This window comes from Entomomonas moraniae (genome assembly GCF_003991975.1).
In the GTDB taxonomy this organism is placed as follows: domain Bacteria; phylum Pseudomonadota; class Gammaproteobacteria; order Pseudomonadales; family Pseudomonadaceae; genus Entomomonas; species Entomomonas moraniae.
Window position 1 is genome coordinate 2,301,845 of the sequence record NZ_CP029822.1, and the last position, 115,343, is coordinate 2,417,187.

Here is a 115,343-nt window from a genome sequence, read left to right on the forward strand (position 1 = left end):
TTTTACAAGTTAATAATTTTACTACGTTGTTCATTGAGTCGGCTGATGGCTTGCTCAGCTTCAGCTAGTTTTGCACGCTCTTTCTTAATCACCTCAGCCGGTGCCTTCTCCACAAAACTAGCATTACTTAGTTTGCCCGTCGTTCTCTGTGCATCAGCCGTTAGCTTTTGAATTTCTTTATCTAAACGAGCAAGTTCGGCTTCTTTATCAATCAACCCTGCAATAGGCACTAGTACTTCCATATCTCCCACTAATGCGGCGGCAGCAGGTGGTGCATCGCTTCCTGTAAGCAAGGTTACTGAATCGAGCTTTGCTAATTTCTTTAAAAATGCTTCATTATCGTGTAAACGACGCTCATCTTCAACATTGTAATGATTAAGTAATACATCTAACGGCTTACCAGGATTAATATTCATTTCGGCACGAATATTACGAATCCCATTAATGAAGGCTTTTAACCATTCAATATCGGCTTCGGCTTGCGTATCAATCTTCGCCTCATCTGCAACAGGATACGGCTGTAGCATAATGGTATCACCAGATTTACCTGCAAGCCCTTTAATGCTTTGCCAAATTTCCTCAGTAATAAATGGCATAAATGGATGTGCAAGACGAAGAGCGGCCTCTAACACCCTTACTAAAGTGCGACGTGTACCGCGTAAGCGCTCAGCTGGTGCATTTTCATCCCATAATACTGGCTTAGAAAGCTCCAAATACCAATCGCAATATTGATTCCAAATAAACTCATAGAGCGATTGCGCGGCTAAGTCAAAACGGAATTGGTCAAGATGACGAGACACTTCTGCTTCTGTGCGTTGTAATGCAGAAATAATCCAACGATCAGCCAAGGTAAGCTCCACGGCTTCATCCTTTTGGCCACAATCTTGATTTTCACATTGCATTAACACATAACGTGCCGCATTCCAGATTTTATTGCAGAAATTACGATAGCCCTCAACACGGTTCATATCAAAGTTAATATCACGCCCTGTTGAGGCAAGCGAGCAGAAAGTAAAACGTAACGCGTCTGTACCGTAAGCCGCGATACCATCGTCATATTCTTTACGGGTTTGCTTATCGATTTTTGCTGCATCTTTTGGGCGCATTAAGCCCGAGGTACGTTTTTTAACCAAGGTTCCCAGATCAATACCATCAATAATATCTAATGGGTCTAACACATTACCCTTAGATTTAGACATTTTTTGGCCTTGTCCATCACGCACCAAACCATGGACATAGACAGTTTTAAAGGGTACTTGAGGATTACCTTTTTCATCTTTAATTAAGTACATGGTCAACATAATCATTCTGGCAACCCAGAAGAAAATAATATCAAAACCAGTCACTAAAACAGAGCTTGGGTGGAATGTTTTTAAGAATTCGGTTTGCTCAGGCCAACCAAGAGTTGAGAATGTCCAAAGTCCTGAACTAAACCATGTATCCAATACATCAGGGTCTTGTTTTAAAACAATATCAGCCGCAAGGTTATACTGCTGGCGAACTTCATTTTCATCACGCCCTACATATACTTTGCCTTGCTCATCGTACCATGCAGGAATTTGATGACCCCACCATAATTGGCGACTAATACACCAGTCTTGAATATTACGCATCCACGCGAAGTACATATTCTCATATTGCTTTGGTACAAATTGAATACGACCATCTTCTACGGCTTCAATCGCAGGCTTAGCTAGCTCTGATGCTTTCACATACCATTGATCGGTTAGCCATGGTTCAATCACAACACCCGAACGATCACCACGAGGAACTTTCAACGCATGATCTTCGATCTTCTCTAACAACCCTTGTTGTTCAAAGTCAGCAACAATGGCTTTTCTTGCATCAAAACGATCTAAGCCAGCATAAACTTCGGGCAATACCGTATCAATATCCGTCTTAACCGAACCATCAATATTAAAAGCTTGAGCTGTTTTTAAGATAGCTCCATTAGCATCTAATACATTTATTAAGGTTAGGTGATGACGCTTACCTACCTCGTAGTCATTAAAATCATGGGCAGGTGTAATTTTTACACAGCCTGTACCAAATTTAGGATCAACATACTCATCGGCAATGATAGGAATTTCACGATTTACAATCGGTAAGCGTAGCGTTTTACCAATTAAATGTTGATAACGCTCATCATCAGGGTGTACAGCAACAGCGGTATCACCTAATACTGTTTCTGGGCGTGTCGTTGCCACGACTAAATAGTCTTTACCTTCTTTCGTTTTAGCACCATCGAGTAATGGATAGCGTAAATGCCATAAATGACCTTTTTCATCATGACTTTCAACTTCAAGATCAGAAATCGCCGTGTGGAATTTACAATCCCAATTCACAAGGCGTTTACCACGATAGATCAAACCATCATTATAAAGGCGTACGAAGGCTTCTTTCACCGCATTAGACAAACCTTCATCCATCGTAAAGCGCTCACGACTCCAGTCAACGGAAGAGCCTAAGCGACGAATTTGACGTGTGATATTACCACCTGACTCAGCTTTCCACTCCCACACTTTTTCAATAAACTTTTCACGGCCTAAATCATGGCGGGTGATATTTTGCAAACCTAACTGACGCTCCACTACCATTTGAGTCGCAATACCTGCATGGTCAGTTCCGGGCTGCCATAAAGTATTTCTACCCTGCATACGACGATAACGAATCAAGGCATCCATGATGGCGTTATTAAAACCATGCCCCATGTGTAAACTGCCTGTCACGTTAGGCGGTGGAATCATAATCGAATACGGATCACCTTTACCTTGTGGAGCAAAGTAGTTATTAGATTCCCATGTTTGATACCATGAGCGCTCAATACTGTCAGGTTGATATGTCTTGTCCATAGGGATAGCTGTCTATTCTGAATTTATTTAGTAAATAATTGATTATAGCAAAAACTATTCGCTATCACAGAAAATAGTTTTATCTCCTTTCTGCTGTAGCTAATCTATTCTGCTTAGTCAAAAAAATATAAAAAGAAAAAGTTATTATTTTTTATCAAATGTCTTTTTAAAGAAAACTGCACACACCACGATGAAAACCAATAAGCCTAAGCTATTCTTAAGTACAGGTAGTGCACTTCCAAACATGGGCACTAGATAACGATCAAGGGAAAATGGCGTATCACTCAAACCTAACGATAAGCTGATGAGAATAACAATGGCTAATAATACACCCACCAAACTTTCTCCAACGATGAAACCAGACGCTATTAAGACGCCTCGCCGATTAGTATCGGCTAGCATTTTTGTTTCTTCATCTTTAGCTAATTTCTTCGATTTAACACGGCATGAAATTATCCAATTAAGCAGTGAACCAACAACTATCGCCATAGTGATATCAACAGGCAAATAGATACCCAAACCAACAGCTAATGCAGAAATACGCAATGTCTTTGAGCTATAACTCAACACCCCATCAATGACTATAAAAATAGCCCCCACAATAAGGCCAATAACAAACATAGTCCAATCTAACTGATGAGAAAAGATTCCTGTGGCAATCGTCTTCATGAGGGTAGCTTGCGGAGCAGATAACATACTGGTCGTATCCATCCCCTCTCTAGGCAACACAGCACCTGCTAAGCCATAAGCCTGATAAAGCACATCTAAAATAGGAGCTATCACAATGGCCCCCACCACGCAACCAATTAATAATGCAACTTGTTGGCTTCTTGGCGTAGCGCCCACTAAATACCCTGTTTTCAAATCTTGTAAATTATCATTAGCAATGGCGGCTACAGCAACAACACCGCTCGTAATAAAAATAGCCAATGCCATTGCAAATTTCTTTCCCTCATCGGTGCTAATTAATTGCTCTGTTAACAACAACAGCAATACCGATACAACAATAACAGCTACAATACCGATACCAGAAATAGGGCTATTCGAGGAACCGATAAGACCTGCCATGTATCCACAGGCTGCCGCAATAAAAAAACCAATAATAAAAATAGCGACAACCGAAAACAGGACTAACCCCCAAGCATAAAGGTTCGAAACAGGGGCATCATCCACAAACGAATAAAAACTTATCACCAATACGACTAAAGAGGCTAACAATACAGCAATGAGTGCGCCTGCTGATAAATCTCTATCGGTGCGCTCTTGGGTAATTGTTTTATCTCTTAACGCTTGAAAAGATAACTTTACGCCATGGATCATTGGCTTAAAAAGTGTTAATAATGTCCATACAGAAGCAATCGCCAATGTCCCTGCCCCAATAAAGCGTACTTGATCTTTCCATAAGGCATTAGCCATACTAATCAGTTGATCCGTACTCACCGTTTGTTGAATATCCGATGTGAACATGAGATACGGTACAAAACCAAACCATGCCAAAATAGCACCAATTAACATGGCAACTCCCGCCATCAGCCCCATTAAGTAACCAGCACTCATAAGTGCCAGTGAAAAACTCATAGGAAACTGAAAAATCACTTTATCTGACCGGAGCCAATAACTAGCGCCACTGGCTAATAGTTGAAAACCACCTGTTATAAAAGTAAAGGCACTGGCAACAGCTCCGCCCCATAAAATACTCTTGGCCCCTGATTCGTTCTTCTCTTCATTATCATGAGCAACTTTTAAAATTTCAGCAGCGGCTACCCCCTCAGGATAAGGTAAATCGCTGTTTACAATCATCGTACGGCGTAAGGGAATAGAAAAAACGACCCCTAACATCCCACCCGCCCCACAAATCATCATCGTTTGCCAGAACGGAAAACTTTGCCAATACCCAACCATCAAAAGAGCAGGCAATACAAAAATAGTAGCTGAAAGTGTTCCCGCCGCAGATGCTTGAGTTTGCACCATATTATTTTCTAAAATACTGGAGCGGCTAAAAAGACCCAGCACCGCCATAGAAATAACGGCAGCAGGGATAGATGATGAGAAGGTTAATCCCACTTTTAACCCTAAATAAACATTGGAGGCAGTAAAAACAAGAGTTATCAGCGCACCTAAAACAATACCTCTAACTGTAATTTCTTTTAAATCTTTTGTGTTTAAACTCATTAATACTCTCAATTAATAACGGCTGCATTATAGTCAGCGTGTTTTTTTTGGATTATAAATGGCTTTTATGAACCGTTGGAATCTCTTTTTCTGTTAACTCTTGGACAATACCACAATGGTCTATAGAAGAAGGACTTAAGCAGCGCTTTTGTAAATCGAACAATACTTTTTGTAACTCCTGTAACTCTGTTATTCGAGTATTCACATGCTCAAGGTGTTCATCTAACAGGTTGGAGATAACACTACAATCATCCTTAGGGGTATCAATCACCAACTTTAACAACTCGCGAATTTCTTCGTGTGTCATATCTAAACTGCGACAGTTACGAATGAACTTCAAACGCGCTAAATGAATATCACTGTATACCCGATAATTATTATTTGTTCGATATGCTTTGGGAAGCAATCCTTGCTTTTCATAATAGCGTATGGTTTCTACTGTGCAATTAGTTAGTCCTGCCAACTCGCCTATACGCATATGTTTTCTCCACTAAAGAACTTGTTGTAAAAATTCCCTAGCCCTTGGGTCTTTGGGTGCTGAGAAAAACTTTTCAGGTGTTGTATCTTCTAACAATTTACCATGATCAAAAAATAAAATTCGATCAGCGACCTCTTTGGCGAACTTCATTTCATGGGTTACACACACCATGGTCATCCCTTCTTGCGCTAGTTTACGCATCACATCTAACACTTCCCCTACCATCTCAGGGTCTAGTGCTGATGTAGGCTCATCAAACAACATCACTTTAGGATCCATACAAAGTGCTCTGGCGATAGCCACCCGTTGTTGTTGACCACCTGATAAACGTGAGGGATATTCATTAACTTTCTCAGCAATTCCCACTTTTGTTAACAACTCTTTGGCCTTCACAATGGCATCGTTGCTTGAACGTTTACGAACAACTCGCTGAGCCACACACAAATTTTCTAGAACCGTCATGTGTGGAAATAAATTGAAATGTTGAAAAACCATGCCCACTTCACGACGTAGCGCATTGATATTGGTTTTAGAATGCCCTATTTTAACGCCATCAATCGCAATTGCACCGCTGTCCATTTCTTCCAGTGCATTTAAACAACGTAAGAAAGTTGATTTACCTGAGCCTGATGGCCCGACAATAACAACCACCTCGCCCTTAGCAATATCAATACTCACATTATCAACGGCACGAACAATACTGCCTTTGCTGTCAAATACCTTATTAAGCTCTTTTACATTAATCACTTTTTGCCAGCCTTTTTTCTAGATAACGTGCCAAAATAGAAAGCGGAATATTAATTAACAAATAAAGTGCTGCAGCACAGAACCACATTTCAAATGGTTTTAATGACGTTGTAATTGATAATTGAGCTGCTCTGGTTATTTCAACAATAGAAATAACTGATAGTAATGAAGTATCTTTTACTAGGCTAATAAACTGTCCTGTCAATGCGGGAAGCATTCTTCTCAATGCCTGAGGAAAAATAATCAACCACATGGTAGTAAAAGCTCCCATCCCTAAAGATCTAGCGGCTTCGGTTTGACCTTTTGAAATAGACTGAATACCACCCCTTACAATTTCGGCAATGTAAGCGCCAGCACTAAATGAAAGAGAAATAATGGCCGCTGTATTATGCGATAAGTTAAAAATAGCGCCAAAAACATAGTAAACAATAAAGATAATAACTAACAACGGGAGTGCCCGCGTAAGCTCAACATAAACCGTAGACAAATCCCTTAGAGTAGGATTTTTAGAAATACGACAAAGGCCTGTGATTAGTCCTAATATCATTCCTAAGATACCAGATACAATAGAAATCCAAAGTGTTGTAAAGAAACCCTCTACAAAGGGACCTACAATCCAACTACTCTTAGAAGCAATCGAGTCTCCTTCTGCTAACTCTTGCCCTTCGACAACTTTTACCTGACCAGTGGAAACAGTTATTGTTGTTTTCTCATCGGTACTATAATCAAGTAGTATAATAGTCGATTTGCCATCATGGCTCTTAATACTAGAGACTTCAACATCACTAGGAGCTGTCTCTAGTACGACTTCTTTTTTATAATAAAAATAATTAGTGATATTATTCCAGTCCCACTTATACGCAGTAGAAACAGAAGCATACCAAAACGAGAATGCAATCGTGGCAAGTATGGCTACTGTCAATAAATGCCATAGCCAATGGTGTTGAGAGGATTTAGACATATTGTATATAAAGAGCTTATAAATTGGCTATTATAAGCTAATTCATACTGTTTTTTATAGCTAATTTAGGAATGATTTTACTCCATTCCTTTTAACCAATCTGTTCTTTTAAACCATTTATTGTATAGACGATCATAAGTACCGTCATTTTTTACTTGCGCTAAGAAGTTATTAATCCAATTAATACTATCGTAATCACCCTTCCTGATAGCAAAAGCTAAGGGCTCATAAGTAAAAGATTCATCTAAAAAGACTAACTTACCATTGCCTAGTTTTTGAACAGCAACCACATTAAACGCGGCATCAAAGACAAACGCATCTGCTTTACCATTCACTACCTCTAATACCGCCTCTGCTTCCGTATTATAACCAAAATACTGCGCTTTACTAATTCTGCGTTTAGCTGCAAATTCGCCTGTTGTTCCCAGTCTGGATGTCACTTTATATTTTGGGTCATTTAAATCTTTATAAGACTTTATGGTACCTTCTAAACCTTTTCGGATAAGAATAGTTTGCCCTGTCATAATAAAGGGATCTGGAAAGTTAACTTTTAAATTTCTTTCTTGAGTTAATGATAATCCACTGGCAATCATATCAAATTTATTGGTTAATAAGCCTGGAATAACTCCGTCTTGTGCAATAGAAACAATCTCCAACTTAACGCCCAATGATTTTGCCATCGCTCTAACTAAATCTACTTCAAAACCTACAATATCACCTTGCTTGTTCGTCATTTCAAATGGCATATAGGTAGGGTCTAGACCAACGCGTAGCGTGCCCCTTTGAACTACATCATCGATCATGCCTGCCCACACAAAATTGAAGCTACATAACAGACATATACCTAAAATAAATTTTTTCATATTTAACCTATTAACATTAAACTTTATCATACAATAAGCAATATAGCTTATTGTTACTCCATATCCTTCAGCCAGTCCATTTTTTTAAACCACTTATTATAAATCTGGTTATAAGTACCATCATTTTTTATTTGATTTAAAAAGTTATTAATCCAATTGACACTATCATAGTCACCTTGCATAACAGCAAAAGCAATCGGCTCCTTAGTAATGGGTTGGTCTAAATGCAATACTTTATTATTCCCTAACCGATGCAAAGCAATCACATTGTAGGTCTCATCAAAAATAAAAGCATCTGCTTTGCCATTGACTACCTCTAAAAAAGCCTCTGCCTCACTGTTATAACCATAATACTGAGCTTTATTCATATATTTCTTGGCAAGTACTTCACCCGTTGTTCCTACCTGTGAAGTAATACGATATTGTTCTTGGTTTAAATCTTTATAAGATTTAACCTTATGGTCAAGGTCTTTTCGAATAATTAATGTCTGGCCTGTTTGAATGAAAGGCTCCGAAAAGTTAAGCTTAAGATTCCGCTGTTGATTAATTGTCATACCACTAGCAATTAAGTCAAACTTTCCTGTTAACATGCCAGGGATAAGTCCATCATAAGAAACAGAAATCAACTCCAACTTTACACCCATTGATTTTGCCATTGACCTTAATATATCAACCTCAAAACCAATAATCTCTCCCTGCTTATTAGTCATTTCAAAAGGGATATAAGTAGGTGTCAACCCAACTTTTAAACTCCCGCGCTGAACTACATCTTCAACCATTCCCGCGTAGACACTATTAAAAAAACAAACGACACAAAAAGATAATATCGTTAATAACTTTTTCATATTGCCTCACAGATAGCTATAAAATAGCTATTTTCAATGTAAATAATGATATCTAGTCTTACTAAAATATTAAACTAATACACCTGTCTGAACTAATAGCTTCTCTACAGATGGTATATCAGGAATTTTAGCAACAAACTCATTAATTTTTATATTTTCAAGCTCATACTTTGATAAATCACCTACGACATCAATGACCATATCCTCTGTTATGGGACACACCATTGGAACATCTTGAATTAATAGTGCAATAAATTTGCATTGTAATGTTGGCGTAATTGTTTTTAAAATTAATATGTTGGATGTATTATTAATTTTAAAACCTGCACCACAGATACCTTCAAATGAAACAAATGGAATACGTAACCCTTGCCATGGTAAAAAACCTAAGAACCAACGAGGCATTTTACCCACAACTTGAGGGACAATAACATGTATTACCTCTACAATAGCAGAGCTCGGAAGGGCTAATGTACGATCAACTAGAGTAATTAATGATACATCTAATGCCGTTTTTTGAATAAAATTTTGCTCTATCATGAGCTACTCTCCAATAGGTTTACCTGGAAAGCAGGTAATAAATCGGATATAGTCTTAATTAATCTAGCATCCATAAAAGGCTTACTCATATACTCATTAACACCTATTCCTAATGCACGTTCTCTGTGCTTATCACCACTTCGTGAAGTGATCATAATAATTGGAAGATGCTTAGTTCTTGCATCATGACGTACGCGAGTTGCCACTTCAAAACCATCCATTCTTGGCATTTCGATATCCAATAGCATAATATCTGGAATTCTTTCATCTAATTGTGTCACTGCATCTAGACCATCTCGTGCGGTAACAACCTCCATACCTTGACGCTCAAGGAGTCTAGTAGTCACCTTACGTACTGTTACAGAGTCATCCACTACCATGACCAGTGGTGGGCGACTAAATAGTTCAGGTGCTAGCTCAACTTCACTATGTGCAACCCTTCTATCCTCAGCCATTTTCGCTTGATGTTGACTAGTAAAATAACTACGCACTAATGCACTTAAATCAAGAATAATAATAACATTACCATCCCCTAAAATAGTTGCACCAGAAATAGCAGGAACCGACAAAAACTGTATACCTAAACTTTTAACCACAACCTCACTTGAAGGAAGTAACTCATCGACACGCAACGCCATATAATAATCGCCAGAACGGACTAACAATACAGGAGCACGCTCCTCTATTATGTGTTGAGGCTGTGTTGTAACTCGATTACCTAAAAGTTCACCCAAGTATTTTACACGATAAGATTCATTACCATACTCAAGTTCAGCGGCACCAAACTGGTAGAACTCTTTTTGTAGCTCTGCTGAAATATAAGTAACACCTTCCACACTACTCATAGGGATAGCATAGTTTTCTTCACCAACACGAGCCATCAATGCACGACTAACAGATAAGTTAATAGGTAGCCTTATAGAAAAAGTGGTTCCCTTACCTTCTTCGGCGTCTAATGTTAAAGCACCACCTAATTGCTTAACAGCATTAACAACAACATCCAATCCTACGCCACGTCCAGAAATTTGTGTAATTTTCTTGGCAGTCGAAAAGCCTGCCTCTAAAATAAACTGTAATATTTCTTTATCTGATAACACTTCATCAGCTTCCATTAAACCTTTGCTGATTGCTTTTTCTTTTACTACAGCGATAGAAATTCCTGCACCATCATCTTTAAGGCGCAAAACCATTTCACCACCCTCTCGAATTAAATCAAGAGTAATAGTACCCCTTTCAGGCTTACCTGCTGCAACACGAATCTCTCTTTTTTCAATACCATGATCCAGTGAATTACGAATCATATGCTCTAATGGTGCTATAATGGCATCAATAACACCACGATCCATTTCTCCAGCTGTATTACCAATAACGAGATCAACATCTTTACCCAACTCTGATGATACTTGACGAACGAGACGACGCAAACGGGGAGCAATACGGTCTAAGGGAACCATCCGCGTATGCATCAAACCTTCTTGAAGTTCTGTATTAATACGTGCTTGTTGTTGCAATAAACCAGATATATCATGATTACGACGCTTCAACGTATCTTTCAAATCAAATAAGTCAGAGGCAGTCTCAAATAATGATCGTGATAATTGTTGTAATTGGGAATACTGATCCATCTCCAAGGGGTCAAAATCAGCATAATCTAAAACAGTCTCTGTCTGATGCCTTGAAATAATTTGGGATTGGGTTTCTATATCTAAACGACGTAATTGATCTCGAACCCGGTCAACCGTTGACTCCATCTCTAATAGAACACTCGCCAAATCACTATTTTGCTGCTCAATACGTCCACGATAAATAGAAGTCTCACCCGCTAGATTAACTAAGTTATCTAGTAGCTCAGCTGATACTTTAACTTGTTCAGTAACTTCTTTATTAGTTTCTCTGTCAACACGCTCTAGTACTGGCAGTTTTGTTACCTCTAAAAGTTTAAATACTGCCTTACCATCTGAAAGAGTAAATGCTTCTTTTGCTATGCTGTTTGCAGCAGTGGGTGGTTGAGTCTCAGTAACGGGAACTTCTGTGGAAAGTTCCTTTTCAGGCAATATGCTAATTTTATTTTCTAGTGTCTCTTCAATCTCTGGTGCATTGATTGCATCATCTGTAACCCCTAAATCAGTTACTATACTATCTTCTACGCCAGAAGACTCTATTGGGTTAGGATAGTTTTCCTCATCTTTCACTAACGCTAGACCAACAGCTGTATTAGTATTTTCTACATCGACTTTGGCTGTATTATCTTTATCAGCAACTAACTCAATCGCTTTAGTGTCTTCTATGACTGATGTAGGAGAAACGTCCACATCTGGTGTAGAAAAGTCATCTAGAATCACTCTGCCTTCTTTTCGGAAGACCTGTATTGCATTCAATAATGCCGGATTATTTAAAAGAACATTTTTATCATGCAATGTATCAATATCTAACTGCAAAGAATCATGGGCTTTATTTAATAACTCTACTAAATCAGCGGAATAACTATAACGGCCATTTAATAAGCCCTCATAAATAAACTCAAGGCCATGTGCAATATCACCTAACCCTACAGCACCACACATCCGGGCACCACCTTTCAGCGTATGTAGTTGACGCTGCAAATCTTTTAGAGCATCTGCTTTTTGGTCCTTTATCCAATCATCTAAATCATTTCTTGCCTGTTCTAATATATCATCAGCTTCCTCAAGAAAGATTTCAGCCATATCAGCATCAATATGATCAGATTGTATAATAGGTCCTTTAGGAGCTGGCGCCCCTAGCACTAATGTGTCCTCTTGGATAAGATCATCATGCACTAGATTCTTAGTTACCGCAGACGCGACTTCATGATGCTTATCAAGCATAACGAGCGCCTTTTCTAATTCCATTATTTCTGCGTTATGATCTGATATAGATTGTGCAGCAGCTAACTGATCGATACAATTTAATAAAACTTGGTGTGTTTTAATGAATGCAATAAAAAATGCATCATTTAATACAACCATATTATCAATTATTGCTTGATATGCTTTTAATAGGGCATTGATTAATTTTACAATAGATTCCAAACCTATCTTAATAGCCATTGGTAATATGGCATTTAACTCATGCTGCAACCCTTGTAGCTCAGCAAATTCTTGCCCTTTATTTTCCCACCACGCCTTTATATAGTCCTCTGCATCTAACAAAAGATCCACTTGTGTTAAAAGGTTGGCAATTGATTGAGCAGTTGATAACTCACTATCTTTATCTATGTCGGCAGTAACATTAAGCTCTAGCTGTGATAGTAAATCGTCTCGACGCAAGCGTATACGCTCTACTAAAGCTTCAGTGCCTTCAATTGGAGCTAAAGAATGAAGCTCTAATTGGTTAATTCCTTCATTTAATAATGAATATGCATCCTTTAACAACTCAAAATCTATCTTATCTATTCGCCATCCATTAATGCTACATTCTTTCAGAAACGCTTCAAATGGCTTGGCAATATTGGCAATCAAGCCTAAGTTAGCCATCAATGAGCTGCCCTTGAGTGTATGCATAGCTCTTTGCAAGGAGTCTGTCACCGTTTGTGGTAATGACTGCTCACACAGATAAATAAATGCCCTCAAGACTTGCATATGCACTCTAGCTTCTGCAACAAAAACATCGACTAGCTCTGTATCAAAGTCTTGCGAATCAGCCTCATATTTATCAATTTTTACTTCTGTGCTATCTATCTCTATAGGCACTTCGTTTATTTGTTCATTATTTTGTACAGTTTCAGTAATATCCGGTATTTCTTCGGTTAATACCTCTTCAGGAACAACCTCACTGTGCTCAACAGGTAAATCTTGTCCTGTAGCTAAGGCATTAGCCTCTTCCATATAATTGTTTACATCTTGACGCTCGTGCTGTTTACCTGCCGCATACTCTTTAACTAACTCAGGTAAAATATCTACGACCTTCTTTACTAATGCTAATAAAGAAGCAGAGGGAGAAATCGTATTATCTAAAACACGATTTAGCATATTTTCAATAGACCAACCAAGCTCACCAATAAAAACAGCTTTAACCATACGGCCGCTGCCCTTAATTGTATGAAATGCTCGGCGTACTTCTTTTAGAGCATTATTGTCATAAGTATTACCAGTCCATATAGGCAAGTGAATAGATAATGTTTCAAAAATCTCATCCATTTCCTCTGAGAAAATCTCAACCAATTCATCATCCACAATATTTTCATCATTCACATTAATAATGGGGGTGGCCACTTCTTGAGTGCTTGCTATAGGCTCATCGGCTTCAATAATGTCAAGCTCCTTACCAATATCCTCAGGTATTTTGTCGTTCTGGTTATTTTCTTTTATTGCATTTGAGGATATAAATTCTGAAACTATAGTTTGACAATCATCAGGTAGAGAATAATTCAATGCCACTAAGTACTCTTTTGCAAAATCTAACACATTTCCGGCAGAAACTATCTGATTTTTAATGAGACAATCCATGTAGTAATCAATGCTTGCAATGGCACCCACAACATGCTCAATGCTTTTATTATCTGGATACACAAAATCATTAATAAAATGATCTTCTATATACTGCAAGCAACGAATAGCAACAGCAGCAGCCGTGTACTGAGAAAGAATCCCTAGCTTATGAACAGCATGAGTAAGTAAAACAGGAACATCTGTAATACCACCTTCTTCTCCCTCACTATCAAAATAAAGGGATAGAATATCTTTAACCTTAACCAATTCATAGGCAACTTCTTTTATCGTAGTATCACGTACAGTAGAGGTTTCATCATGAAGGAACTTATCAACTGCGACTACTATAGTCTTTTCTACATCAGCCAAAGACTTCTTCATATTTAATTGATGCTCTTGACTAAATTGGCCATCAGCTATAAGTGATCTTAATTCATTTTCTTGATTAATAATAGTTCTTTGCTCAGGTAACCCTAAGACTTCTAATGTATTAGAGATTTTTTTAAACTTTTCTAGGACTTCTTCTAACTCAAACAATTGAGTAGTCGAATCTGTAAATAACTCTAATTTGCCTTGAATAAAATTAAAGTCTATTTTTAATGCTTGAGAAACTAGAGCAAAAGAAGGACGGCCTGTTTCTTCAAGACTAGTATGCTGGTTAATATCTGTGATACCAAACGTTGAGGTCGTTAACTGGAACTCTTTTTTTATCTTTTGAATTTCCGCTGAGTCACTTTCAACAGAAGACAATAAAAACAATAACTCTTTTAACAAGTCATCGGGTGCAGGAACATTCATACCAGCCACACCCTTTTCTGTTAATAATTTTATTTGCAAGTCTATTTGCTTGAGTAATAATTTAGTATCCAGACTATTAGGAATACTTTTTTCATTAATAGCAATCACAAATGCCTGTGCTGCTTGCCAAAACTTAGAAATAACCGTTGTTTTACATAAGCGACCAAGATAATTAAAAATTTTAATTAAATGATCCACTGCAACCTCAAAATTTCGATTCTGGATCAAATCAATTAATGATAATTGTAGTGATTGACGTAACTTACGTAATAAATTGGTTAGCCCTTCTGTATTAATTTCCTTTAACTCTTCATCGGTTAAAGATGATGAAGGTCCATAGTACTTTGGAGAAAATAACTCAATTTCCGATAGAGAATTCGCTTTATAACACTCTCGCATTTGATTAATTAGAGGTAATAAAGCAATGGGGATATCTTGACCTTCTGTTTGAATAATGTCTAAATAAGAAGGCATTTGCAATACAGCCTGAATCAATATTTGCAAGCTGTTGTTAAAATCTTCTACACTCCTTTGTAGTATCTCACCGGATAGCAGCTTCATTTCCTCTGCAAATAATGTAGCGCCAGGGAATCCAACCATTTGTAAAGCACCACTCACTTGATGCAATAACTCATGACAAATAGTTAACTTCTCAGTGATATCATTTTCATCAAGGGAGTTAGCATTATCAACTAGCTGTTTGAGAGTTTGTTGTGCATGCTCTAAGTTACTAACAATTTCTGCTTTTACCCAACTAAGAGCAACATAATCATGGCCATCATCTGCCATTTTACTCATAACCATAAGTGTTGCCCCCAAAACAAGCCTCTTTTAGTAACTGACTAAATATAAACTTTAACATAGTATTTTTGAAAAAAAAGTCAATCAATTATTTGGTAACTTGAATCCCTCTACAGACTGTTGCATATCTCTTGCCATGGTAGTTAACTTACCGACAGTCATTGCTGTCTCTGTACTACCTGCGGATGTTTGCGAAGTAATTTCTTGAATAACATCCATCGTTTTCGAAATATGCGCAGCCGTTGAGGCTTGCTGTCTAGCTGCACTAGAAATGCTTTGAATCAAACGTGCTAATGCTTGTGATACCGTTTCAATTTCTTCAAGTGCAATACCTGCATTTTCTGCCAGTTTTGCCCCTCGAACAACTTCAGAAGTTGTTTGTTCCATTGAGATTACAGCCTCATTGGTATCATTCTGAATTGCTTTAACAAGCGTTTCAATTTGCTTTGTCGCAGCAGAAGACCTTTCAGCTAATCGCTGAACCTCATCCGCAACCACAGCGAAACCACGCCCAGCATCCCCTGCCATCGATGCTTGGATAGCAGCATTAAGTGCAAGAATATTTGTCTGCTCCGCAATATCATCAATCAACCCAACAATATCACCAATTTCTTGAGAAGACTCACCTAAACGCTTAATACGTTTAGAAGTATCTTGAATCTGTTCACGAATAGTATCCATCCCTGAGATTGTATTATGCACAATCTTGTTACCATTATGTGCAATTTCTACTGATCGTTTGGCCACTGTTTCTGATTCAAGTGCAGTTTCTGATACTTTATCAATAGAGCTAGCCATTTCACTAATTGCAACGGATACTCCAGCAATTTCACCCGCCTGATGCTCTGCGGCCTCAGCAAGATTCATCGCCAATGCCTGACTACTTTCAGCAGTGACAGATACTTGCCCTGAAGCCTGATTAATTGTTTGTACAAGGTCACGTAGTTGCTCAACAGAATAATTAATTGAGTCTGCAATAGCCCCTGTGAAAGCTTCAGATACAGTAGCACTTACTGTTAAATCACCATCAGCCAAATCACCGATTTCATCCAACAACTGTAAAATAGCTTCTTGGTTCACTGAGTTTTCTTTAGCCGTTTCTTGCAAACGTTTACGTGTTGTTTTTTCAGCTAATAGTGCAATACTAATAACAACTAAAATAATTAAGATAACTATAATATAATTAAGAATTGAACTTGTACCAAGTGCTGAAGTTTGACGCTCAAGATTAAGCGCTAAGTCTGATGATGTATCTAATAATATTCTTGTATTACTAGAAATAGACTTATCCAACCCTTGTAATGCTGTCACATCACTGGCATTGTCTGCAATTATTTTGATATTAGAAGCTAATTGATTTTGTGACTCTGTCGCAGCCAATAAAACTCTTTGGGCACTCGCAGGCAATACACCACTCTGCTTTAGCATATCAAATATGCTATTTAGCTCTTTCATCTTTACATTTAATGAATTGCTTAAGTTTTTTGTTGAGGCAAAATTCGTCAATAATTCATTTAAATCGTATTGTATAGTTTCTAAAAGAATAGACTCTTGTTGTAGTTGATTGATCAATCGAATATCGCTTTGCTCTTCTTTTAGCTTAAGAAGTGTATTTTGATTAGCATTACGTAAATTACTGACTAGCTTTAAAGCAGTTTCAACAGCCGTGTGCATATCTATCAATGCATTCTTTCTCATTAATAAGTCATTGATATTTGACTTTAATTTAATCCAAGTAGTCTCTAAAGTTTTAGACTGGCTTTCATCTAAATAATTTATTAGGCTATTTAATTCTGTATCAAATTTAGCTCTACTTGCTGTCAATGAAGCAAAACTTTGCTGTTCGCCACTAAGTGCTTTTAACGACTCTACTGCAATAATTTGTGAGAAGACTCTTAAATCATTAGCATTCTTCACATATCCTCTATCATCTGAAGTTTTCTTCCCAAGATAGAAAAGGTTTACTATCAGTGCAGCAATTAATACAACCAATAAAATAACCAGTAACACTTGCAAAAAATTATTCTTTTTTTGCCTAGATGATAAACCAGCAGTTTTTTCTTTACTCATACTACTTATGCCTCTTAGAGAACTGTTTTTAATGCCTTTGGGCTTAAATATTATTAAGTCTTAGTTTAAAGCTACAATCTACTAACCCTAAACTATTGTCCTATTGCTAGAAACTGAGAACTTGCCATAAAGGATTTTGCATCAAAAACTAACCAATTTTGCTGCCCGCCTTGATACACACCCGAAACAAAAGGTAATAATAACTCCGGTACATCAACAGTTTTTGTTGATAAAATACTATCCATAGAAAAATGTTGCATTCCATATACAGCATCAACTAAAAAACCAACATACCCCTCATCCGGAGATTTCACAGCCATAACACGATGTTGCTTACGAGAGGTTCCTGAAGTCATACCAAATAGCTTATTTAAATCCATCACTGGTAAAAGATGGCCACGCATATTAGCCACGCCTTTTAACCAAGGCTTTACAATAGGTATATAAGTATAACTTGGCTCAAGAATAATTTCTTCCAAATGATCAATACCAATGACAAAATAATGGTTATCTAACTGAAAACCGATACCTGTCCAGGTCTTAGATTGCAATACCTTTTGCTCTGGTAAATTATCACCAACGCTTCGATAAAGCTGATCAATATTTAATAACAACTCAAATGGGCTGCTTTTCTTTGGCATCCCCATAATCATCTCCCTATAGAATCACCCTGCTAATACAGCGTTTACAGTAGACAGCAGCGTGTCCTCATCAATTGGTTTGGTCAAATAATCGCGCGCCCCTTGCCGACGCCCCCAAACCTTATCGGTCTCCTGATCTTTAGCAGTTACAATAATAACCGGAATACCTTTTGTTTCCTCACACTTTGTTAATTGGCGTGTTGCTTGGAAACCATTAAAACCAGGCATCACAATATCCATTAAAATAAGATCGGGGGTTTCTTTACGAGCTATTGCTATGCCATCTGCACCATTTTCAGCACCAATAACGACATGACCATATTTTTGTAGCATAGCCGTCAACTTATAAACTTCTGTAGGGGAATCGTCTACAACTAAAATTCGAGCCATTTTACTCACCACTAAAGTTAACTTAAAATATTTGCCATGGGTTTACTCTGCACTATCCTGAGGTACAAAATCAGGAACATGCGTTTTGATTGCTCCCAAGAGCTCATCTTTACTAAAAGGTTTTGTCAGGTATTGATCAGACCCAACAATTCGTCCTTTAGCTCTATCAAACAGGCCATCTTTAGACGACAACATAATCACAGGCGTTAATTTAAACAAGCTATTATTTTTTATAAGGGCACAGGTCTGATATCCATCTAAACGAGGCATCATAATATCTACAAAGATAATATTGGGTTGATTATCTGCTATTTTAGCAAGGGCATCAAAACCATCTACGGCAGTGAACACCTCGCATCCTGCTTTTTTCAATAGGGTTTCGGCTGTTCGACGAATAGTTTTAGAGTCATCGATTACCATTACTTTCAATTTTTCACCTTGTCCCATCTTTTCCCGCCATTATTTGAAACAAAAATTATATATAATTTAATACAATATACGTACAAATTTAAAGAAGAATGTAAATCACATGCCTGTTTTATCCTTTATAATATATCATACTATACAATATGTTAATTTATTTTATAATTATTCACTTACATCGGCCAACAGATCACTAAATTAATTTGAGAGATTATACCATGCCCATCACCCTTGGAATTGTAATGGATCCTATCAGCCAAATCCATTTCAAAAAAGATAGCTCACTGGCTATGCTCTGGGCTGCAAACGATAGAAACCACAAAATCTTTTACATGCAACAAGAAGACCTTTATCTTTTAGAAGGCAAAGCACGTGCAAAAGCACGGCCTTTAAAAGTTTATAAGGATGAAAAACATTTTTTTGATTTAGGTGATGAAATAGATATTTCATTATCTGAGCTCAATGTTATCCTAATGCGTAAAGATCCTCCGTTTAACAGCGAATTTTTATACACAACTTATTTACTAGAAAAAGCTGAGCAAGAAGGCGTTCTTATTGTTAATAAACCTGAAGAACTACGCAACTGCAATGAAAAACTATTTGCCACCAACTTTGCAGAGTTCATGGTACCCACTTTAGTAAGCCGTCGCACAGATATACTCAGAAATTTCATACGAGAACAAGGTGATGCTATACTAAAGCCATTAGATGAGATGGGAGGTGCTTCTATTTTCCGTCATAGAGAAGGCGACCCTAATCTGTCAGTGATTATTGAAACATTAACCGCTCATGGCAATCGACAAATAATGGTTCAGCGTTTTATTCCTGATATAACCAAAGGTGATAAACGTATTTTAATGGTGAACGGAGAACCAATACCTTATTGTTTAGCAAGAATTCCCGCCAAAGGAGAAACACGAGGTAATTTAGCGGCCGGAGGAACGGGGGTTGCCCAACCTCTATCAGAGCGCGACTTTGAAATTGCTGAAAAGATAGGCCCTGAACTACAAAAGAGAGGGCTTTTATTTGTCGGTTTAGATATCATTGGCGACTATATTACAGAAATTAATGTAACAAGTCCCACCTGCATAAGAGAAATTGATGCTGTTTATCATACCAATATTGCAGATAAACTGATGGATTGTATTGAGTCTAAATTAAAAAAGTAATGAACATAATATAAATCAATTTCATCTGTTGATCTATATTATCATACAGGATGTTAAACGCTTTTACTCGACAAACAAATTATGCGATTATTTCTTAAAAACTTATTAACAAATAACTCACCTATTAAACACAATAATTTACTGGGTGCTATGATCTGCTTAGCAGCTATCTTACACACGACGCTTATTTTTGGCGTTGGCTTTACGCCTGAAGATCACCCAACAGGAAAAGTACTAGATGTATCCCTAGCCTCATTTAAAGACGATGAAGCCCCTAAAGATGCTGATTTTATCGCTCAAGAAAACCAACAAGGGAGCGGCACATCAGAAACAGCCCTCATACCTACCACAACAACACCTACTGAGTTTCAAGCATTAGAAATAAACCCTGCACCAAATCCTATTCCCCCTATGAAAAAGGCACAAAAATCAACACCATCAACTAAAAGTGTGTTGACGACTACCACACCACAATATCAAAAAGACATCAAAAAATCTGAAAAAAAAGAACAACAAGAACAAGATGAGCAAAATACCACATCAACTGACTGGTCAGCCCAAATAGCAAGTTTACAAGCACAAATTTCTGACAAAAAACAAGCTTATGCAAAACGCCCAAAAGTTTTGCAAATTACATCAGCCGCCACTAAAAAAGATAAAGGTGCTGCATACCAAGATGCTTGGCGTAAAAAAATAGAGCAAATTGGTAACCTCAACTACCCCAAAGAAGCCACTGCACGAAAAATCTATGGTAACTTACGCCTCTTAGTTGCAATCAAAAAGAACGGGCAACTATATAAAGTCAAAGTTTTAAAATCCTCTGGCTGGCCTATTCTTGATCGGGCAGCAATCCGTATTGTCCACATGGCAGCACCTTTCCCCCCTTTCCCTAAGGAGCTAGCAGATACTGATATCATTGAAATTATCAGAACATGGCGATTTGATCGTAGTGACCGGTTATCAACAGATGGATAATATTTCTATTCATCAACTGACTAAATAATTATGTTACTAAACGAGTTATACCAAAAGTTAATGCCCTATCAAAAAGCTAAACGCTGGATTATAGGTCTTTCTGGTGGAATGGATTCCACCGTATTACTCCATTTATTGGTTGAGCTTAAGAAACAATACCCTCTCCCCACGCTATCAGCAATTCATATCCATCACGGCTTACAAACTATTGCTGACCACTGGCCTGATCATTGCCAATCAATCTGCGACCAACTAAATATCCCCTTAACAATCGTCAAAGTAACCATCACACAGCAAGCTAGCATTGAACAAGCTGCACGTGATGCTCGCTACACTGCCTTTGCAAACCAACTTCAAACAGGTGATATATTAATAACAGCACAACATAAAAATGATCAAGCAGAAACACTGTTATTTAGGCTTTTCCGTGGTGCAGGAGTCAAGGGATTAATGTCCATGCCGAACCAACGCCCACTTGGGCAAGGAACCCTCATTCGCCCTTTACTCAACATCCCTTACGACACACTCAGACACTACGCAGAAAGTAATCAACTATGTTGGATCGAAGATCCAAGCAATCAAGACACGCACTATGCTAGAAACTATTTACGCCACCAAATATTCCCAAAAATAATAGATTACTGGCCACAAGCTATTCATAATATCGTACAAACTAGCGAACACATGCAAGAAGCACAAAAGCTACTTAATGAATTAGCACAACAAGACTTACTCGAAGCCCAAACACCCCCCCTTTATCATTGGTTATCTGTCCCAAGCCTACTCGTCGCTCCTTTAAAAAATCTATCCACAGCGCGACAAAAAAATGCGCTTTCTTTTTGGCTATCAAATTATACCCTACAGCCTTCAACACAACACTGGCATGGATGGTTTGACTTAATCAATGCTAAAGAAACAGCCACCCCTATTTGGCAACTGCATAACGCAGAAATACACCGTGGTAACCATCGCATTTGGTTATTAAAAAATGACTGGCTAACAAAACCTAGCAGTGTTCACTTACCGATAGAAACAGCCAAAGAGATCTGCTTACCCAATAATGGTTTGGCCAAATTATCAGGAAAGCTTCCTCAAGGTTCTTTTTATATCACTTATCGCCAAGGTGGTGAGTCCATATCACTCATAAGAGGCACCCGTGATTTAAAAAAACTATTTAATGAAGAAACTATCCCTAACTTTCTTAGACAGCGTCTGCCGCTTCTCATTGACCAACAAGGCAATTTAGTCGCTGTGGCTAATCATCCTCAATGGTTTAATAAAAATTACTCAAAAGATTTTACATTTGAGTGGATTGCACCACATTTTAGCAGTTGATCTTTCACTGTTTTATAGTGATACTATTCCATTATTCCTATAAATAATAACTACACCGATTAACAGAGTTTTTTATGGAAAACATTGCTGACTATATGCAAACACTGGGCAAAAATGCCAAAGCTGCCGCACAAATACTTGTAAAAACATCAACAGCCAAAAAAAATAAAGCGCTACAGGCTATCGCTGAACAATTAAACATCGCGCGCGAAACTATTAAACAAGCGAACCAAAAAGACCTTGATCAGGGAAAAAACAATGGCTTATCGTCTGCCCTATTAGATCGCCTAGAACTCACTGATACTCGTATCGAAAATATGATCACTGGGCTTAAGCAAATAATAGAATTGCCTGACCCCGTTGGTTCAATTAGAGACCTTAAATACAATACTGTCGGTTTACAAATTGGTAAAATGCGCACCCCCATTGGCGTTATTGGAATGATTTATGAGTCTCGTCCCAACGTCACTATCGATGCCGCTGCCTTATGCTTAAAATCAGGCAATGCAATCATTTTAAGAGGGGGCTCGGAAGCAATTCACTCTAACCAAGCGATCGCCCAATGTATCCAAAAAGGGCTACAAGAAGTTGGACTGCCTACTGACAGTGTACAATTGGTCAATACAACAGATCGTCAAGCAGTTGATCTACTAATCACCATGAGTGAATATGTTGACGTTATTATTCCACGAGGTGGAAAATCACTCATCCAGCGTATTTCAGACCATGCAAGAGTTCCCGTCATCAAGCACCTTGATGGTATTTGCCATGTTTACATTGATCAATATGCTAATCTCGAAAAAGCATATAAAATAGTGCTCAATGCTAAATGTTATCGTTATGGCATTTGCGGAGCAATGGAAACACTGTTAGTCCACGAACAAGTAGCTCATACAGCACTTCCTACTATTGCAAAACAACTAGAAGAAAAAGGTGTCGAATTGAGGGGTTGTGAGCAAACCATCAAATACTTGCCCCACCTATCCCAAGCAACCGAAGACGATTGGTCAACAGAATACCTTGCTGCTATTTTATCAATTCGTATTGTTAGCGATATTGATCAAGCAATTAACCATATTAACCATTATGGTTCACACCACACTGACAGTATTTGTACAGAAAATACGGAATCCGTAAAACGTTTTTTAACAGAAGTAGACTCTAGCTCTGTTATGCACGATACACCTACCTGTTTCGCTGATGGCTTTGAATATGGCTTAGGAGCAGAAATTGGTATTTCAACTGACAAGTTACATGTCAGGGGGCCTGTTGGCCTTGAAGGATTAACAACCGAAAAATATATCGTTTTAGGTGACGGGCAAACGCGTGGCTAGAATCGGTTTATTAGGGGGAACATTTAATCCTATTCATATTGGGCATTTGCGCTCAGCCATCGAATCGATAGAACTCCTATCGTTAGATGAGCTAAGGCTTACTCCAAACTTCCTCCCCCCACATAGAGAGAACCCTAGCGTTGATGCAGAAAAGCGGTTAACAATGGTTAAGCTTGCGGTTGAAAAAATACCAAAACTAGTCGTTGACGATCTTGAGCTAAAACGCAACAAACTATCCTATACATTTGATACACTCAAAGCTTTACAAAAAGCACTTCCAATAGAAGATACATTATTTTTTATCGTCGGCTGGGATGCTTTCTGTGGCTTACCCACATGGCACCGCTGGCAAGAGTTATTAAACTATTGTCACATTCTAGTATTACAACGTCCGCATCTATCTGCTAAAATCCCTCATGAGCTAGCGATATTTTTGCAAGATAAATTAGTTGACTACAATCAGATAACAGGCCGCGTTGGGAAAATTGCTTATCTACAACAAACACCTTTAGACATTTCATCAACTAAAATTCGTACCAATCTAGCACAAGGGAAATCAGTTCAATTCTTATTACCCGATAATGTACTAGACTATATTAATCTGCATAAACTTTATCAATAATAGCTAACACAACTATGTTAGCTACTCATTTTTAAAATATTATTAAGCTAAACAGTAACAACACACTCTTATCATTTAGGTAATCAATCAAATATGCAAGCAAATGAAATTGTAGACATTGTAAAAAATGCATTAGAAGAATTAAAAGGCAAAGACATCGTTATTATTGACGTTCATGAAAAAACCAGCGTAACCGACTTCATGGTGATCGCCACAGGAACATCCTCTCGCCAAGTAAAAGCAATGGCTGACAATGTAAAGGATGAAGTCAAACAACGTGGCGTACAACCGCTGGGTATCGAAGGGTTAGAAAACAGCGAGTGGGCGCTGGTTGACTTTGGGTCAGTTGTCGTTCATATCATGCTTGCTGAAACCCGAAGTTTTTATGACCTTGAACGCCTATGGCAAGGTGCAGAGCAAAGCCGTGAAAAGCATTTAAACCAAGATTAATATCACTTATGCGCATTCGTCTCATCACTGTTGGCAATAAAATGCCACGTTGGATAGAGGAAGGCTGGCAAGAATATTATAAACGCCTTCCTAAAGAAGTACCTGTTGAATTGATTGAAATCCCCTTAACCACGCGCAGTAAAAATGCGGATATTAAGCGTTTTATCCAACAAGAAGGGCTTGCCATGCTAAGTAAAGTTCAAACGGCGGATAGAGTCATTACGCTTGAAGTAACAGGAAAGGCATGGAACACTGAACAACTCGCTGAAAAAATGGCACAGTGGCAACTTGCAGGACAAGATATTAATCTGATGGTCGGAGGTCCCGAAGGACTTGCACCCGATGTTTGCCAACGAAGTGATGAAAAGTGGTCGCTCTCTGCACTTACCTTACCACATCCCTTGGTAAGGGTTATACTGATAGAGCAATTATATAGAGCATCGACCATACTCAGTGGTCACCCTTATCATAAATAAACGTTGTTATTTAATTGAGCTATCATGGTGCAAACATTCCCAATTAAAGACCATATCAAAAATGCGAGGATTGTAAGAAATCGAGTCATTATTGGCTCTATTTTTGTGGGTATTTTTATGTGTGTTTTACTGGGCAGAATGTACTATCTACAGATCATTCAATACCGCTATCACGCAACGCTTTCTGATAAGAATCGTATTCATACCCAAGCAATTCCACCTGTCAGAGGCATCATTTATGATCGCAATGGTATTGTCATTGCTAATAATGAGCCCAGCTTTAACCTAACCTTTACTCGTGAGCGCGCTAAAGACTGGCCTAAAATTATTGATACATTGGTTGAAATACTCAACTTGACCGAAGAAGACAAACAAAATCTTATCACCAAAATCAAACAACGCTCACGCCCTTTTGAATCAATTCCTATTCTTTATGAACTTACTGAAGAACAGCGAGCTATTATTGCAGTAAACCAACCACGCCTTCCTGGGCTTGAGGTAGAAGTCCAGTTCATTCGCTACTATCCCTATGGTAATTTATTTGCTCACTCTGTCGGATACGTCGGACGGATTAGCGATCAAGACCTAAAACGTGTAGATCCCATTGAGTACAGTGGAACACACCATATTGGTAAAGCAGGCGCAGAGCGTTTTTATGAAGGCATGCTACATGGGGACGTCGGTTACGAAGAAGTCGAAACAAATGCGCGCGGTAAGGTTATGCGCGTTTTGAACCAAATACAACCCATGGCAGGAAAAGACCTTACCTTAACCTTGGATTACTATTTGCAAAAAGCAGCCATGGACGCGCTGAAAGATAAGCGAGGTGCCATTGTTGCGATAGACCCTAGAAATGGCGAAGTCTTAGCATTAGTCAGCTCACCCAGCTTTGACCCTAACCCTTTTGTTACAGGAATTAGCCAAAAAGACTACAGTAAGTTATCCAATGATCCTGACAAACCTTTTCTAAATCGTGCTATTTATGGTACCTACCCTCCCGGCTCTACCGTAAAACCCTTAGTGGCTTTAACAGGACTTGATCTAGGCATTACAACCCCAGCTGAAAAAGTATTTGACCCCGGCTTCTATCAGCTTCCAAACTCAACCCATAAATACCGAAATTGGAACCGCGGTGGAGATGGCTGGATCAATATGGAAACAGCCATTATGCGCTCCAATGATACTTACTTTTATGACCTTGCCTATAAAATAGGTATTGACAACTTACATCAGTATTTGAGTCTATTTGGGCTAGGACAACGTGTTTCACTAGACATGTATCAAGAAGAATCAACAGGGATTATGCCTTCGAGAGAGTGGAAAGAAAAAGTACATAAACAACGTTGGTATCCAGGACACACCCTTATTACGGGTATCGGGCAAGGTGATATGCAAACCACCATCTTACAAATCGCCCAAGCGGCAACACTTATTGCCAACAAAGGCCACTGGATTCGCCCACACCTCATACAGTCAGCTGATAATATCCCTACTAAAGAACTGATTGAAAATGGCTCTATCGATACCACTGATAGACCGACGCCAACCGATATCATCCTTAAAAATCCAGAAGACTGGAACATTATTAATCAAGATATGCAGCAAGTGGTACATGGTGCTAGAGGGACTGCCCGAAAAATGGGCGCCACTGCTATTTATCGAATAGCAGGAAAAAGCGGAACTGCACAAGTCGTCGCCATTCGCCAAAATGAACGCTATGACAGTAAAAGCCTGAATGAGCGCCATCGAGACCATGCCCTTTTTGTTGCCTTTGCACCCGCAGAGAAACCTCGCATCGTGGTGGCTATTATTATTGAAAATGGAGAGTCTGGCAGTGGATTGGCGGCCCCTATCGTTAAACACGTGATGGATACATGGCTATTAAATGACCAAGGGCAACTAAAAACAGATGAAGAGCTATTAGCGAAAAAGCCTGCGCCAGAATTAACGCCTACAAACGAAGTATCGGAGAAAACAAACAATGCTACCTCTCCATAAAAGAATTACTTTAAATGCAAATAATCCCAATCATAAGCATGTCACATTATTAGAGCGCTTTCATATTGACGGTTACTTATTGGTATTACTCACTATTTTGGCGATAGCCAACCTATTTATACTCTACTCTGCTAGCGGTAAAGATATGGATTTGGTTAACAGGCAGGGAACATTTTTTATAATGGGAGGCGTTGCAATGATTATGATCGCGCAATTTGACCCCCGATTTATGGCCCGTTGGGTACTTATTCCTTATATCATCGGTATCATTTTACTTATTATCGTTGATATCAATGGACATAATGCCATGGGCGCTCAACGTTGGTTAAAAATACCTGGGCTTATTAGATTCCAGCCATCAGAATTTATGAAAATTGTCGTTCCTGCTACCATCGCTTGGTATATTTCAAGACATAGCCTCCCTGCAAGCTTTAAACATGTTGTCATTGCTTTTATCTTAACCATCGTACCCTTTCTCTTAGTACTAAAACAACCCGATCTCGGTACATCGCTGCTTATACTAACCGCAGGGGCTTTTGTCATTTACATGGCGGGGCTCCGTTGGAGTTGGGTGATTAGTGCGATTCTCGCCATCATTCCTATTGCCTATGGAATGTGGCACTTTGTAATGCATGACTACCAAAAACATCGCGTACTCACATTCATTAATCCCGAATCAGATCCACTCGGGAAAGGCTGGAATATTATTCAATCAAAGGCGGCTATCGGCTCAGGAGGCTTTTGGGGTAAAGGATGGCTAGAAGGGACACAATCTCACCTCGATTTCCTTCCTGAAAGCCACACTGACTTCGTTTTTGCATTAATTGGTGAGGAATTTGGCTTAGTTGGTGTTACACTATTGTTAACAATTTATTTACTGATAATTACTCGCTGTTTAATCATCACAGCGAATGCCCAGACCCTCTTTGGTAAACTACTGGCCGGAGGGCTTAGTATGACGTTCTTTGTCTATGTGTTTGTTAATATCGGCATGGTCAGTGGATTATTACCTGTGGTCGGTGTTCCCCTACCTTTTATGAGTTATGGTGGTACATCAGCCATTACTTTGCTCTCTTCATTTGGTATATTAATGGCCATACAAACTCATCGAAACTGGACAACCTCGATAAGGTAAAAAAATCCATGATTATTAAAAAGACTCAACTTGGCCTATTGGTTTCACTATTCATGCTAACAGGAATACTGAATGCCAATGACTATAATGAATACCCTGACATACAAAACTTCACAAAGGACTTGGTTGAAAATCATGGTTTTGCAGAGGAGCAAGTCCATGACTTATTTGCTAAAGTCAATAAACAACAAGCTATTCTCGACTTAATTGCCAAACCCGCAGAAAAAGCCAAAGAATGGAAAGAGTATCGCCCTATTTTTATGACCCAACAACGCATTAATGAAGGGGTTGCTTTTTGGAACAAGAACCAAGCCGCTTTAGAAAAAGCAGAAAAAATATATGGCGTTCCTGCACAAATTATTGTTGCCATTATTGGTGTAGAAACTTTCTATGGTCGTAATATGGGCAATTGGCCTGTTATGGATGCGCTGACCACATTAGGTTTTGACTACCCTCCTCGAGCTGATTTCTTTCGTAAACAATTAAAAGAATACATGCTGATGACACGTGAAGAACAACTCGACCCGCTCTCACTAAAAGGTTCTTACGCAGGGGCAATGGGAATGGCTCAATTTATGCCAGGTAGCTTTAGAGCCTACGCTGTCGACTTTGATGGTGACGGACACATTGATATCTGGAATAATCCTACCGATGCTATTGGAAGTGTAGCTAATTATTTCAAAGCACATCGTTGGCAAACCAACCAACCTGTTGCATTCCAAGCTACTACAAACGGCGACAAAGTAAATACCGTGTTATCCTCAGGGCTTGAATTAGACCAAACAATTGCTAAACTAAAGCAAGCTGGCTGGACATTGCCTATCACATTGCCTGATAATACACCCGTTATTGCCTTCAAACTTCAAGGCGAAAAAGGTGATGAGTATTGGGCTGGACTTAATAATTTTGAAGTTATTACGCGCTATAATCGCAGTGTTATGTATTCATTAGCTGTTTATCAATTATCTGAACAATTATTAGCCACTAAAATGAAACAATGAAAAAACTCTCATCTCTTACTCACTTAATCTTACTTAGTGGCTTATCCATCCTCATTATCGGCTGTCAAACAAAGAAACCCGATGATGTTGATACCTACCAAGACATTGCTAAAACCTCTCCCGAGGGAAAATACGTACGTCCACTAAAAGATGGAGCGCCGTGGTGGGATGTGGATGTCTCTAACATCCCTGATGCCGAACCGACTCCCTTCACAGGAAGCTACAAAAAAAATCCCTATACCGTCTTGGGTAAAACTTACTATCCTATCAGTTCAGCCGTTGGCTATACCTCTGTGGGAACAGCCTCATGGTACGGAACAAAATTCCACGGTCAGGCGACTGCCAACGGGGAGCTTTATGATCTTTATGGTATGACAGCAGCTCACAAAACATTGCCATTACCCAGCTATGTCAAAGTCACCAATCTTGATAATGGGCGTAGTGTTGTCTTAAGAGTAAACGATCGTGGTCCTTTCCATTCTGATCGAGTAATCGATCTTTCTTTCGCCGCCGCAAAAAAACTAGGCTATGCAGAAGTGGGAACAGCCAGAGTAAAAGTCGAAGGGATTGATCCAGCCCAGTGGCAAAAAACACATTCATCAGTCACAACGGTTACTAAATCAGAAACAATACAAGTAGCCGCTACTCCTAACGCCCCTATAAAAGAATATACACCTCCTGTAGACCAGCATGCACAGCCCAACGAAACAAATACTGTAAAAAATGGTCTATACTTACAAGTAGGTGCTTTTGCTAACCCTGATGCTGCGGAGCTATTACGACAACGCCTGATGGGAGTCACCACTACACCTGTATTTATTAACGCTGTAGCGCAAGGAAAAACTCAACTTTACCGAGTGAGATTAGGGCCAATAGCTAATCAGCAAGAAGTCCTTAATACCCAGCAGGCTATACGTATTGCTAACTTAGGGAATCCAACCCTTGTTAAACCCTAATTTTTATTAACCTTAATTTATTAAGTAGCTTAACTTATGAAAATTTCCTTATTTATTAAACGAATTACATTATCTGCCACCGTACTTTTCAGTGCATGCTATATACAAGCCCAAGAAATAGCGCCTGCTCCTCCACAATTGGCAGCAAAATCTTATGTGTTAATGGATGCTGCCACGGGGCAAGTACTCATTAATAATAATGGCGATCAACGACTTCCCCCCGCTAGCTTAACCAAGCTTATGACCGCCTATATTGCAACCTTAGAAATGAAAAAGGGGCAAGTTCGTCCTACAGACTTAGTCACCATCAGTGAAAAAGCATGGAAAACTGGTGGCTCTAAAATGTTTGTTGAGGTCAATAAACAAGTTCCCTTAGAAGATTTATTACACGGTATTATTATTCAATCGGGCAATGATGCCAGTGTTGCTGTTTCTGAATATTTAGCAGGCAGTGAAGATGTGTTTGCTGACATGATGAATAAAACAGCACAACAACTTGGCATGAGTAATAGCCACTTCATGAATGCCACAGGCTTACCAGACCCTAATCATTTTTCTTCAGCTCATGACATGGCAACATTAGCACGTGCCATTATTTATGAAGACCCTGCACACTACAATATTTATAAACAAAAAGAGTTCCTTTGGAATAACATAAAACAACCTAATCGTAATTTATTACTTTGGCGCGACAACACCGTTGATGGCTTAAAGACAGGCCACACGGATGAAGCAGGCTATTGTATGGTTGCATCAGCTAAACGTGATGATCTTCGCTTAATTGCTGTATTATTTGGAACCAATAGCGAAAAAGCACGTGCTGAAGAGACACAAAAACTATTAACGTATGGATTTCGCTTTTATGAAAATAAAACTTTCTACAAAAAAGGCGATAAACTCGCTACGCTAGAGGTTTGGAAAGGTACTCAATCAGAAGTACCTGCTGGCCTTAGCCAAGATATTTCATTAACCTTATTAAAAACGCAATTTAATGGTCTGCATGCACAACTATCCACCCAAAAACAATTAACAGCCCCAATACAAGCGGGGCAAGTGGTAGGTAAAGTGGAAATCAAAAATGCCAATAACCAAGTAGTTTATAGCACTGATTTGGTTGCCTTGCAATCAGTAGAACAAGGTGGTCTCTTCAGACGTATATGGGATAGCATTGTATTATTCTTTAAAGGGCTATTTAGCTAGGATGATATATTCATGACAAATCAAGAACCACCTAAAATAGAGTTTCCTTGTAAAAACTATGGTATTAAAATCATTGGTGATGCCCATGATGAGTTTAAACCGCTGGTTATTGAAATCTTGCATCGTCATGTTCCAGATTTTGATGAATCAACAATAACAGACCAATACAGCAGTAATGGTAAATATCACTCATTAAGAGTAAAAATTACAGCAACAGGTGTTGATCAGTTAAAAGCCATTCATGATGACTTAAAAGCCACTGGTCGAGTACATATGGTTTTATAATGGCGAATAGTGAGACGTTAAATGTTCGCAAGCTAGGTACACAACCCTATGAATCCGTCTGGCTTGCGATGAAAACGTTTACAGATAACCGCACACAAGAAACACTTGACGAGGTTTGGATACTTCAACACACCTCTGTTTTTACTCAAGGCAGCGCAGGAAAAGCTGAGCATGTATTAATGCCAGGAGATATTCCTGTTATTCAATCTGACCGTGGAGGGCAAGTAACTTACCACGGCCCCGGTCAACTCATTGTATACTTAATGATTGATGTAAAGCGCCACCATCTTGGTCCAAGATTATTAGTAACAGCCATTGAAAATTGCCTAATAGGTCTATTAGCTAGTTACGGTATAACCGCCTACTCAAAACCTGATGCCCCAGGTGTTTATGTAGGGCAATCAAAAATTGCCTCCCTTGGTTTAAGAATACGCCACCATGCTTCTTTCCATGGTTTTGCACTCAATGTGGACATGGACTTAGAACCTTTTTCCCGCATCAATCCCTGTGGTTATGCTGGTATGCAAATGACACAACTCAGTGAGTTTATAAGTCCTATTGATTTTGATGAACTGACAGAACGCGTCATTACACAAATCACTCAAAAGCTTGCTTATACACACGTTAAATATCTTACAAACTAAAACAACTGATTTAATAAATAGCCCAATGATTCATTGAGTTATAGAATTATTTTCAATGTAAAGAATAAGTAAAATTTAGGTAAACCTGTCAATAAATAAAATAGTTATTGTATGATGACTGGCATATCAATATATTTTAATGAGTGTGACAATGAAGAAAGCGAAGAAAACGATTATTTTATCAATGATTCTAATAATCATTATTACTCTTATCTACTTTTTTTTCTTCAATAAAGAAGAGCAAATTAGCTATTTAACTGAAAAAGCTAGAATAGGGAATATTCAACGTACCGTTAATACAACAGGCGAAATCAGCGCTAAACAAATAGTGACTGTCGGTGCACAAGCGTCAGGCCAAATCAAAAAACTTTACGTTTCACTGGGACAATCGATTAAAAAGGGCGATATGATTGCTGATATTGACTCAACCACCCAAGAAAATGACCTCAATATCAATAAATCTAAACTTGAATCCTATAAAACCCAATTAGAGGCAAAAAAAGTTGCTCTGGTTGTTGCGCAAAAGAAATACAATCGTGAAAAAAACCTCTTAACAAAAAATGCTACGTCCGATGAAAACCTTGACAGCGCCCGTGACACACTAGCCACAGCCAAAGCCAATGTTGCTGATTTAGAATCATTAATTGTACAAACACAAATTTCTGTGAATACCGCAGAAACCAACTTAGGCTATACCAAAATTGTAGCACCTCTTGATGGCACTGTTGTTTCTATTCCTGTAGAGGAAGGACAAACGGTCAACGCTAACCAAACCACACCAACCATTGTTCAGGTTGCAGACTTGAAGCTTATGGAAATCAAGATGCAGATATCTGAAGGAGATATTACAAAAATTAAACCAGGAATGGAGGTAATTTACAGTATTCTCTCAGAACCCACTAAAACATTTACAGGCAAGCTCGACACCATCGATCCCGGTCTTACAACATTGACGGCAGGAAACTATACAGGCACAACAGACTCCAGCACTGCCGTTTATTATTATGGTAATTTGGTTGTTCCTAACCCCGATGGTACATTACGAATAGGAATGACCACCCAAAATACAATTGTCGTCTCTAATAAAGACAATGTATTAATTATCCCGACCATCACATTAAATACTAAAAATGGTAGAAGCTATGTGTATGTTTTAGAAAAAAACAATACCGTTGTTGAAAAAGAAGTCACGATAGGACTCTCTGATAGCATGAATACAGAAATCATTTCTGGACTCAAAGACGGAGAAAATGTGATTTCTGCCCAAATGAGTAACACAGAAATCGTCCAAAGTAATAACAGCAGAATGCGTGGACCTAGGTTATAACTATGAGTATGATAGAAATCACCAACATCAACAAATATTTTGGCGATGGCGATAACCGTGTTCATGTCCTTAAAGACATCAATATCACCATCGAAAAAGGGGACTTTATTGCCATTATTGGTCAATCTGGTTCAGGTAAGTCGACCCTAATGAACATATTGGGATGTTTAGATACTCCATCAACAGGTTCGTATGCTATCGACAATATAAAAACAGAGGAAATGGATAGTAACGAGCTAGCCAAAATGCGTAGTAAAAAATTTGGCTTTATTTTCCAACGTTATAATCTACTCAGTACTTTAAGTGCTGAAAATAATGTTGCTCTCCCTGCAGTTTATCTAGGACTCGACCATAGCCAACGCTCAGCACGTGCTAAAGAACTTTTAGAGAGCCTAGGCTTAGCAGAGAAAACGCAAAACAAACCCAATGAACTTTCGGGTGGTCAGCAGCAACGCGTAAGTATTGCCCGTGCCCTTATGAACGGAGGCGAAATTATTTTAGCTGATGAGCCAACAGGGGCTCTAGACTCTAGAAGTGGTGAAACCGTGATGGAGATTATTCAAGAGCTCCATAAAAAAGGGCATACCATTATTCTGGTAACACATGATCAGAATATTGCCAACTACGCTAATCGCATCATCGAAATTAAAGACGGCATTATCATCAGCGATCAGCGCAAATCTGACGATATCGTTACAACATCCACCCCATCTCCATCCAAAGAACGTAATAGCTTAATGTTCTATAAAGACCAATTTATAGAATCATTCAAAATGTCCGTACAAGCTATTATTGCTCATAAAATGCGCTCTATCCTCACCATGTTAGGTATTATTATTGGGATTGCGTCGGTTGTCTCCGTAGTTGCTCTGGGGCGTGGGTCGCAAGAAAAAATACTTTCTGATATTAACTCTATGGGGACCAACACTATTAATATTTACCCAGGTAAAGGCATGGGTGATATGCGCTCAGGCAGAGTTAAAACACTTACCGTTGATGATGCTAATGTACTGGCTAAACAAAGCTATTTAGCCAACGCAACCCCAAACACGTCGGCCAGCGGTGTCCTCATCTACGGAAATATTTCTGTCAATGGTCAAATTAATGGGGTTAATGAACAATACTTTGATGTAAAAGGGCTAAAAATAGATAAAGGCCGTTTCTTTAATGATGATGATGTTAAAAATAACAGATCCGTTGTCGTCATAGATCCTAATACACAGAAAAAACTATTTCCTTATGGTGATAACCCTATTGGAAAAGTCATTGTTTTAAATAAGAAACCCCTCGAAATCATTGGCATAACGCAAGATCAAAAAACAGTGTTTGGTAACAGCGACACACTGAACTTATGGTCACCCTATACCACCGTGATGAATAAGATTACAGGTGAACGCTACATCAGTTCCATTATTGTTAAAGTGAATGATGACGTCAGCTCACAAGTAGCTGAAAAAAATCTAATCAAACTATTAACTGTAAAGCATGGTACTCAAGATTTCTTCACCCAAAATACTGACAGTATCAAACAAACTATTGAAAGCACAACCAACACCATGACATTGCTTATTTCATGTATTGCTCTCATTTCTCTTATCGTTGGGGGTATAGGTGTTATGAATATTATGTTAGTATCTGTCACCGAGCGAACCAAAGAAATTGGAATTCGAATGGCAATTGGCGCACGACAACAAAATATTTTAGAGCAATTCCTAATAGAAGCCGTTTTAATCTGTTTAATTGGCGGTCTATTAGGTATTACACTGTCTTATGCTATAGGATTTATATTCAATCACCTAGTCAGTGGCTTTAGCATGTCTTTCTCGGCAAGCTCTATTATTTTAGCACTTGGGTGCTCATCACTTATTGGTATAGTTTTTGGCTTTATGCCAGCACGAAATGCTTCACAACTAAACCCAATAGAAGCGCTGTCTAGAGAATAAGGATACATTAATGAAACCAGTTAGATTACTTATACTCCCTGTTATTGTTTCTACCCTACTTATGGGGTGTACGTCTAATAAAACCCCAGACCAACGATTACAAGAAAGATTACAGCTTACTCAAGAAATAACTGCACGTTATCAAATTGATACTGCATGGTGGAAAATCTACAACGATAATGAGCTCAATAAACTCGTTGAGTTAGCCTTGAAAAACAACATTGATTTTGCCCAAAGTGCCATCAATGTTAATAAAGCACTGTATCAAGCTAATTTATTAAGTGAAGACCTAGTCCCTAGTTTCTCGGGAGGAGCCAGTGGTTCAGCGAGTAAAAACGTTAAAGAAGGCGGTGCAAGCACCCGCTCCGTCAGTGGAAACTTAACATTAAGCTATGAAGTCGATTTATGGCGCAAAATAGCCGATACAGCCAATGCGCAAGAATGGGAATATAAAGCCACAGTACAAGACTTGGAAAGCGCCCGCTTAAGCCTTATCAACAGTGTGGTCGATGCCTATTATAACCTTGTCTATTTAAATGAGGCCATTACAGTCACCGAGCAAAGCATTAAAAACTACCAAGAAATTAGTCAATTGACTGATTATAAATTTCAATACGGTAAAGTATCTGCACTTGACCCTGCGCAAGCGACACAATCTGTTTTATCCAGTAAAAATAACTTAATCGACTTAAAAAGCCAGAAAAAAACTGCTGAGCAGACACTCCGTAACTTACTTAACTTAAAGCCTAATGACCCGTTGGCCATCAACTACCCTAACTTACTTGAACTCCAGCTGCCAGACGTCGACTTAAATATTCCTTTATCTGTGCTAGCTAACAGACCTGATTTAAAAGCATCCGAATATCGCTTAGAAGAAGCACTGCTTAATAAAAATGCAACCGATAAAAGTTGGTACCCTACCATCACACTCGGCGCAGCAATAAACTCCTCATCTGATAAAATTAATACTGCCTTTAATGTGCCTTTTGCCTCTGGTAATGTAGCCATTGACTTACCTTTCCTACAATGGAACAAAGTGCGTTGGAATATTAAAACATCCGAGGCAAACTACGAGTCAGCGAGGCTAACATTTGAAAAAAGCCTTACCACTGCGCTTAATGAAGTAGACACCTACTACTACTCCTATGCTCGTACCAAAGACACCCTAGACAATACCACAGAAAAATACGAGTATGATAAAAAAATTAGCCAATATTATGATGAACGGTATCAACAAGGTGTTGGAGAAATATCTGACTGGCTTAACGCGTTGAATACAGAGACATCCTCTAAAATATCACTCATCAATAATCGTTACCAGCTCATTCAATATGAAAACATGCTCTATAAGGCCATGGCAGGACGTTATATAAAAAAATAAACTGATCTATACACAGATCAGTTTATCAAAAATCACCGTCTACCTACAAAAGACTAATACATTATTAGCTTTTAGGATATTTAATCGCTGTCAGAATCTTAAATAAATCTGCTGTAGAATGAGACTCCATTTCTTTCACCAATGCTTTTAAATCTGTTGCTAAATTTTTATCTATATACCCATCAGTTAACTCATCAAACTTACTTACTGCATCATCCCAAGTAAATGGATTTGAAGGCATACCTGGATAATTTTTAATTTCATGCGATACTGTTTGTCCATCAGTTGTACGAATAGTTATACGTGAGCAAAAATCTTTAGGATAAAGTTTAGTGAATTTATCATCTGCCTTAATTTGTACTTTCTTTAATAAATCTTGTACATCTTTACGTTGAATTCTTTCAGGTAAAAACTGAGGTTGCATTACTTCTTTATCTAAAACAGCGACTGCTAAAAGGTAAGGTAAAGAATGATCCGCTTGCTCTTTTGATGTAATTTTAGTTGCAGCTGATCCGTATAAACCACCACCTGAAAAATCAAATGTTATTTGAGGAACATCCGCCTCAATAGTTTGAATTTTTGTAGGATCTATTGGATGTTTTTTTAATAATGACAAAATGCACTCAATAGCTGATTGAGTATGAATCATTGCCACATACCTCTTGATAGTTGCTGTGGTTACTCCTTCATATTTTTCATGTTCCCAATCAATATCTATTGGCTTACCTAATAAATGCTCTATACCATTTGGCCCCTCAACAATACTTAAAGGCCCTTCTACCCCTCGCTTAGCCAAATAAAGAGCATTAAACGCTCCCAACGTAGATTGAGAAGAGGCTAAGCCTTTCCATTGCGATAATGGCTTCGCCCTAATTCCAGCAAATGAAGCATCACTTGCTGCCGCCATCGCAATACCATTAGCAATTACCTCTTGACTCAACCCCATCAAACGCCCAGCAGCAGCAGTCACTGAAAAAGCAAGTTGAGCCGTATGATCAAGCCCCCGTGTCATAAAATTACCGTACTTAACCAACAATGTTTGTATTGACCAACCAATAGCAACACCTAGCATTAACTCTTTGCCGGATGAGTTAGCAATTGCAGCTGCTGTTAAAACTCCACCAAAATTATCACCTGTATGAGCTGTTTCTGTTGGAGCTAAAGCATTGTCCATCGCATCAACATACCGAACTAATGCAGTATGCCAAAAAGAAGCAAATACAGGGTTTGAAGTACCTCCTGCAATAAGTGGAACATTTCCTGTTGGTGCAAATTCTTGTACTTGTGCGCGACAGGCATTGATAGGACCACTACCCAATGCAGCAATCTGACAGCCCAGTGAATCTAAAATATGAACAGGAATTTGTTGGCGAGAGGCTGAAGATAAATCTTCAAATTTTGCACGACATGCATAATTTGCAATGCGTTCTACTTTTGTTAGTTCCATTTTTTAATCCTCATGTTAAAGTTAAATTATCATAATTAATGCAGTAACAGTTATAATCATACCTAAGGTTGTTATTGCTAAAATAGACGAAGCTTCTTCTTGATATTGTTTATACTTGGTTGCTAACAATACAATCATAGGCCCTGAAGGAAGTGCAGCTAATAATAATCCCTGATTAAATATAGGTGTTCCTTTTGCCATATGCAAAGCAAGAGCAACTATAAAAAATAAAACTGGTAGGCCAATACTTTTTAATAGTGAAATAAGAAGGACTTCTCCTGTTAATTTAAACTTATTAACAGCAATCGTCATACCAGCAACAAAAACCGCAATACCAGCTGTCGCTTTTCCAATCAATTCTAATGAATTATTCATCACACTTGGGGTTTTAATATTTAAAAATACTAAAATGAATGCAAGTAAAGGAGCCCAAACAAAGGGGGTTTTAAAAATAGCTTGGTAAATAGCTGTTCCTACCATTTTATATATCGATACTTCTGGTTTGTTTACGGTAGTATTAGATTTTAATAAATCGACTTTTATAATAATAGTTGCTAAAGGGACTATAAAAACATTAATCACGACTGAAATCATACTAATAGCAACGCCACTGCTTACTCCATAAAGGCTACCTAAAAGCGCTGGCCCATAAAAAGGTCCGGCTGAAAAACTCACTGCAAGCCCAGCAATTGATGACTCAACAATATTCCGCTTAAAAACAAATTTAGCTAAAAATAAACTAAATAAATAGGCAATCAATAAAGTAATGAACAATGAAAAAAATAAAACTAAATCATCGATTAATTGAACTCTAGAAATACTGATGGTTCCAACGAATAACGAGCAAGGCAGAGCGAAGTTTAGAACTAACTCGTTTATGATAGGAATTGCCTTATCATTACCATTGAATTGATTCGTTTTACCTGCGAAAAAACCAAAAGCCAATACAAAAATAATAGGAATAACCACAACCACAGATTGTAAAAAATGCTCCATCATGTCTCCCTCATTAAAGTAATTATTAATTAGCTTTCATATAGTCTTTTTTTTATTAAATTTGTTCAGTCAATATTTTTGACTTTATATTTCCGAGATAGTTTTTAAACGTATTTTATTGAAAAATAAACATAATATTTTCACCCCATAAATACTAGTCACAATAAGTTGTGATCTTGAGCAATATATCGATTAAACCCATTTAAATTTCTGTATTTATTGTTATCAGTTTGTTACTGTGCTCACCGATTTTTACTAGAGAAGTCATATTATGAATGAATGTAAAATAGCAAACCCAGCACCATTAGGACTGCTAGGTTTCGGAATGACAACAGTCTTATTAAATATCCATAACGCTGGATTCTTCTCTGTTACAACAGCGATTGTAGCCATGGGTATCTTCTACGGTGGGATAGCACAAGTGATCGCAGGTATTTTCGAATTTATTAAAGGCAATACGTTCGGAGCAACAGCTTTTACTTCTTATGGATTCTTCTGGTTAACGCTTGTTGGCATCTGGTATTCGCCTACTAATGACCATGCTCAAGCAACACCACCTAGTTTCTTAGGCATTTACTTGGCTCTTTGGGGAGTATTTACTCTCTTTATGTTTTTCGGTACCTTCAAAGCAAATAGGGCTTTACAATTTATATTTGGTAGCCTCACTATTCTTTTTGCTTTGTTAGCCATTGGCAATATTTGTGGCAGCAAGGTGCTTATCACTATTGCAGGGTTTGAAGGTATTCTCTGCGGCGCAAGTGCTATTTATTTAGCCATGGCTGAAGTTCTCAACGGCCAATATGGTAAAACTGTACTTCCTATTGGCGAATAGCTTCTGACAATAGACATAAGGTAGATGGCACACAATGTATCATTTACCTTAGTTAATAAAATGAGACACACCCTGCACTATTCATAAATATCACCGACTAAAAGATATAGCTCTTTTACCTTAAGCATAAAATTTTACGTAACCTTATTCTGATAAAATGATAGAATATAAAGCAACATTAAATCACTAGACAATGTTACCTATAATATAAATACTAATCTAACAACTCACTTAACCCTATTTATATTATAGCTAAGCATACTGAAACTTACGTGTCTAAAATTAAGAGTCGGACTATGACCATACAAAATGAATCAAATACATCTTCTACAAAAGTAACACAAGGTGTAAAACTTAAAGGGGCCGATAAAGTAGCCCGCATTCCGGTTAAAGTAATTCCAACAACCGAGCTACCTAAAAAACCTGATTGGATTCGTGTACGTATTCCTGCTACCCCAGAAGTTGAGCGTGTAAAAACATTACTTCGCCAACACAAACTACACAGCGTGTGCGAAGAAGCCACTTGCCCTAATTTAGGGGAATGCTTTGCGTCGGGGACAGCTACATTTATGATTATGGGCGATATTTGTACTCGCCGTTGTCCATTCTGTGATGTAGGCCATGGTCGCCCGAATGCTCTTGACCCTAATGAACCTAAAAACCTTGCATTAGCTATTGCCGACCTTGGTTTAAAATATGTGGTGATTACCTCGGTTGATCGTGATGATCTACGTGATGGTGGAGCACAACATTTTGCTGATTGCTTAAGAGAAATTCGCGCGTTATCGCCTAAAATACAATTAGAAACGCTTGTTCCTGATTATCGTGGACGTATGGAGATTGCATTAGATATCACTGCTACCGAGCCTCCTGATGTCTTCAATCATAACCTAGAAACTGTTCCTCGCCTTTATAAGTCGTCTCGCCCTGGTTCTGATTTTGAATGGTCACTCGACTTATTATTAAACTTCAAGAAGCGCGTTTCCCATATTCCGACAAAATCAGGTCTGATGCTTGGGTTGGGTGAAACCGATGAAGAAATTATAGAAGTGATGGAAAGATTAAGAGAACACGAAGTAGATATGTTAACCCTAGGCCAATATTTACAACCTTCAAAAAGCCACCTCCCTGTACAGCGCTTTGTACACCCAGACACATTTGAATGGTTTGCAGAGCAAGGTAAAAAGATGGGCTTTAGAAATGTTGCTTCAGGAGCATTAGTAAGATCATCCTACCATGCAGATCAACAAGCACATGGTAAAAAAATTAGCTAATTAACCTATTAATTGCTCTGAGGGGGATTCATTTAATCCCCTTTTTATATATCTAAAAAACAAAATAAAAACGATAAACATTCGTATTTACAACGACATATATTTTAGTATATTTTATTCTGATCTACTGGAATTTTAATAAAATAACGACTAAACTGGACAGGACTAATTAAAATACACTTTCTATCATAAAGTGCCCTAAACATTCAGGAGATTTCAAATGCGTGGGAATCCAGAAGTTATCGATTATTTAAATAAATTACTAACAGGCGAGTTAGCAGCTCGTGATCAATACTTCATCCACTCAAGGATGTACAACGATTGGGACTTTAAAAAACTTTTTGAGCGCCTTGATCACGAAATGCAAGAAGAAACATTACATGCAGACCAAATCATGCGCCGTATTTTATTCTTAGAGGGCAAACCTAATATGCGTCCTGATGATGTTAACATCGGAACGACAGTACCTGAAATGCTCCAAGCTGATCTTCAACTAGAACTTCATGTTCAAAAAGCACTTGTTGAAGGCATTAAACTTTGTGAAGAAAAAGGTGACTTTGTTAGCCGTGACATGCTCAGAGAACAACTAAAAGATACAGAAGAAGACCATGCGTATTGGTTAGAAAAACAACTTGGCCTCATCGAAAAAATGGGCTTAGAAAACTACCACCAATCACAAGTGTAGTACTGTTCTTAACACACAACTCCTCCTTCTATGTGGGAGGAGTTATCTAAATATACTGATCTTGCTATAAAATACGTATACATATTGCAAATAGAATTATTTTTTTCATCTGTTATTCTATTTACTTTTTCAAAATCACCCCTTACCCAACTAAGAATTCTATTTTTTGGGCAACTGATCTCTGCATTCATTGGTATAGCCTTTCTAAAACTATTCGGAAATTCGATCCTTGTGACGGTACTAGCGACGGAGTGTGCCGTTGTAATGATGCAATTTCTAAGATGCATACACCCACCAGCAAGTGCGAATCCATTAGCAATACTACTGACATCAAATCACGTGCATTATAATTTTAGCTTTTTACTCTTTCCAGTGCTTTCTGGCTCTATTGTTTTGGTCATAGTAGCATACGTTGTTATTAATAACTCCCTAAGAGGAACTAAATGGTCTGTATACTGACTTGCCATGTTTAGCACTAAAAAAATTTCTCTAGCAATACCCATTAAAATATAAGGTTAAGCTACTGTCCCAATAACCCTGTCAATTGAGTTAATACAAATTGAGGATTAAGCTCTGAAAAACAAAGAGGTTGTTCCTTCGTTATATCGAATCGCTTTTTATCACTCTCTGTTATCTGATAACTACATTCTTTTTTCAAACAAGGAATACACGCAGGATATTTCCCTATTAGATGCACTTGATCTTTACCATAAGCCCCTGTTAATGCAGGATTCGTTGGTCCAAATAATGAGATAGTCGGCACATCTAAAGCCGCTGCCAAATGCCCAAGTCCTGTATCAACGGCAATACAAGCTTTAGCCGTAGCTAAAACAGTAGCGACACCTTTTAAATTTAGCTTAGGTAATACTTCAACATGCTTCAATCCATCAGCAATGCGTTCAGCTCGTTTTTTTTCTGTATCGTTACCCCATGGTAATTTAACTTGTATACTTTGTGCATCAAGCATCATTGCTAATTGCCGCCAATAATACTCAGGCCAATGCTTGGTATCCCAAGTGGTTCCATGTAAAAACACAACTGCATGTTTGACGGTGTCTAAATCCCCCATCACTTTATGTTGATCCAGCCCATAGTCACCAATTGTTTGCGGCAATGGGTAACCTAAGGCTTGTGCAAAAAGTTGACGTACTCTTTCTACCGCATGTTGCCCCCATGCCACTGGGTATACATGTTGATAAAAATGACTGGCTATTTTTTCCCTCGCCGATTGCTTATTAAGTCCTGCAACAGGCGCATGAGTATAACGGGTTAACCATGCGCTTTTTAGTAAACCTTGCGCATCAATAACTAAATCATAAGAACCTGCATGTATTTGCTTTTTAAATGCTTGCCATTCACCTGAGCGCCATGTTTTCCATATGTTTTTGCGCCAACGCCTTAAAGCAACAGGTATTACCCTATTCACAGCAGGATGCCAGCTCGGTATTTCGGCAAATCCTTCTTCTACAACCCAATCAAACGTAATCTCAGGAATAGCTCTTTTCGCATCTGTTAAAGCAGGTAGTGTATGAATCACATCACCCAATGAGGAGGTTTTAATCAACAACACACGCACTTAATTTACCTGCTTAACATCAATTAATTTATCGAGTGCTGATTCAACTAGCTCAGGCTGTAATTGCTTTAAGCAATTATAATGACCAAACTGACATGTCCTCTTAAAACAAGGGCTACAGGAAAGTCCTAAACGCACAATCGCTACATCATCGGACAAAGGAGGCGTAAATTGAGGAGAAGTAGAACCATAAACAGCAACAAGGGGCTTGTTTAATGCTGCTGCCACATGCATTAAACCAGAATCATTGGTTACTACTGCATTAGCACAAGCTAGTAAGTCAATCGCTTGAGCCAAATTGGTTTGCCCTGCTAAATTATAAAAATTTTCTTGCTGGTCTTTTGGTAATAAGTTACGGATCGTTTCCCCCACAGGAAAATCATTTTTAGAACCAAATGTCCAGACTTGCCAGCCCTCGGTTATTTTCTGCTCAGCAACCTTGGCATAGTATTCTGTCGGCCATTTTTTGGCTTCACCAAACTCAGCACCAGGGCAAAGCGCAAGGATAGGCTTATTCATTTGTAAATGAAACGTTGCTAGCGCTTCCTGCTGTGCATTTGGATCAATAACTAAATAAGGTTTTGGATACGGTCTTTCTAATATTTTACCTTTAGGATAAGCCAATGCCATAAAACGCTCAATCATGAGCGGATAAAGGGCTTTATCTAACGTACGAATATCATTTAATAACAGATAGCGTATCTCCCCTTTCCAACCGGTACGTTTGGAGATTTTTGCAAAAAAGGGCACTAACGCCGACTTAAGGGAGTTAGGTAAGACGATGGCCTGATCATATTTATTTTTTAACGATACGCCGATTTCTCTACGTGCTTTAATATCTAAAGCACCATGCCCTAAAGGGAAAGACAAAGCCTCACGCACCTCTGGCATACGTTCTAAGATAGGACGGCTCCAATCTGGAGCTAACACATCAATCATACAGTCAGGGTGTTGCTTACGTAAACACATAAACAGTGTCTGCGCCATCACCATATCACCGACCCACGAGGGGCCTATTATTAGAATATTCATACAAGCTTATCGAGTCAATCTTAGAGTAATGGTGCTTATCATAACAGATATAAGCAGTATCCTAAACTATCCCGTCAGGATACTATGCTTATCGCCGACCTAACAAATCAGTATCGCCCATATAACAAACAAGTTCGTCAGGAAACTGTTTATCTAATCGACTGTAATAAATAATTTTATCGCCTTTCTTTATCTGCTGACTATTATCTAGCTGACAAGATATTGAGCGTTTTTTGAAAAGACTCCATCCATCTCGATCAGGCCTCTGCTTGGGTGTTGATAAAGTAATATCTAATGAAAAATCAGGCGCCAACTGCCATTCTTTTAAAGGACCTAGGGCATAAGTAAATTTTTCTGTAAAACGGCTATGAGTAAAATAGCCATAATCACTTTCGAATAAGCCTAATCTTTGTTCATAATTAATCTGTATAAAATTATCACCTGCATTTAAGCGTCCAGTAAAAATAGCCTTATAAGCCTTTGTACTAGAATTATCATTAAACCGATCAGAAATGCTATAAGGTATCATTGATACAGTTGCAACACTACTCAACCCATTAATATTCGTTACTACGCTAACATCCACAGGCAAAATAAATTCAAATTGCAATCGTTCACTCTGTTTGGCTGCAATATAATAAACAGCATCAACATCACAACTTGTGTAGGAGCAATCCATGGTTAATCGCTCTTTTTGTACTTCTAAATTTTGAGCAGTATTATCTGACGAGACCTTACTTAAAAAAGATGAAGGGGCCTCTGGAAACCACATAGGAGCCCTTAAATTAGCTGATACATACCCTGATAAGCTTATTATAAAAAGGCCTAAAAAAATTCTTCTCATTTTATTCTCGTTACGAACCTATTGATGTCTATGCAATAGAGGTTTCTATCGGTTAATTTCTTAATTTTTCTCATTAATTAAACTATCTAAAAAAACTTTGCCACAACCTTTGAGATAGATAAATTGTGAATCCACTTTAATAACTCTTAAAAAATATATAGTCTGTATAAGAAAAAATAGGTACCCACTTCAGCCGCATTAACTATATCCTCAAAACCATGAGCTTTTAACCCAATCATTTTTTCGCCAGGAGCATTACAATAAATACAACGATGAAGTAACGAATCCTCACACCGTGATAAAATTAATAAATTATCTGCAATAGAATAAGTTAAATAAAGCCTCTTCTTTCTCTTAAAAAATCTTTTATCCCCATGTGCAATCAATTCCATTGGTACTCGGACTATGATCTAAATTGATCAACTCAATTTTATTGTTGACTATTTTCATTAATATAAAGCCCCAACGAAAGCCAAAGCTCCATCACCTTTTTACGTTCATTAGCAAATTGATCAGCCATAACTAGACTAGGCTTATTCTGTAATGCCAATCTATGCACGGCTGAACGATACGCTCGATAAGTATCTTGTAACCAAAGAGCATCCTCTGGCGTAATAAGGTGTGTCTCTGCCATCGCATCTAAAATTCTAATATTATCGGTATAAACAGACAGTTCAGGGTATTTCCAAGACCATGCAAGCGTAACAAACTGAGTCATGAACTCGATATCAACCATTCCACCTGCATCGTGTTTTAAGTTAAATAACTGCTCAGCATCAAATGCATTGTCACCTAAGCCTGACTGTGTAACCAACGTGCCCAAATTATCACGCATTTTTTTACGCATATCACTCACTTCAGCTTGCAACTTCACTAAATCACGCTGTTTACCTAGCACTTCAATACGAATGGCCTCAAAAGCTTCAGCAACCTCTTTGGCACCTGTTAATACTCGTGCCCTTACTAAGGCTTGATGCTCCCACGTCCACGCTTCTGCTTCTTGATATTTTTGAAAACCTGTCAGACTACTTACTAATAAACCAGCATCGCCTGATGGCCTTAACCGCATATCCACTTCATACAAAATGCCTGACGTTGTTTGAGTGGTCAGAATATGAATCATACGCTGACCTACACGGGTGAAAAATAATAATCCATCTATCGACTTAGCTCCATCGGTTTCTGATTGAGGATCACCATTATGAATAAACACTAAATCAAGGTCAGAATTGTGCCCCATTTCAATACCCCCAACCTTGCCATACCCCACCACAATATAATCCAACTCACAGGGACTACCATCCAAGCGTTGTGGAACACCATATTTAACCACACACTGACGCCATGCAAGGTGTAATACCTCCGTGAGTATGGCCTCAGCTAGCCATGTTAAATAATCACTTACTTTCATTAACGGCAAATTACCTGCAATTTCAGAGGCTGCAACTCTTAATCGATGAGCAAGTTTAAAATGGCGTAAAGCCTCCATTTGTTGTTCCAAATCATCTTCAGGAATACGCGCTAAATGTTGACGTAACTCTGCAGCTAGATCTTGGGCAGGGGGTGGACTATAGAGCCTATCCTCATTTAACAACTCATCTAACAAAATAGGATAATGTGTAATTTGCTCTGCAATCCAAGGACTTGCAGCACAAAGCAACAACAATCTTTTTAAAGTTTCTGGATTTTCTGTTAATAACACCAAGTACACAGAACGCCTTGCGACTGCTTCAATCAGTGGCAGTACCCTTAAAATACTCAACGTAGGTTGCTCTAACTCAGCTGCTGCACTAATCAAGCGCGGCATGAAGACATCTAGCCTTTCACGCCCCTCACGTTGAACGGAGCGTAGACTAGGGCTACTACGCAAATCCATCAGTTTTGTATATAACTCTTTACTCTCTGTAAAACCTGCCTCATTCAATTGAATACATGAGCTTTCTTCATCCTGTGTTCTTACCCAAAGCGGCAACCACTCATCCCCCACAGCTCCATTAGACTCTTGCTCTTCTTCCTCAGAGTCAGCAATCACCTGCTTGAAATGCCAATCAATACGCTCACGATATTGATTTAAAGCTTCATAAAATATATCCCAACTGTCATAGCCCATCATTAGGGCCACTTTTGCTTGATCAAGAGCATTATCAGGCAGCATTTGTGTTTGTTTATCTGCGAGAGCCTGTATTGCATGCTCAACATAACGTAAAAAGCAATAAATTGACTTTAACTCATCAACAACCGCACAAGGTAAATACCCCTCACCGGCTAATGTATCTAACACATTTAATAATGGTCGCTGTTGTAAACTTAAATCGCGCCCACCATGAATAAGTTGAAACGCCTGGCCAATAAACTCAATTTCTCGAATTCCCCCAGCACCCAGTTTTATATTGTCATCCATTCCCTTGCGTTTAACTTCTTGTTGAATGAGTTGTTTTAATTTGCGCAACGACTCAATGGCTGTAAAATCTAAGTAACGGCGGTATACAAAAGGTTTTAAAATCGTTAACAACTCAACACCTGCCTCTGGGTCGCCTGCTACAGCGCGCGCCTTAATCATAGCATAGCGCTCCCAGTCACGCCCTTGATCTTGGTAATACTGCTCCATCGCTGCAAAACTATAAACCAAAGGACCACTTGATCCATAAGGTCGTAAACGCATATCAACACGAAAGGCAAAGCCATCAGGCGTGATACTATCCAGTGCCCTAATTAATTTTTGACCTAAGCGTGTAAAGAACTCTTGATTATCGACTGAGCGCTTTGCACCCTCAGTTTCGCCCCCTTCAGGATAAGCAAAAATCAAATCGATATCAGAAGAAAGATTTAACTCTTGTGCCCCCAATTTACCCATTCCCAAAATGACTAGATGCTGGGGCTGGTTGCTATATCGCCCTATTGGTGTACCTAATACTTTCACTTGCTCGTCATAAAGCCAACGATAGGCTTGATCAATACTCGCGTCAGCAAAATTAGAAAGATCATGACAGGTTTCTATTAAATTAGCCTGTCTTGTAATATCCCGCCAAATAATCCGTACTTGCTGACGATTACGTGCCTTACGTAAACAACTGAGTAATGCTTCTTCCGTCGTAACCGTAGAAACTAATGTCGCTAATTGCTCAGTAATCTCTGTAACACTTAAAGGACGATCTAAATCACCACTATTCAATAACTCAACTAATAATTCAGGACAACGCCTAAATTGCTCAACAACAAACTCACTGCACGTCAAAACGCGGGCTAGCTGCGCCTTTTTCTCTACAGATAAACACTCATAAGTGCCCATTAAGCCTTGCTTTTCTAAAGCCTCTACCAAAACATCAACACCATTTTGAGTTATTGTTTGCAAAGTATTGGGGATCTCAATTAAAGCGGGCTTTTTCATTATCAACATCCAATTAATAGCAACTATTATAAAAGGTAAACATTGCGCAAAATAATACTACTAATAAAGCAAAAACCCCACAAAACATCTTAATTTTTATTATTAAAAGGGGTAACAATTGGGAGCAAATATCCTTATTTGCTCCCAATAATAAATCATTGACTACGTGTTAACGACCCCGTTAACTTGACCAGTTTTACAAACTCCCCACGATAACCGTTAGGATCTTCTCCTTTAGCATTATTTGCCCATTGAGCAATTTGCTCATACGACGTTTTAGCCAGTGCAGGATTATTTCTTAATTTTTGACCGAAAGCTGCTACAGCGCTAACAAATCTTGTTTCAATACTCGCTTTATCAAACTGACTAACTGGAGCTTTCTTTTCAATGGGTAACGAAACAAGTTGGCTACTCTCTCCATTAGGCATTTTCCATCTTAATTTAAGATAAGCTAACTCATTATCATAGTCATTAGACTTCATTTGCTCTTTCTTTTGGTAGCGTAAAGCATCGACACTGGCTTTGCCCCCTACCAATGTTAGCTCATACAATACGGTAACTCGTTTACCAGCACCAATATCGCCTGCATCAATATTATCATTATTAAAATCCTCTGCGGCTAATTGGCGTTTTTCATAACCCAGCTGACGATACTCTAGCACTTGGTCTTTATTAAACTCAATTTGTGCTTTAGCATCTTTAGCGACTGTTACCAAAGTTGCTCTCATTTCTTCTTGTAGCACCTTTTGAGCCTCAGAAAGACTATCTATATAGCTATAATTACCATTGCCTACGTTAGCAATTTGAACCATCATCGCTTCATTATAATTATTATCGCCAAAACCCAAGGTAGAGAGTGTAATTCCCTTATCACGTGCACGGCTTACAAATGACTTTAGCTCTTCAACATTGCTTATTCCCACATTAAAATCACCATCGGTAGCTAAGAGAATACGATTAACTCCATTGTCAATTTTACCCTGTTCAGCCATCTGATAAGCTAATTTAAGCCCCTCACCACCCGCTGTTGCTCCACCCGTGGATAACTTATCTAAGGCATTTATAATTTTCGCTTTCTCTTTACCTGAGGTTGGTTCTAGCACTATCTCTGTACCATCGGCATAAGTCACCAGAGAAACTTTGTCTTCTGGCCGTAACTCTTTAACCAACAACTTAAGGGAAGACTTCAAAAGATCTAATCGTTCAGGACCTAACATAGAACCAGAAATATCCACCAAGAAAACCAAGTTAGCCGGAGGGATTTCCGTTGTTTTTAAATCATCCGCTTTAACATTAACGCGTAACAACACTTTATTACTATCCCACGGACTAGTTGTCACTTCATAACTAGCATTGAATGGTGAGTTTTTTAATTGTTTAAGAGACTCTTTACTGGCAGGTGGAAAATAATTTATAAACTCTTCAACCCGTACCGCATCAGGAGGAGGAACTTCGCCGTGAGAAATAAAACGTCGTACATTGGCATAACTCCCCGTATCCATATCCAGACCAAAAGTACTAACTGGTGTTTTTTCAACGGACTGAATAGGGTTGTCAGTATAATTCTTATACTGTGCTGTATCTACTTCTTGTAGCGCATACACACTCTCATAACCAGATATTGCATACTTACCCATGTTTGGGTTATTAACACCACAGGCAGCTAATAACATGACGGTACAAATACCTGTAACGCTAAGACAAACTTTTAGCTTACTTCTTAACATACAACTTCCTTTAACGTTATTCCATATACTAGCTAAAATAGCGATAAAGATAACAAATGTAAATATATGAATATAAATTTAATAAATCAAATAAATACAACAAGATACAATAGCATATACTATTAAACATAAATTAAACAACGAAATAGTAGACATTGCACCACGGTTATCAGTATCATTACCCACTCTTTTATGCACCCGTAGCTCAGCTGGATAGAGTACTGCCCTCCGAAGGCAGGGGTCGTGGGTTCGACTCCCGCCGGGTGCGCCATATATGAAGATGTATTCTCCAAATCTTGCTAGGATACCAATAAAGAAGAAATTTTTGATGGCAGCAGTAAATATGTATGTCTCTATCCCCACAAGACAATATTAGACACTTACTCCAAAATAAAAATGATGGATGATGGCAAATTCATGAAGAAAGAATTACCAATAACCAATATCCATTTTTTTGTACAAAACACCAAAGTAACATATCACTGAATACAATCTAACGTACTAAAACTTACTATTGCTCATAAGTCAGAAACTACAACCTATCTGTTTAAAGAAACACAAGATGGTATCAGTCCAATTAAAAATATAGAGACTGGATATTAAATAACATGCTCAAAATAATTTTCATATTTATTTTTTTCATTTACTCCCTCAAACTATTTTAGCTAAGGGATTTAATACACAAAGTTACTCTATTCACAGAAAAAGATAATCACATCATAAACCACCTGTTCATCTACAAAGAAGAGCATAATCCTGAAGAGTTTACTGTAAAATATCAGTATTATTTTATTGGCCCATCTTTAGTTCTTTCAACCTTAGAGGTTTCTACAATGGAAGAAGGCACTATACTTGATGTGTGGAATAATTATAAGATTGATAAGGATAGTAAAATCCTGTTGATAGAGTCAATAACATGCGATAACTCTAAAAGTGGAAGAAATACATGCCATAATGAACTTTCTACTTTAAAAGACTACATATTACTTTTTAAAACTTAACAATGAGAAAACTATGATGATAAAAAGGTTGGCTTTAATCTCTATAATGCTTGTAATTTCACAAGGTATTTATGCTGGAGAGAAATACCCCCAAGATGTGTCTCAATTTATCGAAAAAAGAGACCAATGTGACTATCTGAGTGGCGAGATATCAGGAGAACCAGAGATTGATAATGCTAGAAACCTAAATGAACAACTCGATAAGTATTGTAAAGGAACAGATCAGTTATTAACCACATTAAAACTTAAATATAAAGAAAATAAATCTATTCTAAAAAAACTAGATACCTATGAGTTGATAGAATGCACAAATAACTGCAGTAATGATTTAGAATAAGCAACAGCAATATAGCTTTTCCATTTCAAATGTCGATATTAAAAAATCACATAAAAGCTTATTGGTTTACAGGGCTCTCAGGCGTTGGTAAAACCACATTAGCTTATGCCTTATCAAAAATATTATGGAACCATAATACGGCGAATAAAGTCTTAGATGGTGATGAGTTACGAAAAACGATCAGTGTCGATTTAGGTTTTTCAAAAGCTGATCGCGATACTCATGTTACACGTGTTACTGAGTTAGCTTATGAGTTACAACAGCAAGGTATTATTCCTATTATCAGTTTAATTAGCCCTTATGCAAAAATGCGAACACACGCTATTAAAAAATTAACTGCATTAGAAATCTATCTTGAAGCCCCTTTAGATATTCTTCAACAACGCGATACAAAAGGACTGTATGCAAAAGCACTACAAGGAGAAATAAAGCTAACGGGGTTAGGAGATCCTTATGAGGTACCAACTAACCCTAATGTATGGCTACGAACAGATATATTATCGGTTAATGAATGTATAAATAAAATATTATATCAGCTGTAATTTCATCCGTTATGACATAAAATACAGTTAGGATTATATACATTATTATCAACAAGGGGATTAACGATGATAAGTAGTCATTTAGAAAGTTTTGCAGGCTATGCCGTTAAATCGTGGGGAATAGGCGATAAATTAGAGAACTTAGAAAAGACTATTTATCGCATAGCGGTTGATTATGATGATGACATAACATGGGCTGATAAGTTTAATGCTTATCTCGCACAACCAAATGCAGGGCAAACACGCGGCATTGTATTAGGTATGTATTCTGATGAGATGTTTGAGGAATCAAGCGCAAGTACCCTTGAGCTATTAATTAATGCAAAAGATAAACTACCTTTACTAGATACAATCTTTGTGAATGATGTTATCAGCGAAGAGAATGAAATTTCATGGATTATTAATGCCGATAATGCGCCCCTTATTCATGCTTTTCCAAAACTTAAGCACTTTGGCACACGCGGTGGGAATGAGCTAAGCTTTAACAACTTAAATGCCCCCTTATTAGAAACATTAATAGTGCAATCAGGCGGGCTTGATAGTAGCACGATCATTGATATTGCCAATGCCAACTTACCTAATCTAAAGCATTTAGAAATTTATCTTGGAACAGATGACTATGGTTTTTCTGGTTCAGTCAATGACTTAGCTCCTATCTTGCAAGATCGTTTTAACCAATTAACTTATTTAGGGTTAAAAAACTGTGAAATACAAGATGACATCGCCATTGCCGTAGCCAATGCCCCTGTCACTGCACATTTAAAAACATTAGATTTATCCCTCGGTGTTTTAACCGATAAAGGTGGCCAAGCGTTGTTAGAGTCAACGAAGGTGAATAACTTAATGTTTTTAGATTTAAACTATAACTATTTTTCTGAAAATATGGCTGAACAATTAGAAGCGTTTGCTAAGAGTAAAGGTTTTAAAATTGACGTCTCTTCTGATGCAGATTATGACGAAGATGACGACTGGCGCTATGTTTGTATTGGAGAATAACCCCAAACAGGTGGTGCTAATCGCACCACCTAACAGCCGCAGAGTTAACGCTTTTCAACAAGCATTGCAAGACATTGACTGGCCCATTGCAAAAATCATTTCTTTTCACGATATTGTAAAACATCCCAACCTATTAATAGATTGTATTGAACAAGGTGATATTGTTCGCTTAGAAACCTCTGGCGAATGCTCAGAAACAGAACGATTATTGCTACAACTGGGCGAGTCTGTTGTGGCTAACAATCTCGTAATAGATAACTTGCAATTAGAACAAGGTGAAATAATTCCCTCCAACCAATGGTATGCAGGGCTAAGTCTCTTTTTTAGGCACGTACAGCAAATATTACAACAAGCCCAACCTCATTACCGTATGTTTGATGTGAGCGAAGGATTGGTGTTTTTTGATAAAAGAAAAACATCAATACATTGGCAGCAACAAGGGCTACCAACCCCCGAAATAATAACAAACCACATAGAAAGTTTTGAACAGCTTATTGATACGCTAACAAAGCAAAAAACATCTCGGGTGTTTATAAAGCTTGCACATGGCAGTGCTGCCAGTGGCACTATAGCATTATCCGTGACAGACAAAAAAATTCATGCAGTAACAACCATTGAGCTGTTACAACAAACAGGACAAATACATTTTTATAATACCCGTCGATTAAAGCAGTATACTGACAGACAGACTATTGCAATGATGTTTAATCAACTACTTAAATACCATGATTTACAAATAGAGGCATGGATACCTAAAGCCAGCTATCAGGGTAAAATCTTTGATGTTCGAATTGTGGTCATTAATGGTCAAGCACAACACATATTAATTCGGTTAGGAAAGCGCGCCATGACAAATTTACACCTAGAAAATGGACGTGGTGATCTTGAGCAAGTTAAAACTTATTTAGGTGATCATTGGGCTACAATTCCTAAATTAGCAGAGCAAGCCATGTTAGCCTTTCCTAATAGTTTATATGCAGGGCTCGATGTATTAGTAACACCCCATCAGCACAAAGCTTATTTGTTAGAGGCCAATACTTTTGGTGATTTTCATCCTAACACTTATTGGCAAGGACTAAACACTTATCAAGCTGAGCTTCTAGCACTTTTAAAGAGAAATAAATTAATAGATGATTAACGCGAAGCAACTCATTAAAAACCGAGCTAATATACTCCTCATCACCTTCGACAGCTTGCGTTATGACGTACTGGCTAAAGCGCATATGCCAGAATTAAATACATGGGTTCCGAAATGGGAAGCAAGGCACTCGCCAGCCACTTTTACCTATGCATCACACCATGCATTTTTTAGCGGCTTTTTGCCAACACCTATTGATAACCCCACAGCACCAAGACTTTTTGCTGCTTCTTTTGTCGGCTCTACTACAACCAAACCCAACACCTTTACGTTTGCTGAAAGTACACTGCCTAAAGCGTTGGCTAATCTAGGCTATCAAACCTGTTGTATCGGTGGTGTAGGCTTTTTTAATAAAGAGTCTGAACTCGGTAGTGTACTGCCTAACCTATTTCAACAAGCTTATTGGAGTCGAGAAATGGGCGTTACCGGTGTAAACTCCACAGAACTACAAGTAGAACAGGCAATAGCCTTTTTACAACAAGACACACAACCAAAACTGTTATTTATTAATGTTTCAGCAACCCACCAACCGACCACAATTTTTCATCCAAACCAACAAACAGAATCAATGGCTACACAACAAGCCGCACTCGAATATGCACAATGCCATATAGCACGATTACTAAAAGCACAAACAGAGTGCGGTAATGCTTTGGTTGTTTTAACCTCAGACCACGGTGAAGCGTTTGGTGAGGACGGTTACCATGGACATCGTTTAGCCCATGAGACTGTATTAACAGTACCTTATGCTGAATTTATTTTGGAATCTGTATGAACTTAACGCAACTGATCGAGCAACAAGCGTATTATCAAGGCTATACCTATGCCTATCCTCATAAAACCAGTTATCGGTCATTTTCCCCTATTTCACTGGCAGATATTTGGGCAAACGAAGACAAGTCACAACTTTTTTTATATGCACATATCCCTTTTTGCAATATGCGCTGTGGCTTTTGCAACCTATTTACTACAGCAAATCCCAAGCAACCATTAACTATAGCCTATTTAGAAGCCTTTGCAAGACAAGCCAAAGCAGCCCACCAAGCATTGGGGGAGAAGGCAAACTTTACCCGTTTTGCTCTTGGAGGGGGGACACCTACCTATTTAAATGCAAAAGAACTGTCCTTTTTATTTGATGCATTGACTTGTTTCAACTTAGATTACCAAACTATCCCGTCCAGTGTTGAAACGAGCCCTGAAACCATTTCAGAAGACCGCTTACAGATTTTAAAAGACCATTGCATTAAACGTGTCAGCATGGGTGTACAAAGCTTTCATAAGAAAGAAATTAGATCAGTCGGCAGAGGACAACATAACGCCGAAGTATTCCAATCCATTGAAAAAATTAAAGCTTTCAACTTTGCCATTTTTAACTTAGATTTAATTTATGGCTTAGCCCATCAAACACCGGAATCTTGGGAAAAATCTTTAAAAACAGCATTATGCTTTGAACCCGAAGAAATTTTCTTATATCCCCTTTATGTTAGACCATTAACAGGTATTGGTAAATTTGGTTTTAACTGGGATGATGAACGCATGAAGCTCTATCAGCAAGGCCGCGATACTTTACTAAGTTATGGTTATGAACAAATGAGTATGCGCTATTTTAGAAAACCTATCGTTAATCAACTAGAAAGCGGAGACTATTGTTGCCAACAAGATGGGATGATTGGACTAGGCTGTGGTGCAAGATCTTACACTCAACAAGTGCATTACTCTTCAGAATATGCTGTAGGGCGCTCAGGGATTAAAGCCATTCTAGAAAGCTATAATGCGCGTACGGAGGATGATTTCTCACAAATAACCTATGGCTTTAAAATGGATGAAGACACCCAAAAACGCCGTTTTATATTACAATCCATTTTACACATGACAGGACTCTCTCCCCTACTCTATCAACAACGTTTTAAAAGCAATCCTTTTACTGATTATCCTGAGTTAAAAGCCTTGATTGATTTACAACTTATTAACCTAGTCAATGGCGTATGGACACTGACACCCAAAGGACTCTCATTATCTGATCTAATTGGTCCTTGGTTTTATGCGCCAGATATCGAACACCGAATGAATGAATACTCACTCATTTAAGGCAGCTATAATACGATGAAAACCCTTACTGTTCTTTATCGCGGAGCCTTAGAAACCTGTAATTATGCTTGCGACTACTGCCCCTTTGCTAAACGTAAAGAAACACCTGATAAAAAACAGCAAGATATTATAGGTTTAACGAATTTTATAGAATGGATTACTCGGCATCCACACATTAACTTTACCATTTTTTTTACACCATGGGGTGAAGCACTTGTTTTTAAACGTTATCAGCAGGCTTTAGCAAAACTTTGCCAGCTTTCTAATGTTAGTAAAGTTATTATTCAAACTAATTTAAGTACTAAATTAGATTTTTTAACCGAGCTAGACAACCAGAAACTTCGCTTTTGGTGTACCTACCACCCCTCAGAAACAGCCTTGGTACGTTTTATTAAACAGCTTAAAATACTTAACCAACATCAAATGATATACAGTGTTGGCATGGTGGGAAAACCTGAACTATTCGATGAAATAAAACAATTACGTCATGCACTCTCCCCTAATGATTATCTATGGATAAATGCTTACGTTGAAGACAATAAAGCCTATCAATACAGCGATGAGCAAATAATCTTCTTAACCACGATCGACCCACTCTTTCCATTAAACAAACCCTATAAAACTTTAAATTTACCTTGTACGGCGGGAGAGCAAGCAATCACAGTAGATGAGTTTGGTGACATCCGGCGTTGTCATTTTATTAAAAATGTTATTGGTAGTATTAAACAAACCGGCTGGCAACGTATATTAACGTCAAAACCCTGTACTAATCACTATTGCGATTGTCATATTGGCTATGTTTTTCTTGAGTCATTCAATGCTAAGGCCATTTTTGCAAACCAAGCACTGGAGCGCATTCCTTTAAATCAAAATCCTACAACATAGATAAAAATACGTTTGAGATTGAAAAACTAAAATTTAAGATTTCAATTGGAGTGAGCAGAAGAATAATTTTGACGGGTTTCTAAATAAAGCTAAAGAAATCTAATTAAAGCTTTTTTCTGGTTTACCCTTGAAATTAGTTTTTGGTTTTATAAAAAGATGTTACGGTTATAACTTGTTAATTTAATTGGTCGGGACGGAGTGATTCGAACGCTCTACCCCTTGCACCCCATAAAGGTAAGTAGTTGTCTAATAGACTTTAATAGTTTCTAATATCTCTACTACACTTCCTGCAATTACTGAATATCTGTATTTTTATTGTCTAATAGCTTCTAATAATTTACTATACAAGCCTATCTCAATTGGTAACCAGTTGGCAACTGACTGTTTTGGCATTTGGCTTAGTTTTGATGCATTTTTAGTTTTTCTTTTATTGCTTTTCATTGGTTATTTAATTTAATTGACCATTTGATTTATTTGGTTTTTTTTCTTTTGTTTTATTGTTTTATTGTTTCTTTTTTTATTAGGTTTTTAGTATGGCTATTACTGATAAACAAATGTCTTCTAAAGTGGAAGGTAAGGATAAGTGGTTTAGTGAGACGGCTATTTGGGGTCATGGTAGTTTGGTCGGGCGTATTACAGTCAGTGGCGAGCGGTTGTTTTATTTTCGTTATTGTAATGGTGAAGGGGTTCGTGTGACTTATCCTATTGGTACGTATGGCCGTGAGGGTAAGGAGGGTTGTATGTCGTTAGCTCAGGCTTCTGTGTTGGCTAAGGAGTTAGCTGGTTTGCATAAGTCTGGGATTAGGGATATTCGTGAGTATTTGGCTTCGGAGCAGGCGCGTAAGTTGGTTGAGCGTGATTTGGAGCTTGTGCAGTTGCAAGAGGAACGGGAGTTAAAAGCGGCACGTGTTACAGTCGCTGCGTTGTTTGAGCATTGGTTGAGGGTGGATTTGGTTAATCGTAAGGATCAGGGCGCTGAGATTAAGCGGATGTTTTTGAAGGATGTGTTGCCTTTAATTGGGGATATGGCGGTTGAGGATGTTAAGAAGGGTGATGTAACGCGAGTGGTAGATACGATCTTAGGTCGTGGTGTCAATCGGATGGCGAAGTTGATTTTGTCGTTGATTCGGCAGATGTTTCGTTCTGCGGTAGATAGGGATATGTTGGAGCATGATCCTACGGCAAGTATTCGTAAAGCTAAAATAGGTGGTCGCTCAACAGAACGAGATCGGGTACTGGATGATGGTGAGATTAGGGCATTGGCTTCTCTCCTGCCCTCTTCTGGTTTGATTAGTTCTACGCAGTTGGCCATTTGGATTTGTTTGAGTACGTGTTGTCGTATTGGGGAGTTGTTGCAAGCTAGGTGGGCTGATATTGATTTTGAAGAAGGTGTTTGGGTGATTCCTGCTGAACACAGTAAGAATGGTAAACCACATACTGTTTTTTTGTCTGATTTTGCTTTGGAGCATTTTAGGAAATTACAGGCTTTAAAAGGTCATGCTGTTTGGTGCTTTGTTAACAGAACACAGGATGGGCATGTATCAACAAAGACAGTAACTAAACAAATCAGTGATCGGCAGAAATCTGAAGATCAGGCTGTTTTTAATAACCGTAGTTCTAAACCACAGGCATTATTGTTGCCGGGTGGCAAATGGACACCTCATGATTTACGTAGAACTGGGGCTACCATTATGACGAAGTTGGGTGTTTTGCCTGAAGTGGCTGAGCGGTGTTTAAATCATACGGAAGAGAATAAGGTAAAAAGAGTGTATCAACGGCATAACTACCACAAAGAAATGAAAGAAGCTTGGGCTCGGCTGGGGACGTATATTGAGCAATTACTTAAAGAAACTGTACCTTAGGAGTTATCTATACAATGACTTGAATAAACTACATTTAAAACTTATAACAGAATATATTTTTCTTTTTAAACTACTATTATCAATTTAACGATACTCTTCAAAATGATATTATATATTATTTTTTTGTTATAAACTGCAGTGAGCTGAATATTTGATAATTAAAACCATATCCATTATTTAACATTCTTATTCGCTAAAGTTAATGATTAAAACTAGCAAAATAGAAGTTCTTTCATGAAAATAATTGATAACATCAATACATTATTGGGTGATGATCTAAAACAATCCTTGCAAGCCAATAGCAAGCTAAAAATAGCTGCTTCTTGTTTCTCTATTTATGCATATCAAGCATTAAAAGAAGAATTTTCTAACATAGAATCATTTGAATTTATTTTTACTTCGCCTACCTTTGTGGCGGCAGAGGTAACAGACAAACTAAAAAAAGGACAAAAAGAGTTTTATATCCCTAAATTAGATAGGGAAACAAATTTATATGGATCTGAGTTTGAAATAAAACTAAAAAATCAATTAACTCAAAGAGCTATCGCAAAAGAGTGTGCACAATGGATAAGAGAAAAAGCAAAATTTCGCTCTAATAAAACTAATGCTGCTATGCAATCTTTTTTGTTAACGCAGGGAAATGAACCAGCTGCTTATATCCCCATTAACGGGTTTACAGCAGTAGACCTTGGCTATCAAAAAGGTAATAGCATCTCTAATTATGTAAATAAATTTGATGAAGCAAGTTCAACTAATCAATATTTAAGACTTTTTGAGCAAATATGGAATGATCCAAATCAACTAGAGGATGTAACAGAAACTATTTGCCAACATATAGAGTCTGTCTATCAAGAAAATTCACCAGAACGTATTTATTTTCTAATTTTGTACAATATTTTTAATGAGTTTTTAGAAGATATCAATGAAGATGTCTTACCTAATGACCGCACTGGGTATCAAGATACCTTAATATGGAATAAATTATTTAACTATCAAAAAGATGCAGCGACAGGCATTATTAATAAGTTAGAAACCTATAATGGCTGTATTTTGGCAGATAGCGTAGGTCTAGGAAAAACCTTTACTGCATTAGCAGTAGTCAAATATTACGAATTACGCAATAAATCAGTACTAGTATTGTGTCCCAAAAAGTTAGCAGATAACTGGCTAACTTATAATCGTAATTTAAAAACTAATCTCTTTGCACAAGACCGATTTAACTATGATGTACTTTGTCATACAGACTTGTCTCGCACCACAGGTGAATCTTTTGGTACACCTCTTAATCAAATCAACTGGGGTAACTATGACTTAGTGGTCATAGATGAATCACATAACTTTAGAAATAATGATGCAGTTAAAGATAGAGAAACGCGCTATCAAAAGCTGATGAATCAAGTTATTAGAGCAGGTGTAAAAACTAAAGTGCTCATGTTATCAGCCACGCCTGTCAATAATAGATTTATAGACTTAAGAAATCAGCTTGCACTAGCTTATGAAGGGGACTCAAGTAATTTAAGCAAAAAGCTTCATACCCTTAAAAGTATTGAAGAGATTTTCAAAAATGCACAAACAGCATTTAATGTATGGTCAAAACTACCCCCAGAGCAGAGGACAGCAAAAGCTATACTAGACTCTTTAGAGTTTGATTTCTTCGAGGTATTAGATAGTGTCACTATAGCGCGCTCTAGAAAACATATCCAAACCTTCTACGATACTACTGATATAGGCCATTTTCCTGAACGTAAAAAGCCCTTATCTTTTCGGCCACCACTTACTGTAAGAACAGATGTTGACTCCATCAATAGGATTTTTGAACGTCTTAGCTCCCTTAAACTGTCAATTTATGCCCCTATTAGCTATATATTACCTAGCCGTTTAGCTATCTATGAAGAACTTTACGATACAGAAGTCAGTGGCGGGCGAGGTAAATTAAGACAAATAGATAGAGAACGAAGCCTATTAGCTTTAATGACGACTAATCTACTCAAACGCTTAGAAAGTTCTGTTTATGCCTTTTGTAAAACATTGCAAAGTTTATATGATAATCATCAGCAAGTGCTAGCCACTATTGAAGAGTTCCAAAAACAAGGGGGGATAGAAACGGTTACTAGCCTAGTAGAAGGATTGGAGAACTTAGAAGCTGAAGACGATGATATTAATACAGATGATTTAGCCATAGGCAATAAAATAAAAATAAAACTAGCTGATATGGATATTATCTCATGGCAAAGGGACTTAGCAGCAGATCTTTATCTGATAGAAACCTTATTAACTTCAATGAAAAAAATTGCTCCCATAGATGATAGTAAGTTACAGCACCTTAAACAACAAATAGCTCATAAAATTGAATACCCCATAAATGCAGGTAATAAAAAAATAATTATATTTACAGCCTTTGCTGATACAGCTAACTACTTGTATGAAAATATAGCAACCGATCTATGGGCCAATTATCAGCTCCATTCAGCAATGGTAACAGGTGGACAGGGTAAACCCAAATCCACATTAAAAACAAATCATAGAAATTACGATTTACAAGAAGTACTAACCCTTTTTTCACCCATTTCAAAATCTAAAGCCAGTATTTTGCGAGAAGAACCTGAGGAAATAGCTATGCTAATAGCTACCGACTGTATCTCAGAGGGACAAAACTTACAAGATTGTGATTATCTTATCAATTACGATATCCATTGGAATCCTGTACGAATTATTCAACGTTTCGGTCGAGTTGATCGTATAGGTTCACCTAACCAAAGCATTCAATTAGTAAATTATTGGCCTGATATTTCATTGGATGAGTATATTAATCTAAGGGAAAGAGTGGAAAGTCGCATGACTATTGTTGATGTGACCGCAACAGGAGATGACAATGTTTTAACTAACCAAAACTATGATGTATCTTACCGTAAAGAACAACTGAAGCGTTTACAGGAAGAAGTAATAGAGCTAGAAGATGTTAAAACAGGAATTTCTATTACAGACCTTGGCCTTAACGAGTTTAGAATGGATTTACTTAATTATATTAAACAATACGGTGAGCCTAAAAACCTACCTACGGGGCTACACACAGTTGTAGCGGTCAATGTTGACAAAGATATCAGGCAAGGTGTTATTTTTGCTCTAAGAAATATTAATAATAGCGTTAATATAGACCAACAAAACCGCCTGCATCCCTACTACCTTATCTACATAGCACAAGATGGACAAATAATAGCCAATCATTTAGAAGTTAAAACTATTCTTGATAAGATTAGAACCAGTTGCAAAGGGAAAAATGAGCCTATTAATCAGCTATGTACCTATTTTAATCAAGAAACCCAAGACGGACGTCAAATGGAAGACTATTCCAATTTACTAACTCAATCCATTCAAAGTATTATTCAAGTTAAAGCAGAAAAAGACTTAGATAGCCTTTTTTCTACTGGACAAACGACCGCATTTCTTAATAACATCACAGGGCTAGATGATTTTGAACTAATAGCCTTTATTGTTATAAAATAGTCAAAATGATATTACTATGCCTTTAGAAGCCCTCTATGCCTATCCTGAACAAGCCAAACTAGGGCGAATTTTACCTAAAAATAAACTCTATGAACAAATAAAACCAAATCAAGCACTAAAAAACTTATTTATTACTCAAATTGAACAAATTCAATGGCAATATGTACTAGCGAGCCGCACTATTAACCTAATTCACAGCTCACCAGTACCTGAAATACAAGTATTTACCCTAACACTTAAAGGCCAACAGCTAGATTTAACTACCTTAAAAGCAATAGATCAAGTAATTAAGTTTCCTACCCTATTTGAAGTAGTTAAAGGAGATCAAGCTCAACTAATAGCTGCCTACAAAAGACCTAATGAAGTAGATAATAATAAATGGGTTATTTCTGATTATTTTTTAAGCCCTTGGTTAAGTATTACATCAGCTCGCCAAGCATTACCTGTGGCAGTAACACTTGCTCATCTCTATCAGCAAATAATTCATTCATTACTACCCTATGTCGCTAAACCAACTGAGCAATTGGAAGATACTATTGAGCGTATTAGCCAGATAAATAGTAAAACTAAACAACTCAGTCAAGCTGAAAATCGCTTACTAAAAGAAAAACAATTTAATAAAAAACTACTCATCAATAGCAAAATCAAGCAATTACAACAAGAGATAGCAGGGCTTATTGGGTAATAGTCAGCTTTTAGTGTACAATTTAACCTTTCCGTCTATACTTCCCCTTTGTTATTTATCACTATAGGAAATCTTTAATGGATAAGTTAAAAATGCACAGCCCTGATTTAACCAATCAAAATATCCAAAAAATTAAAGAGTTTTTTCCTAACTGCGTGACAGAAATACAGGATGAGCAGGGACAACTACAACAAACAATAGATTTTGACCAACTTAAACAAGAACTAGCCCACAGCATAGTAGAAGGTCCACAAGAGCGTTATCAACTTAACTGGCCAGGCAAAAGAGAAGCACTACTAGCTGCCAATGCCCCTATTGCTAAAACTCTAAGACCTTGCCCAGAAGAAAGTGTGGCTTTTGATAGCACTCAAAACCTGTTTATTGAAGGGGATAACCTAGATGCCCTTAAACTATTACAAGAAACCTATCTAGGCAAAGTAAAAATGATTTATATTGATCCACCTTATAACACAGGAGAGGATTTTATCTATAAGGATGATTTTGCTGAAACAACTGAAGAATTTTTAATACGCTCTAATCAAAAAGACCTTGACAATAATAGACTAGTGGCCAATACAGAAAGTAATGGACGTTTCCATTCCGATTGGCTATCTATGATTTATCCCCGTTTAAAGTTGGCTAGAAATTTGTTAAGTGATGATGGGGTTATTTTTATTCAAGTAGATGATAATGAGATAAATAATTTACTAACAGTTATGTATGAGATATTTGGTGAGAAGAATATTGTCTCCACAATTGTTGTAAAAATGTCTCACTTGTCAGGTGTTAAGATGTCTCATATTAATAAGAAACTACCTAAAATCAAGGAGTTCATTGTTTGCTTTTCAAAGAGTGGCAATGCTAATTTAAATAAGATTTTTATTCCTTCTAAATGGGAAGCTGTTTTATCAAGATATAAAAGTATTATTAAAAATATAGAAGATAATGTAAAAGACTGGCAGTTTTCCAGTCTGGGTGCTGAGTTGTCTAAAGTAGATGAAAAAGATCAAGAGCAATGGTTAATAAAAAATGCTAATAGAATATTTAGAACAGCAACTAGCACTAGTATTGAACACATGCCTAAAGATGGAAAATTTTATAAAGTGCTATCTCCCACAGGGTTAGAAAAATATGTATTAAATGGTGAAGAGGTCTTATTTGCTAGTAATAAACTAATGAAGATAGAAAATAAGTTAGTGCCAGTAGATACTATTGGTGATATATGGACAGATATTGGAATAAATAATCTTCATAAAGAAGGGGGTGTCTACTTTTCGAATGGAAAGAAACCATTAAAATTGATAAGTCGTTTGATATCGTTAATTGATATAGCAGATAAAAATAGTATTTTCTTAGATTTCTTTGCTGGAAGTGGTACTTTGGGACAAGTAATAATACAATTAAACGCTAGTGATGGTGGGAGTCGTAAGTTTATTCTTGTTCAATTGCCAGAGCGTATTGCTGAAAATGATAAAAAACAAAAGGATGCTTATAAGTTTTGTATAGATAATAATTTAACGCCCAATATAGCAGAAATTGCAAAAGAACGTATTCGTCGTGCAGGGCAGCAAATTCTCGTCGATAAATGTCATACAAACTGGAGTAAAGATATTGGCTTTAGGGTATTAAAGGTCGATTCCTCTAATATGAACGATATCTATTATCAACCTGATCAATATGATCAAGCTAATTTACAAGGTCTAGAAGAAAATATTAAAGCTGATCGTACGCCTGATGATTTATTGTTTCAGGTATTACTGGATTGGGGTGTCGATTTAACCCTACCCATCAAAAAACAAACCATCGAAAATAAAACCATTTTCTTTGTGGATGATAATGCATTAATAGCTTGCTTTGATAAAGAAATCACAGAGGATTTAGTTACTCAATTAACTCAATTTAAACCTATTAGAATGGTGTTTAGGGATGATGGTTTTATCAGTGATTATGTAAAAATTAATGCCGAACAAATTTTTAAACAATTATCTCCTATTACCGAAATTAAATCTATTTAAGGTGAGCTTATGAAACTTAAGTTTAAAATTCAAGCTTACCAAACTCAAGCCGTTAATGCGGTAGTTGAGTGTTTTGCAGGCCAACCTTTTCAAGATAGAATTTCTTATTTAATTGATAAAGGACGAGTCAAGCAACATAGTTTAGGACTTAACCAAGATGGTTTTAAAAATGCTGAGCTTATTTTAAGTGAGCAACAACTACTAGACAATATTAAAAAAATTCAATACCACCAAAACCTACCTATGGCTGATGAGCTGGCTAAAGATAAAATTGCGCCTATTAATTTAACTGTTGAAATGGAAACAGGTACAGGCAAGACCTATTGTTATATTAAAACTTTGTTTGAGCTGAATAAGCGCTATGGTTGGAGTAAGTTTATTATTGTAGTACCCAGTGTTGCTATTAGAGAGGGTGTTTATAAATCACTACAAATTACTGCTGAACATTTTTTAGAAAGCTATGGTAAAAAAGTACGCTTTTTTATTTATAACTCTAGCCGATTACATCAAATAGAAAGTTATTCGTCTGAGGCGGGTATTAATGTAATGGTTATTAATATGCAAGCCTTTAATGCCACAGGCAAAGATAACCGTAAAATTTATGAAGAGTTAGATGATTTTCAATCTCGCAAACCTATAGATGTAATTAGTGCTAATCGTCCCATTATTATCCTAGATGAACCACAAAAAATGATGGGCTCTAGTACTTTAAAATCATTAGAAAAATTTAAACCTTTAATGGTATTACGTTATTCAGCCACTCATAAAAAGGATTATAACAAAGTTTATCGTCTTGATGCGTTAGATGCTTATAATCAGAAGCTAGTGAAAAAAATATCCCCTAGAGGTGTCGAAGTCAAAGGTTTAGCAGGTACTTCTGCTTATCTTTATTTAGAAGCGATAGAAATTTCTACCCAATCCCCTGTAGCTAGAGTAGAAATGGAAATTAAGCAAAAAAATGTTATCAAACGCATTACTAAAAAGTTATCTAAAGGCGATAATCTCTACGATTTATCTAATGGTTTGGATCAGTACAAGGGATTTATTGTTAATAATGTTAACTATAATACAGATATAGTGGATTTTACTAATGGCCATATACTATCTGCTGGGCAAGCAACAGGTGATATTACAGAGGAAACTATTAGACGTATTCAAATTAGAGAAACAATTAGGGCACACCTTGAGAAAGAAAGGAGTTTATATGGGCAAGGCATTAAAGTACTATCTCTCTTCTTTATTGATGAGGTGATTAAATATCGTGATTACAGCCAAACTGATGAAAAAGGTGATTATGCTCGTGTATTTGAAGAGGAATATCAACAATTAAAAGATGAGTTTTTAAGTGAGTTAACATTAGACACCGAAGCTTATAAAAACTACTTAGAAAAGACTAAACCAGAAAAAACTCATCAAGGCTATTTTGCTATTGATAAGAAATCCAAGCGCCTAACTGACCCCAATATGCTAAAGCGTGGAGAAGAAAAAGGCTTGTCTGATGATGTAGATGCCTATAACCTTATTTTAAAGGATAAGGAACGTTTACTTTCTTTAGATGAACCCGTTAGATTTATTTTCTCTCACTCTGCTTTAAGAGAGGGTTGGGACAACCCAAACGTGTTTGTTATCTGTATGCTAAAACACCCAGAAACAAGTAATGTTATCTCTCGCCGTCAAGAGGTAGGGCGTGGTTTAAGACTGGCAGTTAATCAGGATGGAGAAAGACAAGACCACCCAGCCACTGTGCATGATATTAACGTATTAACTGTGATTGCTAATGAAAGTTATAAAGACTTTGTGGCTAATTTACAAAAAGAAATAGGTGATTCTCTTTCTGATAGGCCTAAAAAAGCCAATGAAGCCTACTTTCTTAATAAGGTTATAGAAACACCAGAGGGCGAACAAGCTATCGATAATACAATGGCCAGAAAGATATATAAATATCTACTGAAAAACGACTATATAAGTGATGATGATAGCATTACCCCTAAATATCATGAAGATAAAGCAAGTGGTAATTTAGCTGTTATGCCAGAAGACTTATTAGTATATCAAGAGCAATTATTTAGCTTAATTGATGCAGTTTATAGCCAAGAAAGTCTACCTAGCTTTGAAGATGGCCGTAAGACTAAGGTTAATCCTCTTAATGCTAATTTCCATAAAAAAGAATTCCAAGATTTGTGGCAAAAAATTAATCATAAAGCTGTCTATAAAGTAGCCTTTGATTCCAACGAGTTAATTCATAAAGCCATTAACACACTAGATAAAGAACTTAATGTCACAAAATTAAAATACTATTTGCAATCGGGTATTCAAAAAGATTTTTTGACAGATACAGAGCTAAAAGAAGGAAAAAGCTTTGATCAAATCCAGACTTCGGTGGAGATGTATGATGCCTCTGTTTATTCCAAAGTTAAGTATGACTTAGTGGGCAAGTTAGCTGAAGCTACTCAATTAAAAAGAGCTACTATTGTCGCGGTATTAACAGGTATCCAAAAAGTAACCTTTGAGCAATTTAAACATAATCCTGAGCATTTTATAACGGAGGTTGCTCGTATAATTAATGAGCAAAAAGCCACTACTATTATTGAACATCTAAGTTATGACCTAACTGAGCAAAAATATAGTGCCGATATTTTTACGGCTAGCCAAACTAAACAAGACTTTAGCCAAGCAACAGAAAAACTCAAACACCATATCTACGACTATTTAGTCTCACAATCTAATATTGAGAAAGCATTTGCCAAAGAATTAGACACGAGCAATGAAGTAATTGTTTATGCAAAACTACCTAATGGTTTTGTCATTCCTACTCCTTTAGGCAATTATAACCCAGACTGGGCAATTGCTTTCAAAGAAGGATCTGTTAAGCACATTTTCTTTATTGCTGAAACAAAAGGTTCAATGTCCACTATGCAGTTAAATACAGTTGAAGAAATTAAGATAAATTGTGCCTATCGTTTCTTCGAGCGATTAAATACACAAATAAAAGATGAAAAAGTAAAATATCATGTGGTTAAAACCTATGAAAACTTAATTGATTTAGTAATTAGCTAAGATTAGATAGAGGTGTCCTCACTTTAATGGAATATTTTATTAAACTATTTAGCTCATTTACTTTTAAACCGAATATGCAAAGCTTACAAAAAGCATTAAGCGACAATAATCAGAGCTATTAAGTAGTTTATAAAGATCATCCGTTCTAGCAAGGGGCATCATGGCGCAGGTATCGCCTTGATTGGCGGCCTGTTCGAACCAGTAGGCGGCTTCTTTAGTCATCATGGAGTTTAGGCGTTCTATACAGTCACCTAGGTAATATTGTGATTCGCTATCACCTGCTTTTGCCGCGAGTTCTAATAAAGGTGCTGGCTTTTCACATAACCCTTGTTGATAGAGTATTTCACCTTGTTTTTTTGCCTGTTGTTGTCCAGGGGTTAAAGCATTGGCTAGGCCAATAGTTAAGGTGAGTAGCCCTAAAAGAAGAAGTTTGTTAAGTAGGTTATTCATCTTTTTCTGTTCCTGTGTATTTCCACACATCAAAATAGATAGATTGTTGTTCCATGCCGCTGATGATGGGTTGAAATTCTTTAACACGCACACATTTACCGTGCATATGTTTATTAAGCTTTTCTATAGCGAGATCAAATCTTAATTTAACTCTTTCGTAAATTTCTTCTCTTAAATTAGAAGAAAAACTCATAAAATTATTCAGTCTGGCTAAGTTTTCACAATAGGTTGTTTTGGGTTTATCCGCCCGATAGCCTAAAATATTCATACGCGCTAAAGACTTCTCGAATAACAGTTGCGCGGTATTGGGTTGAGTGCTGCTAAAATCCGTCAACCCTTCGGTGATCCATGTCAACAAATTACTGATCGCCTGCTGCTGTAAGCCCGTGATCCTTGGGCTGCGTCTACGTATAGACGGAAAATCCCATTCGGTTTGAATCTCTGTTAAGCTAAACAGTAACGGCCCAAATGATTCAGGGGGTAATAGTTTAACCCACGGTTTTAGTTTTTTCTCATTTTCAATTAATGTGATGCGTTCTGCTATTTTATCGACATTTCCTACCCCTGTCACGGTTTTGTAGATTTCCATCAGTTCGGGCAGGGTTCTACTGACCCAGAAAATAGGCGAGCCAAACATCACAAATAAAGAGCAGGCGGTGGTAAGGTATTCAAAAGCACTTTGGTCTACGAACTCAAGCTTTTTGTATTGGGCATCTTTTAAGATCAAGCAGAGCATGGTTAGGAGGATGTCGGCGAGGGAGTCGTAATCGATCTCAAACGCAATATTGCCGCTGGCACCTACGCCCCAAATCAGTTTGGCTTTCATGTAGAAGTAGAACTTGCCGCCTAATAAGCCAAAGCCAAATTCTGCCGTCCAGCCTGCACCTGCCGCTACCGCAGCAGAGACTTCAAGGCGGCTAACAATGCGGTAGTTAAATTTTCGTTTTCGGTTTATTTGCACGGTTTCTGCAAAGTTTCTCAGGTCGACAGGGGGTAGCCAGCGAAGCTCACCTAATAGTTTTATTCCCGCTTGTACGCCTAAAAAGATATCAACTTTGGCGTTAAGTTGTTTGGAGGAGGCTTTGTAGGCACTGCTTAGGCTAAATTGGCTTTTGTTAACACCAAGGCTTAGGTCACCGCCTAGCATTAGGCTTGCCCCTGCAAAGCCCCATGCTTTTGCAACAAAGTTGATGAAGAATTCGCCAAGGTGTACGGTTTTTTGTTGGTTGTCTTTGTCGGTGTAGGTGATATCAAACTCTCTTAATGTACTGCCTTCGGGAGGGAAGGTAATATCCAGTAAGGTGACTTCGCCCTTAAGGGGGGCTACCATGATTTTGGTTTCAACACTGGTGATAGTAGCAGTTGCCAGTTGTGATTTGGGTTTTACACCGATATTGTGCGTTTGTTTCTGTTTTAGGGTTTGGTTGGTGTTGTCTATTGCTTCGTCATCCTCCTCTGAAGCCCCCAGTTTTAGGGAGGGGCCAGAGCTTTCAAACTTGGTGGCTAGCATTTTTGGGTCAAGGGTAAGTGAACGTACTAATGCTGCGCCCGGTGAGGTATCAAATAGCATGATATTGTGAATCACTTCGCTTGAGAAGATGATTTTTTGTAGTTTTTCACCCCATGTTTTTTGGGTGGCTTCATCGCTTAGGGTTTCAACTTGGAGGTTTTCTTGTTTTAAGTAGTCAAAAAATGCAACGTAGGAAAATATGCTCATGTTGCTGTTTTTGTCTTTGTAGAACCATTTTTTTTCGTCAATGGCAATGGGTTTTGCTTGGTTTTCTTTAAGAAAACGCTCAAAAAGTTCTATTTCGTTGTCGTTGTCGTTAAGGCTGGCAACTTCACCTTTGGTTAGGAGGTTGGTGAGGTCTTCTTCAATACGCTCTGATAATGCCGCGATGGATAAATGGGCAAGCCCTAAAGATTCATTGCCTTTTTTTGGGGTTGAGTATTCTTGCAGGGGGTTGACGGCTTTGAAGAGGAATTCAACCGGTTCAAGCTTGAATTGTTCTGGCTCCCATACACAGAACATAGGCACGGGGGAGTCGGTTATTTTTTTTCGGCTATTTTGCGTTTATCGATGATTTGATCGTTAATCTTGAGTATTTCGAGTATGTCTTTCTCAAAGGTGTCTGTGGGTACTAGGCTTGCTTTATTGCCTAGGGCTTCTCGCCAACTTTTGAATTCGCTTTCGAGTTCATTTTGTTTGTCTTCTTTTTTTTCGACTAGGTTTAAGTAGGCTAGAAAGTCTTTGATCCCTGTTTGGGTATCTTGGGGGCAAAAGGCATACTCAGGCACAGCTATCCCTAGATCAGCCAGTTTGTTGATGAGGTTGATATGGTTAGCAAGTTTCCCGTTCATGCTGTTTTGTTTGTATTTTAGGTATTCTAAATATGCGGTAAAACCGACAATTTCACCATTGTAAGTGGTGCTTTGGGCATCGTATGATTGTTTGGTGTAGTTTTCAATCAGGGCTTGGTAGTAGGTAATAGCGGTGAAGATATTTTCGTATTTATCACCCTTGATTGTTTTGATGCTTTCTATGCTTTCAGTATAATCAGTAAGGTATTTTTTTACATCAACTTGTGCTTTGCTGTAAACTTTATCGCCTGAAATAACATAACCTTTTGTACGTGCGCGTTGTATGGCAAGTGTTCTTAATTCAAGTACTCTCGTAGAAGCTTTCGGTAAGTCAGATGCTAACATTTCACTTTGAGCAACACCTGCTCGATTGAAAAAGCCTTCTTCATTAATCTTTCTTTGTTGTTCCTCCATCACATCATGAACTATCTTTTGTTGTTCTTTATATTCTTTTTGTTCAGCATCGGTTAGAAAGCTGAACATGTCTGGCGTAAGAAAGAGTTCTGTTATTTTATATTTACTGAGTGCCTCTAAACGCTGCTCTGGCACATTGAGGGTAATTGCTTTGTTAAAATCATTGGCTGCTTTGCCGAGGGAGTCTGCCGTTGTTTTATTGATTAGCCAGAAGCATCTTTTTTGGGGTAGGTAGATGATGTCGTAGAATTTTTTGTTTGTACTACACCCCGTATCTTTACAAGCCACTATGCGGTCACGTACAGGCTTGGTAGCATTCACCGCATCTTGTAATGCCACGGTAATGGCGTTTGCTGTTTGATAAGCAAAACCAACAAGGTTTTCTGTATCTGTTGTTGCTTTTGGAGGTTGGTTAGTCGTTATTTTATCGCCATTAGCCATTGCTTTGTTCCTTCATCATTTGTTCTATTTGATCTATTTTTTCATAGTCTAATAGATCAGCATTAAATTGGACGCATCTATTAGATTAAAAGTAGTTTTCGGACAGATATGCGCGCGTAATAAAAATACATGCGAGATTATCCCGTATGTAAACCAGCAAGCAAGAGGGTTAGTTTCGCTCAAAAAAGAGCAATACCTACAGGTGGCCATCGGTCATTTTGGCATGATGCATTGTTCAGTAATAGATAACTCCTCAGATGTGAGGAGGCTAAAAATTCCAGTTTTGCTAAAGGTAACTACTACGGAAAACTACGGTTGTAAAATAATATTTATAAGCTAAAAACTACTAGGTAAAACCAGTCATTGAAATTGTTATTTATTGGTCAGCAGAACCTGAGAAAACCTGACATTAAAAATGCAATCCAAGTTTGGTTTTTGCTTTTAAAACAACATGATCCATTGTTGGATTATCTGTAGAGGTAAAGAGTTTTGCGACCAGTACGCGCGCGCACGCGAGGCAAGCATAAAAAATGAATTTTCGTACACGTTAGAGGTTAATTTTCCGACATCGTAAAGAGGGTTTTGCGAGTCCCTAAAAAGGATAGTATTTACAGATTAAAGTTAAATCTTAACTGAATGGCAGTTTTGTCAAAAAAGCTTTAACTACGAAACTTTCGTACATAATCCAAAGATGGTTTTAGTAACGTATTAGCGAAGTCAATTTGGGCTTGGCTAAATAATCAAAGAAGATAACAATAAATGCAACTCAGCAAAGAGTTTAATTACAACACTTTTGTAGTAATAATTAGTTAGTGCTTTAAGGCTCTCAATATCTCATTTAAAGCAATTAAATCAAAAACTATAACTTGTATTAACTGTCAAATAAAGCCTATTAGATCGCAAAATAGAAAGAGATAGGGAGGGGGTAGGTAAATGTTCAAAGCAAAATACTTGTTGACCGCCCCCTCAGTCTTTCTTTTACAACCGCGAAATAAAAAGTTAAGCATTTTTTTCAAAACCAAGTATGTTGTCAAATGTTGACATTAAAAACGTGATTAATGGCATTTAGTAACTAAGAAAAAGCAGAGATAACGTAGAGTTTTTACAACAATACGCGCGCGTAAGAACAAATAAAATAGCAAACTGTTTTGAAGGTTTTTTAGTCACTTCCAATCAAATATTTTTTATTCTTCTATGATTATTGGATAGCAATGCATATAGCCAAAAGTTAAACACTCAAACTACTAGAGAAAACTTGAGTTTCAAAATGGAATTTATATCCTCTAACTACTACAGAAAACTATAGTTTAAAAATCACTTTAAAATGCTGGTTTTTAGTTTTGAAAGCCCATAAAAAAGACCCATTAATCAACAGGCCTTTTTATAACATATTAACACTACATTTAATTATTTACTTCGATAACGGTTTTGTACCGTTTCTATTAATGCTAACGAGTCACTTCTTAATAACTCACTGGCGAGAACCATTTTTTTAATGGCTTTGGTGGGGAGATTATCGACTTCATTAACGATAGTGGAAAGATCACCCGCTAGATAAATACGTTTAGTGGCGCAATCCAACAAGTTTTTAGCGGGCGCGGTACTGTCAAAGTACAACACATTCATACTCGTACATTGAGATCTTTTAACTAAGGGAACAAATTGAGAACTGCTTTGTGAATCGGTCATTACATAACTCCTGCATCAGAATGAAGCCCCCTTACTATTTTTTAGATTTCAAAAACAAACTAAGGAGGCGGAACTGTACACAGGTTGGCAGACCGAAACAAGAGAATCGGCACACCCCAGAGGGTGTCCCGTATACAGCCCGCCATAAAATGCAGACGAAGCTATTTAGAACATAACTAAAAACTCTAGTTATGTGCTCTTGTTTATGAGCTGCCAAGCCCATCCTGTAGAATTTGCTACAGTGTTTTCATTGTAAAACTAGCCATGCAAAAAGGGCAAGTTATTTTAATTTTAATACCCAATGCTTTTACTAGCATGTAGTGGCTTACAATTACTCTTGATATTAGATAGTTTTGATGATAATTTTATTACCTTAATCTCTTTATGGTTTTTATTGTCCGCACTGTAACGTCGTCTGTGCTTCGTTTGATGGTTTTTTGGTTTTTATAGGGAATTTCTTATGTTTGAAGCCGCTAATTCAACGCATTTTCATTTTACTGTTGAAGGCTTAGAGACGTCAACTAAGTTACAAGTCCTTTCCTTTGAAGCCTTAGAGGCTATTTCTTCGGATTATGCGGTGGAAGTGGTGTTGGTGTGTAACCATTTGCGCTTTGATATTACCAAGCTTTTGTCTAAACCCGCCTTTTTGTCCTTTGATGGTGAGCAGTCCTCAGGCATGCATGGCGTTATTCAGCACGTGCGCCGTGGGGCGATCGGTAAGGATTATGCGTTGTTTCGGGTGGTTCTTACTTCTCAGTTGTCCAGTCTGAAGAACCGTATGAATCAAAAGGTGTTCCGCAAAAAGAGTGTGTCTGAGATTATTTCAGAGGTGCTTACTGAGTATGGCATGGCGGAGGGTTTGGATTTTGAGTTTACCTTGAAAGAAACTTATGAAAAGCGGGAGTATACGACCCAATACGATCAGAGTGATTATGAGTTAATTAATCATTTAGCGGAAAGTGAAGGCATTTTTTATTATTTTACCCATGCTAAAGACCGTCATAAGATTATTTTTGCGGATGCCAATCCGTTTTTTAAGGTGCGGGATGAGGCGATTACCTATAAATCGGATACGGGATTTGTGGCCGATGAGCGTGTCGCTCGGCGCTTCGATATTGCGTTGAGCAGTGTCACCACGCAAACGGCGTTTCGCAATTATAATTTTACTAATATGAAGATTCCCGAAGGCAGTGCCGAGGGGTTGGCCAGTAAAAAGCTCAATGAGGCGTCAGAAATCGCCTTAGAGGCGTATGATTATCCCAGTAGGCATTTGGATGAGGGTGGAGCTAAAAAGCGCGCTAAGATCGAATTAGAGCGTTTTAGGACTAATCAAGTGCTGGCTGAAATGGACAGTGATGTCATCGGGCTGCACGCAGGACTTTTTGTGGAGGTGTCCGATCATCCGTTAGAGGATGTGGGGGATTATTGGTTAATCCAAGAGATACGCCACGCAGGGAAACAGCCGAGTGTGTTGGAGGCAATGGGCGATCAGCACAGTGCACAGGGTAGTCACCAAGGTAGCCAGTTAAACAAGTATTTTGTGTTTCCAATCCATGACGCATTGGAGTTTCCTGTTGGGGAGTTTTCCCAGGGCTATCGTAATGTAACGATTTTATCGCCCAGGGATACTGCTTACCGTCCGCAAAAACTGCATCCTAAGCCTAAAGTATTGGGCGCTCAGACCGCAATTGTGACAGGCGCAGCGGGTGAGGAGATTTATTGTGATGAGTACGGACGAGTAAAAATTCAGTGTCACTGGGATCGTTTGGGGCAGTATAACGAGGACAGTTCTGACTGGGTTCGAGTGCGCACAGGATGGGCGCATAATGGCTATGGGGCGGTGGCTATTCCGCGAGTGGGCATGGAGGTGTTGATTGAGTACGAGGAAGGCGACCCAGATTTTCCGATGATTGTGGGGGCGTTGCATAACGGGGTGAATAAAGTACCTTATGAGTTACCTGCTCATAAAACCAAGAGTGTGTTTAAGACTTCATCCAGTAAAGGCGGTGTCGGTTCGAATGAGTTTAGGATTGAGGACAAGGCAGGGGAAGAACAAATCTTTGTCCAAGCGCAGCGTGATTTTGACCAATTAACAAAACATAACCATACGGTACAGGTGAATAATAACAGCCATTTGCAAGTGAATAACGAGCATTCACAAACCATCAAGGCCAATCGTTATACCCACAATAAAGCGGAAGAACATAGGTTAACGGACCAAGACCGCAAAACACAGGTGATGTTAAACGATTACAAAGAAGTTGGACTTTCAGAGCATAAAACCATTGGAACGAGTACCACTACCCAGGCAGGGCAAGAAATTCATTTGAAGGCAGGTGGGCAAATAGTGATTGATGGTGGCTTGTCTTTGACGCTTAAGGCAGGAGGTCAGCATATTGTGTTAAATCCTGCGGGAATTTGGATGACCATGCCTGTGTGGACGGGGGGTGTGCCGATGGTGGGGACACCGGCTGTGCCTGTGGCCATTACAGGCAAAGAGAAAGCTGTCCCTGCTACTTTTTCACCTGTTCCCGTGTTAAATGCACGTAAAACAATAGCGTCGCGTTCTTCTCTTTGCCCTCTGGCTAGCCAATTGGTTTATGAAAACAATGCGCAGAGGCTTGAGCAAGAGGTTGAAGGAACTGAATATTTTTATCAACAGTTGACGCTGATGACAGAAGCAGGTGAAGTATTAGATAACCAATCTTATATTCTTAAGCTAGAAAATGGCGAGACTATACAAGGTGTATCTGATGAGAAAGGAAAGACTAAATACGTTAAAGTAAAAGATAATCAAACAATGGAGGTTTTTATATAAATGGCCTTTAAAATAAAAAAAACAATTACCTGTTTGAGACGTCTGCGCACTCAAAACGTTGAAGTTAATGTAGTTCATAGAGCAGGCTTTATTAATTTTAATGAAGAGGGGGTAAATGACGAGCTAGCAGATTATATCGATGGAATTAATGAAGCGGCACAAATTGATGGCACTGGGAGAGCCAATGATTATACAATTGTAAACCAAGAAGATACGGGGCTTTGCGGTCCTGCTGCATTTTTTTATTGTTTATTAAAAGAAAGTTTTAGAACTTATAAAAGAGTAGTTGATAATTTAAGGGAAGACGGAGTAGCAGATATAGGTAGGCTACGTATTAAACCAAGTAGATCCTGTAGGCATTCTAGACCTGGGGAGATTGGAGATATAAATCAAATAAACTGGATGACTCTAATGGGGCTAAGAGAAACCTCAAATAATTTTATTGAAGTAGACGAGCATCATCATGGGAATCTTGCAGGAGTAACGACACCTAGTAGAATTCTTGAATGGTTTGAGAAAGCAGGCGCCAATACATTTTTTTATGATATGCCAACTCTTGGTCTACGATGGTCCTTCAGTGAAGTTCAGCTAACTCAAACAATCGAAAAATTTCTTGAGATGCAGCAAAATCATCCAAATAACTTTCATGCCGTTGCGTTTATACATGGTAGCTATTTAGATCGACTATATAGAAAAAAGGATGTCGTAGATCTTAATCCTATAAATAATAATCATTATAGAGTTAATAACGAAGGTGTAGGCCGTTTTAGAACTAATAATGAAGCACGTGCAGATCATTTTGTTGTCGTTGAGGAGCTGACGCTTAATAATGAAGAGATTAGCTACACTTTTATTAGTTGGGGAGCTAGAATTCGTAGGATTGAATCAATAGAAAATTTTAGGAAGATGTTTAAAGGGATAATGATCGTTTCAAGAATTCCCGCTGCACTCAACCCTCCTCCGAATCAGATAGTAGCTAACCCACTCCAACCAAGAGGGAATGATGGACATCGTGAACTGGATTAGTAAACAGCAAAAAAATAACCGTCAATGTTATTTGATTTTAGATAGTACAGCAGAACCTAATCCGATAAAAACATGGTTTAGTCAAAAGCCCACACAAATAGATACCATTGCTTGTTTATATAAGAATACGGAGCTTGCCTCGTTAGAAGAAGTTAGTCCGTGGTTTATTTTGTTGGATAAGACGCAGCAAGCGCAGATAAAACCCTTTGTAGAGCACCCAGAGCAAAACTGGGGTTATTTTGTGTGTATGGATAACCAATACAGCTTACAAGATTTGGTTAGTCACTGGCACGATCGAATGATTATTGAAGAAGAGCCCAGAGCATTATACCGCTTTCAAGATAATCGTATTATCATTCGTCATCTTAGCCAACTGACAGAACAACAAATCCCCTTATTACTCGGTCCTATTAACAGTGTTATGGCTTGGAATGATGAACAAAAACAATGGCAAGAATTCATAAATAACGATCCCAAGTTAAGACCTAACCCAATAGAACGCCCTTGGTTAACTATCCCAGAGCCTGAGTCCATTGATAAAGAAATGCGTCAAAAAAATACCATGCGTTGGTTACTTAATAACTACAGTAACAGTGTTTATGCTTCCAATATTTATCCATTGTATGAGTGGGTTGAAGAATCCTTAAATCAAACTGATCAATGGCAATGGCCAACCAAAGAACAACAGCGCTTGTATATTTTACAACGGCTTGATAAAGAGCAACGCGATGATCAGCGTTGGCAGCCTTTGCCTGATGAAACGCCTCAGGCACATTATGAGCGCTGCAAAGCAGTATTTAATAAAGACTTTGAATATAACGAGCTATCAATTGATGCCAGTAAACTATAAAAAATGGTTATATCCATTAGTGACTAAAAGTATTTTTCTACTAGTCTTTGTTTGCTTATTTAATTTCTTAGGTGGTTTACAAGTTTTCGGTGGAAAGCTTTATATCCTAAATCGAATAGAGCAATTTATTTATATCCCAACACTTAAGCACTCAATAGTTGAGTTTGTATCTAGTACCCTATTGTATACATTAATTTCTTCTATTTTAATTACTTTTTTGTGTACTACGATTACATTAAATAAATTACACAAGATTGTTCTGTTAACTAACTTGTTATTAACTATTTTGTTTTCTTTATACGTTAAAGATACTTATCAACTATTACTAGTAAGCACTGGGTTTATATTATTGCTCACCTATATTGGTATGATAATACCAAGTATTTTTGTTTTTAAATATTATGAAGTAAAAAATACAAAAATAATTTCATTAAGTAATGTAATAACGTCTTTATTATCAATAGTTATAGCGAGCGTTATTATCTATTTTATTTTTCATAATGTATTAGTTGCCCTTATCAACTATATACATCTTTGACGGATTTATAATGATGAAAAAGAATAAATATTTAGTTATTTTAGCATTACTGATGATAACTATTATCAGTGGTGGAGTGGTTTATGCCAAAAGAACCACCTACTTTACCTTAACGGGTGAAGTACCTGCCCAAATCAAGCTAGTGCTTAAAGTCCGCTATGAGCCTAAACAAGGAACGGATGAGTGTGTGACCCATAAAAAAATAAAAAGCTATGACATGTACTTAAACCCAGAAACAGCTAGACAAGAGCAAGATTCAACCTATCAGCTCACCCTACCGACTTTTTTAAGGGTTAGTGGATGTTATTTACCAATTCGCTCCATCAATATCGAAGCCCTTGGTAAATACAGAGAGTATATGCTCTATGGCAAGAAATATGATAAAGAAAGTGGCGACCGTTTTGCGGCTGGTATTGGTTTTTATAATGCCCGTGATGAAAAATTATTAGACAAGCAGCCCTTACACTACCGCTCCTTATGCCAATGGACGTTTCGTATCATGCCTGAAGGATTAATAAAAATATTAAACTGTAAAGCGCCGGATGAGCAGTGGAAACTACCAGAGGATAAGTTCAAACAAGGCAAGCTGAATTTTTATTTAGCCAGAAACAACTTGGCAGGACAAATAGTGACGGTGGACTTTAGGTTAAATCCTAAGGAAAAACCTTATTTTGAAGGTTCATGGTTAAAAACGGATCAAGGATGGAGGCTGTGCCAAGAAACAGAAACAACAAGACGGTGTCAAACACCACCGACCTTCTCTACCTTTGAAATGGATGGCAAAACTTGCACGGTTTACCCCAACTGCACGGAACAATAGGAGCGAATAATGGTTGAATGTTTAGAGTGTAATAATCAATGTTGGGTTGAGTTTCAGTTAGTGGATCAGCAAGGTAATGGCAAAGCCTATGGGGGATTGCAGTATTTACTGACAGACAGTGAGGGGACTGTGCATAAGGGGGTATTGGATGGCAGTGGCTCAGCCAAGCATGACGATTTACCCTGTGGTGGTGTAATTTTAAGCTTTGCCGAAAAGTACCGTGGCGGAGAAAAGTTCTATGAGGATTTACTTGATAGAGATGCCTATCCTCTTCCTATCACCCAACTTCAATACGCGGCTGAACAAACAGAATGGCTCACAAAAGATGAATTTGAAGCCGTTGCGGGGTGGCATACCAACTTTAATGACGGTACGATTTACCATCCAGATATTGAAGTTCGGCATTTAGTGGAACATGTGGGCCACTTACCCGTGTTCGGAACGAAATGGCGTAGTAAAATTGAGTTCCCACGTGTGGAGTTTACGTTAGCTTACAATATTAGAGGTTATATTTCGGGGAGTAAAAGACAAAGTATCCCTCAATATGGCATAGGACTTGAAACTAAGAACAAACATGTTTTAGAAGTCAAACCATTAAGGGCTTATCGTCCAGTTTTATCCTTATCTAATGAGTTTTCAAGTCTTAATCTTTACCAACTCAGTATCTTAGGCGCGCTGAGTTATAGAGATTTTGAAGAAGAAATTATTCCTGGCGATTATTTCAAAAATCCTGTTGCTAACGGCTATTTTTATCCTCAAAAGTCGGGCACGGGAATGATTAACAGTATTTTTATCAGCGAGTTAGCCAATCATTATGAGTCAGGTATTTATGGTAAGGCCATCGGTGACCCACAGCGCTTTGGACTTCTATTAGAGGAAGTTCCTTACTCAAAGCGCTTTGAAATAGCCCCTTATGATCCTGAAATCTACTCCGCTAATAAATTATACCAAGAAGCCCTTGATAATCGTCGTGAGATTCCCGACGAGGCTGAAACGCCTAAGAAAATTCATTTTTTTGATGATAAAAATAAAAAGGGAGGGATGGACACCCAAGGATTTATTACCCATTCAGATGAAATCGTGTTGATTTCTATTCGTGGTACACAAGAAACCCAAGATTTTTTTACGGATGCCAAAGCAGTACAGGTGCAAATGGAACAATATCCTGATGGTGTTAGAGGGCATATCGGATTTTATAAGTCATTTAAGGTAATTAGAGGGTTTATCAGTGATTATTTAGATCGTTTTTATTCAGATCAAAAAATCATTGTAGTCGGGCATAGTCTAGGTGGTGCGATTGCTACATTAGCAGCAGATTGGATTAAAAAAATAAGAAAAATAGAGAACACCATTCTCTATACTTTCGGTTCGCCACGAGTAGGAAATACAGAGTTTGTAAAGCAATCGATATTGACACATTATCGTATGGTGGCGGAAAATGACCCGATTCCCAGCGTTCCAGGTGAGTTTTTATCCAATGAAACCCAGTTTAAAATCTATGGGGGCGTTGCAGGTGCAGTTCTGCCTGGCCCACCGGGACAATCTTATCTGATGTCATTTGCTGCATATCTTGGGGTTAAACTGACAGATAACCATGCATCTTCAACCTATCAACATCATGGAGAGTTGAAGCATTTTTCAGTGCTTTCTTTACACTCTGACCCTTTACTATCCGATGTCATCATGTGGAATCCAGGTTGTAAAGGAGCTGTTGTTTGTTCACCTGCCATAGACGCACCCGCAGGTTTACCTCAACGCGCTGATTTTATAGAGCAATTAAAACAGATGAACGATCACTATATGTTTAATAGTTATATTCCATTTTGTTACAGTACTTTTTTAAGATGGAAAAAATCCGTAGATAACAATCAATCTGTAGTTACTAAAGAAGAGGCCGAAACTTTAGAAAAAATATGGCAAGAGTACCAGCGTAAATTAGAAGATGAACAGTGGAAACTAGCTGAATCTAAAAAAGCAATTATTGACTACCAGTATAATAGAGCACTAAATCAAGTGGATCATATTTATTCCCCTAAAAACTCCATGATAGACTACAATTCTAAAATAGATGAGGCAGAGGGAAACAACAAAAATTATAAAACAGTCATTGCTCAACTAAAAAAAGAAATCGCACGGGTAGAATTAGATCGGGCGAGAATTAAAACTCTAGTTTCGGAAAAAATAACAGTTCAACAACTCTATGGAGCAGATGTTTCTCAAAATAGTGAGATTAACTCAATTTATGAGCACTGGCAAATTAAAGACAATGAATTTGTAAAGAAAAGACCACAAGAGGTGGCTGTTATAAAGAAAATTTAATTCTTATAATTACACCCAAAAGAATACGCCAGAATGAATACAAAAAGCGTATTCTTTTAACTCAAATCTTAATTAAGAAATGCCTATTAAAAATAGTTCAAAACTTAAAAGAATACACTTTCAAAAATAGAGAGAGTAGGATAAAAGTTACCTCTTTTAATTTGCTTGACCGCCCCTCTAGGTATTTTTTTATACCCACGAAATAAAAAAAAGGAATTATATGATTACTAATTAACAACTTTTAAATTTAGGACGAAATTAGGACGGTAATTAAAAAGATGGACTACGAACAAATGATAAAGGAATGTAACTGGTTGATTTAATTGGTCGGGACGGAGTGATTTGAACACTCGACCCCTTGCACCCCATGCAAGTGCGCTACCAAACTGCGCTACGCCCCGACAAACAAGCTTTAAGGGGGAAAATAATACACTAAATTTAATAAAAAAAGTAGCCTTAATATGTATTATTTTTATGTATAATCCGATAAAGAATAATATGTTTTCTAAGTTATGCTTAGATCGCTTATACTGGTATGGTATAAAAATAAGTTTATTAACATGCAATGGGAGGCAGTATGCAATTAAAAAAATTACTCGTCGTTGTAGATGAAAAACACAATCGACACCCTGCATTGAAAAGAGCCGTATGTCTTGCAAAGCAATCTTCTGCAACATTAGAGATTCTATTGGTCAATTATGAGTCTTCTTTTGATGGTTTTTTATCATTTAGTAAAGAGAAAAAAGCTGAAAAAGACTCCTATTTAGCAAACAAAAAAAAATGGCTTGATAGTCTAGTCCAACCAATAAAAGAACAAGGCATAACCGTAAATACAACCGTTCGTTGGAACAAGGTTTATTATAAAGAAATTCTTATCTTTGCTGACGAGATTAAACCTGACATTATTTTTAAAAGCGCTTATTCAGAAAATATGATAAAGCGCCTATTTATCACCAATAGTTCCTGGCAATTGATACGTAACTGCAAATACCCATTATGGTTAGTACAGCACAGTGACTGGGATAATAACAATATATGCGTTGCTCTAGACCCATTGCATACTTCAGATAAACCGGCTTATTTAGATAATGAGCTCATCTCTATATCACAAGCGCTCAGTAAAGTACTTAATATCTCTGCTGATTATTTGCATAGTTATGCGGCCATGCCAAAACCTCAGCTTTTCGGCGGCGAACAGTCGGAAGCTTACGAACAGTATTTTAAAGGATTTGTTAAAGAGCATACAGAAGCCTTTGAAGGACTATTAAGCCATTATCCTGAAATTACTAAAAACCACCAGTTTTTGTTAGAGGGATTTGCAGAAGAAGTCATTCCTAACTTTATTAAACAACACAATATCAGCTTAATGATTATGGGTGCCGTCGCGCGGGGAAGCTTAGATAATCTATTAATAGGTCATACAGCAGAGCGTGTTCTAGAGTCAATAGAATGTGATTTATTAGTTATTCACCCCAAACAACCACCAACGCACGGTGATACAAAATAATATTTACTCCCTGTAATAAACTAAACAAGTTTATTTTTGAACGTAGTTTATAATAGGTAAATACATTAAAAAGCCACAAAAGATAAGAAGGATTTATGGATACTCGTCGTACTAAAATCGTAGCCACATTAGGCCCATCCAGCAACTCACCTGAAATGATAGAGCAACTGATTCTTGCAGGTATAGATGTTGCCCGCTTAAATTTTTCGCATGGCACGCCCGAAGAACATAAAGAACGTGCAATACTTATTCGTCGTTTAGCTAAAAAACATAACCGATTTGTTGGTTTATTAGGTGATCTACAAGGCCCTAAAATTCGTATTGCTAAATTTACAGACAAAAGAATTGAACTAAAGGAAGGAGATACCTTTCGTTTTTCTATCACTCATCCAAGAGACGCAGGAACTAAAGAAGTTATTGGTATTGACTACCCAGATTTAGTTAAAGACTGCAAAAAAGGAGATGAATTATTATTAGATGATGGCCGTGTTGTCATGGCCGTTGACCAAGTAACGAAGGATGAGCTGATTTGTAAAGTCATTGTAGGTGGTCCTTTATCAGATCATAAAGGTATTAATCGTAAAGGTGGTGGTTTAACTGCTCCAGCATTGACTGAAAAAGATAAAGCTGACATTAAACTAGCAGCAGAAATGGAGTTGGAATATATTGCTGTCTCATTCCCTCGCGATGCCTCCGACATGGCTTATGCGCGTCAACTTAAAGAAGAGGCGGGTAGTTCAGCTTGGCTAATTGCAAAAATTGAACGTGCTGAAGCAGTAGTAGATGACGACGCATTGGATGGCCTGATTTTAGCGAGTGATGGCGTAATGGTCGCGCGCGGAGATCTAGGAGTTGAAATAGGCGATGCAGAGTTAGTAGGCATTCAAAAGAAAATTATTCAGCATGCACGCCATAACAATAAGCTTGTCATCACAGCTACACAGATGATGGAGTCAATGATCAATAGTCCAATGCCTACGCGAGCTGAAGTATCTGACGTAGCTAATGCCGTTCTCGATTATACTGACGCGGTAATGTTGTCTGCTGAGAGCGCTGCGGGGAAATATCCACTAGAAGCAGTTAAAGCCATGGCTAGAGTTTGTGTAGGAGCTGAAAGAAATCCTATTACTCGAAAATCAAATCATCGCCTGGGAGAAACCTTTAATCGATGGGATGAGAGTATAGCTCTAGCCGCTATCTATACAGCTAATCACTTTCCTGGAGTTAAAGCAATTATTTGCTTAACAGATAGTGGATACACACCGCTGATTATGTCGCGTATCCGCTCATCTATTCCTATCTATGCATTAACACCTAAACCTGAAACACAGGGTAGAATTACACTAATCAGGGGGGTACAACCAATTCCTTTTGACCCTGCTGCACTACCTGAAGGAAAAGTAAGCCAGGCAGCTGTAGATGAATTAGTTAAACGAGGGGCAGTCAAAGATGGTGATTGGGTAATACTCACTCGAGGAGACAGCTATACCCGCCGTGATGGAACCAATACAATGAAGATTTATCGTGTAGGAGACTTAATTATATAGTCAATCTCAAACACAGAGCTTGGAGTACTGGACACAAGCTCTGTGTTCAGGGTAATCCTCAGATACAAAATTAAAAACCAATGATAACGGTTAATTAAATGATAGAAAACCGATGACTTCATAAGAAACAATTACCAAATTTAAACAAGGACAAGCAAAACCTTCTAATGTAGAGGATAACTTACAAAATACCCTCTCCTCTATACTCTACTACGATCCTAATGATTCAATGGACGATATTTACGATTGCTCAATCTTCAAGCCATCTTCAGCCTATTACTCATATAGACTCAGAAACATTCAACGTTAGCGTATCCGTTTCTACGATCTTAAGTAATGATGCTCCTCATCCTACTTGAGGAACTAACCCCTATCGGCCTAAAACTAAGGCTAGATGCCCAATAATGAAAAAAGGCAGGTGAATACTAGGCCAAAATTAAATAGATAATTCTTTTAATAAATCATTCCCAACTTTTTATTGATGCCAGATACCAATTCAATAATAATAAAGATAGCATATATATACTCAGCTATACTTAGTACTATCCGTTCATTAAAAGTTGCGTTCAGCCGTTGATCTTTTTTATGGCAAAACTAGAAAGGTAATACCAACTATAAACCTTCTCCTTAAATGGTAGGAGAAGATTTAATCACTAATTACCTCTTAGCTTTTACAGTTAGAATAATAACCGCTGACGCTGCTAATGAAACAATGATAAACCAGAAGGCATTATCATATTGCCCACCACTTGAATCAACCAAGTACCCCATAACCGGTGCGGCAACAACACCCGCTAATTGACCTCCAAAATTAACAATACCAGAAGCCGTGCCCATGATATCGGCACTGATGGTATGCATTAAGGTTCCCCAGAAAATACCCATCGCAAAAAACATAAATAAACTAGCTATGCATTGAAAAATAATTGTAAAAGTCAGTCCTTCTGCCTTGAACATAAAATAAAGAAATAAAGCTGCTATAATGCTTCCAGCCATATAGAAAAAGTTGCGCGCAGCTAAAAACTTGTCTGACACATAACCACCTAACACAGTACCTAATGCCCCAAATAAATAAGGCACAGAACCCCATATACCTATTTGACCAAGAGTTAGTTCTCTAACATCCTTTAAGTAACTTGGAAGCCATGTCGTAAAACCCCAAAAAGTAATATCGAACAAAAACCAAATTAAGGCTAATTGCCATAACTCTACTCGTTTCAAAACTTGAGTAAAAGGAACTGATTTTATAGTTTCTTTTTCATTCGTAAGAACTGACTGCTGTTTTTCATCCTCTTCTAACTCTTTAATTTCTTCAGGCGTAATAATAGGGCAATCTCTATAATTATCGCGGCAATAGTAACGAATACCAAAAGCAACCAAGATACCAGGAATACCTAATAATATGAATACCCAACGCCATCCCAATAATGAAATAATCGCAGCGGTGACTAACGTGGCAACTGCAGGTCCTAAAGTATTAACAGTTGATTGTATGGCTGTTGCACGGCCTCTTTCTTTTATTGGAAAATAGGTAGAAATACACTTCCATGACGACGCAGGAAATGAACCTTCACCGATCCCAAATAAGAAGCGCACCACTAACATAACACCAAAAGCAGGAAGAATACCAATATTAAAAACCAATCCTGTAAGTGAGGTAAATATTGACCACCAGACAATAGCAATAAACATGACCTTTCTAGGGCCAAACTTATCAGCTAAAAAGCCACCAGGAATTTGAAAACTAGCATAACTAATAAAAAATGCAGAAATAATCCAGCCTTGTGTTGCTTTATCAAGATGGAATTCTTCTCCAATATAGGGTAAAGAAACACTCATTAACATTCTGTCTAAAAAAGACATTAACCACGCCAACCAAGTGAATGTTAATATAGTATATCGTGCTTTCCATTTTCTCGATTGAGGCGATATAACTGAAGTGCTACTCATCCTTCCCCCTATTAAAAAACAATGCCTAAGGAACTAATTCAATTTAACTTCCTCAGATATATTAATAATTTACAACATCCATTTGTTATAAGATCTGACTCTCAGTTTGAGTATTTTTCACTACACTGTCAAGTTAAGTAAAGCTATAACAGATAAAAAACTTTCGTCCTAAAAAACTGAATATACTAAACTTAGACAGTATGAGTTTCATCTTAATCGATAAATAAATTAATCTAAGTATAAGATATAAAAAAGCCCTGCTAGCAATAGCAGGGCTTTTATGTTTGAAGCTTGAGGATGACCTACTCTCACATGGGGAAACCCCACACTACCATTGGCGATGCATCGTTTCACTACTGAGTTCGGGATGGGATCAGGTGGTTCCAATGCTCTATTGTCCTCAAGCAATTCTTTATGGGATAAGGTGTTTGGATAGTTAACCTTACGCCCCAAATCAGATATGCTTGTAAGTATTCACTTACGCGTTGAAGTTGATTAATTAGTTTAAAGTCTATTTCTGTGCTTCGGCAAACGAACTCATTTGCTCACTTTCGACTTATTTGCTTGATTCTTTGAGTCTAACTAAATAACTTGGGGTTATATAGTCAAGCCTCTCGGGCAATTAGTATTGGTTAGCTCAACGCCTCACAGCGCTTACACACCCAACCTATCAACGTTGTAGTCTTCAACGGCCCTTTAGGGGGATTAAATCCCCAGTGAGATCTCATCTTGAGGCAAGTTTCCCGCTTAGATGCTTTCAGCGGTTATCTCTTCCGAACATAGCTACCCGGCAATGCCACTGGCGTGACAACCGGAACACCAGAGGTTCGTCCACTCCGGTCCTCTCGTACTAGGAGCAGCCCCTCTCAAATCTCAAACGTCCACGGCAGATAGGGACCGAACTGTCTCACGACGTTCTAAACCCAGCTCGCGTACCACTTTAAATGGCGAACAGCCATACCCTTGGGACCGGCTTCAGCCCAGGATGTGATGAGCCGACATCGAGGTGCCAAACACCGCCGTCGATATGAACTCTTGGGCGGTATCAGCCTGTTATCCCCGGAGTACCTTTTATCCGTTGAGCGATGGCCCTTCCATACAGAACCACCGGATCACTAAGACCTACTTTCGTACCTGCTCGACTTGTCTGTCTCGCAGTCAAGCGCGCTTTTGCCTTTATACTCTTAGCGTGATTTCCGACCACGCCGAGCGCACCTTCGTACTCCTCCGTTACTCTTTAGGAGGAGACCGCCCCAGTCAAACTGCCCACCATACACTGTCCTCAACCCGGATAACGGGTCAGAGTTAGAACCTCAAAATTGTCAGGGTGGTATTTCAAGGTTGGCTCCACTGAAACTAGCGTCTCAGCTTCAAAGCCTCCCACCTATCCTACACAGACAAGTTCAAAGTCCAGTGCAAAGCTACAGTAAAGGTTCACGGGGTCTTTCCGTCTAGCCGCGGATACACTGCATCTTCACAGCGATTTCAATTTCACTGAGTCTCGGGTGGAGACAGCGCCGCCATCATTACGCCATTCGTGCAGGTCGGAACTTACCCGACAAGGAATTTCGCTACCTTAGGACCGTTATAGTTACGGCCGCCGTTTACCGGGGCTTCGATCAAGAGCTTCGCGTTAGCTAACCCCATCAATTAACCTTCCGGCACCGGGCAGGCGTCACACCCTATACGTCCACTTTCGTGTTTGCAGAGTGCTGTGTTTTTAATAAACAGTTGCAGCGGCCTGGTATCTTCGACTGGCTTCAGCTCCATCCGCAGGGACTTCACCTACACACCAGCGCACCTTCTCCCGAAGTTACGGTGCCATTTTGCCTAGTTCCTTCACCCGAGTTCTCTCAAGCGCCTTGGTATTCTCTACCTGACCACCTGTGTCGGTTTGGGGTACGGTTCCTAGTAACATAAGTTTAGAAGCTTTTCTTGGAAGCATGGCATCTATCACTCCCTAATTCAGAGAATTAGGTCGTCATCAGTTCTCAGTAATAATCTCCCGGATTTACCTAAGAGATCTACCTACAGCCTTTCAAGTGGACAACCAACGCCACTCTGACATAGCCTTCTCCGTCCCTCCATCACTGTTACTAGAAGTATAGGAATATTAACCTATTTTCCATCGACTACGCTTTTCAGCCTCGCCTTAGGAGCCGACTAACCCTGCTTCGATTAACGTATCGCAGGAAACCTTGGTCTTTCGGCGTGGATGTTTTTCACACCCATTATCGTTACTCATGTCAGCATTCGCACTTGTGATATCTCCAGCAAACTTCTCAATTCACCTTCACAGACTTACACAACGCTCCTCTACCGCTCATACATAGTATGAACCCGTAGCTTCGGTGGATAGTTTGAGCCCCGTTACATCTTCCGCGCAGGCCGACTCGACTAGTGAGCTATTACGCTTTCTTTAAAGGATGGCTGCTTCTAAGCCAACCTCCTAGCTGTCTATGCCTTCCCACATCGTTTCCCACTTAACTATCACTTTGGGACCTTAGCTGACGGTCTGGGTTGTTTCCCTTTTCACGACGGACGTTAGCACCCGCCGTGTGTCTCCCGTACTGAAACTTTCTGGTATTCGGAGTTTGCATCGGGTTGGTAAGTCGGGATGACCCCTAGCCGAAACAGTGCTCTACCCCAGAAGTTATATACGAGGCGCTACCTAAATAGCTTTCGAGGAGAACCAGCTATCTCCAAGCTTGATTAGCCTTTCACTCCGATCCACAGGTCATCCGCTAACTTTTCAACGGTAGTCGGTTCGGTCCTCCAGTCAGTGTTACCTAACCTTCAACCTGCCCATGGATAGATCGCTTGGTTTCGGGTCTATACACAGCAACTAAACGCCCTATTAAGACTCGCTTTCGCTACGCCTCCCCTATTCGGTTAAGCTTGCTACTGCATATAAGTCGCTGACCCATTATACAAAAGGTACGCAGTCACAGAACAAGTCTGCTCCCACTGCTTGTACGCATACGGTTTCAGGTTCTATTTCACTCCCCTACTCGGGGTTCTTTTCGCCTTTCCCTCACGGTACTGGTTCACTATCGGTCAGTCAGTAGTATTTAGCCTTGGAGGATGGTCCCCCATCTTCAGTCAAGGTTTCTCGTGCCCCGACCTACTTTTTGTGCACTTAGATTCATTAATGTATTTTCGTGTACGGGATTATCACCCTCTATGATTGGCTTTCCCACGCCATTCCACTAATATCACTAACTTCTGAGCACTGGCTCCTCCCGTTCGCTCGCCACTACTTGGGGAATCTCGGTTGATTTCTTTTCCTCAGGGTACTTAGATGTTTCAGTTCCCCTGGTTCGCTTCTCAACACCTATGTATTCAGTGTTGGATAACTGAGGTTCTCTCAGTTGGGTTTCCCCATTCAGACATTTACGGATCATAGCTTTGTACCCAGCTCCCCGTAACTTTTCGCAGGTATCACGTCTTTCTTCGCCTCTGACTGCCAAGGCATCCGCCGTATGCGCTTATTCACTTGACTATATAACCCTAAATTATCTAGAGCTACACAACCAAAGAATTAAACTTTTTTCGCCGAAAACTTGCGCTTGAGTTCGCAAGATTTTCACCTTAGCATTAGTAATTAGACCAGTAATTACTAATTAATCTTTACTTCTTTGCATATCTAATTTGTTAAAGAACAGTCTAACTTTAGAAGTTAGAAGGTAACTCTCTTTCTTTCAAAAGAATTAGCTTCTAATCTCTAGATTCTGGTGGAGCCAAGGAGGATCGAACTCCTGACCTCCTGCGTGCAAAGCAGGCGCTCTCCCAGCTGAGCTATGGCCCCATTCATTTGGTGGGTCTGGTAGGACTTGAACCTACGACCCCACGCTTATCAAGCGTGTGCTCTAACCAGCTGAGCTACAGACCCTAATCTGTCGACTTCTCAGGCCTTAGCCCAATCTTGTTCTCTTCAATATAAATCAAGTAATTCGTGTGGGTACTTGCAGTACCAGCTTTCGTTTAAGGAGGTGATCCAGCCGCAGGTTCCCCTACGGCTACCTTGTTACGACTTCACCCCAGTCATGAATCACTCCGTGGTAACCGGCCTCACGAGGTTAGCCTAGCTACTTCTGGAGCAACCCACTCCCATGGTGTGACGGGCGGTGTGTACAAGGCCCGGGAACGTATTCACCGCGACATTCTGATTCGCGATTACTAGCGATTCCGACTTCATGAAGTCGAGTTGCAGACTTCAATCCGGACTACGATTGGTTTTTTGAGATTAGCTCCACTTTACAGTTTGGCGACCCTCTGTACCAACCATTGTAGCACGTGTGTAGCCCTGGCCGTAAGGGCCATGATGACTTGACGTCATCCCCACCTTCCTCCGGTTTGTCACCGGCAGTCTCCTTAAAGTGCCCACCTTTACGTGCTGGTAACTAAGGATAAGGGTTGCGCTCGTTACGGGACTTAACCCAACATCTCACGACACGAGCTGACGACAGCCATGCAGCACCTGTGTTCCGATTCCCGAAGGCACTCTCGCATCTCTGCAAGATTCCGGACATGTCAAGGCCAGGTAAGGTTCTTCGCGTTGCGTCGAATTAAACCACATGCTCCACCGCTTGTGCGGGCCCCCGTCAATTCATTTGAGTTTTAATCTTGCGACCGTACTCCCCAGGCGGTCAACTTAGTGCGTTAGCTACGCTACTAAAATCTCTAGGATTCCAACAGCTAGTTGACATCGTTTACAGCGTGGACTACCAGGGTATCTAATCCTGTTTGCTCCCCACGCTTTCGCACCTCAGTGTCAGTATTAGTCCAGTTAGTCGCCTTCGCCACTGGTGTTCCTTCCTATATCTACGCATTTCACCGCTACACAGGAAATTCCACTAACCTCTACTATACTCTAGTCAATCAGTTTTGGATGCAGTTCCTAGGTTGAGCCCAGGGATTTCACATCCAACTTGATAAACCACCTACGCGCGCTTTACGCCCAGTAATTCCGATTAACGCTTGCACCCTTCGTATTACCGCGGCTGCTGGCACGAAGTTAGCCGGTGCTTATTCTGTTGGTAACGTCAAAGCAGAGTCGTTACTTCTGCCCTTCCTCCCAACTTAAAGTGCTTTACAATCCGAAGACCTTCTTCACACACGCGGCATGGCTGGATCAGGGTTTCCCCCATTGTCCAATATTCCCCACTGCTGCCTCCCGTAGGAGTCTGGGCCGTGTCTCAGTCCCAGTGTGGCTGATCATCCTCTCAGACCAGCTACAGATCGTCGCCTTGGTGGGCCTTTACCCCACCAACTAGCTAATCTGATCTAGGCTCATCCAATAGCGGTACAATAAAGCACCTTTCCCCCGTAGGGCGTATGCGGTATTAGCGCGAGTTTCCCCGCGTTGTCCCCCACTACTGGGCAGATTCCTAGACTTTACTCACCCGTCCGCCGCTCGTCAGCAGGAGCAAGCTCCCCTGTTACCGCTCGACTTGCATGTGTTAGGCCTGCCGCCAGCGTTCAATCTGAGCCATGATCAAACTCTTCAGTTTTAAATCTTTTGCTTCATAAGAAGCGAAAACGGCTCAGTAATTAATCGAAAACTCTATTCTATGACGAGTATTTCGTATTACTGATATCTTGTACCAGTACTACAAACACCCACACGATTTACTTGATTTATTTTGTTAAAGAACGGATAGTCAGGAATCAATCTTTTGTTTACTGCCTATCGAGGACGCGCATTATACACCCTCACCAATCCCCGTCAATACCTTTTTTTTATTATTTTGATTTAATTTTTAAAAACACTTATTTTCAATAAGTTATACTTAAACATTATAGATATGGTTTTATCTTCCATTGTTCATATTCTTTGATTGACATTATATTTTCTGACTTACTGTCTGTTTTCATGTTTATAAAAGCTTCTACATTGGCTTTATTTTCATTCGTGTACTTTATACTGGCTATATATATAGACTCATACCCTCCTCTCTTTTTTCATTTCGTTATTGATAATGCGGAGCATATAAGTTTCCATTTCTGCTACTTGTGCATTTCCTTGTGAAATCTTTTGCTTCTCATTTTCTAACCTTCCCGCAGCTGTATCGACATAATATTGCTGTACTATTTGTGCAACTGCTACATCTTCATTTTTTCTGTTTCATCTGATTTGTCCGAACATGCAATGTTATTAATATGAAGAATAAATAGCCTATTTGTTTTATCTATTTCAACGGTATAACCTCATTTCTCTTACTCTGTTTTTATACGATTGATTTATTTTGTTATTATTTTATTTATTTGTCATTACAGAGATAAGTTTCTTTATAATAGTATGTAGTTATAGTCTGTTATTTTTAGGTATTGTATGAAGATCATCATTTTGGGAGCTGGACAGGTTGGCGGCACTGTCGCAGAAAATTTGGCGAATGAGGCGAATGACATTACTGTTGTTGATTTAGATGCAGAACGTCTGACTAATCTAGGGGATCGTCTCGATATTCGTACCATCCAAGGAATGGCTTCATTTCCAAAAGTTTTACGGCAAGCTGGTGTAGATGACGCAGATCTATTAGTTGCTGTAACAAATAGTGATGAGGTAAACATGGTCGCCTGCCAAGTTGCTTATACCTTATTCCATACTCCAAAACGTATTGCCAGAATACGTAATGCAGCTTATTTAGATAAAGAAGAGCTTTTCAATGATGAGGCTATCCCTATTGATGTCATTATCAGTCCAGAGCAGTTAGTGACACATTATATTTATCGACTTATTGAATATCCAGGCTCCTTTCAAGTAATCGATTTTGCTGAAGGTAAAGCTCAACTTGTAGCAGTTAAAAGCTATTATGGAGGGGCATTAATTGGCCAGCAAATTCAACACATAAAAACACTTTTACCTCATATTGAGGCACGTATTGTTGCTATTTACAGGAATGATCGTCCCATCCTCCCTAATGGAGAAACTATCATTGAGGTGGGCGATATTGTCTTTTTTATTACTGCTAAAAGTAATGTTCAATTAATTATTAGTCTGCTACGACGTGCTGAACTTGCTAACAAAAAAATTGTCATCGCCGGAGGCGGTAATATTGGTGAGAGGTTAGCAGAGGTTATTGAGTCACGCTATCAAGTAAAAATTATTGAGCATAACCTCAGTCGCTGCAAAGAGCTTTCAGAGCGGCTAAATACAAGCATTATCTTACAAGGTAGTGTTTCTGATAAGGACTTATTGGTGGAAGAAAATATTTCAGAAGCAGATGTATTTTTAGCACTCACTAACGATGATGAAGCGAATATTATGTCTTCGTTACTGGCAAAACAATTAGGTGCTAAGAAGGTAATGACGATTGTTAATAATCCTGCTTATGTGGATCTGATACAAGCCAATACAATTGATATCGCCATTCATCCCCAGAGTATTACGATTGGTAGCTTATTGACTCATGTCAGACGTGGCGATATGGTCAGTGTTCACTCTCTGCATCAAGGTGTTGCTGAGGCAATTGAAGCAATTGCTCATGGTGATGAGCATTCAAGTAAAGTTGTTGGTAGAACTGTTGAAAGAGTGGCATTACCGCCCGGGGCAATTATTGGTGCCATTGTCAGAGGTGATGAAGTAATCATCGCCCATGATGATACTTTAATTCAATCAGAAGATCATATTGTTTTGTTGGTGGTCGATAAAAAATATATCTCAGATGTAGAGAGACTTTTTGAAGTCAACATTGGCTTCTTCTAGGTTTTTAATTCTAATTACAATATTAATTTTATTTAAAAGGATAATATAAAATGATTGCAACAACAACAGTTAAAACAGCCACACCTTCCAAATATATTAATCGACTTTGTAAGCATTTTGCCCATAAAGTCACTGTGCAGTATGATGATAATCAGGGTGAAGTGATATTTAATGTGGGTAAAGGACTAATTGCAAAAATGGCCGATGGGCTCATCATGACCGCAGAGGCAGATACTCAAGAAAACTTGGCGACTGTGATAGAGATTATGGATAGACACTTTGTCAGAGTCGCATGGCAAGAAGAGCTGACATTAAGCTGGACAAAGCCATCCGTATAAAATAAGGCCTTTTTATATAAAACAAAATCAAGGTATAAATCCTAACTATCGCTATTTAAAAATAATTTGGCATAGGGGCTAATAACCTAAACTGAAAACGTTATCTCCCTGGTAAAACCACTCAACATCTAATTAATGTTATTTAATCCGCACTAAAGTCGAATGTGTTCGGTCTCTATCGCTTGAATATAATAATAAATTCTACTCATAAAAGGAGTTTATCATGAAAAAAACACTCATAACTATTTTTTCAAGTTTGTTATTTTTATCTATATGCTTTGCTAACTACACACAAGCTAAGGTTGGGCTAGGTGGAACCACAAGCTATAGATACGGCCCATGGCAACTCGTTAATGCTGAAGTCTTTGGTAATATGTATACTTGCTATTGGCAGCGAGACATATATATAAATGGAGAAAAAATACCTAGCCGAGTACAAAAAACTGTGACTAATGATACTCAAGCCTGTAGGAAAGTTCCTTCTTAAAAAATATTCTCTCATATAGAGTTAGCCAACCCATTTACTTGGTTTGGCTTTTTGAATAATTATAAAAAGATTATCTATAACATTCCATTTTCTGCCATAGAGTAAGGTTCTCCTTCGCCGATCACTAAGTGATCAAATACCTTAACATCTATATAGGATAATGCCTTTACAATCGCATCTGTTAGAAGCTTATCATTATGACTAGGTTCTGTTGAGCCTGACGGATGATTATGGGTCAAAATGACAGCCGCCGCATTAAAATGTAAACATCTTTTGATAATTTGGCGGGGATAAACTGTTGACTCATTAACACTGCCATAAAATAAATTTTCATAGCCAATAACTTGGCACATACTGTCTAAAAATAGACAACCAAAAATTTCATGAGGCTCGTTTCGTAATTGAGCACATAGATAATCCTTGACTGTTTGCGGTTTATCCATAACAGATCCTTTTTGTAAGCGTTCTGCAAGGTGACGTTTACTCATTTCTAAAACAGCTTGTAATTGCGCATATTTAGCTTCTCCTAGCCCTAGATGAGTACTAAAAGAGACTAAATCAGACTCTAATAACGCACGTAAACTACCAAACTCGTTTAGAAGTTGTCTTGCTAAGTCTACAGCGCTTTTACCTTTAACACCCGTCCTTAAAAAAATGGCCAATAACTCAGCATCTGTTAATCGGCTAGCGCCTTGTGTCAACAGTTTTTCCCTTGGTCTTTCTGTGGCTGGCCAATCTTTAATACTCATGTTTCCATCCTTAAGGTGTTTTTGTTGTAATGCTTATAGTAAAATATTTCTATTGGAAAATAATCCTTATTTGTACTATTTTATATTAATCCATTCATTTTTATTATTTGAGAGTCCTATGACTACTGTTCGCACACGTATTGCCCCTTCCCCCACTGGCGATCCTCATGTTGGTACTGCCTATATTGCACTTTTCAATCTCTGTTTTGCTCGTCAACATGGCGGCGAGTTTATTTTAAGAATAGAGGATACGGATCAAGTTAGGTCTACGCGGGAATCGGAGCAACAAATTTTTGATGCTTTACATTGGTTAGGCATAGAGTGGGATGAAGGCCCCGATGTAGGAGGTCCTCATGGCCCATATAGACAAAGTGAACGCAGTGAGATCTATAAAAAATATGCGAATGAACTCGTGAATAATGGTCATGCGTTCCATTGTTTTTGTAGTGCTGAACGCTTAGACCAAGTACGTAACGAGCAAGCAGCAAGACAAGAAACTCAACGCTATGATGGGCACTGTATGCACCTTAGTAAAGAAGAGGTGAATACACGCCTAGCAAATAATGAGCCCAATGTTATTCGCATGAAAGTCCCCTCTGAAGGTATTTGTGCCGTTAATGATATGCTACGTGGTGAAGTTGAAATTCCTTGGGACCGCATGGACATGCAAGTCTTAATGAAAACTGATGGTTTGCCTACTTATTTTCTTGCCAATGTGGTTGATGACCACCTCATGGGTATTACTCACGTTTTACGTGGAGAAGAGTGGCTCCCCTCAGCACCAAAGCTTATCAAGCTATATGAATATTTTGGTTGGGAACAACCTGTACTTTGTTATATGCCTTTATTACGTAACCCTGATAAAAGTAAACTATCTAAGCGTAAAAATCCAACCTCTATTACCTTTTATGAGAAAATGGGCTTTTTACCTGAGGCATTACTTAATTATTTGGGCCGTATGGGTTGGTCAATGCCAGATGAAAGAGAAAAGTTCACTTTACAAGAAATGATCGAAAACTTTGATCTTTCTCGAGTTTCTTTAGGCGGGCCTATTTTTGATGTTGAAAAACTAGCATGGCTCAATGGGCAGTGGATACGTGAGCTTTCCGTAAAAGAATTTGTACAACGTGCGACTGATTGGGGTTTACTAAATCAAAGCAATTTTGAGAAAATTACTCCTCTATTACAAGACCGTGTTGAGGTTTTTAGCCAAATTATCCCATTAATTAGCTTCTTCTACATGGGTGAAATTCCACTAGATTTGAAACTATTTGAACATAAAAAACTATCGCCCGAGCAAGTTCGCCAAGTCATGCAATTACTTTTATGGAAACTCGAAAGTCTAAGGCATTGGGATAAAGACCATATCATGGACTGTATTCAATCCATCGCTAACTATTTTGAGCTAAAGCTACGCGATATTATGCCGTTGGTATTTGTCTCCATCACAGGGCAAAGTAGCTCAGTTCCTGTTTTGGATGCAATGGAATTACTAGGCCCTGACCTTTCAAGATTCCGTTTCCGTAAAGCATTAGAAGCATTAGGCGGTGTTTCGAAGAAAGAAACAAAAGCATGGGAAAAACTGCTCCCTTTAATTTCATGATAATAAAATTAAAGGGGCTTTATAGCCCCTTTAATTATTCTAGGTATTTTGCCGATAGCTGTTTAAATTTTTCATCACCTATAATCTCTATCACCTGTGATGTAAATACCTGTGGCAATGCTGACTGATACGAACCCGGTTCCAATACCAAAAGGTGTAAATAATTATCTAAGTTACGATATTTTTTATTGAGTGCAATATCCAACTCATTCCAAAAAGCTGCGCCTTTTATATAAAATAACGCATAATAAATAAAACTTTTCGTTTTCCAAAATTTTTTATCTATCTCATATAGACCTAACTTATTCAACGCATTTTTATTACTACGTTGCCACAGTAGCAAAGCTGTATTGTTTAAACGTCCTAAAGATAAGGATTTATAACTATAATAATCAGCCAAGCTTTCACAAGCCCACCGAGGAAAAGAAGAACACGGTACCAGTAAATGAACATACTCATGTAGCATGGTTTCTTGAAATCTTGGTTCCCAATTTTCAGCAAATCCTGCACCTTGCGTATAGTAATTAACTAATGCCATATGATCCTTTGCTGCTCCGCCTGTATCTTTTAAAACCCGATCATCTTGCCCTAGCATAATAACGGAAATGGGTCTCTCAATATGATCACCTAATTGATTAATAAAGACCTTATTTAAATATCGTAAGTTAGGTTCTAATTGAATCATTAGCCTACGCTTGTCAATTGATTCGGCTATTTTATCTGAATAGATTTCAAACTGTTTTCCCACCAAATTTACAGAAGTTGGAGTCTTACCCCAAACTAAAAATAGGAAAGGTTCTTTTATAGTAGGGAATGGCTCACAACGTTGCTGACCAATACAAACCACAGCTTTCGTTACATGACTAAAACGAGGAAAGTTTCGACTTTCAGACAAAATCCATTGCCCATTATTTAAATAATAATCCTCTCTTGATCTTGCGCCAATCCCTATCATTGATTGCTTTTTAACACCAATAATCCAATAAACTAATCGACAAATCTGAGGGCGGCCATAAGCAATGGGGGTATCGTTATCGGCACAAAAAAGCTGCTTATCTGGGCGTTCATCACCTTGATAAAACCTTGAACGGCTAACAGTGAAAGTACCAAGCTTTTCAGTGTTAACTTCTACTCTAATTTGTAATTGTGGATAAAACTCTTTTTGTAAAAGATAAGTGACTTCATTCAAGTTATTTGCTTTGGGTGCAATAGAAAAAAATACCCCTATTAATACCAAAAAAAACTTACCCTGCATAAAGTTCAATAATACATCCTTATCCTATTAATGGGTGTATTGCGAATGAATCTATTAACTAACAAAGGGTAACCATCGATAAGATAATTACCTTTTGTTCTTTACTATTTCTGCTTATAGCTTTTTAAGAATTTTTCTAGGCGTTTAATCGCTTCTTCTAAATCATCCACACGAGGTAAAGTGACTATTCTAAGATGATCCGGATGAATCCAGTTAAACGCTGTACCTTGTACTACAAGAATTTTTTCTTGTAATAAGAAATCCAATACAAGCTTCTCATCATTACGGATAGGATAAACCTTTGGGTCAAGCTTAGGGAAGGCATATAAAGCACCCATTGGCTTAACACAACTAACCCCTGGAATAGCGTTTAACATTTGCCATGTTATTTCACGCTGCTCATATAAACGACCGCCTGGTTTTACCAAATCTTGAATAGTTTGATAACCACCTAGTGCTGTTTGAATGGCGTTTTGTGCTGGTACGTTAGCACATAAGCGCATATTAGAGAGCATATTAATCCCCTCTATATAACCTTTGGCAGCATTTTTATTACCCGAAATAACCAACCAGCCAGATCTGAAACCAGCACTTCTATAAACTTTTGATAAGCCACCAAACGTGATAAACACAACATCATTAGCCAATGAAGCTGCAATGGTATGCTTAGCGTCATCGTAAAGAATCTTATCGTAAATTTCGTCAGAGAAAATAACTAAATTATGTTGTCTTGCGACTTCAATAATTTCTAGCAATAACTCTTTAGAATAAACAGCTCCAGTTGGGTTGTTAGGGTTAATTAATAAAATTGCTTTGGTGTTTTTAGTAATTTTTGACTTAATATCATTAACGTCTGGGAACCAATTCGCTTGCTCATCACAAAGATAGTGTACCGCTCTACCACCTGACAAAGTAGTGGCCGCTGTCCATAAAGGGTAATCGGGCGCAGGAATAAGCACTTCATCGCCATTATTTAACAATGCTTGAAGAGACATCACAATGAGTTCAGAGACCCCATTACCAATATAGATATCTTCAACTGTAACGCCTTCTACTAAATTTTGTTGGTAATATTGCATTACCGCTTTACGCGCGCTAAACAGCCCTTTAGAGTCACAATAGCCTTGCGCTAAAGGAAGATTTTTTATCATGTCTTGCAACATTTCGACTGGTGCTTCAAAGCCAAACGTTGCAGGATTACCAATATTTAACTTTAAAATGCGTTGGCCTTCTTCTTCTAAACGCTTTGCATGTTCTAAAACAGGCCCACGTATGTCATAACAAACATTAGCCAATTTATTGGATTTTTCAAAAATCATATAATTATCTCTTCGATGACAATTAGTAAGTTTAGCTCTACAAATTTATTGAGTAGAATTTATTTATATCATACGACTAGATAAAGTAATAAGAAAGTATTCTTTACTTTTTTAGCGTATAATTAAAAAATTATTTTTTAGCTATGTATCAATATAAAAAACAATGACTCCTATTCAACATTATCAAGCTGATCTGAAGCGCCCTGACTTTGCTAAAGATGCTGCTCAAGAAAACGCTGTAAATCACTTACAACGACTTTATGACGACTTGATCACTGCCCACAATAAACGTAACTCACTCATCGGAAAGCTCTTTCAAAAAAATAAGCCTGTCAAGGGGCTCTATTTTTGGGGAGGCGTTGGGCGTGGAAAAACATACTTAATGGATATCTTTTATGATGCCCTACCTTTCTCTGAAAAAATGCGTACTCATTTTCACCGCTTTATGAAACGTGTACATGAGGACTTAACGGAACTAAAAGGCCATAAAAATCCATTAACACTCATCGCTGATCGTATAGCTAAAGAAGCACAAGTGATTTGTTTTGATGAGTTTTTTGTTTCTGATATTGCCGATGCAATGATCTTAGGCACATTATTTGAAGAGATTTTCAAACGTGGGGTTTCTCTAGTTGCCACGTCTAATATTGAACCAGAAGGGCTCTATAAAGATGGTCTACAACGTGCCCGTTTTTTACCCGCAATAGCCCTTTTACAAGAAAACACAGAAGTCATCAATGTAGACAGTGGTGTTGATTATCGACTACGCGTACTCGAAAAAGCTGACTTATATTATTACCCAAATGATGAGAAAGCAGAACAACATTTAGCTAAAACATTCGAAGGGCTCGCTACAGATCCATCAGCGATTAAGGAAAACATTGATCTCAATATCGAAAATAGAATAATCCATGCCAAAAAAACTTGCAGTAACGCAGTATGGTTTGAGTTTAGAGAAATTTGTGATGGGCCTCGAAGCCAAAATGATTACATTGATATTGCCAAACTTTACAAAGCTGTGCTGATTTCTAATGTAGAACAAATGGATGCCTCTAAAGAAGACATCGCCATTCGATTTATCTATTTAGTGGATGAGTTTTATGATCGTAACGTAAAACTTATTTTATCTGCAGAAGTTTCACTAGAAAATATCTATGTGGGCACTCGCTCTGAATTTGCCTTTCAACGTACGCTTAGTCGCCTATTAGAAATGCAATCTCAGGAGTTTTTAACAAGAGCGCACAAAGAGTCTTAATAACTACGCAAATACTTACTCCCAAGTATTTGCGGCTAACCATTGCCGTAATAATGCAGTGGTTGCTTCAGGGAGTTCAAGCGGTGGTAAATGCCCACAGTGCGGTAATAAATGCAATATGGCATCAGGTATTGCTCTCACCATCTTCATTGATTCAGCAGAGGGTGTTAATTGATCTTCCTCCCCTACAATAACTATTGTTGGTACCTCAATTTTACTCAAAGTGGCAGTTGAATCTGGCCGATTTATAATGGCTGTTTGTTGTCTAATAAATACTTCTTTCCCTAAACTTGCAGCCATCCCCATAACCTCATCGGCAACGGGAGTATTTAATTTGTCTTTATAAATTAAGGTAGGTAATAATCTTGGCGTAACGCCTAAAAAACGCCCCTCTTCCGTGATACGTAACAGCCCTTTTCGCTTTTGTAACCTTTCAGGTTCATCAAGTCTAGCCATCGTATCGAGTAGCGCTAAACAAATAACACGCTCCGGCGCTTGGCGCATAATTTCAAAAGAAACATAGCCACCCATCGATAAACCTGCTAAAGCAAAACGCTCAGGTGCTTCTGCGAGTATTCGCTTCGCCATATTTTCAACAGAGTTATCTAAAGAAAGGTTTGCCACATACGGATCACAAATATCATTTAAATTCTCGACTTGGTGTTGCCACAATCTTTCATTGCACAATAGCCCCGGTAACATAATCAATGTCGGTTTTTTCTTATTTATCATCTAACTTCAACTTAGTCTTTTAGTGATATCAAATTATCTTATCATTATATCATTAGGTAAAAAGTCTTTATCGGCCACATAACTGGCTGTCAGAAATTTATCTAATGCTTGCAAATCTTCTGGGCTCAAAGTACCCACTACCTGCTTTAAACTTAGCACATCAAGAATATAACTATAACGTGCATCATTATAATTTCGAACGGCATCGTACAACCTACGTTGAGCATCTAACACATCAACAATATCATTAGTACCCGCCTGAAAACCAATTTTTGTAGCATCCACCGCACTTAAACTTGAAATAATAGTTTCTCTTAATGCCTTAATTTGCTCAATATCTGCATTAATTGCACGATGATAATCTGTTGTATTTTGGACAACTTTACGTCGTAGGCTTTCTTGCTCGTGCTCAGACATCATTAATGCTGAGCGCGCTTCACGTGCCTGTGACGACGTCATTCCACCCGAGTAAATGGGGACTTGCAACTCAACCCCAACACTACTCTGAGAAACATTAGCCCCATAACGAGCTGCTGTTGTCGCTGTGTTGGTAAAATTAAAAGCATCATTATCACCTCGTTTATAAGAAGCGACAAAATCAACCGTTGGTGCATGGCCTGATTTACGCTGTTTTACAGTTTCTTCAGCAGCAGTCACACCATAAAATCCTGCTTTTAAACTAATATTTTGCTCAATGGCTTTATCAACCCAAGCTTGGGCATTATTAGGAATGGGCGCCGTGATGGGTAATGTATGCTGTATACCTTTAACCGCATCATAATGACGATCTGTTAATGTTGTTAATGCTTGAAAAGCATCTTGTACACTTTTTTCGGCAGTTACTCGACTGGATCGGGACATATCATAAGCCGATTGAGCTTGTAAATAATTTGTCTTATCGGCTAGCCCTAGCTTAAAGCGCTCTAATGCCTCATCAGCTTGACGTTTATACGCTTTCTCTTCTGCCTTTGTTGCAGCCAAATCATCTTGTGCTTGTAGAATACTAAAATACACTTGAGCGGTTTGTAAAATAAGCTGTTGCTCTGTAACAGCAAGATTTAATTTCGCTTGCTCATCTGTAGCGTATGCGGCTTGTAACTGGAACCATCTATCGACTCGAAAAATTGGCTGAGTTAGACTAACACCATACTCATAAGAGTTGCGCCGCATTGTATTAGGTGGTTGATCGAGTGCTGTCCGTGTATTTTTATAATCAGCACTACCTGAAATTTGTGGTAATAAACCAGCTTTTGCTTGCGGAACGACCTCTTGCTTAACCTCATATTGAGCTTTAGCAGCCGCTAAGTCTGAATTATTATCAACGGCATCATAATAAACACTGAGCAGCCCAACTTTAACAGTTGGCTTATCAACGTTATGATTGCCCGCCATAGCATTCATGCTAACAGCAAAAACAATACTGCTTATAATAGAAATCCGACTGAGTAACCTCATATCTATTCATCTCAATAAATACTACTATCTTTTATATTAGATATAACCACTAATACACTATAAATGACTAATAAAATAACTGCATATCTTCTTTAATTGAGCAGTCAATATTATAGAGATTATAAAGACAAATTAATTCAAAAGAACAAATAAAAAAATACCCTGACAATGCAGGGTATTTTTGATGATTAACGCTAAAGCTAATTACTTAGCAGCAGGTTGTACTTGTTCAACAGTTACTTCTTCTTGAGGAACTTCAACTTGCGCTTCAACAGTAGCATCTACACGACGGTTCATCGCGCGACCTTCTTTTGTTGCATTGTCAGCAATAGGATCATTCTCACCATGACCAACAGCTTGTACACGGTTAGCTTCAACACCATAAGTATCTACAAGTGCATTACGTACAGCGTCAGCACGTTCTTGTGATAATTTTTGGTTATAAGTTTCAGAACCTACAGAGTCAGTATATCCATCAACAACTGTTGTTGTTTGTGGGAATTGTTTCATGAAGTCAGCAACTTGTTTGATATCATCATAGCTACCTTCATTGATTGTTGCTTTATCAAAAGCGAACTTAACATCTAACTGAACACGTAGTGTTTCAACAGCAGGAGGAGCTGGTTGAGCAGCAACAATTACTTCTTCTACTGGCTCAACTTTCTTACTACCACCGAAGTTAAAGCCTAGAGCACCGGCTAACATGTACTCACCATGGTGATTACCTAAACCGTACATACCGTCTACACCAGCACGTGCATAGAAGTTATCAGTGAAGTATAACTTAGCACCTACACCTAAATTTAGGATAGTGTCACGATTACGACCATTGTAATGTTTAACAGTTGAGTTGCTGATAGATTGGTATGCAACCCCTGTAGAAATGTAAGGACGAACCCAATCACCTGGCTCACCAAAGTGGTAGTAAGCATCTAAAGAGCTTAAAGAACCTTTAATATCTTTACGACCAGTTTTGCCTAATGCAGCATTCACTTCTTGCTCACCACGGATAGCATGGTATTCACCATATGATAAAGCAAGTTCAACATCATCTGTTAAAAAGTAACCTAAACCGCCACCATATAATTGACCATTACCCATGCCACGATCACTGTCTGTAAAATAACGCTTTACAAACACTTCACCTTCAACAGAACCTTTACCTTGAGCAAATACGCTAGCAGAGGTTACTGCAATTAAAGAACCAGCAACAAGGGCTAAACTTTTTTTCATTTTCATCATTACATCTCCCATTTAATATGGACTATCTTGCAAATATATAAACTTGAACTTTACATGCATTAATTTTAACAGAGTTCTCGTTAATGCTATTATCAACCCTCAATTCTGTCATGTAACGTTCAGGAAAGTCGGCCATAATTAATCTTAAGTATAATAAAAGCTTACTCAAAATCACTTATTCAACGCCATTTTTACTACCATGCTCCAAGTTATTACAGTGACTGATACTCAAAGCCTTATATAACAACTATATTATTGTCGCCCTGAATGCCCAAATCCACCGATGCCTCGTTCAGTTGCTGTAAACTCATCAACAAAGTCGAATGTAGCCTGCACAACAGGCACGAGGACTAACTGAGCAATACGTTCCCCTACAGTGATAGTAAAAGGTTTATCTCCACGATTCCAACAAGACACCATCAGCTCTCCTTGATAATCTGAATCAATTAACCCCACTAAATTACCCAATACAATGCCATGTTTATGCCCCAAACCTGAACGCGGTAAAATCATAGCAGCTAACGCAGCATTAGCGATATAAATCGATAATCCTGTGGGGATTAAAATAGTTTGCTCAGCCTCAAGCACCGTATCTTGCTCAAGCATGGCTCGTAAGTCAAGCCCAGCAGAGCCTTCTGTGGCATAAGCAGGCATAGGAAAATCTTTACCTAATCGTTTATCAAGAATTTTTGTTTGTAATTTATACATGATGAGTCTCTTTCAAATAATACGATGTAATCAGTTCCATCAGCCGCCGTGCAATCTTAGCTTTGCTCGTCAACGCTAAACGCGTTGTATTTAACTCTCTATCGACTAAAGTAATCATATTATCATCACTATTAAAGCCGATGGCTGGATTTGAAACGTCATTGGCGACAATTAAATTCAAATTTTTTGCTTTTAGCTTCTTTTCAGCATATTCCAACAAGTTCTCTGTTTCAGCCGCAAAGCCTACACAAAAAGGTCTGTCTTCTCTTGCCGCGATGGTAGCTAGAATATCAGGATTACGCACAAGTTCTAACAATAACCCCTGCTCGTTATCCGGTTGTTTTTTTAACTTTTGCTTAGCGACAACTTGTGGACGAAAGTCTGCTACCGCGGCTACCGCAATAAAAATATCACTAGGCATGACAGATTCACAAGCCACTAACATGTCTTGTGCACTCACTACATTAATTCGCTCAACACGATCAGGGGTAGCTAAACTAACAGGGCCACTAATTAGAATAACCTCGGCCCCTTCTTCAACCGCAGCTTCAGCTAACGCAAATCCCATTTTTCCTGAACTATGATTAGTAATATAACGAACAGGGTCTATATTTTCTTGTGTAGGCCCCGCCGTAATCACCACACGCTTCCCCGTTAAGGCTTTTGTTGTAAAACTATTGGCGATATGCTGGGCAATCACGATGGGTTCTAACATACGACCTGGGCCAATATCACCACACGCTTGTTCACCACTATCAGGGCCAACTATTAAAAAACCACGAGTTAATAGTTTATTCACATTCTCTTGCGTCACTAAATCACGCCACATCGCTTGATTCATTGCCGGTGCTAACATCACCTTCGCATCAGTGGCTAATACGAGCGTCGTCAGTAAGTCATTCGCCTGACCTGCTGCTAAACGGGCTAATAGATTAGCCGTTGTAGGGGCAATAATAACCAGATCAGCCCATCGTGCTAGTTCAATATGCCCCATTGCTGCTTCAGCGTTTGGATCTAATAAATCAACATGCACAGGGTTACCTGACAAAGCTTGCAATGTTAAAGGCGTAATAAATTCACAACCCGCTCTAGTCATCACTACCTTAACATCAGCGCCTTGTTCTTTTAACTTACGAATTAACTCCGCACTTTTATAAGCGGCAATACCACCACCCACGCCCAAAACAATACGTTTATTGTGTAATCGCCGCATGATATTCTCTCAACTTAGCTACTCACAGATTATTTAAAATTGTTTATTATATTAACATAATTGGCTTTCTTAAATATTATCCTGTCATCGTACTATCCATAGATGGATGATGTTTTTAAGCAATCAATAAAACTTTTTTGCAATTTCGTTACAGGACGGTCTTTCAGCGTTAATAGAAAAAGTGAACGTGATAATGTTTTAAATTGTGGTACTTTAAAAATCTTGAGCTGTTTTAGGCTCACAAGATCTTGTACAATACACAAAGGCAATATCGCAACGCCAGCACCACAAGCAACCATTCTAGCAATGCCTTCGTTACTTGCGATAGTTAGTCGATCTCTAGGATGAATAGCTAATCGCTCTAACATCTTTTCCGTCACAAGGTATGTACCTGATCCCTGCTCTCTGACCAACCATTGTTGATTAACCAAATCTTCACATGAAAAACTGGCATCAGGATGTGTAATAACAACTAACTCTTCGTCTTGCCAAACCTCTTTCACAATACGAGGATCGACCACATCCCCTTCAACCAATGCCAAGTCTATATGGCAATCAATTAATGCCTGCCACATAGACTCTGTATTCCCCACCTCGATCCTTACATCAATACCAGGATATTGTTGATGGAATCGTGTCACATAATCAGCAATCCAATAACTCGCAATGGTACTACTTGCCCCTACAGCTAACCTTCCTTGCTTTAACTCAACACGCGATTGCAAATCATCAATTGCTACCCGCTCTAAAGAAAATATAGCACGTGCATGTTCAAATAAAGCCTCACCATCTGACGTTAATTTAATGGCTCGACGCCGTTTAACACCTACTAAACCTCGCTCGACCAATACCAAATCCAGTTGATTTTCCAATTCTTTAATGGCTTTTGAAACCGCAGGCTGACTGATAAAGAGCCTCTCTGCCGCTCTCGAAAAACTTTGGCTTTCCACAACGTGATAAAAAATACGGACTAGATGCAAATTAAGATTCATAACTAAAATTCATGTATTTATAAAAAATATATATTTTATTCATGATATATATTGTAATAAGCTTATGTCAAATAGTTTTAAGGAAGTAAATACCGATGTTACATGACTATAAAATAACCCATAACGTTGAACACATAAAAATAAACCATTTTTGGTTAGGACTTGTTTTAATTGCAGCTATTGCTTGCGCTAGCGAATACCTTGCTACCCTTTCAGTGATTAACACATTAGGATTAAGCGCATTAACCATCGCTATTGTATTAGGTATCGTGATTGGCAATACATTTTTCGGAAAAATAAGTACTTATACAGATACAGGTGTAGATTTTTCTAAAAATAATCTGTTGCGCTTAGGGATTATTTTTTATGGTTTTAGAATTACCTTTCAACAAATTAGCTCTGTAGGTTTAGAAGGGCTATTTACCGCTATTATCATAGTTGCCAGTACTTTTACCTTAGCACTCTTTTTAGGAACTAAACTATTTAAACTAGATAAGCAAACGGTCATGCTCATTGGTGCAGGTAGCTCAATTTGTGGTGCCGCAGCTGTCATGGCTGCCGAACCTGTGGTAAAAGGGCAGGCGCATAAAGTTTCTGTTGCAGTAGCTACCGTTGTTGTATTCGGAACTATGGCAATGTTTTTATACCCTCTTCTTTTTCCTTACTTACACTTATCAGAGCAGGCTTACGGTGTATTTGCAGGGTCAACCATTCACGAAGTAGCTCAAGTTGTGGTTGCAGGTAACGCCATTAGCCCTGAGGCAGCTTCTGCTGCTGTTATTGAAAAAATGCTTCGTGTCATGCTACTAGCCCCATTTTTAATGGTATTATCTTTTGGTTTATCAAAAAAAGGCAAAAATGCCAATAAAACTAAAATCACAATTCCTTGGTTTGCTGTATTCTTTATCTTAGTTGTATTGTTTAACTCTTTAATCAGCTTACCAAGCCAAATGATCACACTCATTAATGGGCTAGATACTTTTTTACTCACCATGGCCATGGCCGCATTAGGTGTCAGAACAAGTCTTGGAGCAATCCGCCAAGCTGGCGCGAAACCATTATTGTTAGCAGGTAGTTTATTTATATTTTTGATTGTAGGCGGTTATGCAATTAACCTAGGTGTTCATCAGTTTTTTACACCATTAAGCCTATAATAATGATCAATTACCTGATCAACTGTCGGTAAATACTGGCCAAACTGTGTATATAACGCAGATCCTTTTGGCCAGTTTCTTAAAAACCGTGCACGATCTTTCGCATAAGCCCGCTGATATGAACGATTATTGTGATGTTGTTTTACTGCATCCAAATCAATAAGTACCCACTGCTGATTGACCCAAAATAAATTAGTTCCTTTTAAGTCACCATGGGTAATGCGCTGCGCAATTAAACAATCAAACAGAATACCTATCGCCTCTAACTCTACACTAGGCACTTCGCTTTGTTCATAACGTTTTAAATGTGTTAATAAATCAGGGCCCTCTAAAAACTCTGTTATCAGCCAAGCCCTACCACGCATGCCTTGAAACCGCTCTTCGATCAATGCTAATGGCTTCGCTGTAGGAATACCTAGCATCATTAACCTAAAACCTTCCTGCCAAGAATGCCAACCACGAGTAGGACGCCAAAAGCGACTCAACCTGTGTTTAAAACTTTTAATGTTATAACGCTTTAAGACAATGTGCAGACCATTAACCACGGTATCAACGACATTCGTCGTACCAAAGCCTTTAATAAAACGTCCCTTATCGATAAATTGGTCAGGATTAGCTAGTAAAGGGGCTAAGGTTGCCTCCTGTTGGCGAACAACACCATAAAAACCATTCAGCGTATTCCTTACACTGAACAGCGTACAATCACGACGAATTTTTTTTAGTATATTTTTTACTCGCCACTTCCTAATACTAACAATAGCTTTGTATAACTCATCAACCGATAAAGTTACAGTTGTATTGTATTGCTGATAATAACGAATGTACTCAGGTAATAAAGTGTCAATCTCAGGAGGTAATTGTGCAAAAAAAACGGCTAGATTATTGGTTACTTTATCTTTAGAAAGTGGATTCCCTGGCTTTTCAACCGAGACACCATCACCATCAATCCAATAAAGACAATTTTCTTTCGCTAGCAGATTATCTAAATGCAAATCTTCTTGCCATAATCCCTGTAAATGCAATATAGCAATGGAAGCTAACGCTTGTTGCAAAATATTCTGCTGTGCTGTTGAGCGTAACATTGATTCGCTTGCTAAGTGTCTCCATTGATAATCTAAAGTTTGACTATTTTCTAAATACTCAAAAAATAAATATCCCCCCTCATCATTCACATGATGGGCTAATAGTTTAGGAGTACTGATATGCTGTTGTGCTAATAAACTGACACCTTGTAACTCACGCGCGTAATGCTTTTTGGCCTTATCACCCACAAATAATTTAGCGAGGACTGTTTTCCCTAGCCAATCAGCTTTAGCGACATAACGGCGATTAGGCAAAACGCGCAACAATTGTTCTATAACCAATGACGATGTACTATCTAACTCGATAGATAAAGGCAACTGTATGTTTCGCCCAGCATGAGCAAGCTCTAATAGCCTCAAGCCCTTTGCTCCTTTACTCTATTACGTTTAATAATCCAAGTAAACCACTCCGTTACTAGAGGCGAATTCTCTGACTCTGCTAAATAGATACTCAAAAATAATCGGCACTCACTCTCTAGCCATTGTTTCTTAGTCCGTCTTATTAAAGTATCAATATCTTTTAAGCGATCACGTTTTCCATGTAATGCCCTTGTTTTTTCTAAATCAATAAGACAACTTTCAAATGCTGAGCCTGTTTGTTTTAAAAAAATATGCTTTGGATAAAAACACCCATGCAATACTTTTTTATCATGCAGTTTTTTTAATAATTTAGCGCAAGATTCTATTAACGCCCGTTGTTCATTTTTTGGCAAGGAATCCCATTCCTGCAGATAACTTTCTAAGTCTCGCCAACCATCCAAAGCATGTGTCATTAGAATAGCTTGCTTTTCCCCTAGAAGCTTTCGAGTAGCGAAGTACGCTGCTGTTACGGCAGGAATACCTAATGCCTGATAATGCTCTATATTACGAAATTCTCTCGCAAAAGTTGGCTCACCAAAAGGGGCTTTTAAAGAGCGTGTTAGGTGATTAGATTGGCGTTTTAGAAAGTAGCCTTTATCGCCTAATTTTAAATAGCTCACTGAGCTCCATCCACCCCGCTCATTATTAGGTTCATCAACACTCTCTAACTGTAGCGTCCACAAAGCTTCAAACGAATCTAAGCCATGCTCACTCAATAGTGCCCGATCTGCTGCTGCAATAAACTCGTTCATTCTCTACCTTCATAAAGCCGTACAATACTTCGTATTCTTTTTTTATCTTTATCGTTTAAACGATCGCGCCCACGGTATTGTAAGTAAAATCGTAAGCGTTGTGTTTGCGTTAAATGGTACTTGGCTACTTTATCCAGACATGCAAGATCTTTAATACGCCTAAAGGAAAACATATAGCCATACCAAAAAGAACCTGATGGGCAATCAATAAAAAATAATTGGTTCTTATCATCAACCAATAAATTGCGCCACTTCAAATCATTATGAGCAAAGTTATGGTCATGCATTTTGCGCGTGGCTTTAGCTAATTGTAAGCTAATGCTGTTAACCCAGTTGTAATCGTTCAACCGATGATCCGCATTAGCGACGATCATAGACAAATCAACTGTATTGGGGATTTCTTTTGTCACCATCGCGCCACGAGCAAATAAACCTTTGCTATCTCGCTCTAATCCAGAAGCAACAACCTCAGCAGTAGGGATACCCCATTTTTTGAAGCGTTGCATATTCTGCCACTCTCGTTTAATGCGAGGTTTACCCACATATCGCCGGATACCTTTACCTGCATCCCAATAACGTTTTACATAATACCTTTCGCCTTCAATCTCTACCCGTACCACTTCAGAAACACGGTCTTTTGTAATACGCTCACCTTCTTGAGAGAAAACAGCTTCTAAACTACCGAAATAGTTATTTAATGATTGATACTCTGGGTTTAACTTCCACTCAGCCATTAAATTGCCTCACCATACCTCTGCTTACGTTTATATAACTTTGCTGCTTTTTCATTAAGTTGAATAAATAGCTCGCTTTCTTCTTTAAAAATAGCTGATAGCGGCTTTTGAAAATAAATTTTTAAAAATCGTAATAAGTCTCGTTGTGTGAGTCCTATTTCTAACACAGAAAAATACAAGGCAGCTAAATCTTTATCGCGCCAACGCTTAGGTAAATGCTGCCGGATTTGCGCACGGTGTAAATCGATAACGGATAATTTAAACTGCTCGGGAGTTATCTCTGTATCTGTGTGTAATAAAAAATGACAAATATAGCAATCCCGATGATTAACACCTGCCCGATGCATTTTACCTACCATTTCTGCTACACGCTTAATAAATGCCCATTTTAACGTTGGCTGTGGCGGTTCTTTTACCCAGTTTAAACTGATATCCTCAAGACTTATCGTTGGTGCTAGTTCTTCAGTAATGATAAAAGAGTATTGTTTAGCAGGGTTTGCGCCACGCTCGCCAAACGCAACGGCCTTCATGGTATCAACCCCCACCGAAGTGAGTTTTTTAATCGCCTTTAACTCTTGCCCAGCCCCTAAAACAGGAAGTTTAGCAGTGATAAGATTTTTAAATATTTCAGCCCAACCGATACCCCGATGAATTTTAACAAAATACCCTTTACCATCTACCTCAGTCCGCAAGGTTCGGCGACCACTCAGTTCACGATAAACATCGCCTTTAAGTTTTTCCACTTCATCAAAAGGATCTTTTCCATTCCATAACCGTTTAAAGGGCTCATGCAACTCTAGTATCATGCTTGCACTCCCAAGATAATATCGGCTGCGCGTTCTGGCATACTATAGATATCTGCACTCTCTGCATAATTAAGGCCATTTTGTTGCCAACTCAAACGCGAAGAAGGGTTCGTTAACATCGATTGTAATGCTTGATTTAGTACCTGCTGATCAAAAGGGCTATCAACAACGACACCACAATTTGCTTCTTTTATATAATGGGCATAACCACACACATCGGTAACAAGTACAGGAAGCCCAGCAACCATGGCTTCTAATAAAATAGTTCCTGTATTTTCATTATAAGCAGGGTGGATTAACACATCAGCACCTAATAAAAAACGTGGAATATCACTACGCCCTTTTAAAATAGTGACCTGTTCGGACAAACCTAATTTCTTAATCATTAATAAAAAGCTACGTGGGTCATCTTGCCCGATAACAATAAACTTTGTTTTCTTCTTTAACTCACTGGGTAAACTAGCCAATGCTTTTAATGACCGATCAAGCCCTTTTGTCTTAAAGCCCGAGCCAATTTGTGTAATCAATAACTCATCATCTTTAATATGGAACTCTTGCCGAAAGGCTTGACGTATATCAGATGCATTACTAGGCGCTTTTCGATCGAGAGCAATACCTGGTGGTAACAAATGGAAACGTTCAGCTGGCGTTTGATAATGTTTCACAAATAAAGGCTGCTGCAATGCTGAAATCATTAGAATATGCGTTTTAGACTGAGGGCTAAAAACAGCATGTTCATACTCATAAAAATGACGATAACGGCCTGTTTTTTTATAAAACTTATGACGTAAATTTTGTGCTTTATCTTCAAAGCAAGGGTCTGCTGCGTAATACATATCTAAATCGGGCATCTTATTAAAACCGATGACTTTATCAACGGGTCGTTTCATCATATCGGCTTTAACCCAAGCTCTAAATTTCTCATTACGATTATGATTAAAAAATGCTTTCACCGGCGCGATTAATACCTCAAAACCATCTGGGATTTCACCCTGCCAAATCATGGTATAAACACGAATGCGGTGCCCCCTCTTTTGGCACTCAAGCGCAATCCGCATAAAATCACGCTGTAATCCACCAAAAGGAAAATATTTATACAAAATAAAGGCTAACTGCATTCATCACTCCAAAATACTGTTTAATATACTACATAACGTATTTTAATTTGTTTATGCTATCAATCATAACATTGTTTTATAGTAAAAATAATTCTGTATCTTTCTACCTGCCAAAAACACGCCATAGAATAGCCTAATGTAAAAAGTTATTGTCGAAACTAAAGATATTAACCTGCCTTTTAATATTCTAGGTATAATAAGCAGATTGATAATCACTTATACACTATTGACCTTTTATTTTGTAGGAGATTTTTAAACATGCCGAGCCATCGTGAATGCGCTAACGCTATAAGAGCCTTAAGTATGGATGCTGTCCAAAAAGCTAACAGTGGACACCCTGGTGCCCCTATGGGAATGGCCGATATTGCAGAAGTCCTATG

85 protein-coding genes, 4 tRNA genes, 3 rRNA genes and 1 pseudogene (1 of these 93 cut by a window edge) are annotated in these 115,343 nt (G+C 38.3%); 48 read left to right on the plus strand and 45 right to left on the minus strand.

Annotated features, from left to right (window positions below; all coding sequences use genetic code 11):
• Window positions 1-2: 2 nt before the first annotated feature.
• From DM558_RS10790 to pilG, 13 genes and pseudogenes are all read right to left on the minus strand, one after another.
• Window positions 3-2,852 carry a valine--tRNA ligase gene (locus tag DM558_RS10790; protein WP_127164014.1) on the minus strand — a complete coding sequence of 950 codons (2,850 nt, stop codon included), beginning with the start codon at window positions 2,850-2,852 and terminating at the stop codon, window positions 3-5.
• A 144-nt stretch (window positions 2,853-2,996) separates the two neighbouring features.
• Complete coding sequence (locus DM558_RS10795) at window positions 2,997-5,024, minus strand: OPT family oligopeptide transporter (protein ID WP_127164015.1); 2,028 nt, start codon at window positions 5,022-5,024, stop codon at window positions 2,997-2,999.
• A gap of 52 nt (window positions 5,025-5,076) precedes the next feature.
• Window positions 5,077-5,502 carry a Cd(II)/Pb(II)-responsive transcriptional regulator gene (gene cadR / locus DM558_RS10800; protein ID WP_127164016.1) on the minus strand — a complete coding sequence of 142 codons (426 nt, stop codon included), beginning with the start codon at window positions 5,500-5,502 and terminating at the stop codon, window positions 5,077-5,079.
• A gap of 12 nt (window positions 5,503-5,514) precedes the next feature.
• Complete coding sequence (locus DM558_RS10805; protein ID WP_127164017.1) at window positions 5,515-6,249, minus strand: amino acid ABC transporter ATP-binding protein; 735 nt, start codon at window positions 6,247-6,249, stop codon at window positions 5,515-5,517.
• Window positions 6,242-7,210, minus strand: a complete 969-nt coding sequence (locus tag DM558_RS10810; protein WP_127164018.1) for an amino acid ABC transporter permease — start codon at window positions 7,208-7,210, stop codon at window positions 6,242-6,244. The genes DM558_RS10805 and DM558_RS10810 overlap by 8 nt, the downstream gene beginning before the upstream one ends.
• A gap of 77 nt (window positions 7,211-7,287) precedes the next feature.
• Window positions 7,288-8,073 carry a transporter substrate-binding domain-containing protein gene (locus DM558_RS10815; RefSeq protein WP_127164019.1) on the minus strand — a complete coding sequence of 262 codons (786 nt, stop codon included), beginning with the start codon at window positions 8,071-8,073 and terminating at the stop codon, window positions 7,288-7,290.
• Between the two features lie 53 nt (window positions 8,074-8,126).
• A complete protein-coding gene (locus DM558_RS10820; RefSeq protein ID WP_127164020.1) occupies window positions 8,127-8,918 on the minus strand; it encodes a transporter substrate-binding domain-containing protein in 792 nt (263 codons plus the stop codon).
• Window positions 8,919-8,987: 69 nt separating this feature from the next.
• On the minus strand, window positions 8,988-9,458 hold the full coding sequence (locus DM558_RS10825; RefSeq protein WP_127164021.1) for a chemotaxis protein CheW: 471 nt from the start codon (window positions 9,456-9,458) through the stop codon (window positions 8,988-8,990).
• Window positions 9,455-15,508, minus strand: coding sequence for a hybrid sensor histidine kinase/response regulator (locus DM558_RS10830; RefSeq protein ID WP_127164022.1), 6,054 nt, complete (start codon window positions 15,506-15,508; stop codon window positions 9,455-9,457). Before DM558_RS10830 ends, DM558_RS10825 begins: the two co-directional genes overlap by 4 nt.
• An 81-nt stretch (window positions 15,509-15,589) precedes the next feature.
• Window positions 15,590-16,624 (minus strand): annotated as a pseudogene (locus tag DM558_RS16060) (methyl-accepting chemotaxis protein); the annotation flags it as partial.
• A 1,043-nt stretch (window positions 16,625-17,667) separates the two neighbouring features.
• On the minus strand, window positions 17,668-18,216 hold the full coding sequence (locus tag DM558_RS10840) for a chemotaxis protein CheW (RefSeq protein ID WP_164731446.1): 549 nt from the start codon (window positions 18,214-18,216) through the stop codon (window positions 17,668-17,670).
• A 24-nt stretch (window positions 18,217-18,240) separates the two neighbouring features.
• The gene (gene pilH / locus DM558_RS10845; protein ID WP_127164025.1) at window positions 18,241-18,606 is read right to left on the minus strand and encodes a twitching motility response regulator PilH; all 366 of its coding nucleotides are present in this window, start codon (window positions 18,604-18,606) and stop codon (window positions 18,241-18,243) included.
• Between the two features lie 42 nt (window positions 18,607-18,648).
• Window positions 18,649-19,053 (minus strand): twitching motility response regulator PilG, encoded by a 405-nt coding sequence (pilG, locus tag DM558_RS10850; RefSeq protein WP_109701691.1) that lies wholly within the window; start codon window positions 19,051-19,053, stop codon window positions 18,649-18,651.
• A 194-nt stretch (window positions 19,054-19,247) separates the two neighbouring features.
• Here pilG and gshB point away from each other — a divergent pair, with 194 nt between their 5' ends.
• From gshB to tdeA, 17 genes are all read left to right on the plus strand, one after another.
• A complete protein-coding gene (gshB, locus tag DM558_RS10855) occupies window positions 19,248-20,198 on the plus strand; it encodes a glutathione synthase (protein WP_127164026.1) in 951 nt (316 codons plus the stop codon).
• Window positions 20,199-20,279: 81 nt separating this feature from the next.
• Window positions 20,280-21,173 carry an energy transducer TonB gene (locus DM558_RS10860; protein WP_127164027.1) on the plus strand — a complete coding sequence of 298 codons (894 nt, stop codon included), beginning with the start codon at window positions 20,280-20,282 and terminating at the stop codon, window positions 21,171-21,173.
• Window positions 21,174-21,233: 60 nt separating this feature from the next.
• Window positions 21,234-22,508, plus strand: coding sequence for a tRNA lysidine(34) synthetase TilS (gene tilS, locus DM558_RS10865; RefSeq protein WP_228411736.1), 1,275 nt, complete (start codon window positions 21,234-21,236; stop codon window positions 22,506-22,508).
• A gap of 74 nt (window positions 22,509-22,582) precedes the next feature.
• Complete coding sequence (locus DM558_RS10870; RefSeq protein WP_127164029.1) at window positions 22,583-23,842, plus strand: glutamate-5-semialdehyde dehydrogenase; 1,260 nt, start codon at window positions 22,583-22,585, stop codon at window positions 23,840-23,842.
• Window positions 23,835-24,464: a nicotinate-nucleotide adenylyltransferase gene (nadD, locus tag DM558_RS10875; RefSeq protein ID WP_127164030.1), complete on the plus strand. Its 630-nt coding sequence runs from the start codon at window positions 23,835-23,837 to the stop codon at window positions 24,462-24,464. The genes DM558_RS10870 and nadD overlap by 8 nt, the downstream gene beginning before the upstream one ends.
• 93 nt (window positions 24,465-24,557) lie before the next feature.
• Window positions 24,558-24,914, plus strand: a complete 357-nt coding sequence (gene rsfS, locus DM558_RS10880) for a ribosome silencing factor (RefSeq protein WP_127164031.1) — start codon at window positions 24,558-24,560, stop codon at window positions 24,912-24,914.
• An 8-nt stretch (window positions 24,915-24,922) separates the two neighbouring features.
• Window positions 24,923-25,390 (plus strand): 23S rRNA (pseudouridine(1915)-N(3))-methyltransferase RlmH, encoded by a 468-nt coding sequence (gene rlmH / locus DM558_RS10885; RefSeq protein WP_127164032.1) that lies wholly within the window; start codon window positions 24,923-24,925, stop codon window positions 25,388-25,390.
• 24 nt (window positions 25,391-25,414) lie between these two features.
• Complete coding sequence (gene mrdA / locus DM558_RS10890) at window positions 25,415-27,388, plus strand: penicillin-binding protein 2 (protein ID WP_127164033.1); 1,974 nt, start codon at window positions 25,415-25,417, stop codon at window positions 27,386-27,388.
• Window positions 27,372-28,523, plus strand: coding sequence for a rod shape-determining protein RodA (rodA, locus tag DM558_RS10895; protein ID WP_127164034.1), 1,152 nt, complete (start codon window positions 27,372-27,374; stop codon window positions 28,521-28,523). Before mrdA ends, rodA begins: the two co-directional genes overlap by 17 nt.
• A gap of 8 nt (window positions 28,524-28,531) precedes the next feature.
• Window positions 28,532-29,524, plus strand: coding sequence for a lytic murein transglycosylase B (gene mltB, locus DM558_RS10900; RefSeq protein WP_127164035.1), 993 nt, complete (start codon window positions 28,532-28,534; stop codon window positions 29,522-29,524).
• A complete protein-coding gene (locus DM558_RS10905) occupies window positions 29,521-30,480 on the plus strand; it encodes a septal ring lytic transglycosylase RlpA family protein (RefSeq protein WP_127164036.1) in 960 nt (319 codons plus the stop codon). Before mltB ends, DM558_RS10905 begins: the two co-directional genes overlap by 4 nt.
• A 36-nt stretch (window positions 30,481-30,516) precedes the next feature.
• Window positions 30,517-31,680, plus strand: a complete 1,164-nt coding sequence (locus DM558_RS10910) for a D-alanyl-D-alanine carboxypeptidase family protein (RefSeq protein WP_127164037.1) — start codon at window positions 30,517-30,519, stop codon at window positions 31,678-31,680.
• A gap of 12 nt (window positions 31,681-31,692) precedes the next feature.
• Window positions 31,693-31,965 (plus strand): HP0495 family protein, encoded by a 273-nt coding sequence (locus DM558_RS10915; protein WP_127164038.1) that lies wholly within the window; start codon window positions 31,693-31,695, stop codon window positions 31,963-31,965.
• Window positions 31,965-32,609, plus strand: a complete 645-nt coding sequence (lipB, locus tag DM558_RS10920; RefSeq protein WP_127164039.1) for a lipoyl(octanoyl) transferase LipB — start codon at window positions 31,965-31,967, stop codon at window positions 32,607-32,609. Before DM558_RS10915 ends, lipB begins: the two co-directional genes overlap by 1 nt.
• Window positions 32,610-32,760: 151 nt before the next feature.
• Window positions 32,761-33,936 carry an efflux RND transporter periplasmic adaptor subunit gene (locus DM558_RS10925; protein ID WP_127164040.1) on the plus strand — a complete coding sequence of 392 codons (1,176 nt, stop codon included), beginning with the start codon at window positions 32,761-32,763 and terminating at the stop codon, window positions 33,934-33,936.
• Window positions 33,933-35,879, plus strand: a complete 1,947-nt coding sequence (locus tag DM558_RS10930) for a MacB family efflux pump subunit (RefSeq protein ID WP_407644320.1) — start codon at window positions 33,933-33,935, stop codon at window positions 35,877-35,879. Before DM558_RS10925 ends, DM558_RS10930 begins: the two co-directional genes overlap by 4 nt.
• 10 nt (window positions 35,880-35,889) lie before the next feature.
• A complete protein-coding gene (tdeA, locus tag DM558_RS10935; RefSeq protein WP_127164042.1) occupies window positions 35,890-37,260 on the plus strand; it encodes a toxin/drug exporter TdeA in 1,371 nt (456 codons plus the stop codon).
• A gap of 64 nt (window positions 37,261-37,324) precedes the next feature.
• Here the strand turns inward: tdeA and DM558_RS10940 are convergent, their stop codons facing one another.
• Both DM558_RS10940 and DM558_RS10945 read right to left on the minus strand, forming a co-directional pair.
• Window positions 37,325-38,707: an MmgE/PrpD family protein gene (locus DM558_RS10940; RefSeq protein WP_127164043.1), complete on the minus strand. Its 1,383-nt coding sequence runs from the start codon at window positions 38,705-38,707 to the stop codon at window positions 37,325-37,327.
• A gap of 21 nt (window positions 38,708-38,728) precedes the next feature.
• On the minus strand, window positions 38,729-39,676 hold the full coding sequence (locus DM558_RS10945) for an AEC family transporter (protein WP_267128181.1): 948 nt from the start codon (window positions 39,674-39,676) through the stop codon (window positions 38,729-38,731).
• Between the two features lie 298 nt (window positions 39,677-39,974).
• Between DM558_RS10945 and satP the strand changes: the two genes are divergently transcribed.
• From satP to DM558_RS16065, 4 genes are all read left to right on the plus strand, one after another.
• Entirely contained in the window at window positions 39,975-40,535 is a 561-nt protein-coding gene (gene satP, locus DM558_RS10950; RefSeq protein ID WP_127164044.1) for an acetate uptake transporter, read from the plus strand.
• Window positions 40,536-40,831: 296 nt separating this feature from the next.
• Window positions 40,832-41,809, plus strand: coding sequence for a lipoyl synthase (gene lipA / locus DM558_RS10955; RefSeq protein ID WP_109701670.1), 978 nt, complete (start codon window positions 40,832-40,834; stop codon window positions 41,807-41,809).
• 220 nt (window positions 41,810-42,029) lie between these two features.
• Window positions 42,030-42,494, plus strand: a complete 465-nt coding sequence (gene bfr / locus DM558_RS10960; RefSeq protein ID WP_109701669.1) for a bacterioferritin — start codon at window positions 42,030-42,032, stop codon at window positions 42,492-42,494.
• Between the two features lie 30 nt (window positions 42,495-42,524).
• On the plus strand, window positions 42,525-42,953 hold the full coding sequence (locus tag DM558_RS16065; RefSeq protein ID WP_127164045.1) for an HPP family protein: 429 nt from the start codon (window positions 42,525-42,527) through the stop codon (window positions 42,951-42,953).
• A 61-nt stretch (window positions 42,954-43,014) separates the two neighbouring features.
• On the opposite strand, the gene waaC is transcribed toward DM558_RS16065, so the two are convergent.
• From waaC to DM558_RS10990, 5 genes are all read right to left on the minus strand, one after another.
• On the minus strand, window positions 43,015-44,070 hold the full coding sequence (gene waaC / locus DM558_RS10970; protein ID WP_127164046.1) for a lipopolysaccharide heptosyltransferase I: 1,056 nt from the start codon (window positions 44,068-44,070) through the stop codon (window positions 43,015-43,017).
• The gene (gene waaF, locus DM558_RS10975; protein WP_127164047.1) at window positions 44,071-45,102 is read right to left on the minus strand and encodes a lipopolysaccharide heptosyltransferase II; all 1,032 of its coding nucleotides are present in this window, start codon (window positions 45,100-45,102) and stop codon (window positions 44,071-44,073) included.
• Between the two features lie 88 nt (window positions 45,103-45,190).
• On the minus strand, window positions 45,191-45,874 hold the full coding sequence (locus DM558_RS10980; protein ID WP_127164048.1) for a hypothetical protein: 684 nt from the start codon (window positions 45,872-45,874) through the stop codon (window positions 45,191-45,193).
• 502 nt (window positions 45,875-46,376) lie between these two features.
• Window positions 46,377-49,334 carry a bifunctional [glutamate--ammonia ligase]-adenylyl-L-tyrosine phosphorylase/[glutamate--ammonia-ligase] adenylyltransferase gene (glnE, locus tag DM558_RS10985; protein ID WP_127164049.1) on the minus strand — a complete coding sequence of 986 codons (2,958 nt, stop codon included), beginning with the start codon at window positions 49,332-49,334 and terminating at the stop codon, window positions 46,377-46,379.
• A gap of 155 nt (window positions 49,335-49,489) precedes the next feature.
• Window positions 49,490-51,061: a vWA domain-containing protein gene (locus tag DM558_RS10990; protein WP_127164050.1), complete on the minus strand. Its 1,572-nt coding sequence runs from the start codon at window positions 51,059-51,061 to the stop codon at window positions 49,490-49,492.
• Window positions 51,062-51,255: 194 nt separating this feature from the next.
• Here DM558_RS10990 and DM558_RS10995 point away from each other — a divergent pair.
• The 13 genes from DM558_RS10995 (at window position 51,256) to DM558_RS11055 (ending at window position 69,171) form a co-directional block, all read left to right on the plus strand.
• Window positions 51,256-51,332 (plus strand) — tRNA-Arg (locus DM558_RS10995).
• A 743-nt stretch (window positions 51,333-52,075) separates the two neighbouring features.
• Entirely contained in the window at window positions 52,076-52,399 is a 324-nt protein-coding gene (locus DM558_RS11000) for a hypothetical protein (RefSeq protein ID WP_127164051.1), read from the plus strand.
• Between the two features lie 29 nt (window positions 52,400-52,428).
• A complete protein-coding gene (cysC, locus tag DM558_RS11005; protein ID WP_127164052.1) occupies window positions 52,429-52,941 on the plus strand; it encodes an adenylyl-sulfate kinase in 513 nt (170 codons plus the stop codon).
• 66 nt (window positions 52,942-53,007) lie between these two features.
• Window positions 53,008-53,937, plus strand: coding sequence for an STM4015 family protein (locus DM558_RS11010; RefSeq protein WP_127164053.1), 930 nt, complete (start codon window positions 53,008-53,010; stop codon window positions 53,935-53,937).
• Entirely contained in the window at window positions 53,894-55,075 is a 1,182-nt protein-coding gene (locus tag DM558_RS11015) for an STM4014 family protein (RefSeq protein WP_127164054.1), read from the plus strand. The genes DM558_RS11010 and DM558_RS11015 overlap by 44 nt, the downstream gene beginning before the upstream one ends.
• Window positions 55,068-55,850 (plus strand): STM4013/SEN3800 family hydrolase, encoded by a 783-nt coding sequence (locus DM558_RS11020; protein WP_127164055.1) that lies wholly within the window; start codon window positions 55,068-55,070, stop codon window positions 55,848-55,850. The genes DM558_RS11015 and DM558_RS11020 overlap by 8 nt, the downstream gene beginning before the upstream one ends.
• Complete coding sequence (locus DM558_RS11025) at window positions 55,847-57,163, plus strand: STM4012 family radical SAM protein (RefSeq protein WP_127164056.1); 1,317 nt, start codon at window positions 55,847-55,849, stop codon at window positions 57,161-57,163. The genes DM558_RS11020 and DM558_RS11025 overlap by 4 nt, the downstream gene beginning before the upstream one ends.
• Window positions 57,164-57,178: 15 nt before the next feature.
• Window positions 57,179-58,048: an STM4011 family radical SAM protein gene (locus tag DM558_RS11030; RefSeq protein WP_127164057.1), complete on the plus strand. Its 870-nt coding sequence runs from the start codon at window positions 57,179-57,181 to the stop codon at window positions 58,046-58,048.
• A 533-nt stretch (window positions 58,049-58,581) separates the two neighbouring features.
• Window positions 58,582-59,910: a site-specific integrase gene (locus DM558_RS11035; RefSeq protein WP_127164058.1), complete on the plus strand. Its 1,329-nt coding sequence runs from the start codon at window positions 58,582-58,584 to the stop codon at window positions 59,908-59,910.
• A 234-nt stretch (window positions 59,911-60,144) separates the two neighbouring features.
• Window positions 60,145-63,414, plus strand: coding sequence for a helicase-related protein (locus DM558_RS11040; protein WP_127164059.1), 3,270 nt, complete (start codon window positions 60,145-60,147; stop codon window positions 63,412-63,414).
• A gap of 16 nt (window positions 63,415-63,430) precedes the next feature.
• Window positions 63,431-64,099: a DUF4391 domain-containing protein gene (locus tag DM558_RS11045; RefSeq protein ID WP_127164060.1), complete on the plus strand. Its 669-nt coding sequence runs from the start codon at window positions 63,431-63,433 to the stop codon at window positions 64,097-64,099.
• A gap of 77 nt (window positions 64,100-64,176) precedes the next feature.
• A complete protein-coding gene (locus tag DM558_RS11050) occupies window positions 64,177-66,114 on the plus strand; it encodes a site-specific DNA-methyltransferase (protein WP_127164061.1) in 1,938 nt (645 codons plus the stop codon).
• A 9-nt stretch (window positions 66,115-66,123) separates the two neighbouring features.
• Entirely contained in the window at window positions 66,124-69,171 is a 3,048-nt protein-coding gene (locus tag DM558_RS11055) for a type III restriction-modification system endonuclease (protein ID WP_127164062.1), read from the plus strand.
• A 63-nt stretch (window positions 69,172-69,234) separates the two neighbouring features.
• Here DM558_RS11055 and DM558_RS11060 read toward each other — a convergent pair whose 3' ends face one another.
• The 4 genes from DM558_RS11060 to DM558_RS11075 form a co-directional block, all read right to left on the minus strand.
• Window positions 69,235-69,621 (minus strand): SEL1-like repeat protein, encoded by a 387-nt coding sequence (locus tag DM558_RS11060; RefSeq protein ID WP_127164063.1) that lies wholly within the window; start codon window positions 69,619-69,621, stop codon window positions 69,235-69,237.
• Window positions 69,614-71,653 (minus strand): hypothetical protein, encoded by a 2,040-nt coding sequence (locus tag DM558_RS11065; RefSeq protein ID WP_127164064.1) that lies wholly within the window; start codon window positions 71,651-71,653, stop codon window positions 69,614-69,616. The genes DM558_RS11060 and DM558_RS11065 overlap by 8 nt, the downstream gene beginning before the upstream one ends.
• A gap of 17 nt (window positions 71,654-71,670) precedes the next feature.
• Window positions 71,671-72,837 carry a hypothetical protein gene (locus DM558_RS11070; RefSeq protein WP_127164065.1) on the minus strand — a complete coding sequence of 389 codons (1,167 nt, stop codon included), beginning with the start codon at window positions 72,835-72,837 and terminating at the stop codon, window positions 71,671-71,673.
• Window positions 72,838-74,244: 1,407 nt separating this feature from the next.
• Entirely contained in the window at window positions 74,245-74,526 is a 282-nt protein-coding gene (locus DM558_RS11075; RefSeq protein ID WP_127164066.1) for a hypothetical protein, read from the minus strand.
• Between the two features lie 460 nt (window positions 74,527-74,986).
• On the opposite strand from DM558_RS11075, the gene tssI reads away from it, so the two are divergent.
• From tssI to DM558_RS11100, 5 genes are all read left to right on the plus strand, one after another.
• Window positions 74,987-77,344 carry a type VI secretion system Vgr family protein gene (gene tssI, locus DM558_RS11080; protein ID WP_127164067.1) on the plus strand — a complete coding sequence of 786 codons (2,358 nt, stop codon included), beginning with the start codon at window positions 74,987-74,989 and terminating at the stop codon, window positions 77,342-77,344.
• Window positions 77,345-78,370 carry a hypothetical protein gene (locus DM558_RS11085; protein ID WP_127164068.1) on the plus strand — a complete coding sequence of 342 codons (1,026 nt, stop codon included), beginning with the start codon at window positions 77,345-77,347 and terminating at the stop codon, window positions 78,368-78,370.
• Window positions 78,345-79,220, plus strand: coding sequence for a DUF4123 domain-containing protein (locus tag DM558_RS11090; protein WP_127164069.1), 876 nt, complete (start codon window positions 78,345-78,347; stop codon window positions 79,218-79,220). Before DM558_RS11085 ends, DM558_RS11090 begins: the two co-directional genes overlap by 26 nt.
• A 548-nt stretch (window positions 79,221-79,768) precedes the next feature.
• Window positions 79,769-80,578 (plus strand): hypothetical protein, encoded by an 810-nt coding sequence (locus tag DM558_RS11095; protein ID WP_127164070.1) that lies wholly within the window; start codon window positions 79,769-79,771, stop codon window positions 80,576-80,578.
• Between the two features lie 9 nt (window positions 80,579-80,587).
• Window positions 80,588-82,897, plus strand: coding sequence for a lipase family protein (locus tag DM558_RS11100; protein WP_127164071.1), 2,310 nt, complete (start codon window positions 80,588-80,590; stop codon window positions 82,895-82,897).
• Between the two features lie 324 nt (window positions 82,898-83,221).
• On the opposite strand, the gene DM558_RS11105 is transcribed toward DM558_RS11100, so the two are convergent.
• A tRNA-Pro gene (locus DM558_RS11105) sits at window positions 83,222-83,298 on the minus strand.
• 176 nt (window positions 83,299-83,474) lie between these two features.
• Between DM558_RS11105 and DM558_RS11110 the strand changes: the two genes are divergently transcribed.
• Together DM558_RS11110 and pyk are read left to right on the plus strand one after the other, a co-directional pair.
• Window positions 83,475-84,404 carry a universal stress protein gene (locus DM558_RS11110; RefSeq protein WP_164731448.1) on the plus strand — a complete coding sequence of 310 codons (930 nt, stop codon included), beginning with the start codon at window positions 83,475-83,477 and terminating at the stop codon, window positions 84,402-84,404.
• Between the two features lie 95 nt (window positions 84,405-84,499).
• Entirely contained in the window at window positions 84,500-85,951 is a 1,452-nt protein-coding gene (gene pyk / locus DM558_RS11115) for a pyruvate kinase (RefSeq protein WP_127164073.1), read from the plus strand.
• Between the two features lie 657 nt (window positions 85,952-86,608).
• Here the strand turns inward: pyk and DM558_RS11120 are convergent.
• The 6 genes from DM558_RS11120 to DM558_RS11145 form a co-directional block, all read right to left on the minus strand.
• Window positions 86,609-87,901, minus strand: a complete 1,293-nt coding sequence (locus DM558_RS11120; protein ID WP_127164074.1) for an MFS transporter — start codon at window positions 87,899-87,901, stop codon at window positions 86,609-86,611.
• A 289-nt stretch (window positions 87,902-88,190) separates the two neighbouring features.
• Window positions 88,191-88,306: ribosomal RNA gene (gene rrf, locus DM558_RS11125) — 5S ribosomal RNA — on the minus strand.
• A 196-nt stretch (window positions 88,307-88,502) separates the two neighbouring features.
• Window positions 88,503-91,403: ribosomal RNA gene (locus DM558_RS11130) — 23S ribosomal RNA — on the minus strand.
• Between the two features lie 230 nt (window positions 91,404-91,633).
• Window positions 91,634-91,709 (minus strand) — tRNA-Ala (locus DM558_RS11135).
• Window positions 91,710-91,716: 7 nt separating this feature from the next.
• Window positions 91,717-91,793, minus strand: a tRNA-Ile gene (locus DM558_RS11140).
• Between the two features lie 93 nt (window positions 91,794-91,886).
• Window positions 91,887-93,414: ribosomal RNA gene (locus DM558_RS11145) — 16S ribosomal RNA — on the minus strand.
• The 16S, 23S and 5S rRNA genes sit together here with 2 tRNA genes alongside, the layout of an rRNA operon.
• Before the next feature lie 821 nt (window positions 93,415-94,235).
• Here DM558_RS11145 and trkA point away from each other — a divergent pair.
• The 3 genes from trkA (at window position 94,236) to DM558_RS11160 (ending at window position 96,434) form a co-directional block, all read left to right on the plus strand.
• Window positions 94,236-95,609, plus strand: coding sequence for a Trk system potassium transporter TrkA (gene trkA, locus DM558_RS11150; protein WP_127164075.1), 1,374 nt, complete (start codon window positions 94,236-94,238; stop codon window positions 95,607-95,609).
• Between the two features lie 50 nt (window positions 95,610-95,659).
• Window positions 95,660-95,947, plus strand: a complete 288-nt coding sequence (locus DM558_RS11155) for a DUF2218 domain-containing protein (RefSeq protein ID WP_127164076.1) — start codon at window positions 95,660-95,662, stop codon at window positions 95,945-95,947.
• A gap of 223 nt (window positions 95,948-96,170) precedes the next feature.
• Complete coding sequence (locus DM558_RS11160; RefSeq protein WP_127164077.1) at window positions 96,171-96,434, plus strand: hypothetical protein; 264 nt, start codon at window positions 96,171-96,173, stop codon at window positions 96,432-96,434.
• 74 nt (window positions 96,435-96,508) lie between these two features.
• Here DM558_RS11160 and radC read toward each other — a convergent pair whose 3' ends face one another.
• The gene (gene radC, locus DM558_RS11165; RefSeq protein ID WP_127164078.1) at window positions 96,509-97,183 is read right to left on the minus strand and encodes a RadC family protein; all 675 of its coding nucleotides are present in this window, start codon (window positions 97,181-97,183) and stop codon (window positions 96,509-96,511) included.
• A 118-nt stretch (window positions 97,184-97,301) separates the two neighbouring features.
• Between radC and gltX the strand changes: the two genes are divergently transcribed.
• Window positions 97,302-98,786, plus strand: coding sequence for a glutamate--tRNA ligase (gltX, locus tag DM558_RS11170; protein WP_127164079.1), 1,485 nt, complete (start codon window positions 97,302-97,304; stop codon window positions 98,784-98,786).
• A gap of 34 nt (window positions 98,787-98,820) precedes the next feature.
• Here the strand turns inward: gltX and DM558_RS11175 are convergent, their stop codons facing one another.
• Complete coding sequence (locus tag DM558_RS11175; protein WP_127164080.1) at window positions 98,821-100,041, minus strand: hypothetical protein; 1,221 nt, start codon at window positions 100,039-100,041, stop codon at window positions 98,821-98,823.
• Between the two features lie 104 nt (window positions 100,042-100,145).
• Window positions 100,146-101,360: a pyridoxal phosphate-dependent aminotransferase gene (locus tag DM558_RS11180; protein WP_109701630.1), complete on the minus strand. Its 1,215-nt coding sequence runs from the start codon at window positions 101,358-101,360 to the stop codon at window positions 100,146-100,148.
• A 163-nt stretch (window positions 101,361-101,523) separates the two neighbouring features.
• Here DM558_RS11180 and zapE point away from each other — a divergent pair, with 163 nt between their 5' ends.
• Entirely contained in the window at window positions 101,524-102,615 is a 1,092-nt protein-coding gene (gene zapE / locus DM558_RS11185; RefSeq protein WP_127164081.1) for a cell division protein ZapE, read from the plus strand.
• A 15-nt stretch (window positions 102,616-102,630) separates the two neighbouring features.
• Here zapE and DM558_RS11190 read toward each other — a convergent pair whose 3' ends face one another.
• From DM558_RS11190 to DM558_RS11215, 6 genes are all read right to left on the minus strand, one after another.
• The gene (locus DM558_RS11190) at window positions 102,631-103,347 is read right to left on the minus strand and encodes an alpha/beta fold hydrolase (protein WP_127164082.1); all 717 of its coding nucleotides are present in this window, start codon (window positions 103,345-103,347) and stop codon (window positions 102,631-102,633) included.
• Window positions 103,348-103,380: 33 nt separating this feature from the next.
• Window positions 103,381-104,802: a TolC family outer membrane protein gene (locus DM558_RS11195; RefSeq protein ID WP_127164083.1), complete on the minus strand. Its 1,422-nt coding sequence runs from the start codon at window positions 104,800-104,802 to the stop codon at window positions 103,381-103,383.
• Between the two features lie 204 nt (window positions 104,803-105,006).
• The gene (locus DM558_RS11200; RefSeq protein WP_127164882.1) at window positions 105,007-106,041 is read right to left on the minus strand and encodes an OmpA family protein; all 1,035 of its coding nucleotides are present in this window, start codon (window positions 106,039-106,041) and stop codon (window positions 105,007-105,009) included.
• A gap of 255 nt (window positions 106,042-106,296) precedes the next feature.
• Window positions 106,297-106,752 (minus strand): dUTP diphosphatase, encoded by a 456-nt coding sequence (gene dut, locus DM558_RS11205; RefSeq protein ID WP_127164084.1) that lies wholly within the window; start codon window positions 106,750-106,752, stop codon window positions 106,297-106,299.
• A complete protein-coding gene (coaBC, locus tag DM558_RS11210; RefSeq protein WP_127164085.1) occupies window positions 106,745-107,965 on the minus strand; it encodes a bifunctional phosphopantothenoylcysteine decarboxylase/phosphopantothenate--cysteine ligase CoaBC in 1,221 nt (406 codons plus the stop codon). The genes dut and coaBC overlap by 8 nt, the downstream gene beginning before the upstream one ends.
• Before the next feature lie 92 nt (window positions 107,966-108,057).
• The gene (locus DM558_RS11215; protein WP_127164086.1) at window positions 108,058-108,957 is read right to left on the minus strand and encodes a LysR family transcriptional regulator; all 900 of its coding nucleotides are present in this window, start codon (window positions 108,955-108,957) and stop codon (window positions 108,058-108,060) included.
• Between the two features lie 95 nt (window positions 108,958-109,052).
• On the opposite strand from DM558_RS11215, the gene DM558_RS11220 reads away from it, so the two are divergent.
• Window positions 109,053-110,111, plus strand: coding sequence for a YeiH family protein (locus DM558_RS11220; RefSeq protein WP_127164087.1), 1,059 nt, complete (start codon window positions 109,053-109,055; stop codon window positions 110,109-110,111).
• On the opposite strand, the gene DM558_RS11225 is transcribed toward DM558_RS11220, so the two are convergent.
• Genes DM558_RS11225 through DM558_RS11245 form a run of 5 tightly spaced genes read right to left on the minus strand, consistent with a single transcriptional unit; the run spans window position 110,084 to window position 114,963 of the window.
• The gene (locus tag DM558_RS11225) at window positions 110,084-111,553 is read right to left on the minus strand and encodes a lipopolysaccharide kinase InaA family protein (protein ID WP_127164088.1); all 1,470 of its coding nucleotides are present in this window, start codon (window positions 111,551-111,553) and stop codon (window positions 110,084-110,086) included. The genes DM558_RS11220 and DM558_RS11225 overlap by 28 nt on opposite strands.
• Complete coding sequence (locus DM558_RS11230) at window positions 111,550-112,305, minus strand: lipopolysaccharide kinase InaA family protein (protein ID WP_127164089.1); 756 nt, start codon at window positions 112,303-112,305, stop codon at window positions 111,550-111,552. The genes DM558_RS11225 and DM558_RS11230 overlap by 4 nt, the downstream gene beginning before the upstream one ends.
• Window positions 112,302-113,039 (minus strand): lipopolysaccharide kinase InaA family protein, encoded by a 738-nt coding sequence (locus DM558_RS11235; RefSeq protein ID WP_127164090.1) that lies wholly within the window; start codon window positions 113,037-113,039, stop codon window positions 112,302-112,304. Before DM558_RS11235 ends, DM558_RS11230 begins: the two co-directional genes overlap by 4 nt.
• Entirely contained in the window at window positions 113,039-113,845 is an 807-nt protein-coding gene (rfaP, locus tag DM558_RS11240; RefSeq protein WP_127164091.1) for a lipopolysaccharide core heptose(I) kinase RfaP, read from the minus strand. Before rfaP ends, DM558_RS11235 begins: the two co-directional genes overlap by 1 nt.
• On the minus strand, window positions 113,842-114,963 hold the full coding sequence (locus DM558_RS11245; RefSeq protein WP_127164092.1) for a glycosyltransferase family 4 protein: 1,122 nt from the start codon (window positions 114,961-114,963) through the stop codon (window positions 113,842-113,844). Before DM558_RS11245 ends, rfaP begins: the two co-directional genes overlap by 4 nt.
• A gap of 258 nt (window positions 114,964-115,221) precedes the next feature.
• Between DM558_RS11245 and tkt the strand changes: the two genes are divergently transcribed.
• A protein-coding gene (gene tkt, locus DM558_RS11250; protein ID WP_127164093.1) for a transketolase crosses the window boundary here: on the plus strand, window positions 115,222-115,343 show its beginning. Its footprint extends 1,873 nt past the window's final position; 122 of the gene's 1,995 nt are visible here — the first part of the coding sequence; its start codon is at window positions 115,222-115,224; its stop codon lies beyond the right edge, outside the window.

Excerpts from the sequence above, each read along its gene's own strand:
- DM558_RS11035 (WP_127164058.1), top strand. The coding sequence starts at position 58,582 with ATGGCTATTACTGATAAACAAATGTCTTCTAAAGTGGAAGGTAAGGAT.
- rodA (WP_127164034.1), top strand. The coding sequence starts at position 27,372 with ATGCTACCTCTCCATAAAAGAATTACTTTAAATGCAAATAATCCCAAT.
- DM558_RS11195 (WP_127164083.1), bottom strand. The coding sequence starts at position 104,802 with ATGAGGTTACTCAGTCGGATTTCTATTATAAGCAGTATTGTTTTTGCT.
- DM558_RS11055 (WP_127164062.1), top strand. The coding sequence starts at position 66,124 with ATGAAACTTAAGTTTAAAATTCAAGCTTACCAAACTCAAGCCGTTAAT.
- pilH (WP_127164025.1), bottom strand. The coding sequence starts at position 18,606 with ATGGCTCGAATTTTAGTTGTAGACGATTCCCCTACAGAAGTTTATAAG.
- glnE (WP_127164049.1), bottom strand. The coding sequence starts at position 49,334 with ATGAAAAAGCCCGCTTTAATTGAGATCCCCAATACTTTGCAAACAATA.
- DM558_RS11015 (WP_127164054.1), top strand. The coding sequence starts at position 53,894 with ATGACGAAGATGACGACTGGCGCTATGTTTGTATTGGAGAATAACCCC.
- gltX (WP_127164079.1), top strand. The coding sequence starts at position 97,302 with ATGACTACTGTTCGCACACGTATTGCCCCTTCCCCCACTGGCGATCCT.
- pilG (WP_109701691.1), bottom strand. The coding sequence starts at position 19,053 with ATGGGACAAGGTGAAAAATTGAAAGTAATGGTAATCGATGACTCTAAA.
- satP (WP_127164044.1), top strand. The coding sequence starts at position 39,975 with ATGAATGAATGTAAAATAGCAAACCCAGCACCATTAGGACTGCTAGGT.
- DM558_RS11220 (WP_127164087.1), top strand. The coding sequence starts at position 109,053 with ATGTTACATGACTATAAAATAACCCATAACGTTGAACACATAAAAATA.
- zapE (WP_127164081.1), top strand. The coding sequence starts at position 101,524 with ATGACTCCTATTCAACATTATCAAGCTGATCTGAAGCGCCCTGACTTT.
- DM558_RS10830 (WP_127164022.1), bottom strand. The coding sequence starts at position 15,508 with ATGGTTATGAGTAAAATGGCAGATGATGGCCATGATTATGTTGCTCTT.
- cadR (WP_127164016.1), bottom strand. The coding sequence starts at position 5,502 with ATGCGTATAGGCGAGTTGGCAGGACTAACTAATTGCACAGTAGAAACC.
- DM558_RS11070 (WP_127164065.1), bottom strand. The coding sequence starts at position 72,837 with ATGGCTAATGGCGATAAAATAACGACTAACCAACCTCCAAAAGCAACA.
- DM558_RS10840 (WP_164731446.1), bottom strand. The coding sequence starts at position 18,216 with ATGCCAAAGAAAAGCAGCCCATTTGAGTTGTTATTAAATATTGATCAG.
- DM558_RS11155 (WP_127164076.1), top strand. The coding sequence starts at position 95,660 with ATGATTGCAACAACAACAGTTAAAACAGCCACACCTTCCAAATATATT.
- DM558_RS11235 (WP_127164090.1), bottom strand. The coding sequence starts at position 113,039 with ATGGCTGAGTGGAAGTTAAACCCAGAGTATCAATCATTAAATAACTAT.
- trkA (WP_127164075.1), top strand. The coding sequence starts at position 94,236 with ATGAAGATCATCATTTTGGGAGCTGGACAGGTTGGCGGCACTGTCGCA.
- DM558_RS11110 (WP_164731448.1), top strand. The coding sequence starts at position 83,475 with ATGCAATTAAAAAAATTACTCGTCGTTGTAGATGAAAAACACAATCGA.
- DM558_RS11000 (WP_127164051.1), top strand. The coding sequence starts at position 52,076 with ATGATGATAAAAAGGTTGGCTTTAATCTCTATAATGCTTGTAATTTCA.
- rfaP (WP_127164091.1), bottom strand. The coding sequence starts at position 113,845 with ATGATACTAGAGTTGCATGAGCCCTTTAAACGGTTATGGAATGGAAAA.
- DM558_RS11200 (WP_127164882.1), bottom strand. The coding sequence starts at position 106,041 with ATGAAAATGAAAAAAAGTTTAGCCCTTGTTGCTGGTTCTTTAATTGCA.
- bfr (WP_109701669.1), top strand. The coding sequence starts at position 42,030 with ATGCGTGGGAATCCAGAAGTTATCGATTATTTAAATAAATTACTAACA.
- tdeA (WP_127164042.1), top strand. The coding sequence starts at position 35,890 with ATGAAACCAGTTAGATTACTTATACTCCCTGTTATTGTTTCTACCCTA.
- rlmH (WP_127164032.1), top strand. The coding sequence starts at position 24,923 with ATGCGCATTCGTCTCATCACTGTTGGCAATAAAATGCCACGTTGGATA.
- DM558_RS10815 (WP_127164019.1), bottom strand. The coding sequence starts at position 8,073 with ATGAAAAAATTTATTTTAGGTATATGTCTGTTATGTAGCTTCAATTTT.
- DM558_RS10790 (WP_127164014.1), bottom strand. The coding sequence starts at position 2,852 with ATGGACAAGACATATCAACCTGACAGTATTGAGCGCTCATGGTATCAA.
- DM558_RS11025 (WP_127164056.1), top strand. The coding sequence starts at position 55,847 with ATGAACTTAACGCAACTGATCGAGCAACAAGCGTATTATCAAGGCTAT.
- lipA (WP_109701670.1), top strand. The coding sequence starts at position 40,832 with ATGACCATACAAAATGAATCAAATACATCTTCTACAAAAGTAACACAA.
- DM558_RS10910 (WP_127164037.1), top strand. The coding sequence starts at position 30,517 with ATGAAAATTTCCTTATTTATTAAACGAATTACATTATCTGCCACCGTA.
- DM558_RS11085 (WP_127164068.1), top strand. The coding sequence starts at position 77,345 with ATGGCCTTTAAAATAAAAAAAACAATTACCTGTTTGAGACGTCTGCGC.
- DM558_RS11190 (WP_127164082.1), bottom strand. The coding sequence starts at position 103,347 with ATGATAAATAAGAAAAAACCGACATTGATTATGTTACCGGGGCTATTG.
- DM558_RS11050 (WP_127164061.1), top strand. The coding sequence starts at position 64,177 with ATGGATAAGTTAAAAATGCACAGCCCTGATTTAACCAATCAAAATATC.
- tilS (WP_228411736.1), top strand. The coding sequence starts at position 21,234 with ATGCCCTATCAAAAAGCTAAACGCTGGATTATAGGTCTTTCTGGTGGA.
- DM558_RS11160 (WP_127164077.1), top strand. The coding sequence starts at position 96,171 with ATGAAAAAAACACTCATAACTATTTTTTCAAGTTTGTTATTTTTATCT.
- DM558_RS10940 (WP_127164043.1), bottom strand. The coding sequence starts at position 38,707 with ATGGAACTAACAAAAGTAGAACGCATTGCAAATTATGCATGTCGTGCA.
- tssI (WP_127164067.1), top strand. The coding sequence starts at position 74,987 with ATGTTTGAAGCCGCTAATTCAACGCATTTTCATTTTACTGTTGAAGGC.
- DM558_RS11075 (WP_127164066.1), bottom strand. The coding sequence starts at position 74,526 with ATGACCGATTCACAAAGCAGTTCTCAATTTGTTCCCTTAGTTAAAAGA.
- DM558_RS11230 (WP_127164089.1), bottom strand. The coding sequence starts at position 112,305 with ATGAACGAGTTTATTGCAGCAGCAGATCGGGCACTATTGAGTGAGCAT.
- DM558_RS10905 (WP_127164036.1), top strand. The coding sequence starts at position 29,521 with ATGAAAAAACTCTCATCTCTTACTCACTTAATCTTACTTAGTGGCTTA.
- DM558_RS10860 (WP_127164027.1), top strand. The coding sequence starts at position 20,280 with ATGCGATTATTTCTTAAAAACTTATTAACAAATAACTCACCTATTAAA.
- DM558_RS11065 (WP_127164064.1), bottom strand. The coding sequence starts at position 71,653 with ATGTTCTGTGTATGGGAGCCAGAACAATTCAAGCTTGAACCGGTTGAA.
- DM558_RS10990 (WP_127164050.1), bottom strand. The coding sequence starts at position 51,061 with ATGTTAAGAAGTAAGCTAAAAGTTTGTCTTAGCGTTACAGGTATTTGT.
- DM558_RS11215 (WP_127164086.1), bottom strand. The coding sequence starts at position 108,957 with ATGAATCTTAATTTGCATCTAGTCCGTATTTTTTATCACGTTGTGGAA.
- lipB (WP_127164039.1), top strand. The coding sequence starts at position 31,965 with ATGGCGAATAGTGAGACGTTAAATGTTCGCAAGCTAGGTACACAACCC.
- DM558_RS11245 (WP_127164092.1), bottom strand. The coding sequence starts at position 114,963 with ATGCAGTTAGCCTTTATTTTGTATAAATATTTTCCTTTTGGTGGATTA.
- DM558_RS11100 (WP_127164071.1), top strand. The coding sequence starts at position 80,588 with ATGGTTGAATGTTTAGAGTGTAATAATCAATGTTGGGTTGAGTTTCAG.
- DM558_RS11010 (WP_127164053.1), top strand. The coding sequence starts at position 53,008 with ATGATAAGTAGTCATTTAGAAAGTTTTGCAGGCTATGCCGTTAAATCG.
- DM558_RS10925 (WP_127164040.1), top strand. The coding sequence starts at position 32,761 with ATGAAGAAAGCGAAGAAAACGATTATTTTATCAATGATTCTAATAATC.
- DM558_RS11095 (WP_127164070.1), top strand. The coding sequence starts at position 79,769 with ATGATGAAAAAGAATAAATATTTAGTTATTTTAGCATTACTGATGATA.
- DM558_RS10870 (WP_127164029.1), top strand. The coding sequence starts at position 22,583 with ATGGAAAACATTGCTGACTATATGCAAACACTGGGCAAAAATGCCAAA.
- DM558_RS16065 (WP_127164045.1), top strand. The coding sequence starts at position 42,525 with ATGTGGGAGGAGTTATCTAAATATACTGATCTTGCTATAAAATACGTA.
- DM558_RS10980 (WP_127164048.1), bottom strand. The coding sequence starts at position 45,874 with ATGTGGTTTCCAGAGGCCCCTTCATCTTTTTTAAGTAAGGTCTCGTCA.
- DM558_RS11060 (WP_127164063.1), bottom strand. The coding sequence starts at position 69,621 with ATGAATAACCTACTTAACAAACTTCTTCTTTTAGGGCTACTCACCTTA.
- waaF (WP_127164047.1), bottom strand. The coding sequence starts at position 45,102 with ATGAATATTCTAATAATAGGCCCCTCGTGGGTCGGTGATATGGTGATG.
- DM558_RS11175 (WP_127164080.1), bottom strand. The coding sequence starts at position 100,041 with ATGCAGGGTAAGTTTTTTTTGGTATTAATAGGGGTATTTTTTTCTATT.
- pyk (WP_127164073.1), top strand. The coding sequence starts at position 84,500 with ATGGATACTCGTCGTACTAAAATCGTAGCCACATTAGGCCCATCCAGC.
- DM558_RS10795 (WP_127164015.1), bottom strand. The coding sequence starts at position 5,024 with ATGAGTTTAAACACAAAAGATTTAAAAGAAATTACAGTTAGAGGTATT.
- DM558_RS10915 (WP_127164038.1), top strand. The coding sequence starts at position 31,693 with ATGACAAATCAAGAACCACCTAAAATAGAGTTTCCTTGTAAAAACTAT.
- cysC (WP_127164052.1), top strand. The coding sequence starts at position 52,429 with ATGTCGATATTAAAAAATCACATAAAAGCTTATTGGTTTACAGGGCTC.
- rsfS (WP_127164031.1), top strand. The coding sequence starts at position 24,558 with ATGCAAGCAAATGAAATTGTAGACATTGTAAAAAATGCATTAGAAGAA.
- dut (WP_127164084.1), bottom strand. The coding sequence starts at position 106,752 with ATGTATAAATTACAAACAAAAATTCTTGATAAACGATTAGGTAAAGAT.
- DM558_RS11030 (WP_127164057.1), top strand. The coding sequence starts at position 57,179 with ATGAAAACCCTTACTGTTCTTTATCGCGGAGCCTTAGAAACCTGTAAT.
- DM558_RS10825 (WP_127164021.1), bottom strand. The coding sequence starts at position 9,458 with ATGATAGAGCAAAATTTTATTCAAAAAACGGCATTAGATGTATCATTA.
- DM558_RS11020 (WP_127164055.1), top strand. The coding sequence starts at position 55,068 with ATGATTAACGCGAAGCAACTCATTAAAAACCGAGCTAATATACTCCTC.
- DM558_RS11040 (WP_127164059.1), top strand. The coding sequence starts at position 60,145 with ATGAAAATAATTGATAACATCAATACATTATTGGGTGATGATCTAAAA.
- DM558_RS11090 (WP_127164069.1), top strand. The coding sequence starts at position 78,345 with ATGATGGACATCGTGAACTGGATTAGTAAACAGCAAAAAAATAACCGT.
- DM558_RS11045 (WP_127164060.1), top strand. The coding sequence starts at position 63,431 with ATGCCTTTAGAAGCCCTCTATGCCTATCCTGAACAAGCCAAACTAGGG.
- mrdA (WP_127164033.1), top strand. The coding sequence starts at position 25,415 with ATGGTGCAAACATTCCCAATTAAAGACCATATCAAAAATGCGAGGATT.
- radC (WP_127164078.1), bottom strand. The coding sequence starts at position 97,183 with ATGAGTATTAAAGATTGGCCAGCCACAGAAAGACCAAGGGAAAAACTG.
- DM558_RS11120 (WP_127164074.1), bottom strand. The coding sequence starts at position 87,901 with ATGAGTAGCACTTCAGTTATATCGCCTCAATCGAGAAAATGGAAAGCA.
- coaBC (WP_127164085.1), bottom strand. The coding sequence starts at position 107,965 with ATGCGGCGATTACACAATAAACGTATTGTTTTGGGCGTGGGTGGTGGT.
- DM558_RS10820 (WP_127164020.1), bottom strand. The coding sequence starts at position 8,918 with ATGAAAAAGTTATTAACGATATTATCTTTTTGTGTCGTTTGTTTTTTT.
- gshB (WP_127164026.1), top strand. The coding sequence starts at position 19,248 with ATGCCCATCACCCTTGGAATTGTAATGGATCCTATCAGCCAAATCCAT.
- mltB (WP_127164035.1), top strand. The coding sequence starts at position 28,532 with ATGATTATTAAAAAGACTCAACTTGGCCTATTGGTTTCACTATTCATG.
- DM558_RS10810 (WP_127164018.1), bottom strand. The coding sequence starts at position 7,210 with ATGTCTAAATCCTCTCAACACCATTGGCTATGGCATTTATTGACAGTA.
- DM558_RS11180 (WP_109701630.1), bottom strand. The coding sequence starts at position 101,360 with ATGATTTTTGAAAAATCCAATAAATTGGCTAATGTTTGTTATGACATA.